A 113529-nucleotide genomic window follows, 5' to 3' on the forward strand; every position below is an offset into this window, starting at 1 on the left:
CGACTTCCTCCGCGCCGCCGAGCTGAGCCCCATCGAGCGGGTCGCGCTCGACCAGGGAGTGACCGTACGCCGCGGCCAGGGCTACACCTTGCGCGTCAGCGCCGTCCCCGCCGTGCATCTCGGACTGCTCGCCCGCTGCCAGCCGCTCGACGGCGGCCACGGCGTTCCCGCAGTGCCGGCTCAGCGCAAGGCCCGCCGCGAATACGAGAACCGCGTCATCGCGCTCACACCAGCCGGACCATGATCACCGGCTTAGCGTTAACCGTTGTACCGATGTTCCCCGAGGCCGTTGCCGAGCCGGACCCGCCTGACGCGATCCGGTTCGGTGGTGCGGCCGTCACACGTGCCGCCGGGCCGGACGCACCGGCGTCTTCGACGGGCTCACGCGCCTGCAGGCGCCCTCCGCCGATCTCGTGCGCGCGAGTCGTTCGGCAGCGCCCCGCGGCCTGCGACCTCGGGCCGCGCGCGGATCAGTCGGTGCCGGCCGATCTCTTCCGCGAGCGGGAACCCGGGCCACGATGGTCCCGGGCATCGAGGCACGGCAGGAGGAGCCGGGTGACCGTGTTCACGTGCGCGGGGTGCGGTGCCGCGTTGGCCGCGCCGCACCCCGCAGGTCGCCCTGGCCGACCAGGCCCATCAGATGTACGGCCGTGGCCGTCGCAGGGCGGCATGTCCCTTTCATCGGGCACGCCCGCCGCCGCTGTCGGGGTCGGGGTCGGATGGACCGTGCGTGCTCTTGGCCGCGTGTAGCAGCGCCTCGGCGGCGGCGAGTTGATCACGCGCGCGCTCGACGTCCGCACGCAGACCTTTCACCTGGTCGCGGGCGGCGGCGTGGGCGGCGCGCTCGGCCGCCAGGTCGGCCCGCTGCCCGGCGGCCTGCTCGCGCACCCGGTCCAGCTCGGTCCGCAGCCGGTCGGCGCGGGCGTCGTGGTCGCGGCGCTGGTGCTCGGCCGCGGCACGCAGCTCGGCCAGCTCTGCGCGCAGGCGCTCGGCGGCGGCCTCGGCGGTCTCGGCGCGGCCGGTGGCGGCGGCGAGCCGGTCGGTCAGCCGGTCGGCGCGAGCGCGCTGCTCGGCCGCCTCGTGGCGGGTCTCGGCCAGCAGGCGCTCGTGGGTGCGGAGCTCGGTGCCGGCCTGCTCGGTGGCGGCCTGGGCGGCGCGCAGCCGGTCGGCCAGCTCGTCGTGGGCGGTGATCGCCACGTCCCGGGCGCTCTCGGCGCGGGCGCGTTCGGCCTGCTGGGCGGCCAGGTCCCGCAGGGCGGCGCGTTCGGCGGCGGCGGCGGTCTCGGCGCGTGCGGTGGCGGCGTCGGCGTCCCGGTCGGCCTGCTCGCGGGCCTGGCGGTCGGTGCGCGCGGCCGCGGCCGCCGCGGCGGCGCGCTGCTCGGCGGTGTGGGCGCGCTGGTCGGCGGCGGCGGCCGCGGCGCGGGCCTCCTCGGCGGCGGCCTCGGCGGCCTGCAGCTGGGCCAGGGCGCCGTCGTTGGCCGCGGCCAGCTGCGCGGTCAGGCCGGCCAGGACCTGCTGCCAGCGCTGGCCGGCCTCGGTCAGCGGACCGAGCAGGGCGCCGGCGCGGGCCAGGGCGCCGTCGACGACGGTGCTCTGCGCGGCCTGGCGCGCGCGGAAGGCGGCGGCGCGGCAGCGGTCGTCGCAGTACTTGGCCGGGCGACCGCCCTTGGGACGGCCGTCGGCGTCGAGGGCGGGCGGGGGCAGGGGCCGGTCGCAGCCCGGGGCGGCGCAGCGCCGCTCGGCGGGCCGTTCGGGGCCGGTCTCGGCAGGAGGAGGCGCGGGTGCGGTCACCGGACCACCGTAGCAGCGATCGATTGAAAATGAAGAAACCTGTTTCGTTTCCCAGCAAAACGCTTCCTTGGGGTGTCTCCTTCACGGAGCAGGCTGGTGATAACCTTCCTTATCGCCAGCCTTAACGATCACAGGATGACCGGACGACCGGATGAAGATCATGTGTCCTGTCGCACCGGAGACGGGGCGGTCTCATCGATCACGAGGCGCTCCGCCGCACGTCTCACCTGTGCGAGGCGTGATCGCTCGGGCGGATACCCCCGGCGTTCCCGCACTCAGGGCAGGCCGTCAGGTTATCCTGACGGGCATGACGTTCACGTGCCCGGACATCCCCGATCACGAGGGCTTCGCCGCTCCGGTGCTCCCCAGCGGCGAACCGGCCCCATCCGCCAGCGCCTTCACCAAGACCTTCATCGGCTACCAGGCCGTATGTTCCTGCGGGTGGAGCGACCGGCGCCGATTCCCGGCCACGCCGCAAGGAGCCGGAGAGACGGAGTACCGGTGGTGGAGCCGGCACGCCGCCCCCCTGGTCGCCGCCGCACCGCCCGGAGAGCTGGTGACCAAGTCGAACCTCCTGTGCGAGCGGATCGTCACGCTCGCCGCCGAACGCCCCCTCGCCGCCCTGACCCTGCTGTCTCAGGTGGAGAGCTGGCAGCGCATCCTGCTCGACCATGCCGTCGCCGGGGCCAGGGAGTCCGGCGCCTCCTGGGCGCAGATCGGGGAGGCCATGGGGATCTCCAAGCAGAGCGCGCACGAGCGGTTCAGGGCGCAGGTGAGCTCATGACCGTGAGCCCGTCCGAGCCGCCCGCCGCCGCGCCGCCGCCCGGTCAGGACGCCGCGCCGGCCCTCCGCTCCCCTGCCGAGGCGGCCCGCGCCGGTACGGCGGCGGCGCTCGAAGGCCGGATGCTGCACGGCCACGCCCGGCAGCGCCCCGCCGACACCGCGCTGAGCGCCGAGGCCGCCGCGCTGATCGCCGCCGCCCCCGCGGCCAACACCACCCGCGCCTACACCCGCGCCTGGGCCCTCTACCGGGCATGGTGCACCCAGACCGGCCGTACCCCGCTGCCGGCCACCTCCGCCACCCTGGCCAGCTTCGTCGCCCACCTGACCGGCACCCCCACCCGCACCGGCGGCCCGCCGGCCCCCAGCACGATCGACCAGGCGCTGGCCTGCGTGCTGTCGGCGCACACCAAGGCGGGCATGGACAAACCGTCCAGCGCCGAGGCCCGGGCCGTGCTGCGCGCCTACCGCAGGCAACGCGCCCAGGCCGGCCACCGTACCCGCCAGGCGCCGCCGATCACCATCGACGTGCTGCGCCGCATGATCGCCGCCACGCCCGTCGACGGCGACGGCGACGGCGGCCCGGCCGGGCGGCTGAGCGCGCTGCGCGACCGGACCGCGCTGCTGCTCGGCTTCGCGCTGATGGGCCGCCGCGCCGAGCTGACCGCCGTCGACCAGGAGCACCTGGCCGTCGTGCCCCAGGGTCTGGAGGTGTTCATCCCGCTGTCCAAGACCGACCGCGACGCCGCCGGCACCACCGTGGCCGTGCCGTACGGCTCCCACCCCGACACCTGCCCGGTGCGCACCGTCCAGGCATGGCTGGCCGAGCTGCACACCCGCGGCCTGACCTCGGGGGCGCTGCTGCGCCCGGTCGACCGGTACGGCCGCATCGGCGGCGAGGCAGGCTGGGCCGGGCGCGGCGGCACCCGGCTGACCGCCAGCGTCCTGACCACCCTGGTCAAGAACGCCGCCCGCCGTGCCGGCCTGGACGACCCCGACGCCTACAGCGCGCACTCCCTGCGCGCCGGCGGCGCCACCACCCTGGCCGAGGCCGGCGTGCCGACCGCGAAGATCGCCGCACAGGGCCGGTGGAAGCCCACCTCCCCCACGGTCAACACCTACGTGCGCAGCGCCGAGCGCTGGCGCGACAACCCCATGGGCAGAGCCGGGCTGTGACCGGCGCGGGGATCTCCCCGCGCACCGTCCTCGGCGCATCGGCCGGGGCCACGGGCCACCGATCGGCTTCCTACGGGCAGGGGAGCGGGGCGGGCAGGATCAGGCGGACCCGGGTGCCCTCCTCGGGGCGGCTGTCGATCTGCACGGTCCCGTCGTGCAACTCGACGATCTTGCGGGTGATGGACAGGCCGATGCCGGTCCCGCCGATCGCGCGCTCCTCGGCCTCACCGGCGCGGTAGAAGTCGTCGAAGACGTGCTCGATGTCGGCCGGAGCGATGCCCATGCCGGTGTCGCACACCTCCACCGTCGGATCCGGGACGTTCCACGCGGCCACCTCGATCCGGCCGCCGGGCGGGGTGAACTTGATGGCGTTGTCCAGCAGCTGGACCAGGGCGTGCTGTACTCGTCCGGCGTCGGCGCAGGCCATGACCGGCTGCGGGGTGTGCAGCGTCACCGTCAGCCGGCCGGCGCGGGCCCGGTCGATCACCTGGCCCACCGCGCGGTGGGCCAGGACCGCCAGATCGACCCGGTCGGGCAGGAACGGCGCGGTGCGGGCGTTCAGGCTGGCCATCAGCAGCAGCTCGTCGATCAGCTCCAGGATGCGGTCGCTGTTGCGTTCGATCACCCGCAGGAACTTCTGCTCGGTGACCTCGTCCAGGCCGCCGTCCTGCACCAGCTGCAGGTAGGAGCGGATCGAGGTCAGCGGGGTGCGCAGCTCGTGGTTGACGGTGCGCAGGAAGGCGTTCTTCAGCTCGCCCACCTCCTGCAGCCGGCGCAGCACCTGATCGGCCTGCAGGGCGTAGTGGTGCAGCTTCAGCAGCCCGGCGGCGTTTCCGGCCAGCGTCGTCAGCGCCCGGCGCTGCTCGTCGGACAGCCGGCGCGGGTGCGGGTCCATCACGCACACGGTGCCCAGGACGTGGTCGTGGTCGCTGACCACCGGCGCTCCGGCGTAGAAGCGCACGTGCGGGTCGCGCACCACGATCGACTCGTCGCGGAAGCGCTCGTCGTCGAGGGTGTCGGGCACCTCCAGCAGGTCCCGGCCGACATGCGTGCAGAACGGGACGCGGCCCTGGACGTCGGACGCGTCGACGCCGTGGTGGCCCTTGAAGCGCTGCCCGTCGCGGCCCAGCAGGTTCACCAGGCCGATCGGGGCCCGGCAGACGTACGCGGCCAGCTCGGCGATGGCGGAGAACTCCGGCTCCGGCACGACGTCGAGCGCGTGCAGTTCGTCGAGGTCGTCCTGCCGCGCGTTCTCATCGGCTGATCCCGGTAGGGAGGTCATCGCGTCTCACCCGCTCCCGAACGGTTCCTGGGTGGTGTGGTCCAGGGTGATCCCGCTGAGGATGCAGTCGGGCGAGGGCCGTCTCCTCCTTGTCTACCCGGCGGTCAGGCATCGCCCGGCGGGCGTCGGGTGATGTTTTCCCCACGATGTCGCGGGATGCCCGCCGCCGACGGCGCGGCAGGCCGCTACCGGGATCGCCGCCCCGGCCACCGACTCGACACCCGAAACGGCAGCCGCCTAAGATCAGCTCACGGCACCTACCTCGTTGGGCCTTCTCCACCGCTCCGAGGACGCGACCGGCGTGACCGGTTGCGGTCCTCCGTCCGTTCGGTGGCGTTGCCCGGGAAGTCGTCCAGGAGGTGGTGCGCCTCCCGCACGGTGGACACGCTGGTCTTCGTGCCGTAGGTCGACCACTGGTCGGAGACGTGAGTACGGGTCGGCGGCACCTGTCCTCCGTGGATGACCATGTGCCGGCCGGTCAGGGTTTCGCCGCGGACCGGCGCAGAGGCGGAGGGAACATGCTGAAGATCACTCCAGGGCGCGCCGATGAGCTCCTCGGCAGGAACTGGTTCACCGGATACACCGACGAGGTGGAGCTTTACGAGGAGCCGGTCACGGTCGATGGGTTCGACGCCGGAACCCGGGCGGAAGAGCGCGATGACACCGAGTTCGCGGTGTTCGGCGGCGGCCTGACCGTGCGGGGCACGCTCGATCTGGGCCGTGAGGTGCACTCCGTCTACGTCGTGCGGGGGACGCTCCGAGCCGCCCGGGTGATCCTCGGCGACGCCGTCCTCGCGGTCACCGACGCCGTCGACGTCGGCGAGTGGCTGTTCGGCCCGCGTACCGAGGGCGTCTTCGACGTCGCGGGCGATCAGGTCGAACCGGATCCGCGCGCCCTCCTCGGCCGCGTCCGGGCTCCGCTGATCGCGATGTTCGACCGTGACCGGGGGACGTTCGTCCTGCGCGAGCAGGGTGAACCGCGAAAGATCTCCGATCTCGCCGCCGACGTGTTCGACGGTGACGCGGTGGACCAGGAGCGGCTGCGCGAGCGGCTGTGCAGCGGGCGCCCGGTGTTCCGCTGAGTCGATTTCGATCGCGCCGGCGGCCGCGGCCGCCGGCGCGGCCCGGTCAGCCTGCGGCCTGCCCGCCGCAGAACGCCGCCTTGACGAGCCCGTCCAGCAGCTTCGGATAGGCGGCGAGGTCGAACGCGGCGTCGCCGGTGGTCAGCGAGGCGGTCAGGGTCCTGCGGCCGTCGGGCGTGCCGTACATCAGCGCCGCGTAGCCCCCCGGAGGGCTGCCGTTGTGGTTGAGCACGGTGCCGCAGGCCGGGCCCAGGTCCTGCACGAACATCCCCAGGCCGTAGCGGCCGTAGAGGGGGTCGCTCTTCGGGTGCGGCGTGCGCATCTCGGTCAGCAGCCCGGCCGGCAGGAGCTCGCCGCCGTTCAGCGCGGAGAAGAACGTGCGCAGATCCCGGGTGGTCGAGATCATGTCCCCGGCGCCGGCCAGCAGGGAGAGGTTCTGGCGGGAGACGTCGGCCGCCTTCCACGTGCCGGCGTCCTGGTGGCGGAGGTAGCCGTGGGCGTACGGCCCGGGCAGCCGCGTCCGGTCGCCCGGCACCACGGTGCCCTTCAGCCCGAGCGGCCCGACGATCCGCCGCTTCAGCTCGGCGCCGAACGAGCGGCCGGTGACCTTCTCGATCAGCAGCCTGGCCAGCGTGTAGTTGGTGTTGGAGTAGCTCCAGTCCGTCCCCGGCGCGAACTTCGCCGGCTTGGACAGCGCGAACCGCACCAGCTCCTGCGGCCGGTAGGAGCGGAACCGGTTGTCCAGCCACTCCGTGCCCGTCGAGGGGAGACCGGGCACCCACGTCCCGTCGGGGCCGAGGTCGCCGGTGTAGTTGAACAACCCGCTGGTGTGCTGCAGCAGCATCCGCACGGTGATCCGCCGGTCCAGCCCGAGGTCGGGCAGGTAGCCGGCCACCGGGGCGTCCAGCCCGATCGCGCCCTCGGCCACGAGCTGCAGCACCACGGTCGCATGGAAGGTCTTGGTGGCGCTGCCGACCCAGAAGTGCCCGTTCGTCGGCGGCGCCGCGCTCGTGCCCAGCTTGCGCACCCCGGCGCTGCCGACCCACTCGCCCCGCTCATCGTGCACGCGCACCTGCACCCCGAGGAGACCGGCATCGACGAACGCCTGGACGGCCTTCCGCAGCTCCGGGCGATCCTGCCCGGCGGCGTCCTTCGGCACGGCCGCGCCGCTGTCCGCGACGGCCGCGCCGCTGTCCGCGGCGGCCGCACCCGCCGTGACCGTCGCGGGGGCGATCGCCCCCGCCAGCAGTCCGACCGCCAGCGCTGTGACCGCCACCGGCCGGAAGGCGGTGCGCCGGCGTTTCGGCGCGCCACCGTCGCGGTGCGCCGTCCCGATCGCTTCGACGTGCGTCCGGCCGCCCCGGTCGACCGGCCCGGGAATCCTCCCGGACCCGGCATGCCGTGCCGACGCCTCGTGCGGACCGCGCGGCGCTGCCGCGGAGAAGCCCCGGTCGCGCAGCCACGCCGTGATCTCGTAGCCGTGGGCGGGCCGACCGGGCAGGACCGCCAGGACGACGCCCGCCAGCGTTCCCCTGAGCATCTCGGTCATCTGCCCGCCCATGGGGACCCCTCGTCAACTACTCGGTGCCACTGACTACCGGTACAAAGTAACACCGACTACCAGTATCTAGCAACACCGAATAGTTGAAGAGGCCGGGACCGCCCGCGCATGACGCCGGCAGGCATCGTCGACATCGCGGGCGAACCGGCCGAACCCGGTGACGGTGAAGACCGACACGAGCACCGAGCGCGATGGCCTGGCCGTACGGGCCTTCCCCCAAGGCCGGGACTGTACGGTTCTCGGTGCAACTCCTGATCAAGGAGACACCGGTGACGAGTACCGTGATCCAGGCATCCGAAGCGATGAACCTGGAGGAGAATGACGATCGAGTCACACCGTTGACCGGACACACCCGTCCCGATCACCCCGCGGTGTCTTCCCGCCGTATTCCGGTCTTCCCGCCGTATCCCGCGCCCCGGGTGAGGCGTCAGGACTGGGGAGCGTCGTCGCGGGCGAAGTCGGGGAGTTCGTCGGACAGCAGGTGTTCGGCGCCGCCTTCCAGGAGCCGGGCCATCTCGGCGGAGCGGGGCAGCATGGTGTGCTCGTAGGCGCGGATGGCGTCGTCGATGGTGGGGGCTCCGGCGAGGGCGAGGGCGAGTTCGCCGGCGTCGAGCATGGCGAGGTTGACGCCGACGCCGAGCGGGGGCATGAGGTGGGCGGCGTCGCCGAGGAGGGTGACGGTCGGGTTGTGCGCCCAGGTGTGGGGTGCGGGCAGGACGTGGATGGGGCGGTCGACGTAGGGTCCGTCGTTGTCGCTGATCAGGCGGCGCAGGCCGGGGGACCAGTGCGCGTACTCCTTGAGGAGCAGCGCGCGGATGGCGTCGGTGTCGTCGGTGGTCAGCCCATTCTGGTTGATCCAGTCGGCGGGGGTGCGCCGGATGATGTAAACGCGGATGTGGTCGCCGCTGTTGCGCTGGGCGAACAGGCCGCGCTCACCGTCGGCGGCGGCGGCGCTGCCCTGGCCGACGAGGTCGGCGATGTCGGGGTGGCGTTCGTCGACGTCGGAGAACCACGCCTCCAGGAAGCTCACGCCGCTGTAGTGGGGGACGGCGGGTGACACGGCGGGGCGGACCCGGGAGAAGGCGCCGTCGGCGCCGATGACCAGGTCCGTCTCGACGGTGCCGCCATCGGCGAAGTGCAGCAGCCGGGGGCCGTCGGCGGGCCCGCTGATCGCGGTGAGGGCGCGGCTCCACTGCACCGTCCCTGGCCGCAGGGAGTCCAGCAGGAGGGAGCGCAGCCGGCCGCGGTCGATCTCCGGCTTGAACAGCTCGCCGTCGCCGGGGACGTGGTGGAACAGGAGCCGGCCGTCGGGGTTCATCTGGCGCATCTCCTGCCCTTCGGGGCGGGCCAGGTCGAAGAACGCCTCCAGCAGGCCGGCCTCGCGCAGCGCGACCTGGCCGTCGTCGGCGCGCAGGTCCAGGGTGCCGCCCTGGTTGCGGGCGTCCGGGCCGGCGTCGCGGTCGTAGACGGTGACCGCCAGGCCGTGCCGCTGCAGGATGCGGGCACAGGTCAGGCCGCCCGGCCCGGCGCCGATGACGCTGATACGGGCGTGGTGGGGTGCGGGAGAAGTCATGGCTTCCTTTTCGATCAGTGGTGGTCGGGGCCTCCGGCAGGCGGTCCGGATGCTCACGTCCGCACCTCGCAGGCAGGCAGATGGGCGACAAAGCCTGTGATGGGCGGGTGCTGCGCCGGTTTGGAGGGATGCGCCGACCTGGGGCCTCGTGACGTCGACGAGACTAAGCACAAAAGTGCAATGAGTCAACTAAACTATTGAGACCACAATTTGCATGGTGTCATTAGCGGGTATGCTTCATCCATGACTGTGTCCCCCGTCGGCCGCCGCGAGCGCAAGAAGGCGGCCACGCGGCAAGCGATCGCCGATGCGGCCCTGCGGCTCTTCCTTGCGCGGGGCTACGACCAGGTGAGCATCCGTGACATCGCCGATGCCGCGGACGTGTCGACCACCACGGTGTTCAAGCACTTCACCGGCAAGGAAGCACTGGTCTTCGACGAGGACCAGGACCGTGAGGCGCAGCTCATCGCCGCGGTCGCGCAGCGCACGCCCGGCCAGAGTGTCCTCGACGCCCTCCGCCGGTATGTCCTGGACACCTGGATCCGGATCGAGACCCATCCCCAGCGAGCCGAGTTCATCCACTTGGTGGACTCCACGCCCGAACTGCGTGCCTACGCCGAGCGCATGTGGACCCGGCACACCGACGCCCTCGCCGCGGCCATCGCCGATGTGTGCGGCGCCGACCGCGATGACCCCGCCTGCACCGCCCTCGCCCGCTACGTGCTGGAAATCCCCGCCCTTGCCCGTGGCCGCCACGACCCCCGGGCCGCCATCGAGACGATCTTCGACATTCTGACCCGCGGCTGGCGCCCGCCCACCACCGGCTGACGGGCGGCATCACCACGCGACCATGCCCGCCGACCGCTCGCTTCGGGGTGACCGCACCGACCGGCCAGGCCCAGTCGTGGGCCGGGTACGCGGCCGGCACGTTCGGCACACGGCTCGCGTTCGACGCGTTCGCCCTGATCGCGACCTCGCGCTGGACGCGGGACCCGCCGAGGCGACGGCCCGGTCTCTCGGTCGCTTCGGTCGCTCCGGCCGGCGACACACCGGCCACCTGCCCGATCACCCGCCGCCCACCGCTTAACCTGCAAAAACACGATCACGCGACGGTCTGGGCGCGTCGCCGCACGGGGGCGACCGGGAGACCAGACCGCCGATCACCACCGGGGGACCACGATGAGACACTCGACTCCGACTCCGACTCCGGCGCCGGGCCGCTCGCTGCTGGCGGCGGCACTGACCGCAAGCCTGCTCCTGGGCGGCGCCGGCACCGCCGACGCCGCGGCGACCGCGTCCACGACCGCAGCCGCCCCCGGCGCGTCCGCCGCAGCCCCGAAGGGCCGGTTCGGGCCGTTCGGCTACCGCGGCGTCAAGCTCGGGATGAGCGCCGCGAAGGCACGGGCCACGGGGAAGATCAGCCGCGTGAGCGCCGCGGGCACCTGCTCGACGTGGAGGTTCAGGACCCCTCCGCGCGCGTACCTGGGCATCTCCAAGAGGCTCCGGGCCGTGGCCTACATCGAGGCGCCCCGGAGCGTCCGGACCCCCCGGGGGATCGGGATCGGCTCCACCAGGAAGCAGATGAGGCAGGCCTACCCGAAGGTGCGCCGCGGCCCGAGCGGGGTCTTCTACGCCCCGCTTCCGCGCAACCCGAAGGGCGACTACGTCTTCGTCCTGTCGGGCGGCCGGATCAAGCAGATGGTCATGACCCTCGACCGGCAGGACTGCGGCAACTGAGAGGCGCCTTGCGCGGCCGTGCGGCACGTGTGCTTCCACGCCGCCCGATTCGAGCACCGGTGGTGTTCGCGACCTATACCACCTTTGCGTCTTTACGTCGTAGATTCAGAAGGATCGTACGCCGCCGGCCCTCAGCCGTACAGCCGGCCGACGATCGCGCTGGCCCAGCGCATCCGCTGGACGGCGAGCTCCGGGTGCTCCCCGAACTCCTGGGCCAGCGCCGCGGCGCAGCCCTCCTCGCCGCCGTGCAGCACGATCGCCTGGGAGATCACGGCGTCCGCGTCCTCGCGGTCCAGCAGGACGGACGCGGACACGGGGGCCAGGGCCAGCGCCTCGGCTCGGACGGTGTTGTTCATCTCGATGGTCATCGGCTCGTCAGCTCCTCGTCCGCCGGCGCCGGAGGAATCCTCCGCCGACGCGTCAATGTAATGCCATGAACTGTGATCCGGGTCACGTCCCCGGTTGCGCCGCGGGCGCGGATCGGTTGCGCCCGGCGCCCGTGGCGGGGCATCGCCGCGGGCGCCGGGCACGTTTCAGGGGCGCCGCGTCAGCGGGCGCAGGGCACGGCCCGGAACCGCACGCTCCGCGGACCGGGAACGCGGCGGGCGGGGCGGGGGGCGGCCGGGCGGAGGGCCGGGCGCGAAGCCGTCGCTTCGGCGCTCAGGGCCGCGCCGTACGGCAGTGCACGGGCCGACGGGCCGGTGACGGCCGCCGGGCGGGCGCGCCGGCGCGATCGATCGCCGTTGCGGCGCATCGTGTGTCCCTTCCGTGGCGCCCGGGCACTCCCCCGCGTGCGGCGTCCCTGCCGCGGCGGGCGGCGGCCGGAGCGGCCGTCGCGGGCTCGGGCGAGAAGCCCGATGACCCCGTATCGGCATCCCCGGCGGCGTCCTGAGGGAAACCCGGAAAAGGTGGCGGAGGAGGCACTTCCGGTCCGCGGACTTCCTCAGGTGGCGTCGGTGAAGGCCGATGGAAGGGCTGCGTATGAGAGAGGGAGAGGACCGTCGTGGACGAGTTGGACGACATCATCCAGGAGTTCCTGGTCGAGAGTCACGAGAACCTGGACCAGCTGGACCGGGACTTGGTGGCGCTGGAGCAGGACCCCGGCTCCAGGGAGATGCTCTCCAGCATTTTCCGGACTATCCACACCATTAAGGGCACAAGTGGTTTCCTGGCCTTCCACCGCCTGGAGACGCTCACCCATGCGGGCGAGTCGCTGCTGTCCCGGCTCCGGGACGGCGCCCAGCGGATGAACCCCGCCAGCGCCGACGCGCTGCTGGCCATGGTGGACACCGTGCGCACCCTGCTCGGCTCGATCGAGGAGAGCGGCGGTGAGGGCGACGTCGACGTCGAACCGGTCATCGCCATGGTGGCGGCCTGCATCGAGGACCCGGCCGCGCCCGCACCGGCCCGGGCCGCCGCCCCGGCCTCCAAGGCCGAGACCAAGGCCGAGACCGTCGAGAGCGTTGAGGCCGTCGAAGCCGTCGAGCCCGCCGCACCCGAGAAGCCGGCCGACCCCCCCGCGGCCAAGGCCGCCAAGTCCGCACCGGCCCGCGCCGCCAAGGGCCCGGCCGCCGGAGCCGACGAGACCGCCGGCCAGAACACCAAGCGCGGCATCGCCGACAGCTCCATCCGCGTGGACGTCGACCTGCTCGACACCCTCATGCGGCTGGTCGGCGAACTGGTGCTGACCCGCAACCAGATCGTGCGGGGCGTCAGCGAGATCTCCGACCCGGCCCTGGTCCGCACCACCCAGCGGCTGAACCTGATCACCAGCGAGCTGCAGGAGAGCGTCATGAAGACGCGCATGCAGCCCATCGACCACATCTGGTCCAAGCTGCCGCGCGTCGTGCGCGACCTCAGCGGCGCCATGGGCAAGAAGGTCAAGCTGGCGATGGAGGGCAAGGAGACCGAGCTCGACCGCAGCCTCCTGGAGGCCGTCAAGGACCCGCTGACGCACCTGGTGCGCAACGCGGTCGACCACGGCATCGAGACCGCCGCCGAGCGCGTGGCCAAGGGCAAGGACCCGGAGGGCACGCTGACGCTGCGCGCCGCCCACGAGGGCGGCCACGTCATCGTGGAGATCAAGGACGACGGCGCGGGCATCGACGTCGACCGGGTGGCGCAGACCGCGCTGGACCGCGGCGTCGTCACCCGCGACCAGCTCTCCCGGATGGACACGCGCGAGATCATCGCGCTGGTCTTCCGGGCCGGCTTCTCCACCGCCAAGAAGGTCACGAACGTCTCCGGCCGCGGGGTCGGCATGGACGTGGTGAAGACCAACATCGAGCAGATCGGCGGCGCCGTCGACGTCGACTCGACGCTGGGGGCCGGCACCACGTGGCGGCTGACCATCCCGCTGACGCTGGCGATCATCCAGGCCCTGACCGTGGAGTGCGGCGCCGAGCGCTACGCCATCCCGCAGGTGGGCGTGGACGAGCTGGTGTTCGTGGACGGCCAGTCCGGCCAGACGATCGAGCACGTGTCGGGCGCACCGGTCTACCGGCTGCGGGGCAAGCTCCTGCCGCTGGTGCGCCTGGACGAGACGCTGGGCCTGCCGGTCCGCAACAGCGACCGCGACGTCTACATCGCGGTGCTGCAGGCCGACGGCCGGCGCTTCGGCCTGGTCGTCGACCGGGTCCTGAACACCGAGGAGATCGTGGTCAAGCCGCTGAGCGGGCGGATGAAGGACGTCGGCGTCTACGCCGGGTCCACCATCGTCGGCGACGGCAAGGTCGCGCTGATCCTCGACATCCCGTCACTGGCCCGCCGGGCTCACCTGGCCGCCGAGACCATCGAGCGCGCCCAGGTCGACCAGGCCGACGCCCGCCCCCGCGACAGCCACATCGAGCGCCTGCTCATCGCCGGCATCGGGGAGCGCCGGGTGGCGATCCCGCTCGACATGGTCACCCGCCTGGAGGAGTTCCCGGTGCAGCGGATCGAGCGGGTGGGCAGCCGGGAGGTGGTCCAGTACCGCGACCACATCCTGCCGGTCATCCGGCTGGCCTCGCTGCTGGGCTGCTACGACGTGGAGGAGGGCGAGACCGTGCCCGCGGTGGTCTACACCGAGCGGGGGCGGAGCGTCGCCCTGGTCGTCCAGCAGATCGTCGACATCGTCGAGGACCACATCGAGTCGCGCAGCGACCTCGACGACGACGGCCTGACCGGCTCTGCGGTGATCCAGCAGCGGGTCACCGAACTGCTCGACGTGCGGCGCGCGATCCTCGCCGCCGACCCCCGGTTCTACGCGGAGATGTCCGAATCCATGGTGGGAGCCTGAGATGCCCAGCCGTCAGTACGCCACCTTCGAGGTGGCCGACCAGCTCTTCGGGGTCGACGTGGCCCAGGTGCAGGAGGTCCTGCGCTTCCACGAGTACACCCGTGTCCCGCTCGCCCCGACCTCGGTCGGCGGCCTGTTCAACCTGCGCGGTCAGGTCATCGACGCGGTGGACCTGCGGGTCCAGCTCGGCCTGCCGGCCCGGGACCTGAGCGTCCCGGCGATGAACGTCATCGTCTCGGTGGACGACGAGTGGGTGAGCCTGCTCGTCGACCGCATCGGCGAGGTCATCGAACTCGACGACGAGGCCTTCGAGCCGCCGCCGGACACGCTCGCGGGCGCCTACCGGCACCTGATCATCGGCACGTTCAAGCTGGAGGACCGGCTGATGCTGGCCCTCGACGCGCGGCGCGCGGCCGACACGACCGTGCCGGTCCCGGCGCAGCACGCCGACGAGGCGCGGATGGCGCGCTCGGCCTGACGCGGCGGGCCGTACGGCCTGCGGGGGACGGCCCCGCGGGGACGGCGGGGGCGCGGGAGCACCTTCGGGGTGCGCCCGCGCCCCGTGCCGTTCCGGCGCCCCCGCCGGTACGGCCCGCATCCGGGCTCGGCGCGGAGGGACCGGAACCCCGCCCGTCCGAGACGGGGGCCTCCGAACGGCGGACCGAAGAGAGGCCGGCCCCCTCGAGAAAGCGCTCTCTCCGGCGTATGGTGGCGAAATGGAGCTAACTGAAATCCGGAAATATCCGGTTAAGTCAGTTTCAGGATTGATGGTCGACTCGGCGGTCATGGAGCCCTGGGGGCCGGCGGGGGACCGCCGCTGGGCCGTCGTGGACGAGCGCGGGGGACTGCACTGGGCCGGGGAGAACCCCCGGCTGCTGTCCGTCGTCGCCGCCGCCACGGACGGGGACGGGCTGCTGCTCGACGCGCCGGGGCTGCCCCGTCTGGAGGTCCCCCCGGCCACCGGGGAGAAGGTTCCGGTGGGCTTCGTCGAACTGGACGCCGCGACACTCGCGCATCCCGACGCCCACGCCTGGTTCACCCGCCTGCTCGGCAGACCCGCCCGCCTGGTCTGGCTCGACGACCCCCGCCGCTGCGCCGTCCCGCCGGCCCGCGGCGGCCTGCCCGGCGACGTCGTCAGCTTCGCCGGGGACGCCCCCGTCCTGCTCGCCTCCCGCTCCTCACTGCGCCGCCTGGACGACTGGATCCTCGAAGGCGCCGCGGAACGCCGGGACGACCCGCCCGCCCCCCTGGACATGGCCAGGTTCCGCCCCAACCTCGTGATCGACGGCGCACCCCCGTACGCCGAGGACGACTGGCGCGAGGTCCGCATCGGCCCGGTCGCCTTCCGCGTCTCGGAACGCTGCGACCGCTGCGCCGTCACCACCTACGACCCGGTCACCCTCCGGAAGGGCAAGGAGCCCCTGCGCACCCTCGCCCGCCACCGCCGCTGGGACGGCAGGACCTGGTTCGGCATCCGGATGGTCCCCCGGAACCGGGGCGAACTGCGGCTCGGCGACCCGGTCACCGTCCTGGCGTGAGCCGCCCGACCGGCCGGCTCACGCCTCCTCCGCGTCCGCGACCGCGGCCGACGGCTCCTCCGCGTCCGTTCCCTCCGCTCCGTCCGGTCCATCGGGTCCCTCCGGCGCGTCCGGTCCGTCCGGTCCATCGGGTCCCTCCGGCGCGTCCGGTCCGTCCGGTCCATCGGGTCCCTCCGGCGCGTCCGGTCCGTCCGGGGCGCCGGGCACGGCACCGGCCGCCAGCAGCCGCTCCGCCAGCACGCGGCAGCGCCTCCCCAGTTCCGGAGGGTCGATCACCTCGAAGGCGTGCCCCAGCAGGAGCACGTGCATGAGCACGAAGTCGAGGCTGCCGCCGCCGCTGAGCACCTCGCACCGGTCCTCCCCCCGCCGCCGCACGACCGCCGCCGAGGCCGGGACCTGTGCGCGCACCGTGTCGGCCGGCGCGTGCACCAGGAAGCGCGCCCGGTGCGGGTAGACCCGGCTCGCCACGCCCTCCTGCACGTACGCCGCCGCGTCGGGCGCCGCACGCGGGCGGAAGCGCCAGGTCCGCGCGGACACGTCGGTCATCCGGTCGACGCGGAAGCTGCGCCAGCCGTCGCGGTCGAGGTCGTAGGCCAGCAGGTACCAGCGCCGGTCGGAGGCGACCAGCCGATAGGGCTCGACCCTCCGCCGCCGCACCCCGCTCCCGGACCGGTAGCCGAAGCCGGCCTCGACCCCGTCGCGGCAGGCCCCGGCCAGCGTCATGAGCACCTGGGGGTCGACCGGCGTACGGCCTCCGCCGAAGGACTCCACCGCGCCGGAGAGCGCGCGCACCTCGTCCCGCAGCCGGGCGGGCAGCATCCGGTCGAGCTTGGTCAGCGCCCGGAGCGCGGCGTCCCCGGTGCCGGTGACCGCGTCACCCGCGCCGACGAGCAGCGCGACCACGGTGGCGATCGCCTCCTGGTCGTCGAGGAGCAGCGGCGGCAGGTCCTGCCCCGCGCCCAGCCGGTAGCCGCCGCCGACCCCCTGCCCGGCCTGCACCCGGTAACCGAGCGCGCGCAGCCGCTCGACGTCGCGCCGCACCGTGCGCGGCGTGACCCCGAGCCGGTCGGCGAGCTCGGGCCCGGTCCAGACCCGCCGCCGCTGCAGCAGCCCCAGCAGGGTGAGCACCCGCTCCGTCGTCCCGCGCCCGTCTCCGCTCACCGCGTCCATGCCGTCCACCCTGCCAGAGATAGCGGACCGATCCTGTCCGCCAGGGGTGGCAGGGTGGGCGGCATGACCACAGACGCATTCGACTGGAACCGGACGCTGCGCGAGCAGTTGGAGTTCTCCTGGGAGCACGGTCTCCGTCCCCGCCTCGACGGCCTCACCGACGACGAGTACTTCTGGTCGCCGGTGCCGGACAGCTGGAGCGTGCGGCCGCGCGGCACCTCGACGGCGCCCGTGCAGGTCGGCGCCGGGGACTTCACCATCGACTACGCCTTCCCCGAGCCGGTCCCCGCGCCCTTCACCACGATCGCCTGGCGACTCGGCCACGTCATCGTCGGCGTGCTCGCCGCACGCAACGCGGCGCACTTCGGCGCACCGGCGGCGTCGTACGAGACCTGGGAGTACGCCGGCGGCGCGACCGCCGCGCTCGGCCAGTTGGAGGCGCAGCTCGACCTCTGGCTGACCGGGGTGCGCGGTCTCGGCGAGGCCGGGCTCCGGGTCCCGGTCGGGGAGAAGGAGCCCTACCCCGACGCGCCCATGGCCGATCTGGTACTGCACGTCCACCGCGAGCTGATCCACCACCTGTCCGAGGTCTGCCTGCTGCGCGACCTCTACCTGCACACCGAACTCGCCGCGAGCGGAGCCACCCGATGAGCCACCACGTCCAGATCACCTTCGACGCCCACGATCCGCGGGCGCTGTCGTCCTTCTGGCGCGACGCGCTGGGCTACGTCCACCCCGGCCCGCCGGGGGTCGAGCTGCCCGCGGGCGCCGACCCGCTGGCCGCGTGGGACGACGTCCTCGCGCGGGCCGGCGTGCCGGAGGAGCGGCGCAACACGGCGTCGGCCATCGAGGACCCGGACGGGAACGGCCCGCGGCTGTTCTTCCAGCGGGTCCCGGAGGACAAGGTCGCCAAGAACCGCGTCCACCTCGACGTCCGCGCGGCTCCCGGGCTGCAGGGAGACGAGCGGATGGCGGCGCTGGAGGCCGAGTGCGACCGGCTCGTCGCGCTGGGGGCGGCACGGGTGCGCCGCCATGAGCCCGCTCCCCCGATGAGCGCCGGCTTCATCGTGATGACCGATCCCGAGGGCAACGAGTTCTGCCTGGACTGATGCGGCCGGGCCGGGCGCGGACGGTGTCCGGGGCGGCTCCGGCGGACGTTCACGCCGCGGCGGCCTCCGCCTCCGCGCCCGGAACGGCACCCGCGCCCGGAACGGCGTCCCCGCCCGCATCCGTGCCCGGAACGGCGCCCGTGCCCGCGCCCGTGCCCGGAACGGCGTCCCCGCTCACCACCGCACCCGCACCCCCCGCCAGCACCACCCGATTGCGCCCCGCCCGCTTGGCCGCGTACAACGCCTCATCCGCCGCATGCAACACCTCCCCCGCATCCATCCCCGAACACCACCCCGCCACCCCCGCACTGAACGACACCGACAACGTATGACCCCCCGCCGGCACCCGACCCGCCGCCACCCACACCCGAATCGCCTCCACCCGCTCCACCGCCTGCTCCCCCGACGCCCCCGGAAACACGATCACGAACTCCTCCCCCCCGTACCGCGCCACCACATCCCCCGCCCGCACCCGCCCCCCCACCAACTTCGCGAACCGCATCAACACCTGATCACCCGCACCATGACCATAACGATCATTGATCTGCTTGAAATGATCGATGTCCAGCAACGCCACACTCAACGACCCCCCCGACACCCCCGCCGCCCGCATCTCCCGCCCCAGCGCCTCCATCAGAAACCGCCGGTTGTGCAACCCCGTCAACGCATCCCGCACCGCCTGCTCGGCCAGATCCGCCCGCAACGCCTCGATCGTCGCCACCTGCTCCTGCAACCGCGCATTCGCCTCCCGCAACGCCCACCGCTGCGCGTTCAACGCCGTCACATCCCGCCCCACGAACGCCCACCCCACCCGCTCCCCCCGCGAATCCACCAACGCACTGACCCGCACATTCAGATCCACCCCACGACCCCGCGCATCCACCACGCTGTGGTCGGTCTCCACGCCGTCGCCGACCCGCATCACGCCGAAGACGTCGACGGCGGAGACTCCGGCGACGCGGGCGGGCAGGTCGGGGGCGAGCCGGCGGAGCACGCGGTCGGCCGCCGGGTTGAGGTCGAGGATCCGGCCGGCGAGGTCGACCGTCATGACCATGTCGCTGATCATGTCGAAGACGTGGGTGCGCTCCACGGCGACGAGCTCGTGCAGGGAGCGGCGCACCAGCGACCAGTAGACCACCACCGTGGTGACGCAGAACCCGACCGGGGTCAGGTAGTCGACGCGGATGACGCCGAACGTGCTCACCACGTTGACCAGGGCGGGAGGGACGGTGCCCAGCAGGGTGGAGCCGTACAGGCCCCGCTGGAAGCGTGGACCGCGCAGCCAGGCGCCGAGCAGGCGGACGATGCCGGCGGCGATCAGGGTGTAGCTGTAGGCGGTGTGCGCCCAGAACAGCGGGCCGACGTTCGCCCCGCGGTTGCCCCACAGGCCGGCCGGGTCCATGACGGTGATGAACCCGTGGTGCCAGGGGTTGGTCAGGAGCGCGGCGAGGACGAGCGCGGGTTCGGCCGACAGCCACAGGGCCGTACGGCGCGACAGCCGCCAGGCGCGGTCGACCACGGCCAGCGACAGGCAGTGGAGACCCGCCGGCATGGCGCAGACGGCGGTGAACTTGACGACCAGCAGCGGGTGCAGAGCGGTGAGGCCCTCGTTGAGCATCAGGAGGCCGTCCGTCATGGACCACACGCCGATGCCGCCCGCGACGACCGCCAGGGTGCCCACCGCGGGCGTCACGCGCCGCCGCCGCCAGCCGACCGCCGCGACGACGAACGCCACCACCGCCGACAGCATGAAGAGCAGGGCCAGGAGCGGCTCCCCCATCTCCACTGCCTCCTCTCGCCGCCGCGCCTACCGGAAACGCGAACTCCCATCGGCACATTCGCGTCTCGACATGAGGGATTGACGGCATGACGGTGGACGCACCGTGTGCGAGCGGGCACGGAACGTGCGGACGGACACGGAGCACGCGGACGGGCGCGGAAGGTGCGGACGGGCGGGAGCGTGAGCCGGAGCCGACTCGCCGCTTTTGCTGTAATGGCAAATTCATTTGCCATGTCGCGGTGCCGGGACGGATGCTCTCCGGTGAACGGAGGTGCTTCCCATGAGTGAGAGAACAGGGCAGGGCAGGGCCGCCGCCCTCGGCGGGCGGCGTTACGAGGTCGTGGTGGTGGGCGGCGGGGCCGCCGGGCTGAGCGGGGCGCTGACCCTGGCCAGGGCCCGTCGGTCGGTGCTGGTGATCGACTCGGGCAGCCCGCGCAACGCCCCGGCGGAGGGCGTCCACACCTATCTGGGGCATGAGGGTCTGCCGCCCGCGGAGTTGCTGGCCACCGGTCGCCGGGAGGTGACCGGTTACGGCGGCGAGATCGTCGAGGGCGTCGCCGTGTCCGCCGAACGCCTGGCGGACGGGGACTTCCGGGTCGTGCTGGAGGACGGGTCCTCGGTCGAGGCCGCCCGACTGCTGGTGACCACCGGCCTGGTCGACGAATTGCCGGACGTGCCCGGCCTGGCCGAGCGGTGGGGACGCGAGGTGCTGCACTGCCCGTACTGCCACGGCTGGGAGGTGCGCGACCAGGCGGTCGGCGTCGTGGCCACCGGGCCGCTCGCGGTCCACCAGGCACTGATGTGGCGGCAGTGGAGCGGGGAGGTGACCCTGTTCCGGCACACCGCGTCCCGGTTCACCGCCGAGGAGTACGAGCAGCTGGCCGCCCGCGACGTCACCGTGGTGGACGGGAAGGTGACCGGACTGGAGGTGACCGGTGACCGGCTCACCGGCGTGACCCTGGCCGACGGCCGGACGGTCCCGTGCCGGGCGGTGGTGACCGCCGCCCGGCTGACCGCCCGCGGCGGCGTCCTGGCGGGCCTGGGCCTCGAACCCGTCGACGCGGAGATGGCCGGGCACGTGATCGGCAGCCGCATCGACGCCGACCCGGCCGGGGCGACGGGGGTGCCCGGGGTGTGGGCGGCCGGCAACGTCACCTCCCTGACCGACACCGTCATCGCCGCCGCCGCGGCGGGCGTGCGGGCCGGGGCGGCGATCAACGCGGACCTGACCGCCGAGGCCACCCGCCGGGCCGTCGCCGCGCGTCGCGCCTCCTCCGCGGCGGCGGAGCACGAGGTCGCCGAGCGTGCGCCGGGCGACCTCCGGCACGGCCGGTGACCCGGTCCGGAGGTTCAGGCCGGTGACCCGGTCCGGAGGTCAGGCTGCGCCGTCGAGGATCGGGATCAGCTGCTCCTCCTCGTAGTCGAGATGGGCCTCGAGCTCGTCCGCGAGCCGTTCGACCTCGGAGAGCACCGTCTTCGGGTCCGCGCCCTCGCCGGAGAGCACCCGCTGCAGCTCCTCCAGGAGGTCCGCGATCTTCTGGTGCTCCCGGTCCAGCCGCTCCAGGACGGGGGCGAGCCCGGGATGCTGCGCGGCGAGGGCGGGGAACATCCCGGCGTCCTCGTGGGTGTGGTGCTGGTGCAGGCCCCGGCAGAGGGTCAGGCAGTTCACCCTGAGCTGGGCGCCCAGTCCGGGACCCGACGCGGCGACCTCCCGGCGGATCAGGGCGAGTTCCCGCCGGAACGCGTCGTGGATCAGCCGCAGCGCCTCGCCCCAGGACGACGCCTCCGGCGGGCCGCCCGCGACCTGCCGGAGGGCGACGACGGGGATGACCCGGGTGGTCCTGTCCTGGTAGGCGGCCCACCCGGGGTCGGCCTCGACCGCGCGGGCGAAGGCGCGGTCGCGTTCGTCGCCCTCCAGGACGACGGCCTCCGCCTCGTAGGTGAAGACGCCGTCCTCGACGGTGACGCGCGGGTCGGCCCGCAGGTTGTGGAACCAGGCCGGGTGCTTCGGCGCGCCGGCGGCCGAGGCGATGACCAGGACCCGCTCACCGCCGTCGGGCAGGTAGCCGACCGGGGTCGTGCGCCGGACGCCGGACCGCGCCCCGGTGGTGGTCAGCAGGAGCAGCCGGGCGCCCTCGAAAGGGCCTCCCACCCGCCCGCGGTTGGCGCGGAACTCCTCGATGATCTGCTGGTTGAAGTCGTTCGGCATTCTCTTCTTTCTTCTCCTGGAAACAGGGTTCCGCGGGCCGTTCGCGGGCATGGTGAATGGCCGCCCGACGGGCGGGGGAAATCGCATCGCGGGCGGCCTCGGTCGCGGTGCGGGAAATGCGGAGGACATCGGGGAGACGCGGAGGAAAGCGCCGCCGCGCGGAAAGCAGGTGAGCGCGGGGAGCACCCCGGTCGTCCGCTCTCCGGAACGCCGACGCCGCACCGGTGGCGGCCGTCGCCGGATCGCCCGCCGGGGATGCCCGCGGACCGTCGGAGGACGGTGGAACGGGCAGGCGGGATCCGCCGTACAGCGGGACGTGCGGAGCTGTCGCGCACGGAGCGCGGGAATGAAGGAAAAGGCGGGCCTCTGGCCGGCCGGGCGCTCACGCCTCGGCCGGGTGCCCCACTCGCTCTTGGCCCATGGCCGACCCGGCAGTCACAGAGATGACCTTAATGCCGGAAACGCTCAAAGGCAAAGGGGATTTCCTACCCGATAGGGCGCCGCGGATTTCGGAATCCCGGGTGGCGTGCCGCGGGGAAACGGTGCCGGAGCGATGCGGGCCGGCCGTACGGCCCGCCGCTTCAGACACTGGTGACGATGTTCATCGACCAGTCGACGGCCCTGAGGTACGCGTGCGCCAGCTCCTCGCCCTGTGCGCCGCTCTCGGGCAGCAGTCCCGACTCGTAGGCGCGCGCGGTGGTCACCACGCTGCCGAGCGGACCGCCCTCCTCGACGATCGCGAACGACACGTCGTGGCTGAGCGCCAGATGGGCGATCAGGTCCTCCGCGGGCACGCCCAGCAGGTCGGCGATGCCGCTCAGGAGTCCCACCGTGAAGGCCTTGTCGCTGGGCAGGCCCAGCGACCGGGACAGCAGCTGGCACAGCCGGGCCCGCATGAGGACGTGGGACATGCGCTCGTTGTCGACACCGTTGTCGCCGCCCACGACGTCGCTGAGCAGCATCAGCGTCACCCAGTGCCGCAGGCGCTGGGTGCCCAGGATCACGACCGCGTCGTTGATCGACGAGATCTGGCTCCACAGGCCGGTCGCGGCGGAGTTCGCCGCGCGCAGGATGCGGTAGGACAGGGCCGGGTCGGAAGTGATGATCTCCGAGATCTCGTCGATGTCGGTGTCCTCGTCGGCGAGCTTGCTGATCAGCTCCAGGTGGCGCAGCCGGCTGGGCTCCAGCGTGTCGAGGGACAACACCCGGGGCCGGCCCAGCAGGTAGCCCTGGAAGAGCTCGAACCCGAGCTCGCGCGCGAACTCCAGGTCCTCCTCGGTCTCCAGCCGCTCGGCCACCAGGCTCACGCTCTCGTGGGCGCGGCAGACCGCGATGCGCTCGCGCAGCAGGTCCGGGTCGATCCCGGCGACCTCCAGCTTGACGTAGGAGGCCACCTCCAGCAGGCGTTCGTGGTCGTTGCCGAGCACGAAGTCGTCCAGGGCGATGGCGAAGCCCTGCGCCGCCAGCCTGCGCACGCCCTCGATCACCTCGTCGTCGATCTGGACGGTCTCCAGCACCTCCAGCACGACGGATCCCGCGTCGAACGGCAGGGGCAGCTCGCCCACGAGGAACTCGCGGGTGAGGTTGATGAAGCACAGGTTCGGCCCCGCCAGCCGCTCCAGTCCGAACTCGCTGAACGCATTGACGATCACCTGGCTGGTCGCCTCGGCGCCGCGCGCGGTCGCTCCCTTGGCCTGCGAGTGGGAGCGGAACAGAAGCTCGTACGCCACCAGCGCGCCGTCCCCGTCGTGGATCGGCTGGCGTCCGATGTGGATGCGGTGCCAGCCGCTGTCGACCGGCACGTCGGCGAGATGCATGTGATTCTCATCGTCGGGCCAGGGCTGCATGTGAGGAATCTCCGCCGGAAATAGAGTCCGGAAGTAGCGTACGGCCTGCGGATCGACGGTTCCGTGGATTGGCGGTTCCCCGGACCGGCGGTTCCGGGGAACCGCCCGGCTGGAGGACGGCGTCGGCCGGGCACCCGGTCGGCCGCGGCGGCTCCTCCGCCGATCCGTTCCCGTCCCGGTCCGGGATCGCTCCCGGACCGCTCCCGATCCGTTCCCGGTCCGCTCCCGTCCCGGCCCGGGATCGCTCCCGATCCGCTCCCGGACCGCTCCCGATCCGGTCCGGGATCGCTCCCGGTCCGCTCCCGGACCGCTCCTGTTCCTCTCCGTCCCGTTTCCGTCCCCGGCGGCACTCCCGCCCGGGCCGTCCCGTTACCGCCGCCCGCTGCGGGGGACGAGACCTCTGTGGCATCGCACACGACGGCAGGGCCGCTCACCGGGGGCGGGACGGGCCCGGGGCGGGGACGACCGCCGCGATCCGGTCCGGAGGGCGGCGCGACGCCGGGGGCGGCGGCGCTGCGCCGTACCGCCGTGTTCGCCGTGCTGTACATGGTGGCCACGTTCGCCGGGCGGCTGACCCTGATCGAGGGGACCACCCTCAGCCTGGTGTGGCCCGCCGCGGGGGTGTCGATGCTGTGGTTCCTGGCCCAGCGCCGCGTCCGGCCGCGATGGCCTGACGTGGCGGCGTTCGCGGCGAGCACCGTCGCCGCCAACATGTGGACCGGAGCCTCCTTCGGACTCGCTCTCTGCTTCCTGGTGGCGAACCTGGTCCAGGTGGGGGCGTTCCTGCTGCTGTACGGGCGATTATCCCCGGACTCGTGGGAGGCCGAGGGGCTGGGCGAACTCGTCCGGGTGCGGCAGCTGTGGCGGCTGCTGCTGTCCGCGGCGGGGGCCACGTTCTGCGGGGCGGCCGCCGTCTCGGCCGGGATATGGCTGATCGGCTCCCCCGTGTCGTGGCTGACCGCGGCGGTGTGGATCGCGCGCAACATCGTGAGCATCGTGCTGATCGGCGGGGCCGGGCTGCGGCTGGCGGCCGTGTTCCGCACGTACCCCGTGCGCCCCGGGCCCGGCTCCGTCTGGTCCGCCGCGCGGGACACGCTGCGCAGGACCCCCCGGTGGCGGAAGGCCGAGTACACGGCCCTGGTGCTGGCCTCCGCCACGGCGTACATCGTGGCGTTCGGCCTGCGCCACGGCCTCCCCCTGGCGTTCCCGCTGCTCGTGGTGACGGTCTGGGCGGGCGTGCGCTTCGACACGACCTTCGTCGTCCTGCACGACCTGCTCGTCGGCGCGACCGCCATCCTGTTCACCCTGTACGGACAGGGCCCGTTCGCGACGATCGGCTCGCCGCCCGTCCGGGCGTTCATCGCGCAGGCCTTCGTCGCGATGGTCGCCGTGGTCGGACTCGCGCTCGCGCTCGGCCGCGACGAGCGCGACGCCCTCCTGCACCGGCTCGCCGCCGCCGAGGAATCGGCCTCCGAGCAGGCCGGGCTCCTGGCCACGATCGTGGACGCGATGCACGACGGGCTCGTCGTGATCGGCTCCGGGGGGCGTCTCCTCATGCGCAACCACGCCGCCGCGGGCCTGCTCGACGACCTGGGCCCGCCCGCCGCCCGTCCCGGCACGACCGGCGCCGGCGTCGACGTCGAGCACTTCGGGCTGTTCCACCCCGACGGCACGCCCATGCGCGAGGAGGAGCTGCCGTACCGGCACGCCCTGGCGGGCCAGGAGGTCCGCGCCATGGACCTGCTCGTGCGCAACCGCGTCATGCCCGAGGGCCGCATGTTCAGCGTCAGCGCGACCTGCCTGCCCACCGCGGTCGGAGCCGGGGCCGGAGCCGGGGCCGGGAGCGAGGGCGAGGGCGAGGCCGCGGTCGTGGTCGTCTTCCACGACGTCACCGCCGAGCGCCGCGACCGCGACGAGCTCGCCGCGTTCGCCGGGGTCGTCGCGCACGACCTGCGCAACCCCCTGTCGGCCGTGGACGGCTGGATCGACGTCCTGGACGAGACCGTCGTGGCGGTGCCCGGCGGCGCGCCGGGGACGGCCGTCGAGAGCATCGCCCGCATCCGGCACGCCTCCTCCCGCATGCGCAACCTGATCAACGATCTGCTCACGCACAGCACCGCCCGGGCCGCGGCCCTGTCCCCGGTCCCCGTCGATCTGGGGGAGGCCGTGCGGGAGGTCGTCGCCACGCGGAGCGGCGACGACGCCGCGGCGGACAGGGAGGGCCGGCCGGAACCCCGCTTCCACATCGGTGACCTGCCCCGGGTGCAGGCCGATCCGGTGCTCCTGCGCCAGTTGCTGGACAACCTGATCGGCAACGCGACCAAGTACGTCCCGCAGGGCGCCGTACCGGACATCACCGTCACCGCCGAGCCGGCGGAGCAGGGGTGGGTCCGCGTCGAGGTCGCCGACCGCGGCATCGGCATCCCCCCGGGGCAGCACGAGGCGGTCTTCGACAACTTCCACCGCGCCCACCACGCCGGCGGCTACACCGGCACCGGTCTGGGCCTGGCCATCTGCAAGAGCATCGTGGAGCGCCACGGCGGATCCATCGGCGTCCGGGACAACCCCGGCGGCGGGACCCGGTTCCACTTCACCCTGCCGGCCGCCCTCTGAACGCGGGGCCCGCCGGCGCGGATCCCGGCACAAGGCCCGCCGGCGCGGATCCCGGCGCGGATCCCGGCGCGGGGTCCGCCGGCGCGGACCTCAGGCGGCGTTGGCGGACAGGCTCGGCTTCCGGTTGATCCTGCGGCGCTCGTCGTAGACCACCGCGTACGGGTGGGCGGTGGTCAGTGCCGACTCGTGCCGGGTGTAGTGGTGCCCGCAGAACAGCAGGTCCTTGTTGCGGCGGAAGATGACGCGGACGAACGCCTGAGCTCCGCACTGGTCACACCGGTCAGCGATCTGCAACGGGTCGGTCTGCGGAATCATCTCAGCCGTGATCGTCATTGCTGTCCCCCAAGCGGTTCTAGGTCTGTGCGCCCTACGGAATCGGTCCCCGCTCCCATCGGCCGCCCGCGGCGGCACTTGAGAAAGGCGGGAAAGGTTCGACGACCCGGCGCGCCCCCGGCGCTAACGGCGGTCGGGCCCGGGGGCGGAGTACATCGGCCCTCCGCCGGGATCCCCGCCGTGGTCCCCGCCCGAGCCGTCCCCCGGATCCCCGCCGGCCCCGTCCTCGGCGAGCGCGTCCCGGCCGGGGAGCCCGGGGACCACCGGCAGCGTGAAGACGAAGCGGGTCCCACCGCCGGCGTTCTCCTCGGCGTGGATCTCCCCGCCGTGGTGGCCGACGATCCGGCGGCAGATGGCCAGCCCCAGGCCCGTGCCCGGGTAGCCCTCGCTGCCGCGCGCCCGGCCGAAGGCGGTGAAGACGGCGTCGCGCTGGTCCGGCGCGATCCCGATGCCGCGGTCGGCGACCGTGACGCGCCACATCGGGCCGTCGCGCTCGGCGCTGACGTCGATCTGCGCCACGGTGCCGTGCCGGACGTACTTGACGGCGTTGCCGATGAGGTTGTCCATGACCTGCCGGAGCCGTACCGGGTCGGCGGTGACCACCGGCAGGCGGCCGATCTCGACGTTCGGCCGGTCGTGCCGGAGATGGGCGGTGCGGTCCATGACGATGTCGGCGACGAGCCGTTCCAGGTCGACCTCGGCCGGCTCCAGCGAGGCGTCCCCGGCCGCGGCGTAGGCGAGCAGGTCGTCGATGAGCCGCTGCATCCTGCCCGTGCCGCCCCGGATGCGCTGCAGCCAGCCACTCACCTGCGCGCCCGCGCTCTCGGCGAGCTGGTCCTCCACCAGTTCGGAGTAGCCCGCGATCACGGTGAGGGGGGACTTCAGGTCGTGGGCCGCGACCGCGGCGAACCTCTCCAGCTCGGTCTCCCGCTCGCGCAGCCGGGCCTCCACCCGGCGACGCCGGGCGATGTCGGCCTTCAGCGTCGCGGTCGCCTGCTCCACGTGCGCCAGCGCCCGGGCGCGCGAGGTTCCCAGGACCACCACCAGGCCGGCCAGCAGGACGCTGATCACCACCCCGCCGGCCAGGACCACCAGGTGCAGGCGGGCGTCGGCCGCGGAGGCGAACCCCGCCGCGGGGACGACCCGGAGCCGCCACGTACGGCCCGCGACGTCCACGGTGACCTCGCGGTGCAGGCGGGCGTCGGCCAGCGGTTCCCCCGCCCGTACGGCGGCGATCCGGCGCTCCCCTCCCGGCACCGAGGCGTCGGAGAGCGTCACGCCGACCAGGCCCTGGGAGACCTGTCGCAGCGTGCCGTCGATGAAGTCGCCGCCCCGCACGCCCATCACCAGCCAGCCGCGCAGCAGCCCGGCGTCGGGGGCGTCGCCCGCGCCGTAGACCGGGGCGACCAGCAGGAACGACGTCTGCTGCCGGGCGGCGGGCAGCATCCGGTCCCGGAGCAGCACGTAGGCGCGGCTCGCGGTGACCTGCCCGCCGGCGCGGGCGGCGTCCAGCGCCTCGGCGGGCTCGGCGGCGGCCATCAGGTCGGACCCCAGGGCGGGCGAGACCGTGTCCAGGCTCCGGTCGAGCACCACGAACCGGTGCTCGGCGGCGCCCACCGGCCGCAGGCTCAGGTTCGCCGACCCCTTGCGCCGCCAGGCCCGCTGTACGGCCTGCACCTGCGCGTCGGGGACGGAGACGACGTAGCCCACGTCGGTGATGCCGGGCATCCCCCGGAACGCGAGCCGGAACGTGAGCGCCTCGAAGTCCTGGGCGGTCAGGTCCTGCTGCGCGCCCACCGAGGCCGCCAGGTGGCCGAGGATCTCCGCGCGGCGGTAGACCTCACCCGTGACGGCGAGGCGCGCGGCCTCCAGATGGCGGTCCATGCGCTCCTCGGCCTGCCGGCGCCGCGTGTCCGCCAGCGTCCCGGCCATCAGGAGGGAGACCGCCAGTCCGATCACCAGCAGCAGGCAGGCCGGGACCAGGCCGCCGGTGCGGCCCGGGCGGCGGAGACGGCGCACGACGGGCAGAGACATGGTGGTCCTATCGGTGGGAGGACGAGAGCGGCGGCCTCCTCCGCGGCACCGCCGCTCCGCCGGTCGGGAACGGCGCGGGCGGCGTCGGGCCGAGGACGCCTCTCCTGTCCATCGGACGCGGTGAAAGCCAGTTGAGGACCGCGGGGCCCGCCGGGAAGCGCGGGCCGGACGCGGCTAAAAGCGCCGGACCGGGTATGAACCGCCGATCGGGGGAGTTCCCGGCAGCGAACCGTCGTGGAGTTGATCATGGCTGGCATTCTGATCGTCGAGGATGACGTGGACATCCGGGACCTGACCGTGTTCCGGCTGGAACAGAGCGGCCACACCGTGCGCTCGGCCAACGACGGGACCGAGGCCCTGGCCGCCCTGGAGCAGGAGCGGCCGGACCTGGTCATCCTCGACTGGATGATGCCGGGCCTGCCGGGGCCGGAGGTGTGCCGCAGACTGCGCGCCATGCCCGGCATGGAGGGCGTGGTGGTGCTCATGCTGACGTCGAAGGCGCAGGAGGCCGACGTGGAGGAGGGCTTCCGGGCCGGCGCCGACGATTACATGATCAAGCCGTTCAGCCCGCGCGAGCTGGCGGCCCGCGTCGGGGCCCTCCTGTCCCGCGCCCGCCCTTGAACCCGGGCCGCTCGCCGTACGTCGCCGGATCGGGGGAAGTCGGACACGGAGAGTAGCGTGCACCTGTCCCGCACCCGTCCCGCACCCGCTCTCGCACCGGAAACAGACGTAACGTGGTGGTCGCCTTACGGACGGCGACGGCCGGGGAACCCTCCCGCCGTCCCTGCGCGACCCATGGAGGAGTGACCCATGACCGCCCGTCTCCTGTGCAGGCTCCGGGCCCTGCTCGACGACTCCGGGCGCGGCGCCACCGTGGTGGAGTACGGCCTCATGGCCACCCTCGTCGCCGCCGTCATCGTCGGCGCCGTCATCCTGCTGGCCCAGGGCTTCGACCTGAGGTTCGACGAGATCCTCGGGCAGATCGGCTGACCGCCCGCGGCACCGTTCCTTTCGGTGGGCGCGTCCCCCGCGGCACCCGGTGGGCGCGTCTCCGCGCCCCGGCCCGATGTCCGGCGACGGCCCGGACCGGCCGGTGGCTTCGGGTATCCGACCATGAGGAGTGTCACCATCGTCCGGCCCCGTCTCCGGAGGTCCGGAGGCCCGGAGACGGTCCGGTCACCGGTCCGCGGGGACACGGGGACATGGGTCACCGGTCCGCGGGGACACAGGAGAGTGCCAGGTTACCGAAGGACCCGGGGGTGCCGTGGCCGAGGCGGACAGCGAAGGCGGGCTGCGCGGCCGGGCCGCCGTGCTCCTCGGGCCGGTGGTGTGGCTGCTGCTGGTGGCGCTCGCGGCGGTGACGTGGGCGTGGGCCGGCCGGTTCCTGCGGGCCACCGAGGACGGAGGGCTGGCCCAGCGCACCCGGGTCGCGGCCGACTTCACCCGTTCCTACCTGACCGGGATCGCGACCCGGCAGCGGCAGGACGCCGCCAGGTTCCTGTCCGACCGGACCGTCAGCCAGGAGCGGCTGGAGGTGTTCGGGGCGGGACTGGGGTACACGTCCATGGTCCTGCTCGACGACCGCGGACGCATCATGCTCACCTGGCCGCGGCGGCCCGCCCTGATCGGGCGGGACCCGATGGACAGCCTGCCGCACGTCCGCCAGGCCCTGCGGCAGGACCGGATCACCGTCTCCGACGTGTTCACCTCGGTGGTGGTCCCCGACCGGTCCGTGACCGCGATGGCCGTGCCGTTCCCGACCCCCCACGGGCGGCGGGTCTTCACCGCCGGGCTCGTCGCGGCGGCCGGACCGCTCGGCGACTACCTGCGCGAGGCGGTCGTCCCCCCCGGCGGCCACGCCTACCTGATCGACCGGTTCGGCAACATCGTCGCCACCACCCGGGGCCTGGGGCCGCAGACCGTGTCCCTGTCCCGGCTCGTCCCGTCCCTGGCCGCGGCGCTGGAGCGGCGCCCGGCCGGGGACCACCGCGCGGCGGGCGAGGACTGGCACTACACCTCCGCCGTCATCTGGCCGGACGGCTGGCGGATGGTGACCGAGGCCCCGCACCGGCGGCTGTACGCGCCGGCGAACGAGACGCAGCGGCGTTTCGGGGTCGTCCTGCTGGCGGCCGCGGTCTTCGGACTGGTGGCCGCCGCGGCGATCGGGCACACCGCGTACCGGCGGCGGCAGGGGCAGCGGCAGCTGCGCCGCCAGGCCGCCGAGCTGCGGGCCTTCAACACCGAACTGGAGCTGTTGGCCGCCAGCGTCTCCCACGACCTGCGCACCCCGCTGACCGCGCTGAGCGCGTACGCCGAGGTCCTCGCCGAGCACTATCCCGGCCGGATGTCCGCCGAGGAGGCGGCCCTGTTCGTGGGGAAGATCCGCTCCAACGCGGACCGGATGGCCGATCTCATCGCCGCCCTGCTGTCGTTCTCCCGGTTGCACCGCGGCCGGATCGACCTGCAGAGGGTGGACCTGACCGCGCTCACCGGTCAGGTGTGGGCCGAGCTGGCGGAGCACCGGGCCGGCCGCGACATCCGGTTCGACCTCGCCGACCTCCCGCCCTGCCAGGGGGACCCCGCCCTGCTGCGGCAGGCGGTGACGACCCTGCTGGACAACGCCGTCGAATCCACCCGGGACCGGCCCGTCGCCCACATCGAGGTCGGGTACCGGCCCGGCCCGGAGGGCTTCACCACCTACCTGGTCCACGACGACGGCGTCACGCCCGACCCCGGCCAGCTGGAGGAGCTGTTCACGCCCTTCCAGCGGCTGCACCCCACCGGCACCTACCAGAGCGTCGGCATGGGCCTGAGCCTGGTGCAGCGCATCGTCACCCGGCACTCCGGCCGCATCTGGGCCGAGGCCCGGCCCGGCGGAGGCACCACCTTCTCCTTCACCCTGCCCCTCCCGTGACCTCCTTCGCCGCGCCCTCCCGTGACGCCGCACCGGCGGCCCTCCCGTGACGCCGCACCGGCGGCCCTCCCGTGACGCCGCACCGGCGGCCCCGCCGCGTTCCGCGCCTCAACCGGCGAGCGAGAGCGGAGCGGGCTGCGGGGGCGGGCCGGCCAGGACCCAGCGGCCGCGCCCGGCGCGCTTGGCCTCGTACATGGCGGCGTCCGCCTTGCGGACCAGGTCACCGGGGGTGGTGGTCGCATCGACCACGGCGATGCCGATGCTCGTCCCCACGCGCAGCTCGTGGCCGTCGTAGCCGATCGGCGCGGCGATCGCCTCCAGGACCCGCTCGGCCAGGGGGATCACGTCGGCGTGCACCGAGGCCTGCGGGCACAGCAGCGCGAACTCGTCGCCGCCGAGCCGTACCACCAGGTCGTCCTCGCGTACGGCGGCGCGCAGCCGCCGGGCGACCTCCACCAGCAGGGCGTCGCCGGCGTCGTGGCCGTAGGTGTCGTTGACCGCCTTGAACCCGTCCAGGTCCAGGTACAGCAGCACGTCCCCGGCGGAGCAGGCGTCCAGGCGGGCGGTGATCGTGCGCCGGTTGGCCAGCCCGGTCAGCGGGTCGTAGGAGGCCTGGTAGGCCAGGAGCCGCTCGGCGCGCTCCTGCTCGCGCACCGCCCCGGCGAAGCGGGCCAGGATGAAGGCGCTGGCGGCGACGGTGGCGATCAGCAGCGCGACGCGCTGGGCCTGCGGGCCGGACCCCTGGGCGACGGCGACCGTGGGGGCGGTCAGCAGTGCCAGACCGAGGAAGACGATCCGGGCCGGGTGCAGCGTGCGGGTCCGCGGGTTGGGACGGATCAGCTCGGCGCGGCCGGGGTGCAGGGCGGTGATCACCATCAGCGCGTTGCCGAACAGCACCAGCCCGCCGAGCGAGACCAGGCTCACCACCCCCAGATGCGGCAGGACCGCGTATCCCAGGTCGGTGACCAGGCGCAGGCAGACCGCCGTGACCAGCATCCGGGTCGGGGCGCCCCGCGTTCCCGGGGACAGCACCAGCAGCAGCACCGCCGCCGTGATCAGCACGTCGCCGAGCATGTAGCCGGCGTCCAGCGCGATGCCCACGCTGTAGAGGCCGCCGCTCTTCTCCAGCGCGGGGGCGACCAGGAGCCACCACATGCCGATCGCCGCGGCGGTGGTGAGGGTGAGCATGTCGAGCAGCGGTTCGCGCAGCTGCCCGCGGGCCCGGAGCCGGGCCATCGTCATGATCCCGGTGCCGATGGCGAGGTACCCGGCGAGCCACGGGGCGTCCATCCAGCCAGTCGGGTCGGCGTCCGGGAAGAACCGGAACGCGATCGTCGACACCAGGTCACCGGCCAGCCAGAACGTCTGGGCGACGGCGACCAGCAGCCACGGCCACCGTTCACCGGGCCCGACCCTGCGCAGCGCGGCCCACCAGGCGGCGGCGCACACGGCGGCGTACCCGGTGAAGTAGATGACGTCGCCGATCACGGCTCCGGCCGTCACCGCGGCGGACAGGGAGACGAGCGCCGCCGCAGGCAGCGACCATCGGGTGCGGAGAGGGGCCATACAGGGATGATCGGCCGATCGCCCGGGATCCTGAGCCCGTGCCCCGGCGAGCACGCCGGAGCACGGCGCGGCCGACGGGCCGGCCGGAGCACGGGACGGCCGACGGGCCGGGCGAAGTACGGCGCGGCCGGCGGGCCGGGCGAAGTACGGCGCGGCCGGCGGGCCGGGCGAAGTACGGCGCGGCCGGCGGGCCGGGCGGCGGGCCGGGGCCGGGGCCGGGGCCGGGCGGCGGGCCGGGGCCGGAGGATCCGGTGAAAGGGTCAACAGCCCGGCCCGCGTGCCGAAACTACGGAAGAGACCCGCGGGGTGTCTTCGGCCTGGCCGGACACGGAAGCGGCGGGTCGGGACCAATCATGGAAGATCGCGATCGTGTGGACGGCCCCCGCGGGCCCGGAGAGCGCGGCGGTTGAGGAAAGGCAGTGGAGATGAGGGAGCCGCTCCTGGCCCTGCTCTTCATGCTGTCGGCGGTCGTGGCGTCCGTCGTCGCCCTGGTCGGCTGGCGGCGGCGGCACGTGACGCCCGCGGTGGGCACCCTGGCGGTCGTCGCGACGGGCATCGCCGTCTGGTCGGTGACCGGCTGGCTCGGCTTCCTCGTCGGCGACCCCGGCGTACTCGTCTGGCTGGGCGCCGTCGGCCTCCTGTCGGTGGGCGCCGTCATGGCCGGTTTCCACTGCCTGTCGCTGGCCGTGGTCGACCGCGCCTGGCGGCTGTCGCGCCGTACGGCCCTGTGGCTGTCGGCCGAACCCGCGCTCGTCCTCGCCGCGTTCCTGGTCGCCCCCTGGCGTCAGCGGTTCATCACGCTCGTCGCGGCCCCCGGGGAGAGCGCTCTCCTACTGGAGTTCGGCCCGCTGTTCTGGATGCACACCGCCTACAGCTACATCCTGCTCACCTTCTGCATGGCGCGGCTGGTGCGCGCGTGGATCCGCGGCCCGCGCACCCAGCGACGCCTTTACGGGATCACCCTGCTGGCCGCCACGCCCTCCACCCTGGTCAACGTCGCCAGCCTGGCGGGCCTGACCGGCGAGGCGGACATGACGCCGATCGGGTTCTGCGTCACCACGGTCCTGTCCTACTGGGCGCTGGTGCGCCTGTCCCTGCACGAACTGGTTCCCGTGGAGCGCAGGCACGTGCTGGACCGGATCAGCGACCTGGTCATGACGATCGACCCCTCCGGCCGCATCCTCGACCTCAACCCGGCGGCCGAGCGCATGCTCCGCCAGCTCGCCCCCGGCCTGCCCGAGCGGATCACCGGGCTGCCGGTCCTCGGGGTCCTGGCCGACGTGCCGCTCACCGACACGGAGACCGCGCCGGCCCTCTCCGGGGCGGAGGACGGCGACCCGCCGTTCCTGACCGTGGCGGAGCGCAGGGACACCGTGCCGGCGAAGCTGTTCCCCCGGGGGCTGGACGCGCCTCTCGACCTGGTCGACCGGCTGGAGACCGACTACACCGTGGTGGATGCGCGGGGTCGTGGGGTGGATCTGAATGTGCGGGTCAGTGCGTTGGTGGATTCGCGGGGGGAGCGGGTGGGGTGGGCGTTCGTGGGGCGGGATGTGACGGCGTTGAACGCGCAGCGGTGGGCGTTGCGGGAGGCGAATGCGCGGTTGCAGGAGCAGGTGGCGACGATCGAGGCGTTGCGGGCGGATCTGGCCGAGCAGGCGGTGCGGGATGCGTTGACGGGGTTGCACAACCGGCGGTTTCTGATGGAGGCGCTGGGGCGGGAGATGCGGGCGGCGGGGGTGTCGGGGGGGTCGTTGAGTGTGGCGTTGCTGGACATCGATCATTTCAAGCAGATCAATGATCGTTATGGTCATGGTGCGGGTGATCAGGTGTTGATGCGGTTCGCGAAGTTGGTGGGGGGGCGGGTGCGGGCGGGGGATGTGGTGGCGCGGTACGGGGGGGAGGAGTTCGTGATCGTGTTTCCGGGGGCGTCGGGGGAGCAGGCGGTGGAGCGGGTGGAGGCGATTCGGGTGTGGGTGGCGGCGGGTCGGGTGCCGGCGGGGGGTCATACGTTGTCGGTGTCGTTCAGTGCGGGGGTGGCGGGGTGGTGTTCGGGGATGGATGCGGGGGAGGTGTTGCATGCGGCGGATGAGGCGTTGTACGCGGCCAAGCGGGCGGGGCGCAATCGGGTGGTGCTGGCGGGGGGTGCGGGTGCGGTGGTGAGCGGGGACGCCGTTCCGGGCACGGGCGCGGGCACGGGCGGGGACGCCGTTCCGGGCACGGATGCGGGCGCCGTTCCGGGCACGGGTGCGGGCGGGGACGTCGTTCCGGGCACGGGTGCGGGCGCCGTTCCGGGCACGGGTGCGGGCGGGGACGTCGTTCCGGGCACGGGTGCGGGCGCCGTTCCGGGCACGGGCACGGGCACGGGCGGGGACGCCGTTCCGGGTGGGAGTGTGGAGGCGGGGAAGCGGACGGCCCCGGGGCAGTCCTCTCCCATGGGTGGAGAGACCCCCGCCGCCGCCTGACCGTCCGGCGCACCGCTCCCCGGACCGCGCCTCATCGGGTGCCCTCCCCGGGCGGCGCGGCGGTCCGCTCTCCGCCGCAGCAGGCGTCGGCGCAGCCGGGGCCGCACCCGCATCCGGTCTCCCGGGGCTCCCGGGTCTCCCGGGTCTCGCCGGCCGAGGGCAGGGCGCAGTCGTCGCACTGCTCGCCCCTCCACGCCTCGACGCCCTCGCGGACGGCGACGGCGGCGATGACCAGGGCGGCGACCGGATCGGCCCAGGAGAGGCCGAAGGCGGCGTTGAGCACCAGGCCGGCCAGCAGCACCGCCGACAGGTAGGTGCACAGCATCGTCTGGGTGGAGTCGGCCACCACGGTGGCCGAGCCGAGTTCGCGGCCGGTGCGGCGCTTGGCCGCCACCAGCAGCGGCATCACCACCACCGACACCGCGGCGAGCCCGATGCCCACCGGCGAGGAATCGGCGTCCCCCTCGGTGAGCAGGGAACGCACGGCGTCGACGCCGACCCAGGCGGCCAGCGCGAAGAACGAGACCGCGATCAGCCGCAGCGCGGTCCGCTCGCGGGCCTCCGGGAGGCGGGAGCGGAACTGCCAGATGACCACGGCGGCCGAGGAGACCTCGACGAAGGAGTCCAGGCCGAAACCCAGCAGCGCCGCCGAGGAGGCCGCGGCGCCGGCGGCGATGGCCACCGCGCCTTCGAGCAGGTTGTAGCCGGCGGTGGCGTAGGCCAGGTGCAGGCTGCGCCGGTTGAGCACCGCGCGCCGTTCGGCGGTCAGGGCGGGGACGCTCATGCGATCATCCCGGATTCGGCCGCCGGAGCGGCGCGACCCTCGTCCGGACACACGGCGGGACCGTCCGCCGGACACAGGGCGACCGCGTGACCGGTGGCGGACAGCAGGGTCTCGGCGGACTTGAGCATGTCCATCAGCTCCGGCCGGGTCAGGGCGTAGAACGACTGGCGGCCCTCGGCGCGGTAGCCGACCAGGCCGCAGTCGCGCAGGCACGCCAGGTGTTTGGAGACGGTCGACTGGGCCAGGCCGAGCTCACCGGTCAGGTCCACCACCCGGGCCTCGCCGCGGGCCAGGCGGGCCACGATGCGCAGCCGGGTCTCGTCGGACAGGGAGTGGAACAGCGCCGCCGCCGGAGCGATGCCGGCGGCGATGTCGGCGGCCACGCACGGACCGCCCTCATTTATCGCCATCTGGCAATGATAGCGCCAGATGGCGATATGTCACTCGCGGCCCGGTGACCGCTCCCCGGGTCCGCCCCCGGGCCCTGACCAGGGAGACCTCCCGGGTCAGGGCGGGCGTCCGTTCCGCCGGTCAGGGGGACGCCTGGTCGCTGTCCTTGAACGCGCCCCAGCCGTGCCAGCGGTCGATCTCGATGACGGCGGTGACCCGGGCGCGGACCCGGTCAGGGTACGGCCTGCCGGTGTAGTGGCGGGAGATCCGGTCGATGTCGGCCAGTCCTTCGTCGTCGCGGAGCTCGACGGCGCGACCGATCAGGCTCACGTGCGTGTACCAGCCGTCCCCGTCGAGGACGGTGAGCGTCACGCGGGGATCGCGGCGCAGGTGCTTCAAGCGGACCCGGCCCTCGTCCATGTTGACCAGGACCCTGCCGTCCTCCCACAGGTACCAGGTGGCGGTGGAGACGGGGGCGCCGTCCGCCCGCAGCGTGGCGATGGTGCACGGGTTGGGCCGGGCCACCATGGCCACGGCGTCGGCGGGCAGCGGGGGCTTGGACATGCTTCCTCCGGGCGCGGACGGTTTCGGGATACGGACGAGCTTGCCACGGAGGCCGCCCGTTCCGCCGGAGGCGGCGGGTTACGCTTCCCACCGTGACCGAACCGGACTTCCTGCGCACCACCCGCGCCTCCTACGACGCCATGGCCGTCGCCTACACCGAGTTCGTCGACGGCGCGCTCGACGCCATGCCGCTGGACCGGGCGATGCTCGCCGTCTTCGCCGAACTCGTGCGGGCCGGCGGCGGCCCCGTCGCCGATCTCGGATGCGGTCCCGGCCGCATGACCGCGTACCTGCACGACCTCGGGCTGACCGTGTCCGGGATCGACCTGTCGCCGCAGATGGTCGCCATCGCCCGGCGGACGTATCCGCACCTGCGCTTCGACGAGGGCTCGATGGCCGGACTGGACCTGCCGGACGGCTCCCTCGGCGGCGTCCTGGCCTGGTACTCGACCATCCACACGCCGCCGGAGCGGCTGCCGGAGATCTTCGGCGAGTTCCACCGGGTGCTGACCCCCGGCGGCCACCTGCTGCTCGGCTTCCTGTCCGGCGACGGGTCGCTGCGCACGGCGGAGCCGTACGGCCACAAGGTGGCGCCCGCCTACCGCTGGCCGCTCGACCTCCTCGCCGGCCTGCTCGGACGAGCCGGGTTCGAGACGACCGTCCGGCTGCTGCACGAGCCCGAGGGGGGCGAGAGGCACCAGCAGGGCTGCCTCCTGGCCCGCAGACCGGTGGTCCCTCGACCGGTCATCGCATCGCACAGGTGATCGGACCATGTCGCGGGTGGCCGCCACCGCCACCCGGGTCTCGCGGCTGACCCTCCACCGCGGCGAGGTCGAGCTGCCGCAGCGCGTCCCCGGTGCCGACGCCGACGCGCGTACCGAGGTCGCGCGCGTACCGCGCCGGGCTCAGGGCGTGGTCGGCGGGGTGACGGTCCCGTCGAGGATCCGCCGGCGGACGGCGTCGACCTTCCGCTGCACCGGGGCCACCGCCTCGGTGTTGGAGGTCGCGTAGCCGACGCCGTCGGTCTTGAGGTCGAAGCGCTTGACGCCGCCGCCGCGGTCGCCCTTGATGAAGGCCTGGATCTCCTGGAAGACGGCGTTGTCCACCCGCTTGACCATGGAGGTGAGGATGGACTCCCGGACGCCGGCGTCCGCGGTCTGGTACTGGTCGGCGTCCACCCCGATCGCCCAGGTCCCCTTGCGCGCGGCGACCGCCTCCAGGGAGCCCGCGCCGGACCCGCCCGCCGCGGTGTAGATGACGTCGACGCCGGAGGCCAGCATCCCCTCGGCGACCTTCTTCGCCTTGTCGGGCACGCCGAAACCGCCGAAGTCCGGCGGCGTGGAGAGGTAGTCGACGCTGACCCGCACGCCCGGCCGGGCCTCGGCGGCGCCCGCCGCGAAGCCCGCCTCGAACTTCTGCAGCAGCGGCATGCGGACGCCGCCGATGAAGCCCACCTTCCCGGTGCGGGACTTCAGCGCCGCGGCGGCGCCGGCCAGGTAGGAGCCCTGCTCCTCGGCGAAGACCAGGGAGACCACGTTCGGGGCGGTGAAGGATTCGTCGTCGACGATCGCGAAGGTGGTGCCGGGGAACTCCGCCGCGACCGTCTTGAGGGACGCCGCGTACAGGAAGCCCACCGCGATGACGGGGTTGCGGCCCTGCTCGGCCAGCTCGCGCAGCTTGGCGGTCCGCTCCTCCTCCGTCTCCGCGGAGAGCGTGGCCTCCGCGCCGTCGACCTCCAGTTCCTCCTTCGCCCGGTCCAGGCCCGCGGCCGCCGCGTCGTTGAAGCTCTTGTCGCCCCGGCCGCCCTGGTCGAAGGCCAGGCCGACCCGGACCTGCTCCAGCCCCAGGCCGTCGCCGCCCGCGGCGGCGGCGCGCACGATCGGCTCCGCCTCGGTCCCGCACCCGGCGAGCGCCGTGGCGGCGGCGGTGGCCAGCGCGGCCAGCGCGATCCTGCTCTTGTTCGACCTGTCAGCCACTGTGCTCTTCCTTCTGACGTGCGGATCGGGGAGGTCCTGCGGGCTTCTGAACCGCGGATCGGACAGGTCCCGCGGGACCTGCGGCGGGCTCACGGTGTGCTCACGGTGTCCGTACGGCGGACTCACGGTGTGCTCACGGTGTCCGTACGGCGGGCTCACGGGCATGGGCGCTAGTAGCGGAACTGCTCGACGGCTTCGCGCAGCCGCCGGGAGACGCCGGTCAGCTCGGCGACGGTACGGCGCGAGCGGGAGACGTCGGCGTCGACGGCCGAGGCCGAGGAGGCCACGGCGGTGATGCTCTCCGCGATCCGGGAGGCGCCGCCGGCGGCGTCGGCGACGCTGCGGTTCATCTCGTTCGTGGTCGAGGTCTGTTCCTCCACCGCGCTCGCGATCGTCATCTGGTAGTCGCTGATGCCCGCGACGACCTCGCTGATCCGGCCGATGGCGCCGACCGCCGCGGCGCTGTCGCTCTGGATGGTCTGGACGAGCCGGCCGATCTCCTCGGTGGCCGAGGCGGTCGCCTGCGCCAGGTTCTTGACCTCGTGGGCGACGACCGCGAAGCCCTTGCCGGCGTCCCCGGCGCGGGCCGCCTCGATGGTGGCGTTGAGGGCGAGCAGGTTGGTCTGCTCGGCGATGGAGGTGATGAGCTTGACCACGTGGTCGATCTCGGAGGACGACGAGGTCAGCTGGACCACGGTGGCGTTGGCCGACTTCGCGACGGTCACGGCCTCGGCGGCGACCCGGGCCGCGTCCGAGGCGTTCTGGGAGATCTCCTCGATGGCGCCGCCCATCTCGCGCGACCCCTCGGCGACGTTGCGCACACTGTCGCTGACCTCCTGGGAGGCCGCGGCGGCGGCCCCGGCCTGCACGGAGGTCCTGGTCGCGCTGTCGGCGAAGACGCTGGTGACCTCGTCCAGCTCGGTCGACATGTCCGCGAGCGTCCCGGCGTGGGCGGCCACGTCGGTGACGACCCCGCGGACCGCGGCGAGCGCCTCGTTGAGCGCCTCCGCCATCTGCGCGGGCTCGTCCCGGCCCTCGGTGGGCAGTTCCACGTCCAGCCTGCGGGCGGCCACGGTGCGCAGGGCGTCCCGGGCCGCGGTGACCGGGGCGACGATGCTCCGGGTCACCAGCCAGGCCAGGACGCAGCCGAGCAGGAGGGCCAGCGCCGTGCCGACGGTGATCGCCCGCTGGGCGGAGGCCGCCGCCGCGGAGGAGGCCTCCACCGCGGCCTGGCTGCGCTGGTCGACGGACTGGGCGAGCTGCTGCGAGGCCCGCAGGATCCGGTAGTAGGTGTTCCAGCTGTCGTAGACGGCCAGCTGGTCGCCCTTCCAGAGGGCCTCGGCGGTGCCCGGCCTGAACGTCTCGACGATCGTGTCGTTGAGCGCGAAGTACGTCTCGGACTCGGCGCGGACCCGCTCGAACAACTTCCGCTCCGCGGCGGTCATCGAGCCGACGGCCACCTGCGGCAGGAACTTCTCGAAGCGCTCGCGCTCCTGCTGCCAGGCCTTGTAGTTGACCGAGTCGCCGCCGAACGCCCGCTCGGCGCCCAGCCGGTGGACGTCGGAGATATAGGAGCTCTGCCAGCCGCTCATGCCGGCCGCGTAGAACTTGATCTCCTTGGCCTGGCTGGTGAGCACCTGGAGATCCCGGACCTGCGCGGCGGTGTTCCGCTGGTCCTGGACCGCGAGGAGGGAGATCACCGCTATCACCGCGAGCAGCGTCAGCACCGCGGTGAACGCCGCCGCCAGTCGTACCCCGATCCGGACACGCCGCATGTGATCCTCCGTGATTGACTATGCGGTCACCCGATCGGCAGGGAGGTGCCGGAACTGAGCACACCTCGCTTCGCCCGGGCCCGCGCGTCCGCGGATCTCCTCCGCCGCGAAGCGCGGAGCCGGTCCCGGTGGCGAATTTCGGGCCGTCGTTATTCAGACTTTCGGACTTTCGGTCTTGCATGTCGTCGTGCCCGGGCAGGCCATCCGAGCACGCGGTGTCCGGAGACGCGGTCGGGGCGGCCCGGATCCCGGACCGCCCCGACACGCTCTCTCACCAGGCGTAGCTGTACAGGTAGTTGCTGCTGGCCCCGTACGGCCCGGCGAACTGGTAGTTCGAGTAGTACCAGCTGCTGCCCCAGCCAGGGCCGTAGCCATAGCCTCCGTACGGATACGGGTGGTCGTTGTCCGCCAGGGCGGCGCTCTGACCGGCGAGCCCCAGGGCCGCAACGGTTCCTGTGATCACCAGTGCACGCCGAATCATCGTCATCATCGTGATCGTTTCCTTCCGCGCCGTGCGTCGCGATCGTGGACCACACGGCTCACTCGAAGGGGCACCGCATCAGTCAGCCTTCAGGACCGGACATGGTTCCCATCTCTGACTACAGCGGCCTCATTTCACACTACGCTCACCCGTCCCACGCACCGGAAGGACGGCGAGCGATGATCTAACGAGTCATGCCCCTATGGGCGGAGACACGTGGACCCGGCATGACGGCGGCGGCCACGGATCTCTGTCCCGGTGGGCATCGCATGGGGTCCCCCTGCCCCTTCCCGCCCGGAGGCGGCGGCGGTGTCCGTCCCGGCCCGCGGGCACCGCGCCCGGCCGGTCGGCCGTCACCGGAGAATCCCGGTGCCCCGCGCGTCCCAGGTGTTCACGGCGTGAACACCTGGGACATCTGGAATAGTTGGCCTCCTGATCCGAAGTACCAAACCGGGAAGCACACGGAACAGGAGCCCGACGTGGCCAGAGTGCATGTTGTCCTCAATCAGAAAGGCGGCGTCGGCAAGTCCACGCTCGCCGTCAACCTCGCCGCCGTCACGGCCGACACCGTGGGCGGGGTGGCGGGGGAGAACCCCCCGGTCGTCACGGTCTCCATCGACCCGCAGGGGTCCGCCGTCTGGTGGTCGGAACGCGTCGGCGACGCCCTCCCCTTCGACTTCGTCCAGGCCCACGACGACATCGCCGGGCTGGCGGGCCTCCGCCACATCCCGCACGTCACCGACGTGTGGGTGGACACCCCCGGCTGGCTCGACCTGTCGGACGGGGCCTCCTCCGACGACCCCCTCGGGGACGGCAAAGCCGCCGAGGCGCTGCGCGCCGTACTCGACAACGCCGACGACGTGATCATCCCCATCGAGCCGGAACCGCTCTCGTTCCAGCCGACGTTCAACACGATCGAGAAGGTCGTCAAGCCCCGGAAGCTGCCCTACCTCGTGGTCGCCAACAACTGGGACCCGCGTGACGGCCGCGCCGACCTGGACGACACCCTGCAGTTCGTGCGCAACCAGGGCTGGCCGCTCGCCAACACGGTGATCCGGCACTACAAGATCCACTCCCGCGCGTCGGCCGAGGGCCTGGTCGTCACCCAGTACCCCAAGAACCGGGTGGCGATGGAGGCGCGCGAGGACTTCTACCGGCTCGCCCTGGAGCACGGGCAGATGCGGAACGGGAACGGCTGATGGCGGGGAAGAGGACGAGTCTCGCGGCTCTGATGGTCGGCCAGCCGGCCGGGCCCGAGGGGAAGGCCCCTGCCCCGGACCCGGTGGTCATCACGACCACGACGCGGCCGGAGACCCTGCGGCTGGAAGACCTGGCCGACAACCCGGACAACCCCCGGGAGAGCCTCCGGGACCTGGAAGGGCTCGCCGACACGATCCGCGACGAGGGCGTGCTGCAGGACCTGGTCGTCGTCCCCCGGGACATCTGGCTGGCCGTCCACCCGCACCACGCCGCGCAGGTCGGCGACCGGCCGTACGTCATCCAGCACGGCCACCGGCGCCGCCACGCGGCCGCGCTGGCCGGGCTGGCGGAGGTGCCGGTCAAGGTGCGCGAGTCCGCCGAGTCCGCCGAGGAGCGCACCCTCATCGAGAACTTCCAGCGCGACGACCTGACGCCGCTGGAGGAGGCACGGGCCCTGCAGCGGCTGATGGAGCTGCGCGAGATCTCACTGCGGGAGGCCTGCCGCAGGGTGGGCAAGTCGCCCGCCTGGGGATCGCAGCGGCTGGTGCTGCTCAAGCTCACGCCCGAGCTTCAGCAGGCCCTGGCGGACGGCGCGCTGAAGGTGGAGGACGCCCGGGAGATCGGCAAGCTCCCTCCGGAGGAGCAGTCTCTGCCGGTCACCGTCCCCCTTTCGCCTCCGGAGGAGGAGAACCCGAGGCGGGTGGGTGTTCATGGCGTGAACACTCCGGAGCCCGGCCCCGTCGTCCCGCGGCAGCCGGGAGCCGGCAGGCGGGACCGCGGCGTCATCCCGCTCGGGCCGCCGTCGATGATCGCGGCGGAGCTGCGGGCCCGGCTCTCTCGCGAGGACCTGGAGACCCTGGTGGAGTTGCTGTCCGCCGCCGTCGCCCGCTGACGTCCGGCCCGCCCGGCCCACCGGCGTGGGCCGGGCCACCCGCACCGCGGGACCGCTCGAAGCGTCGGGTGTTCACGCCGTGAACACCCGACGTGCGCACGGGTCCCGCAACGAGGAGTCGGAAGCCGGTACGGCGGCAGGACAGTGCCCTCGGTGTTCACGCCGTGAACACTCGTGAGCCCCGGTACGGCCCCGCCGCAAGAAGCCGGAGACCCGGCCAGGACCCCGAGCAGAAGCGCGAGTGTTCACGCCGTAAACACCCCGCGGTCCGCACACGGCCCCGCCAGGAGAGAGCAGAGGCCGGGATAGAGAGCCGGACGCGAGCACAAGTGTTCACGCCGTAAACACCCCGCAGCCCACCCACGGCCCCGCCGCAAGAAGCCGCAGACCCGGCCAGGACCCCGAGCAGAAGCGCGAGTGTTCACGCCGTGAACACTTCCGGCGGCAGGAGTACCGATGTCCCGCCGCCGGCTGCGGTCTCCCTCCGGCCGGGAACGCGTGGAGGCCGCCCCCGGATGTCCGGGTGACGGCCTCTGCGGTGTCCGACCGGAGGGAACCGGGTGCGGGTCTCCTGTCGGGTGTGCGGCCGGTTCTCTACCGGACGCGGGTTTCCCGGCGGACGGGATCCGGCTCTCACAGGGCGGCGGTGCGCAGCACCGCGGCCAGGATCTCGGTCGCGCTCGGAGCGGCCGGAGCAACGGTGACGGGCTCGGCCGGGTCGCGGTCCTTCTTGGCCCACGCACCCGTGGCGAACGGCTTGGGGTGGTTCTTGGTGCCCACGCCCTTGCCCCACTTGGTGATCACATAGGTGACCTTGATGTGGCCCTTGCCGCCGTTGCCGTCCACACCCAGCGTGTCGGCGTTGAAGGTCCCACCGGTCAGCTGCGCGAACGTCTTGGCGTCCAGATCCAGCATGACACCCCGGTTGGAGGGGATGCCCGGACCGCGGTCGCCCACGAAGAACGGCGCCTTCTTTCCCTTGTAGAGCACATAGCCCTCGGTCAGCAGCGGCCACGACGGCGACGCCGCCAGGCCCTTCTGCATCGGCTTGCCCGACGCCGGAAGACCCGTGTCACCGGCCCGGCCCGAGGCGTCGTCCCAGTAGTAGGACGCGGTGGTCGACCCCTTGAGCATGACCTGCTCGCCCTCGCCGGTCTGCGCGCTCGCCGTACCGGCCGCACCGGCCACGATCGCCCCGGTCAGGGTCACGGTGGCGGCGGCGGTCAGGACACGGGCGGCGAAACGGGTGGCGGTCATGAAAGCGGGCTCCTCACGGGCGGCGACAGGACTCCGGCCGATACCAGCTGGCCGGTGAAAGCCCTGCTGTAGCGGCCTTCGACATCCAGTAAGCCGCCCGGACGTAGCGCTCCCAGTGCGCCACGGGTGCGGCCCGGTTGCCGCCGACGGGAAACCCTCAACCCCCCACACCGCCAGCGTTTCCGCACCATGTCGAGTCGCCGGGGCAGTCCGCGGACGGATCGTTGTCGCCAAGCGGTGTTCACGCCGTGAACACCGACGAGCATGCGAGGCACGAGCGGATAGACCACTACGCGATGGCTCCAGCGGCACGCGTCCACCCGTGAAGTTCTCGGAGAGGGTGTCGACTCGCCGTATGACGCAATGCGTATGCACTACGCTCGGATCATGGACAGCGATCCTCTTCCCGCGGGCCTTCTCGCCGAGACCAGACAATGGATCACCGAGACCGGGCAGGACATCACTCCCGCCGAGTACATCGCCCAGGCCGTCCACCGGCAGATGCAGGAGGACTATCGGGCCGCCAAGGAACGCGAGGCCCGCCGTATCGAATCGATCCGTGCCGCCAACCCGGAGGGCTTCGCGTCCGGCGAACGCCGGGCCGAGGAGTTGATCGCGAAATACGCCGGGCGCGCTACGGCATGAGTGCCAGGTTCATCCTCGACACCTCACTCATCGCCGCCTACGCGCAGGGGCACGATCAGGCGGTCGGCATGGTCCACGCCATCAAGCGCCGGGTTCCCGCCGGTCTCCTCCTCCCTGTCACCTCGGTGATCGCCGCACGGGCACGCCTCACCGTCGATGAGCGCGAATATCTGGACGCGGAGCTCCTGGCTCGGAATCCTCAGCCTGATTCCGACGAGATCGTCGTGACGTTCGGAGTCGGATACGACCCCATCAAAGTCGATCTTGACAGCGATGCCCAGCGAGGAGTCTCCGGCACCTGGGCGGATCTCGGCGTCGATACCGTGCCGATCGATGTGGCCGAGGCCGCCTACTGGGGCAACCGGACCGACCGGACCGTGCTGACCCTTGAGGGCAAGAACGTCTGGGGCCGGCTCTTGGCCGACCTGCCCGGAGTGAGCGTCGAAGACCTTCAGGACGGCCCGCCCGAGAACTGGAGCTGACGGTGGGCCTCACTGACGAGAGTCGCGACCAGATGATCACCACTTCACTGCGATTGCCCAAGCCGGTGATGGACGCTGTCCGTGCTCGAGCAGCGGAGCGGGGTGTCAAACCGTCGGCGTTGATCCGTGAGGTGATCGTGGCGAGTCTTGCGGACAGCCAAGCGATGATCCCGTTGAGTGTGCTGCTGGCAGCCGCGGAGGAGTACAGCCAACGGCAGTCCGTCCCCTGATCACCCGTCTTCGAGAGGACGCATCAGTCCCACGGGTGTTCACGGCGTGAACACTTCCGGCGGCAGGAGTACCGATGTGCCGCCGCCGGGTGCGGTCTCCCTCCGGCCGGGAACGCGTGGAGGCCGCCCCCGGATATCCGGGTGACGGCCTCTGCGGTATCCGACCGGAGGGAACCGGGTGCGGGTCTCCTGTCGGGTGTGCGGTCGGACTCGGTGGGCGGGATCACAGGGCGGCGGTGCGCAGCACCGCGGCCAGGATCTCGGTCGCGGCCGGAGCAACGGTGACGGGCTCGGCCGGATTGCGGTCCTTCTTGGCCCACGCACCCGTGGCGAACGGCTTGGGGTGGTTCTTGGTCCCCACGCCCTTGCCCCACTTGGTGATCACATAGGTGACCTTGATGTGGCCCTTGCCGCCGTTGCCGTCCACACCCAGCGTGTCGGCGTTGAAGGTCCCACCGGTCAGCTGCGCGAACGTCTTGGCGTCCAGATCCAGCATCACACCCCGGTTGGAGGGGATGCCCGGACCGCGGTCGCCCACGAAGAACGGCGCCTTCCTGCCCTTGTAGAGCACATACCCCTCGGTCAAAAGCGGCCACGACGGCGACGCCGCCAGGCCCTTCTGCATCGGCTTGCCCGACGCCGGAAGACCCGTGTCACCGGCCCGGCCCGAGGCGTCGTCCCAGTAGTAGGACGCGGTGGTCGACCCCTTGAGCATGACCTGCTCGCCCTCGCCGGTCTGCGCGCTCGCCGTACCGGCCGCACCGGCCACGATCGCCCCGGTCAGAGTCACAGTGGCGGCGGCGGTCAGGACACGGGCGGCGAAACGAGTGGCGGTCATGAAAGCGGGCTCCTCACGGGCGGCGACAGGACTCCGGCCGATACCAGCTGGCCGGTGAAAGCCCTGCTGTAGCGGCCTTCGACATCCAGTAAGCCGCCCGGACGTAGCGCTCCCAGTGCGCCACGGGTGCGGCCCGGTTGCCGCCACCGGGAAACCCTCAACCCCCCACACCACCGGCCGATCGACACCCCTCGCAGGCCGGGGAAGCGGACCGCCCACAGCGGAAGCCGGTCCCAGGCGGCGGCACGGGTCGCCTTTCGGAGGATCACCGACCGAGCCGTTGGACGCCTTCTCGGCCTTCGAGCTGTGCCATGCGGACGGCATGGGTGAGAATGAGGGCGTGAGCACTCAAAGCGCCGTATCATTGCCGTCCCGCTGGGCGGGAACGGCCCGGACGCTGCCGCCGTCACTCTCGTCGCTGAACGGTCCGGACGGAGGCGTGGTCGATCTTCCCTCTGACATCGCCTGGTCGGGGCGGACCCGTTTCGACCTCTCCGACCGTGACCAGCGCTACCTCTTCCACATGACCGTGCTCACTTCGGCGATCACCACCGAGCACTACACCCAATGGTTGAACGCCGACCTCCTCCGTTCCGACTGGGCCCGACTGCGGCTGCCCCGCGTACTCCGCGGCCTGTGGCAGGAACGGTTCCCGGAGTTGGCGGCCGCCGTTGCCCGATCCGCTTGAAGGCGACCACGCACTGCTGATGCGAGCGGCTCTTCCGATCTGCGATCGGTACGGCCTGGTCCTCGCGGGTGGTTACGCGATCAGAGCGCATGGGCTGGTGAGCCGTCCTTCGGACGATCTGGACTTCGCCACCGCCAGTGCCGCTCCGGTGGAAGAGATCGCCGCGGCGCTCGCACACGCCTACCGGCAGTCAGGACTTCAGGCCCGCGTAGTCTCCGCCGAAGGACGCAAGGGGCACCTGACCGTCGCTCTCCCGACGGGGGCGGCCTACCGCATCGACATCCTCAAGGAACCGCTCAACCACCCGGCCGCCCTCATGAGTTTCGGTCCGGTTCTCTCCCTGGAGGACGCCGTGGCACTGAAAGTGGGAGCTCTGCACGACCGCGGACTGCCACGGGATGTGATCGATGTCCACGGTGCGACGGCGTACTTCAGCAACGCCGAGCTCGTGACGCTGGGGAGGAAGGCGCTGGACGAGGACTTCTACCTGGAGGACCTGCGCGACCAGCTCGATCACGCGGCCGCTTACTCCGATGAGGAGTTCGAAGCGTACGGTTGCCGCGCCGAGCAGATCGTCGTGTTGAAATCCTGGGCGCAGGAGTGGGCGGACCAGATCGGCCGCGAGCTGGCCGAGATGGATTCCTGGACCGGTGAGACCGAGGAACCCGTCGACTGACCGCCATGGTGTTCACGGCGTGAACACTCGTGAGCCCCGGTACGGCCCCGCCGCAAGAGGCCGGGACCCGGCCAGGACCCCGAGCAGAAGCGCGAGTGTTCACGCCGTAAACACCCCGCGGTCCGCACACGGCCCCGCCGCAAGAAGCCGCAGACCCGGCCAGGACCCCGAGCAGAAGCGCGAGTGTTCACGCCGTGAACACTTCCGGCGGCAGGAGTACCGATGTGCCGCCGCCGGGTGCGGTCTCCCTCCGGCCGGGAACGCGTGGAGGCCGCCCCCGGATGTCCGGGTGACGGCCTCTGCGCTGTCCGACCGGAGGGAACCGGGTGCGGGTCTCCTGTCGGGTGTGCGGTCGGTTCTCTACCGGACGCGGGTTTCCCGGCGGACGGGATCCGGCTATCACAGGGCGGCGGTGCGCAGCACCGCGGCCAGGATCTCGGTCGCGCTCGGAGCGGCCGGAGCAACGGTGACGGGCTCGGCCGGATTGCGGTCCTTCTTGGCCCACGCACCCGTGGCGAACGGCTTGGGGTGGTTCTTGGTCCCCACGCCCTTGCCCCACTTGGTGATCACATAGGTGACCTTGATGTGGCCCTTGCCGCCGTTGCCGTCCACACCCAGCGTGTCGGCGTTGAAGGTCCCACCGGTCAGCTGCGCGAACGTCTTGGCGTCCAGATCCAGCATCACACCCCGGTTGGAGGGGATGCCCGGACCGCGGTCGCCCACGAAGAACGGCGCCTTCCTGCCCTTGTAGAGCACATAGCCCTCGGTCAAAAGCGGCCACGACGGCGACGCCGCCAGGCCCTTCTGCATCGGCTTGCCCGACGCCGGAAGACCCGTGTCACCGTTGCGGCCCGAGGCGTCGTCCCAGTAGTAGGACGCGGTGGTCGACCCCTTGAGCATGACCTGCTCGCCCTCGCCGGTCTGCGCGCTCGCCGTACCGGCCGTGGCCATGCTCAGCCCGGCGGTCAGGGTCAGACCCAGGGCGGCGGTGAGGAGGCGGGCGCTGGTGGTGAGGCGAGCGGTGAACGTCATGGAAGTGATTCCTTCGTGCGGCGACAGGACTCCGGTTCCGCTCGATCTCCCGGAAAGGACTCGGGCGTGGCCGGTGAAAGCCCTGCTGTAGCGGCCTTCGACATCCAGTAAGCCGCCCGGACGTAGCGCTCCCAGTGCGCCACGGGTGCGGCCCGGTTGCCGCCACCGGGAAACCCTCAACCCCCCACACCACCGGCGATCCCGCCCGCATGAGCCCGCGGGCCGGGATTCGCACGGCCGAGTGCCCGGGCCAGGAGAGGCATCGACGGCCCGACGGGTGTTCACGCCGTGAACACCCGAGACGAGCAGACGGAGCGTCCCCCGGCCCCGGCGGAGGAGATGACGCGTCGAGGCCGCCACCGGATCGACCGGTGACGGCCTCGTACCTGTCGTGGAGAGGATCAGGTCCCGCTCAGCCGCGCTTGACGCTGAGACGCTCGATCAGGATGCGGCGACCGGCATAAGCCCCGCCGGCGGCGATGAGCAGCCCGCCGAGCGCGATCCCGGTGGAGATCCCGCCGGCTTCGCCGGTGCCCGAAGTGGCGGCGACGTTCTCGGTCGTGATCTCGCCGGTCTTCGGCGCGGCCTTCTCGGCCCCGTCCTTGTCCTTGCCGGCCGCGTTCTCGTTCCTGGGCTCGGCCTTGGCCGGAAGGGTCACGGGCTCGGCCGGGTCGCGGTCCTTCTTGGCCCACGCACCCGTGGCGAACGGCTTGGGGTGGTTCTTGGTGCCCACGCCCTTGCCCCACTTGGTGATCACATAGGTGACCTTGATGTGGCCCTTGCCGCCGTTGCCGTCCACACCCAGCGTGTCGGCGTTGAAGGTCCCACCGGTCAGCTGCGCGAACGTCTTGGCGTCCAGATCCAGCATCACACCCCGGTTGGAGGGGATGCCCGGACCGCGGTCGCCCACGAAGAACGGCGCCTTCCTGCCCTTGTAGAGCACATAGCCCTCGGTCAAAAGCGGCCACGACGGCGAAGCGGCCAGGCCCTTCTGCATCGGCTTGCCCGACGCCGGAAGACCCGTGTCACCGTTGCGGCCCGAGGCGTCGTCCCAGTAGTAGGACGCGGTGGTCGACCCCTTGAGCATGACCTGCTCGCCCTCGCCGGTCTCCGCGCTCGCCGTACCGGCAGTGGCCATGCTCAGCCCGGCGGTCAGGGTCAGACCCAGGGCGGCGGTGAGGAGGCGGGCGCTGGTGGTGAGGCGAGCGGTGAACGTCATGGAAGTGATTCCTTCGTGCGGCGACAGGACTCCGGTTCCGCTCGATCTCCCGGAAAGGACTCGGGCGGGGCCGGTGAAAGCCCTGCTGTAGCGGCCTTCGACATCCAGTAAGCCGCCCGGACGTAGCGCTCCCAGTGCGCCACGGGTGCGGCCCGGTTGCCGCCACCGGGAAACCCTCAACCCCCCACACCACCGGCCGATCGACGCACCTCACATGCGCCCGTGGCGGCGCCGTGTCCGACGTGCCCGCTCGCCGTACAGGCGGCGCGGCCGTCCTGGCGAGGGGGGGGTTCACACCACCGCCGCTGTTTTTGCCATTTCGGCAAAATGATTTGCAGAAAAGGTCATCGGCGGCGGATAGTTCAGGCCGGGGGCGGCGGTGGCCGTACCCATGGCGGCAACATGAGGAGGACACCCTGATGGCAGACGAACCCGTCTCGTCCGAGCAGCTCTGGGACGCCCGCTACAGCGAGAGCGAGCGGGTCTGGAGCGGCAACCCCAACGTCGTCCTGGTCCGGGAGGTCAGCGGGCTGCAGCCCGGCAGCGCCCTGGACCTGGGGTGCGGTGAGGGGGCCGACGCGATCTGGCTCGCGCGGCGGGGCTGGCGCGTCACCGCCGTGGACGTCTCCCGCGTCGCCCTCGACCGGGCGGCCCGGCACGCGGCCGAGGCCGGTGTCGCCGACCGCGTCGACTGGCAGTGGCACGACCTCGGGGCGTCCTTCCCCGACGGCGTCTTCGACCTCGTCTCCGCCTGCTTCCTGCACTCGCACGGCGACCTGCCCCGGGAGGAGATCCTGCGGACCGCCGCCTCCGCCACCGCTCCCGGCGGGACGCTCCTCGTCGCCGGGCACGCGGGCCCGCCCCCGTGGGAGCACGAGCACCACGACGTCCACCTCCCCACCCCGCAGGAGGTCCTGGAATCCCTCGGTCTCCCCGACGGGCGGTGGGAGGTGCAGCGTTGCGAGGAGTACGAGCGGCCCCAGACCGCTCCGGACGGGCGGCCGGTCGCCCGGAGGGACAACGTCCTCAAGGTCCGGCGCCTGGCCGGTCCGGCGGGGCCGAGACCGTAGCCGGCCGAGACCGTAGCCGGCCGAGACCGTAGCCGGCCGAGACCGGCCTGGGGGCGCCCCCATCGGCCCGGGCCGGCCGCCACGAGCGAGGGACGGCGCGGGCGCCTTTCCGGAGGTGCTCCGGAAAGGCGCTCAGGCGGCGCAGTTGATGTAGACGGGGCGGGCCGCCCCGTCGCTGCCGGACTCGACACGGGCGACCATCGCGGCCTGGCGGCGGTTGCCGACCATGGCCAGGGCCAGCGCCTGGGCCGCGGCGAGCTGGCGGGCCAGGATCGCGTCGGCGCGGGGGCGCAGGTCGAGGGGGAGCGGGCCGAGTCCCTCCGGAGGCGACCACGGGTCGGCGGGGGCGATCTCGCGGGCACGGTGGTCGCCGGAGAGCATCGCCTCAGTGGCGGCGACGTCCATCTCCAGGGAGTCGAGCGCGGCGGCCCAGGCCGTGCGCCACTCGCCGGTCCCCGGCGGCTGGGCGGCCACGGTCACGCCACCCGGACTGCGGCACCGGTGGAGACCTCGGACGCGGCGGCGCGCCAGGCGTCGCACAGCGGTTCGACCAGCGCGCGGCAGGAGGCGACCTGGGCCGCGTCGAACCGCACGTTGGCCTGGATGAGCTGGGTGAGCAGGAAGCCGTAGACCTCGGACAGGCCCCTGGCCCCGTCCCAGGCGTCCATCCGCAGCGAGGAGCGCAGCTCGATGACGATCTCCTGCGCGTGCTGGAGCTGGGCGGAGGCGGTCTCCCGGTCGTGGCGGCCGATGGCCTCCTCCGCCTTCACCAGATCGAGGACGAGCCGGTCATAGAGCATGACGAGCAGCTTGCCGGGGGACGCGGTGGTCACCGCGTCGGCCATGTACCGGGCCCGCATGGAGGGGTTGTTCACGTCACGATCCATTCTCGATCTTTGGCAGGCTGTTGATCTGTCCGGCCAGCCAGCTCGACTGCTGGTTCATCTTGCCGAGCGCGACCTCGAGGCCGGTGAACTGCTTGCGCAACGCCTCCTCGCGCTTCTCCAGCCGCAGGTCCCAGGCGCCGATCCGCTGGTTGAGATCCTTCAGGAGGCTTTCCCCGCCCTTGATGGCCGAGGTGAGGTTGGCGGTGCTGTTGCTCGCGATGATGCCGAGCTTCTCGGCCAGCCCCATCACGGCCGTCACCTCGGTCTTGGGGACCGGCTTGCCCTGGGCGTCGACCCTGGCGTCGACGACCGGGTCCGTGGCCGTCACCGCCTTCCGCACCTTGTCCGGATCGGCGGTGTACGCCTTGAGGAACGTCTCCTGGTTGAAGGTGAGCTTGCCGGTCTTGTCGAGCTGGACGCCGATCTGCGCGAAGCTTCCGTAGCCGCTCTGGCCGTTGCCCGTCTGGCCGAGGATGGTCTGCGCGATCTGGCGGACCCCGAAGTTGCCGGTGAGGGGCTGCTTCGTCTTCGAGATGGAGTTGTAGGACGTCTGGCCGCTGATCTCGCTGAGCACGGAGTTGGCGGCGTCGACGAAGGACTTCATCTTGCCGGTGATGGCGTCGGTGTCGAGGCTGTTGGTGACGGTGACGCCCGTCTCCTTCTTGCTCACGTTGAGGGTGACGCCCTGCATGACGCCGGTGAAGGAGTTGGTGGCGCTGGTCACGGTGTAGGAGCCGGCCCCGCTGCCCACGGTGATCTGTGCGTCCAGAGCGGAGGTCGCGACGTTGACCGCCTCGCCGAAGCCGGTGCGGGTGACGGCGGGCCCCACGGTGAGGCCGCTGACCTGCATGGTCTCGGCGGTCCCGGTCTTGCTGTGGACGATCTCCAGTTTCGGGCCCTGGCCGGAGACGGTGGTGATCTTCGCCGTGACGCCGAGCGCGGCGAGGTCCGCCGAGCCGTTGATCGCGTCGGCGAGCCCCTGCGGGGTGTTCGTCACGGGTTTGACGTTCACCGGCGCCCCGGCGCCGACGGTGATGTCGACGCCGGCGTCCGGGTCGGCCACCGCCGGGTCGGTCGCGGCTGCGAAGGAGGAGGTGGCGCGGGCGACGCCGACGACGCCGAAGGCGGCGGCGGTGCCCGTCTTGGCGGACGAGAGCTGGAGCACCGGGCCGTCGGCCGTGGTGACGACCGTGGCGCGCACGTCCAGCTTCTTGGCGTTGATCGCGTCGGCGATGCCCTGGGGGGTGTTCTTGTCCGCGGCGACCGCGATGTCGACCGGGTCGCCGGTGCCGATCTTGATGCTGACGCCGGTGATCCCTCCGGCCATGTCCAGCGCGGGGCCGGCGGCCGAGCCGAAGACGGCGGTGCTGACCTGGGCCCGGGCGAGCTCGTCGACGTTGAAGGTGAGGGCGGCCGGCGGGGCGCCGGCGGCCGTGGTCGCGGTGACCGCGGTGGAAGAGGAGGAGGCCTTGGACGAGGTCCAGGTGGCGTCGGCGAACATCGCATCGGCGGCGGTCTTCAGCGCGGCCAGCTTGGTGTTGATCGCCTGGTAGGCGCTCTGGACCTTCTCCTGGGCGCTGACCTTGGACCTGAGCTTCGTCTGCGGGGCCGACTCCACCTGCATGAGCTGGGAGATCAGCGAGCTGGTGCTCATGCCGCTGACGAGGCCGTCGATGCTGTTGACCACGTGTGCGAACCCTCTCTTCGCGTCCCGCGCCGTCGAGCGGGATGTCCACGCCGCCCCGTCGGACGGACGTGCCGGACAGACGGAAAGGGCGGCCGGCGGATCACGCCGACCGCCCTTCCGTCGAGTCGCCTCACACCGGCGGGTGCCGTCAGGCACCCGCTGATGATCAGCCCAGGAGCTTCAGGACGGACTGAGGAGCCTGGTTGGCCTGAGCCAGCATCGAGGTGCCGGCCTGGGACAGGATCTGGTTGCGGGTGAAGCCGACCATCTCCTGGGCCATGTCGGTGTCGCGGATGCGCGACTCCGACGCCGACAGGTTCTCGATCGCCACGTTCAGGTTGTTGATCGTGTGCTCGAACCGGTTCTGGAACGCACCGAGCTTGGCCCGCTGGTCCGAGACCTCCTGGATGGCGCCGTCCAGAGCGGTGATCGCGGCCTGCGCGGCGTCGGTCGAGGACAGGTTCACGCCGCCCAGACCGATGCTGTTGGAGTCCATCGAGTCGATCTGGACGTTGATCCGCTCGTCGTCGTTGTTGTTGGCGCCGACCTGGAAGGTGCCGCCGCTGCCCGTCTTGAGGGCGACGTTCTGGACGCCCACGCCGGTGACGTTGGCGCCGGCGGCGGTGACGTTGAACGCGTCCTGTCCGACGAGCTGGTAGCTGACGTCACCGGCGTCGTCGGTCTTGTAGGTGAGGCGGAGCTCCTCACCGGTGCCGCCGACGTCGGTCAGCGCCTTGCGGATGCCCGAGTTCATCGCCGCGACGTAGGAGTCGACGTTGTCGTACGACGTGCCCGCCGTACCCGACATGGTCACGGTGAGGTTCTGGGTGGTGCCGTTGACCTTCGTGGTGACGGCGAACTGGTCGGTGGCGTCACCGGCCACCGTCTTGGTGGCGAAGGTCGCCGGCGCGGTCGCGGTGCTCTGGAAGCGAGCGCCGTAGCTGCCGTCCAGCAGGTTCTGGGTGCCGAACGACGTGGTCTTGGCGATCCGGTCGAGCTCGGTCTTGAGCTCGCTGAACTCCTTGTTCGCCGCCTCCTGGGCCTTCGCGTCCTGCGAGCCGCCGTTGGAGGCCTGGACGGAAAGGTCACGCATACGCTGAAGGATGGAGTGCGTCTCGGTGAGCGCACCTTCAGCGGTCTGCACGACCGAGACACCGTCCTGCGCGTTGCGGACGGCGACCTTGAGACCACCGGTCTGGGCGCGCAGGCCCTCGCTGATGGACAGGCCGGCCGCGTCGTCCGCCGCCCGGTTGATGCGGTAACCGCTGGAGAGCTTCTCCAGCGACTTCGACATCGCACCGTCGTTGATCGACAGGTTCCGGTAGGCGTTCATGGCGCCGATGTTCTGGTTGATACGCAGACCCATGATGTTCTCTCCTTGACTAGGTCTTCGCCGGTCCATCCGTGGCCCGGACTGCCGTTCTCATCGGCGGCGGTCCGGGATGCTGAAGGTTTCTCAGCGGTTTTTTTCGGTTTTCTCCGGCCGGGTGTTCTCCGCCCTCGTACGGCAGGCCGGAGCGCCGGTGGGGCGCAGGCCGTACGGGGAGTTCGGGGGCGCGCGGGCCCGGGACCGGCCCGGGACGGCGCCGCAGGGGGTGCGGAGCTCAGGCGATGCGGGCGACGGGGGCGCCCAGGTGGTCGGTCAGGGCCAGTCGGCTGCGCAGGTCGCCCTTGGCGGCGATCTCGGCGTAGTAGGCGGTGCGGCGCTTGGCCACGCAGCCGTCGGGGCGCTCGGGGCTCTTGACCATGGCCGGCTCGAGCTGGGCGTTCATGCCGTCGCGCAGCAGCACCAGGGCCTCGGCGCGGAGCTGGGAGACGCGGGACTCGGTCACGCCGAGCTCGGTGGCGATCTCCGCCATCGGCCGCTCCTCCAGGAAGTAGCGGGTGACGACGAGGCGCAGGCGCTCGGGCAGCGCGTCGATCGCGTGGGTCAGGTAGCCGAGGCGCTCGCGGTGCAGCAGCAGCTCCTCGGGGCCGGCGGCCTGCTCCTGGACCATGTCCTCGGCCGTGCCGGGGGCGAAGCCCTGCAGGCTCAGCACGACGGCGCGCTGCACGTCCTCCTCGATGGACTCGACCTCGTCCTCGGCGACGCCCAGGGCGGCGGCGATCTCGCGGGTGGTCGGGGTGCGGCCGAGGGAGCCGCTGAGCTGCTGGCGGACGGAGTCGAGCTGGCGGGCCCGGCTGCGCACCGAGCGGCTGGCCCAGTCGAGGCCGCGCAGCTCGTCGACGAGGGCGCCGCGGATGCGGACGGCGGCGAAGCGGCCGAAGGGGGTGCCGCGCTCGGGGTCGAAGGACTGGGCGGCGGCGGCCAGGGCGGCCAGGCCGGCGGAGGTGAGGTCGTCACGGTTGACGTGGGAGGGGACCCGCATGAGCGTCTCGCGGACGATGTGCCCCACCAGCGGCAGGTGCTCGCGGACGAGGGTCTCGATCTCGCGGCTGACGGTGGTCGTGGTGCCCTGGGTCCTCACGTGCAGCCCTCTCGTGACGATGTGCTGGGAAGCGGTAGGAAGCGGTCCATCCGGCCCGTTCGGCGCCGATAGAAAGAGAAAACAGGCACAAAGAGGTAGGAACCGGTTGCTTTCGGTTGCTGAACGGTTGCGGAAACTCACTTCTCGTCATGAAGCGAGCACGGACGGTCATCGTTCGGGCACCCGGCGGGGAAGTCCTCAGGCCGGGCGGCTCACTGCCGACGAGGTCCGGTGAGGAAGCGCGCCCCCTGGGCGCCCCCTACGACTGAGAAGGCGGGACGGATGGGTTTGGCCGATCTGTCGAGCACGCTGTGGCGAGTCCGCGAGATGCTGGATCTCCTGCTGTTCAAACTCGAAGAGGAGCAACTCGTACTGGCGGCGGGCAAGACGCGCTGGCTGCCGCACGCCACCCGTGAGGTGGAGATGGTCCTGGAGCAGATCCGCCGCGCCGAGGTCCTGCGCGCGGCCCAGGTCGACGAGGTGGCCGCCGAACTCGGCCTGCCGCCCGCCCCCAGCCTGTCGGCGCTCGCCGCGGCGGCCGGCGGCCCGTGGGCCGAGCTGTTCACCCAGCACCGCACCGCGTTCCTGACGCTGACCGCCGAGATCACGGCGCTCGCCGAGGCCAACCGCGAACTGCTCACCGTGGGGTCGCGCGCGGTCCACGAGGCGCTGATGAACGTCACGGGCTCCGTGGCGACCTACGGCCGCTCCGGCGAGACCGTCACCGCGGGCCGTTCCTCACGACTTGTCAACGAGGCGATGTAGCAGATGAGCACCTTCTCCGGAATCTCCACCGCGCTGAGCGCCCTGTACGCCCAGCGCCAGGCGCTCGACGTCAACGGCCAGAACATCGCCAACGCCAACACCGAGGGCTACACCCGCCAGCGGGTCGAGCTGAACTCGGTCGGCGGAGCGGTCACCCCGGCCCTCCACTCCATCACCGACGGTCTCGGCAACGGCGTCACCGCGGCGGGCGTCGCCCGGCTGCGCGACGCGTTCCTGGAGTCGCGCGGGCAGATCGAGCACGCCAAGTTCGCCTTCCTCACGGGTCAGGAGGAGGTCCACGCCCGCATCGAAGAGGTCTTCAACGAGCCCAGCGACACCGGCATCCAGTCGCAGCTGTCCGACTACTGGAACGCCTGGCACGACGTCGTCAACCAGCCCGGCGACCTGGCCGCCCGCGCCCAGCTGCTGCAGCGCGGCGGCACCGTCGCCGACAGCCTGCGCAGCGGCGACGACGCCCTCGACTCGTTGTGGAACAGCACCGCGGACCAGCTCGACTCCTACGTCACCGAGGTCAACACCGCCGCCGACACCGTCGCCCAGCTCAACAAGGCCATCGTGCGGGCCACCGCCGCGAACCTGCCCGCCAGCGAACTGGCCGACAAGCGCGACGGCCTGGTGCTGCGGCTCGCCGAGCTCACCGGCGCCGTCTCCCGGTCGCTCGACAACGGCGCGGTCGACGTCCACCTGGGCGGGGCCAAGCTGGTCGACGGGGGCTCGGCCCGCGAGCTGAAGGTCGCCGGCGGGGGCTCGCTGCGCGACGTGATGGCCGACCGGGTCGCCAACGCGGTCGCCCTGCAGTGGAAGGACAGCGGCGCCGACGCCGGCATCGCCTCCGGCCGGCTCGCCTCGTCGCTGCAGTCGCTCAACACGGTCCTGCCGGACTACGCCGCCAAGCTGGACCAGGTGGCGGCGAAGCTCGCCTCGACCGTCAACACCCAGCACGTCAGGGGCTACGACCTGAACGGCGCCGCGGGCGGGGACTTCTTCACCCCCACGACCGGTACGGTCGTCACCGCCGCCACGATCACGGTGGGCATCGCCGACCCGGCGAAGGTGGCGGTCTCGTCCGTCGCGCCGCGGGTCGAGACCGACCCCATCACCGGGGTGGTGCTCCCTCCCAAGGGCAACCTGGACGCCGGCAACGCCGACACCCTGGCGGGCTTCGCCAACGCCACCGGCGGGCCCGACCGGTTCTACCGGGAGAGCGTCACCGCGCTGGGGGTCGCCTCGCAGTCCGCCCAGCGACGGGCCGCCATCCAGGCCGGCGTCACGCAGAACAACGACGCGCAGCGCGCCGCGCAGTCAGGGGTCAGCCTGGACGAGGAGATGGCGAACATGCTGCTCTACCAGCGCGCCTACCAGGCCGCCACGCAGATGATCAACACGATCAACGGCACCTTCGACTCCCTCTTCAGCATGATCCGGGGCTGATGACACATGACGTACATGCGTGTTACCGAACGCTCGATCTCCGTCAGATCGCTCAACAACCTGCAGGGCAACATCTCCCGCCTGGACGACGTCCAGCAGCGGCTGTCCGGCGGCAAGCAGCTCTCCCGGCCCTCGGACTCCCCCGCGGGCACGACGTCGGCCCTGTCCCTGCGCAGCGACATCCGCACGCAGGAGCAGTACACCCGCAACACCGACGACGGCCTCGGCTGGCTCGGCACCATCGACACCGCCCTGACCAGCGCGAACAGCCAGGTGAACCGGGCCAGGGAACTGGTGCTGCAGGGCCTGTCCTCCGGCGCGGGCGGCTCGGTCGGCGCGCGCAACGCGCTGGCGACCGAGATCGAGAACATCCGTGACGCGCTGATCGGCGTCGCCAACACCACCTACCTGGGCCGCCCGGTCTTCGGCGGCGCCGCCTCGGGCTCGGTGGCGTACGAGAAGGACGGCACCTACAACGGGCAGGGCGGCGAGGTGCTCCGCACGATCGGGGACAACACCAAGGTCGCGGTCAACTCCGACGGCAAGAAGGTCTTCGGCGACGGCGACGACCAGCTCTTCAAGGTGCTGAGCGACATCGTCGGCCATCTCAGGAACGACCCGACCGGGCTCAGCCGCGACCTCACCCGCCTCGACACGAGCATCGAGAGCATGCAGAGCGAGGTCGCCGACGTCGGCGCTCGTTACAATCGCGTGACACAGATGCGCGATACGGCCGACACCCGGATCCTGAGCCTGAAATCCCAGCTCTCCGACATCGAAGACATCGACCTGCCCAATACGATCATGGAGCTGACCCTGCAGCAGACCGCCTACCAGGCGGCGCTGGCGGCGACGGCCAAGGTCGTGCAGCCCTCACTCGTGGACTTCCTGAAATGATCTCTGTAGAGGACCGCCCGATGAACGCAGACACCGCGGCCCCGGTGGACACGACCGGCGGCGAGCTGCCGGCGATCGAATTCGTCTGCCCGATGCCGGGCTTCACCGACAACCGCCGGTTCGTGCTCGTGCGCCTCGACGAGGACGGCGTGCTGTACTCCCTGCGTTCGCTGGAGGACCCGGGCCCGCGCTTCCTCGTCATCTCCCCGAACCCGTTCTTCCCGGGCTACGAACCGGAGATCGACGACGAGACCCTGGCGGCGCTCGGCGCGGGCGAGACCTCTCAGCTGCTCGTCCTGCTCATCGTCACGGCGCCGGGCTCCATCACCGAGGCGACGGCCAACCTGCTGGCCCCGATCGTGGTGGACACCGCCACCCGCCGGGCGGTCCAGACCGTGCTCAGCGGTTCGGACCTGCCGGTCCGGGCTCCCCTGGTATCCGTCTGAGATCGGTTAGGCTGCCGATACGTCCCCCGGTGAGAGAAGGAGCCGCACGTGCTGGTGCTGACCCGCCGCTCGGGGGAGAGCCTGATGATCGGTGACGACGTGGTCGTCACCGTCCTCGACGTCCGGGGGGACGTGGTCCGGATCGGCATCCGCGCGCCGCGCTCGGTGCCGGTGCACCGCGAGGAGATCTTCCGCGAGTTGCAGACCGCCAACCGCGAGGCCGCCTCGCCCAACGAGGACGCCCTGGCCGCGCTGCGCCGCATGCTCCGCTCCGGAGGCCCCCAACGCCCCGGCGCGACCGAGAGCGGCGGCGCGACCGAGAGCGGCGGCGGCGCGACGGGGAAGCCCGGCGGCGCAGAGCCCGGCGCGGAGGCCTAGGCTCCGGGCTCCCGCGTCCGGCCGCGCACCGCGCCGGGCCCCGGCCGCTCCGCAGGCGCCGGACCCGTCCGGCGCTCCGGCGGCGTCGGCGCATCCGGCGGCGAGGCGCGTCCCGCCTCGCGGCCCTCCCGTCGGCGCAGACCCAGAGAGCCTCCCAGTGGAGCGGACCCAGAGAAGACCATGAGCCGGACATCCCGCGGAGCCGAGTCGGCCGCCGGCTCGCGCCCGGTGCGCGAGCCGCGCGGCTGGCTGGCGTACCTCCTCCTCGGAGGGGCGCTGGTCCTCGCCGTTCCGCCGGTGGCGGCCGTCTCCCCCCTGCTGGACGCCCTGTGCTGGATCGTGCTGCAGGGCTCGTCGCTGGCGGCCGTCATCGTCGGGATCCGCCGCTACGGCCTGGGCCGTCTGTGGGCCTGGCGGCTGATCGGAGCGGCCGTCACCCTGTCCTGCCTGGCGTCCACGCTCTTGTGGGGCGTCGGCTGGACCGTCCTCCGGCTGCCGGGGGCCCTCATCGCCTACCAGGGCGCCACCCTGCTCGTGTACGGCCTGGGCCTGGCCGCCCTGACCCTGCTGGGTCTGCGGACCGGCGGCTCGCGCTGGGCGGGGCTGCTGGACTCCGCCGTCATCACCGTCGGCGTGGCCATGCCCTTCTGGACGTTCTTCATCACCCCGGTGATCGACCACAGCGGCTACGCCGGCGTGGAGCTCGCCTTCGCGCTGGCCACCCCGGTCATGGACCTGTTCATGCTGGGCATGGTCCTGCGGATGGCGTCCGACAACGGCCGGGCCCCGTGGCTGCTCCTGCTGAGCGCCTCCTACGTCTCCCTGCTCGTCGCCGACGGCGCGTACCTGCTCGACCTGGCCGAGGGCCGGCCGTACGGCGCGCTCTCCATGATCGCGTGGCTGGGCTGGGCGATCCTGGTCGGCGGCTCCGCGCTGCATCCCAGCGTGGCGTCCTCGGGGCGGTTGAGGGCGCCCGTCGTCTCCAGCCGGGTGCGGGCCGCCACCTTCCTCACCCTGGCCCTGCTCGGCCCCCTGGTCTCCAGCCTCGGCCCGCCCGTGCTCGGCATCCGGCCCGATCCCCGCGACGGCGTCACGACCATCTGCCTGACCGTGCTCCTGGCCGTCCTGCTCGTCCTGCGCCTCAACCTCACCGCCCGCCTGGCCGAGAACCGCGCCCTGACCCTCGACCACCAGGCCCACCGCCTCGCCACCCAGGCCGACGACCTGGCCACCGCCCTGCACCACCAGGAACGGCTCCGCCGCGACCTGGCCCACCGCGCCTCGCACGACCCCCTCACCGGGCTGGCCAACCGCACCCTGCTCACCGGCGCCCTGGACGCGGCGTTGACCGCCCGCGCCGCCGCGCCCCCCGCCCTGCTCCTGCTCGACCTCGACGACTTCAAGGACGTCAACGACACCTACGGCCACCCCGTCGGCGACGACCTCCTCATGGCCGTCGCCGGCCGCCTCCGCGCCCTCGCCGAAACCATCGAGGCACGCCCGACCCTGGCCCGTCTCGGCGGCGACGAGTTCGCCCTCCTGCTACCCGCCGCCACCACCGGCACCGCCACGGCCCTGGCCCACCGCATCCTGACCACCCTGGCCCGCCCCTACCGCATCGGCGAACGCGAGCTCCACCTCACCACCAGCATCGGCATCCTGACCGGACTCGTCCCCGCCGGCCCCACCGACGCCCTCCGCGACGCCGACCTGGCCCTGCACACCGCCAAGGCCGACGGCAAGAACCAGGCCACCCTCTTCCACCCCGACCTGCGCACCGCCCGCCTCCACCAGATCACCCTGGCCACCGGCCTGCGCCACGCCCGCGCCCGAGGCGAACTCACCCTCCACTACCAGCCCGTCGTCAACCTCGCCACCGGCGCCGTCCACGCCCTCGAAGCACTCCTGCGGTGGACCCCCGCCTCCGGCGACCCCGTCCCGCCCGCCGTCTTCATCCCCATCGCCGAGGACACCGGCCTCATCACCGACCTCGGCCACTGGGCCCTCGACCAGGCGGTCACCGACGCCCGCCACTGGTACCACCGACACGGCACCGCCCTGACCGTCAACGTCTCCGGCCGCCAGCTGCGCGACCCCGCCTTCCCCCGCACCCTCCTGCACACCCTGGCCCGCCACCACCTGCCCCCGCACGCCCTCATCCTCGAGATCACCGAGAACACCCTCCTGGCCACCACCCCCGCCGAAACCCGCCGCATCACCGCCCTGCTGACCGACCTGCGCGCCCACGGGGTGCGCATCGCCCTCGACGACTTCGGCACCGGCTACTCGTGCCTGTCCCACCTGCGCACCCTCCCCGTCGACATCCTCAAGATCGATCGGTCCTTCACCACCCCGCCCACCACCGCCGACCGGCACCGGACCCGCGCCTTCACCGAAGCCATCCTGCAGCTGTCGACCAGCCTCGGCCTCGACGCCATCGTCGAAGGCGTCGAGACCCCCGGCCAGGCCGCCGCCCTGCACCGCCTCGGCGCCCCCCACGCCCAAGGCCACCTGTTCTCCCCGCCCCTGCCCGCCGCCCGCATCGACGACCTGCTGACCACCACTCCCTGGAAGCACCACGCCGCCTGAGCGGTTTCGCGTCCTCGATCGGGCCGCGGCGGGCGCGGCACCCGCTCCGGGCACCCCGCCCTCCGGCGCTCCCGGGGCCGCACCTCATGCCGGCACGGCCCCGGGAGCGCCGGAGAGCACAGGCGGGCACAGGCGGGCACCGGGGAGCACCGGGGAGCACCGGGGAGCACCGGGGAGCACCGTCTCCAGGACGGGCGGCGCTTCCCGGTTCAGGCCTTCGGGAGCGTCCTGCCGAGTTCGAGCATCGCCTCGGAGGCCGGGCCGCCCTCGGAACGCTCGGTCTTGTAGCCGGCGACCTTCGGGGCCAGCGTCCGGGGGTCGACGGCCTCGGAGGGGGCTCCGGTGGCGTACAGGCCGTCGGGCTGCTGGTCGCGGTCGTGCGGCAGCAGCCAGAACACCCGGCGGCGGAAGGTGCCGGAGGCCGCCGAGGCCCTGGCCTCGGGCCCGATGACGGCGTATCCGACCATGCGGCCGTCGCGGTGGTACGGGGGCTTGCGCCTGCGGCTGGACAGGCGGTCCAGGGACTGGCGGACGTAGTCGAGGGGCTCGATGTCCTCCAGCCAGACGAGCTCGGTCTCGTGGACGAGGTCCTCCGGGTCGATCAGTGCGCTCACGCGGCCTCCTTCGTCGGCCACGCTCGTGGCACTGCGGTGTCCGTGGCTCGTTCGCTCCGCTCGCTCACGGCTGCGGCTCCTCGGCGGGGTGGTCGGAGATCAGGCCGATCCCCGGGTAGAACTTGCGCGAGTTGGACAGGACCATCTGCCGGGGCGAGGTCAGCCCGACCGCTTCGCGGACGCGGGCGGCGAAGGCGCGGGCCGAGACGGGGGTGGCCCCCTCGAAACCGCACCAGCGTGCGTACTCGGTGTACAGGCGGGCCTGTTCGGCTCTCATACCGGAATCCAGTTTGCACGTCTCGGAGATGAACCGCCCCACGTGGTCCTCGGTCTCCGCGTACGCGTCGGTGGCCAGCCGTACCCGCTGCGGCCCGCTGAGGTCCTTCTCCCCGAGCAGGTAGCGGCGGGCGCCGTCGACGAGCCAGGCGAGGATGCCCGGCCCCTCCTCCTGGACCAGGACGCGCGCCAGGTTGTCGATCTTGCGTTCCTCCGAGACGACCCGCTCGAACGGGATCAGCCGGATGCGCCGCCAGAACGCGAACCCCCCGCTGGTCACCTCGGGGCGGTGGTTGCCCAGCAGCCACAGGTGGTGGGTCGGGTCGAAGGAGAAGAAGTCCTGGCGCATGCGGCGGGCCTTGATCTTGTCGCCGCCGGTCAGCAGTTTGACGCGGGCCTCGTCGAACTTGTCGCCGGGCTTGAGCTCGGAGCAGACGATGATGCGCCGGCCGTGCAGCTCGGCCAGGTCCGTGGGGTGGCCGTCGAACGTCTTGGCCATGAGGAACCCGGGCGGGGCCGCGTCGGCGTAGTCGCCCAGCAGCTGGAGCATCACCTCCAGCAGCACCGACTTGCCGTTCTTGCCCTGGCCGTACAGGAACGGCAGGACCTGCGCGCCGACGTCGCCGGTGACGGAGTAGCCGAGCAGCAGGTGCAGGAAGTCGACGGTCTGGCGGCCTTCGGCGTCGGCGCCGAAGATGTCGGCGAGGAAGCGCTCCCAGCGGGGGGTGGGCATGCGTTCGGGCGCCATCGTGGTCGAGCGGGAGTGGAAGTGCCGGGCGGGGTCCGGCGGGCTGATGATCCCGGTGCGCAGGTCGACGACGCCGGCGGGCGTGCACAGCTCGTACGGGTCGGCGTCCAGCAGTTCGGCGCCCAGCACCATGCCCGGGGCGGCCTTGGCCTGCGCCAGCAGCGCCTTCATGCCGGAGGTGGACAGCGAGCGGCGGCGGTGGCTGTTCAGGTCGCGGTCGCTGAAGACGCCGCGGACGTCCGTCACCGCGATGTTCTCGGCCATCTCCCCCGCCGCCCACACGACGGTGTCGCTCTCGTCGAGCTCCCAGCGGTGCCCCGCCCAGCGGTACCAGCCCAGGCCGGGGACGTGCCGGAAGTCCTTGCCGTACAGGCTCACGAACAGCTTGGCGTTGCCCCGGTCGGACAGGGAGTCCGGCAGCAGGCCGTCGCTGGTCGCCGCCGCGGTCGCCGCCGCCCCGGCGGGTTCCCGGGAGGCGGCGGGGACGGCCGGCGCGACGGCGGGCAGCGACAGGTCGAGTATCTGCTGGGCGACGGCGGCCGGGTCGAAGCCCCCCTGCCCTGGTGAGGGATTCATCGGTTGCCTTCAGCGTGGAGACCGCGGCGTTCGGCCCCGGGAACGGTGGTCGGGCGTCCTTCGATGTGCAGCGGGCGGCGGGCTCCGGCCGCCAGGCCGGTACGGATGATCTGCTCGCAGCGGCGGGTCTGGCCCGGACGGGCCCGGGTGGCCGCGTCGGTGAGGAGCCGTTCGGCCTCCGCCTGGACGAGGTGACCCGCGGCGACCAGTCCTCCGGCGGTGTAGGCCGCCACGTTCAGCTTGGCGGTGAACCCCGCGCCCTCCGGCACGGCTGCGCAGGCGAGCACCTCGTCCAGGACCCTGTCCAGGGCGCGGGCGGCCCCCGTGCGGCCGCCGCCCGCCCTGGCGACGGCCTGGCGGCCCCGGGGCGGGGCCATCGGGGCCGGGGACGGGCCGGTCCGCCGGGAGGGTTCGGGGCGGTGCCCGGTGCGGACGAGTTCCCCGGCCAGCCACTCCGGCAGCGGGGCGGGCACGCGGCAGTCGCCGAGCGGCGTGTAGAGGCCGTCGCCGGTACGGGTGCCGGGGGCGATGATGTAACCGCCGCCCGCTCTGACGTCGACCTGCCAGGCCAGCGCGCGCCCGGAGCCGGGCGCCGACCCCACGGAGCACAGGAACGGGCCGGCGCCCTCCGCCCGGTACCACACGTGCATCCCGCCGGACGGCGTCCGGACCCGCAGGGTGGCGGCGTCCTGTGCCGGGTCGGGGGCGCCGCGGAGCGCGGCCAGCAGCGCCAGCGCGTGGAACCCCGTCGCCAGCCCGGTCAGGTCGACCCGCTCGGGGATCGGGATGCCCGGCAGGACCCGGTCCCGGCCGGGCACGGCCGCAGGGTGGGCGTCGACGTCGATCACGACCAGGTCCGCGGGGCCGCAGGCGACCCCCACCCCGAAGGCCGGGTTGGCGGTCCACCAGGACGCGATCAGTCCGGGATCGGTGGTGGCCGCGTGGAAGCCGTGGCACCAGCGTCCGGCCGCCGGGCACGCGCAGGAGGCCGGGGGGTGGCCGGACCCCTGGCACCGGCGGCAGTTGCCCGCCGGGGTCTTCCTGCCGGGCGCGAGCGGGTGGACGGGCCAGCCCCGCGCCGCGCACCAGCGGGCGACGGCGACGGGCCGGTCTCGCCCGGCCTGCGGGTGGCGTGCCTCGTCTGGCGGCGTCACTGCGTCCTTCCTGGTCCGTGCGCTGGCCGTGCGGGCGCCGGGGGACCCGGCGATCCGGCTCCGGGCGGGGATCCCGCCGGGCCGGAGCGGACCGGCGGCGGCCCGGAGTGACTCAAGCGACCGAAGCGACTGAAGATCCGAACATCAGCACAGGCTAGCGGACAGTCGGTCTCCGGCGCGGGAACACGGCCGTGCGACGGTCATCGGTGAGCGAACGGGGAGAGAACCGGCGGACGGGACCCTCTGGGAACTCCTCAGGCGCTCCTGGGCCTCCCGGCGGCCGTCCCCTCCCGGCGGCCGTCCCCGACCGAGCGACCGTGGAGTCAGCGACCGAACCGGCCGGCAGCGACCGGGGCGCTTCGGTCGCTGCCGCCGGTCGCCGCAGCGGATCCCCAGGTCACGGCCGGTTTTACCCCGGTAAAAGCGACTGAAGCGACTGAAGGACGGTATCTATGACGCGCACACGCGCGGGTCAAGTTCCCGTCATATACCCGACTTCGAGTCGCTTGGGTCGCTGGGAGCCCCGGACAGCGCCTCTGACCTGGGATTTCATCAGCTACCGACCCTCAGCGACCGAAACCTTCCCCGGTCGCTGCCCGGCGGGTCCTTGACCTTCCGCAGGAAGAGCCCGGCGACCGAAGCGACCGAAGCGACTGAAATCAGCAATTGTCATGATGTTCCGGGGTCATCGCCCCCCGCGGCGAACCCCGCAGGTGATCCCCGTGACGGAGCCTCGGCGCGCAGCGGCGCCGGGTCGGGCCGCCCCCGCGTGCGCGGATCGGGAGGCTTAACGATTGCCGGGCGCGGCAACCCGGCCGCACCTTCGGTGCACTCGGGCCGCTACGTCCTCTCGGCCTACTGGGAGGACGGGCCGCTCCGGCAGGGCCCGGACCGGCCACCCGGAACCATCGCCGCCTCGGCCGGAGACCTGTCGCCTTTCTAAGGATCCGCGCTCTCCATGACGTTCTCCACCCGCCTCGCCGCCCGCGCCCTGACCGCCGTCCTGGGAGCGTCACTGGTCTCAGGAGCGGTTCTGACGGCAGGGGGCGCCGCCTCCGCCGACAGCGGGGAAGGCCGGAAGGTCATGCTCAAGGGGTCGACCACCGCGTCCTACTACTGGGACGACGCCTCGGGCCGCAACGGTGACACGGGTCTTCCGGCGTCGGGCAAGCCGATGCAGAAGGGTCTGGCCGCTTCGCCGTCGTGGCCGCTTTTGACCGAGGGGTATGTGCTCTACAAGGGCAGGAAGGCGCCGTTCTTCGTGGGCGACCGCGGTCCGGGCGAGCCGTCGAACCGGGGTGTGATGCTGGATCTGGACGCCAAGACGTTCGCGCAGCTGACCGGCGGGGAGTTCAACCCGGACACGCTCGCGGTCGACGGCAACGGCGGCAAGGGCCACATCAAGGTCACCTATGTGATCACCAAGTGGGGCAAGGGCGTGGGCAAGAAGAACCACCCGGTGCCGTTCGAGACCCGGGCCTGGTCGAGGAAGGACCGCGACCCGGCGGAGCCGGTCCTGCTCCGCGCCCCGGCGAAGCCCGCAGCCCCTGCGTCCCCGGCCGAGCCTCCGGCCGCCGAGCCGCCCGCCGCGGGCACGCCGCCGCAGGCCGGCCCGCCCGTCCCGTCGGCTCCTTCCGCGCCCGCGGCGCCGGAGCCCGGGAAGCCGCAGGAGAAGGCCGCCCCCTCCGCCGCGCGGACCCCCGCACCGGCGGTGCTCGAGGCCGACCCCGTCTCCGCCTCCGGTGAGGAGCGCCCGTCGATGCCGACCGGCCTCGTCTTCGCCCTGCTGCTGGCGGCCGGCGCCGGATCCTACGCCGTGGTCCGCTTCCTCAGCGCCCGCCTGATCCGCGAGCGGGGCTGACCCGAACGACCCCCTCCGCCCCCCCCCGCCCGCTCAGTCCCGGAGACCGGGCCCCCCGCCGCGGCCGTACAGCGTCCGCCGGAACTCGCTCCAGAAGCAGGCGCCGTCGTTGGCCCGCGGGAAGGGCCCGTCGGGGACGGGCACGCCGAGGAACGCGCAGAGCGGTTCCCAGCCCTGCTCCACGCGGTAGACCAGCAGCCGCTCCGGCGGCAGGGAGCGCCGCACCTCGGCGTTGTGCCGCTCGAAGTAGCCGACGGCGCTGTCGCGGTCGAAGCCGATGGCGCGGCGGTCGCGGTTGAGCGCGCCCAGCATGCGGACGAAGGCCCCCGGGCGGGTCCGGGAGGGCAGGGCCCGCAGCACCGGCCCGGCCAGCGGGTGGCGGAGCAGCAACGGGATCCTGAAGATCGTCTTTCGGGCGCTGCCGTACCAGGCGGCCGGATCGCGCTCGGTGAGGATCACCTTCGCACCGGGATGGGCCTCCGCCAGCTCCCTCCAGTACGCGGCGGCGGGGAAGTCCACGCACGCCCGGTAGCCGCGGAAGACCGCGTCCCAGTCGCGTGCCCCGCCCTGCGCCACGTCGGTCCACTGGCGCATCCGCGCGAGGCTGCCGACCACCTCGTACATGTGGTAGCAGGGTGCGAATCCCAGCCGTTCGAGCGCGATCTTGAGGGAGGCGGTTCCGGTACGGCCCAGTCCCGCGCCGATGACCTGCAGCATGCCTCCAGCGTCTCACCGGTGCGGCCCGGCGGGGAGGGGTCGGGCAGAACGGGCCCGGCCCGCCCGCCCTCCGGTCCGGGGATCGGGCGGCCGGGGCGGGCGGCGCCGGGAGCGCCCCCGGCGCCGCCGATCAGACGGTGAAGTCAGACGGTGAAGCGGCCGACCAGCTCGCGCAGGGACCGGCTCATCCCGGCCAGCTCCACCGCCGTCCGCCGGGCCTCCTCCACGCCCTGGGTGGTGACGGAGGCGGCCCGCGCCACACCGGAGATGTTGACCGCGATCTCGTCGCTGGAGGCCGCGGCGTCCGCCACGTTGCGGTTCATCTCCCCGGTGGTGGCCGTCTGCTCCTCCACCGCGGTCGCGATCGCGGCCTGGTGGGTGTTGATCCGGCCGGTGATCGAGCTGATCCTGCCGATGGCCTCCATCGCGTCGGCCACGTCCGACTGGATGGCCTCGACCCGCTTGGAGATGTCCTCGGTGGCCTTGGCCGTCTCCTGGGCCAGGTCCTTGACCTCCCCGGCGACCACGGCGAAGCCCTTGCCGGCGTCCCCGGCGCGGGCCGCCTCGATGGTGGCGTTGAGGGCGAGCAGGTTGGTCTGCTCGGCGATGGACGTGATCGTTTTCACCACGTTGCCGATCTCCGTCGAGGAGACTCCCAGCCGGCTCATCATCGCGTTGGTGCTCTCCGCCTCGGTGACCGCGTCGGTGGCCACCGCCGCGGCCTGGGAGGCGCTCCGGGAGACCTCCCCGATGGCCGCGCCCATCTCCCTGCCGCCGTCGGCCACGACCTTCACGCTGCGGGAGACCTCCGCGGCGGCGGTCGCGACGACGCCGGCCTGGACGCTCGCCTCCTCGGCCGAGGAGGCGATCCGCTCGGAGACCTCCGACAGGCCCGCGGAGGAGGCCGCCATGGAGTCGCTGCAGGAGACCAGCGTGGAGGTGGTGGTGCGCAGGGTGCCGATCGTGCGGTCGAGCGAGCGGGCGAGCCGGCCCAGCTCGTCGCCGCGCTCCAGACCCGTCCGGGCGGTCAGGTCGCCGGAGGCCACGCGGTCCAGCGCGGACACGACGGTCCTGAGCGGGCGCACGATCGAACGCGTCACCGCCGCGCTGGAGAAGGCCGCCAGCAGCAGCGCCGTGCCGAGCGTGCCGCCGAGCAGCCACCGGGCGGTGGAGTCGACCTGCGCCGACTCCAGGCGCAGGGCGGACAGCCGCGCGCCCAGGGACGCGCCCAGGGTCTCGCTGGTCTCGAGGGTCTCCCTGTAGGCGGCGTCCGCCTCACCGCCGTTGATGCTGGTCATCACCTGCTTGAGGGCCTCGGGGGTCTCCTGGGCGAGCAGGGCCATGAGCTCGTCGTCGTTGGCGAAGAAGTCGTCCCAGGCGCCGCGGAGCCCGTCGAACCGAGCCCGTTCGTCGTCGGTCAGGTACTCGGTGCGGACGGCGTCCAGGTCCGCGAAGAGGGCCTTCTTGCTCTCCAGCTCGCCCTTGCGGTTGTAGGCGTCGGGGGCGGTGGCCGCCGCGCCGCCGAAGGCTCCGGCGTCGGCCGCCACGAGCCCCTGCCAGCCGGTGATGTCGGCGGCGTGGTAGCTGAACCTCGCGATCTGGTCCTTGACCAGCTGGATCTGCTCCAGCCGGCGGGAGATCTCGTTCTGGCGGCCGGTCCCCCACTGGTTGACGCCGACCGTGGCGATGATGAGCAGGGAGACGAGGCAGAAGGCGAGACCCAGCCGCCTACCGACGCCCATGTCGTGCATCCGGGGCATGACAGGTGTTCCTCTTGGTTCGATGGTGGCCCGAGCGGTACGGCGGGCATGGAGTTCTCGCGGCGGGGCCGGGCGCGGCCCGAGGGCACGCGGCGGTCCCGGGCACGTGGCGGTCCCGGGCAGGGTCCGGAGCAGGGGGAGGGCGGAGATCAGCCGTCCTGGGGCAGTTCGAACCAGACGACGCGACCGGGGCCGTCGCCGTCCGACTGGCCCCAGCGGGTGGCGCACAGCTCCACGATCGCCAGGCCGCGTCCGCCGGGCAGCTGCTCGGCCTCGAGGTCGAGCGGGCGCACCTGCGGGGTCTTCAGCGTGCTCCCGCCGTCGGCGACCTCCACCCGCAGGAAGGGGCCGCGCAGGTAGACGCTGACCTCGAAGAATCCGCCGAGGCCGCTGCACGTGTGCTGGACGGCGTTGGTGGCCAGTTCCGAGGTCATCAGGACGGCCTGCTCGGCGGCGGCCCGGCCGGCGGCGGCCAGCGCCACGAACCGGCGGGCCTGCCGTATCTGGTCGGGCAGGCCCGCGAAGCGGCGGCGCATCACGAGGGTCATGGCGGAGGGGCCGTCCGGGTGGGGGTCCGCGACGGCGGTGGGGGCGGTGGCGCCGGGCGGACGCGCGGCCCGGGCGGAGTCGTTGTTCTCAGACATGGTGATCACGCGGTCAGATGAGCGCGATGTCCTGTTCCACGGAGGTGGCGGTCAGATACAGCTCGAACCACGTCTCGTCGTCGACCGAGGCCGGGATCCACGAGGAGCGGACCTGGTGGCGCTCCTCCTCGTACTGCAGCGCGAACACCCGCAGCTCACGTATCCAGCGCGAATCGACCTTCTGGACGATCACATCGAAGTCCGGCATCGCGGTGTCTCCTCAATCCGTTGAGAAATCTCTTCGTCAATCCCTTGACGCAGGCTCCCCCGCCTCCCGCTCGCGGAGGGGTCGCCACCCTGACGATCGGCGGCGGAGCGGCCGACTGAAGGTGCAGGCCGGGTGCTTTTCAGGAGCGATCGTCATCGGCCCGCCCATCACCACGCAATGAAATCGGTTGGTAACATTCCGACATGAGGTGTCCGGGCAGGGGGGTCCGGTTCACACCTCGTGCCGGATGATCGCGCGCGACCGTCCGGACAGGGGGCGAAGATCGGGTGGTGGGCGCTGGTGCAGCCTCGCGTGCTGGTGATCGAGGATGAGGAGGACGTCCGCGATCTCCTGCGACGTCATCTCAACGGCCTGGGATGCCAGGTCCGGACCGCCGAGAGCGGCGAGGCCGGGCTGACCCTGGCCGTCAGTGATCCTCCCGACCTGGTCGTCCTCGACATCCGTCTTCCCGGAGTCGACGGCAGGCAGGTGGCGCGGGCCCTGCAGAGCGACCCGCGCACCCGCGGCTGCAGGATCGTCGTCACGTCGGTCCTCGACGCGGAGGACCTCCTCGACATCAACGCCGACGCCGTCCTGCCCAAGCCGTTCCGGCGCGCAGACGTCAAGAAAGCCGTGGACTCACTCTGGGGGGTGAACTGACGCGATGGCCATCATTCTCATCGCCGAGGACGACGCCGACATCCGCGACCTCGTCGTCTTCAAGCTGGAGCAGAGCGGCCACACCGTCATTCCCGTGGGCGACGGCCGCTCCGCGCTGCGGATGGCCCATGAGAAGGACCCCGACATCGTCCTGCTGGACGTCATGATGCCCGGCATGTCGGGCATCGACGTCTGCCGCGAACTGCGCCGGGACGCGCGGACGGCGGAGCTGCCGATCATCCTGCTCACCGCCCGCGCCCAGGAGAGCGACGTGGAGAACGGGTTGACCGCCGGTGCGGACGACTACATCGTCAAGCCGTTCAGCCCGCGCGTGCTCGCCGAGCGCGTCCAGTCCGTTCTGACCAGGACGCGGGCTTGAGCACGGCCGACCTGGTCCGGCTCACACTGGCACTGCTGCTGTACGCGGTGAGCATGCTCGGGGCGGTGATCGTCACGGGCCGCGTCGTGCGCCGCCGCAGGGCCCGGCACGACGCGCGGCTGGCCGCCGAGGCCCGCCCCTACCTGATGGAGCTCACCGGCGGCGACGCCGACGTCCGCGAGCCGCTCCGGCGGCTGGCCGCGCTGGACCGGCGCCGCTGGAAGGCGGTCCAGCCCAGCGCGACCTCGCTGCTCGGCAAGGTCAGCGGCCACGCCCACGCGGCGCTGGTGCGCCTGTTCGAGGAGCGCGGCATCGCCCGGGACGCCCTGTGCGACCTCACCCGGCGCGGCGCGGTACGGCGCGCCGCCGCCGCCCACGTGCTGGGCCTCATGCGCCACGCCGAGGCCGTCCCCGCCCTGGTCCGCCTGCTGGCGGACCGCAACCCCGAGGTGCGGGCCGTCGCCGCGCGGGCGCTGGGGCAGGTGGGCGCCCCCGAGGCGGCCGGGCCGCTCCTGGAGTGCCTGGCCGAGGGCGGGCGCGTCCCCTTCGACCTGGTCGCCCAGTCGCTGATCCGGATCGGCCCGGCCGCCCGGCCGGCGCTGGGCAGGGCCCTCGCGCACCCCGATCCGGCGGTCCGCGCCCTGGCCGCGGAGGTGCTCGGCCTCATCGGCTCCGTCGGCTCGGTCGCGGCGCTGGTCCGGGCGCTGTCGGTGGACCCGTCCGTCGACGTGCGGACGCGGGCCGCGCGCTCGCTCGGCCGGCTGGGCACCCCGGCGTGCCTGGCCGCGCTCACCGACGCCACCGGGCTGGCCCACCCGCAGGCCGTGCGGGCGGAGGCGGCGGGCGCGCTGGGGGACATCGGGGCCGCCGGCGCGGTGCCGGCGCTGCGCGCGCTGCTGCCCGACTACCACTACCGGGTCGCGCACAACGCCGCCCTGTCCCTGACCCGCCTCGGCCCGGCGGCCGAGGCGGCGCTGCGCGAGGTCGCCGGCGGGGCGCTGGGCGTGCGGGCCGCCGGGCACGCCCGGGAGGCCCTGGCCGTCCTGGCCCTCGCCGAGGGGCGCCTGGCGAGGCCGGCTCCGGCGCCGTGAGCGCGGCTGCGCTCGCCGCCTCGGGCGCAGTGGACGCACCCGCCGTCCTGGACGCGCTCGCCGGCGGCGTGCGGTGGCTGCTGGCCGCCTGCAGCGGCGCGGTGGTCGTCTACTTCGTCTGCGTCAACACCAGCTACCTGGTGCTCATCGCCCTGGCGGCCTGGGACTCGGTCCACTACCACCGGCGCCTGGCCTTCACCGGCTACGACGACATCTACGCCAACCCGCTCAACCCGGCCATCACCGTGATCATGCCCGCGTACAACGAGGAGGCGGGCATCGTGGAGGCGGTGCGCGCGATGCTCTCGTTGCGCTACCCGGCCTTCGAGATCGTCGTCGTCGACGACGGCTCCCGCGACGGCACGTTCGAGCGGCTGCGCGAGGAGTACGGTCTCGTCGAGGTGGAGCGGGTGCTGCCCGACGACATCCCGACGCGCGGCCGGGTGCTGTCCACGCACGTCCCCGCCGCCGGCCCGACGTCCCTGCTGGTGGTCCGCAAGGCCAACAGCGGACGTGCCGACGCGCTCAACGTGGGCATCAACTTCGCCCGGCACCCGCTGGTCTGCATGGTCGACGCCGACTCCCTGCTGGACCCCGGGTCCCTGCTCTCGGTGGCCAAGCCCTTCGCCGACGACCCGCTGCGCGTCGTCGCCACCGGCGGGGTGATCCGGATCGCCAACGGCTGCGAGGTGGTCGCCGGCCGGGTCACGAAGGTGCGGATGCCGCGCTCCTGGCTGGTCCGCATCCAGGTGATCGAGTACCTGCGGGCCTTCCTGCTGGGCCGTACCGGCTGGTCGCGGCTCGGCGGCCTGCTGATCATCTCCGGGGCGTTCGGCCTGTTCCGGCGCGACGTCGTCGTCGAGATCGGCGGACTGGACCCCGACTCGATCGGTGAGGACGCCGAACTCGTCACGCGGCTGCACCGGTACATGAGGGACCGCGGCCGCGACTACCGGATCGTGTTCGTCTCCGAACCGGTCTCCTGGACCGAGGCGCCGTCCTCGCTGGCGGTGCTGGCCCGGCAGCGGCGCCGCTGGTCGCGCGGGCTGGCCGAGCTGGCCTGGAAGCACCGCGGGATGTTCGGCAACCCCCGCTACGGGCGGATCGGGATGATCGCGCTGCCGTACTACGTGATCTTCGAGCTCTGCGCGCCGCTGGTGAGCGTGAGCGGCCTGGTCCTGGTCCCGCTCGGCGTGCTGGTCGGCGCCGTCGACCTGGCCTTCGCCGGCGTCGTCATGCTCGCCTCCTACGGGTACTCGCTGCTGGTCGCCTTCGTGGCGCTGGCCGTGGAGGAGTACGCCTTCCACCGCTACACCCGCTGGCGCGACCTGGGCGCCGCCGCGCTGGCCGCGCTGGCCGAGAACGTCGGATACCGCCAGTTCAACGCCTGGTGGGGGGTGCAGGGCATCTTTGCGGCGCTGCGCCGTACGAAGCAGGTGTGGGGGGTAATGACGCGGGAGGGGTTCTCCGCCCAGGGTGGGCCCGCGGGAGGAAAGAAGCGATGAAGTGGCTGAACCGCAGTGTGGGCAACGCCCTGCGCCACGCCTTCGCGCTGCTCGTCTCCCTGGTCCTGCTGTCCGGCGTCGTCGCGGCGGTCGAGTCGCAGCGGCACGGCGCCGCCCTGGACCGGCTCGTGGAGTACAACGTCCCGCTCCGGCTGAACAACTTCAAGCTCCGCTCGGCCATGGGCGACGCCACCCGGGGCCTGCGCAACCACCTGCTCTTCGCGCAGCCCAAGACCACCTACCTGCAGGCCAAGGGCTCCTACGCGGCGTTCCTGGACGCGCTGGTCACGCAGGCCGACCGGCCCGAGGAGCGCCGGCTGGTCGGCGACCTGGAGCACCGGGTCGCCGACTGGTTCGCCTACGCCGCCCAGGCCGAGCGGCTGCGGCACGGTGATCCGGAGGCCCCCGGGTACGCCGAGGGCAGCCGGGTGCGCTACGAGGCGATCCTGCGCGCCGGCGACGCGCTGGAGAGGCACCTGGGACGCCGGACCGCGGCCCTGTACGAGGAGAGCAACCGCGAGCGCCTGTGGGGCCTGGCCGGGGTGGTCGTCTTCGTGCTCGCCGCCGTCGTGCTGGCCCTGCTCGTCGCCCTGCGCACCTACCGGGCGCTGGTGCCGCCGCTGGGGGCCATGGGCGAGACCCTGCGGCGGCTGACCGCCGGCGAGCACGAGACCCGGATGCCCGACGTGGGAGGGCCGACCGAGATCCGCGAGCTGGGCACGGCGATCAACACGCTCGCCGAGGAGAGCGACCGGCTGCGCCGCGCGGAGCAGGAGCGCGCCCGGCTGGCCGAGGTGGCCCACGAGACCGCCGCGCGCATCCGGCAGACCCTCGACGCCGACGCCGTGGTCCGGGAGGCGGTCGCGCTCCTGGGCGCCCGGCTCCCCGCCGACCGGGTGTTCATCCGGTTCGTCCGGGACGGCATGATCGGCCCCGCGGAGCTGGAGTGGTCGGGCGGGCGGCTGGTCGAGCAGGAGACCGCCACCGTGGCCATCCCCGCCGAGCAGGCCGAGCGGCTCTACCTGCAGGGCGCGGCCTCCAGCGGGTCCACCCTGGACCCGCCCCCCTACGTGCCCGAGGCGGCCGTCCGGGCCCTGCGGGAACTGGGGGACGTGCAGTACCTCTTCGTGCCCTTCGGGACGGGCGGGCAGCTGCTCGGCACGATCCTGCTCACCCGGGACCCCTCCCGCGGTCCCTGGAAGACCGAGGAGATCGAGGCGGTCAAGAGCGTCGGGGCCGACCTGGGGCGCGGCCTGGACCAGGCCCGCCTGTACGGCCGCGAACGGGAGCTGGTGGAGGAGCTGCGGGCGCTGGACGCGGCCAAGACCGACTTCATGTCCAGCATCTCCCACGAACTGCGCTCACCGCTGACCAGCATCTCCGGCTACCTGGAGATCCTGCGCGACGAGGACGCCGGGGACGTCAACCCGGTCCAGGACCGCATGCTCGACGCCATCGAGCGCAACACCACCCGCCTGCGGCTGCTCATCGAGGACCTGCTGACGCTCTCGCGCATCGAGTCGGGCGCCTTCCGCACCGTCAAGCAGCGCACGGACCTGTGCGCCGTCGTGGAGGGCGCGGTCATCTCCATGCGGCCCGCCGCGGCCAAGGCCGGGGTCGAGCTGACCGCCGACCGCCCCGAGGACCCGCTCATGGTCGACGGGGACCCCAACCAGCTCGACCGCGCCATGATCAACGTGCTGTCCAACGCGGTCAAGTTCACCCCGGCGGGCGGGCGGGTGGAGGTGCGGGTCGCCCTGGAGGACGGCTACGGGGTGGTGCGGGTCTCCGACACCGGCATCGGCATCCCGGCCGACGAGATGCAGCGGCTGTCGACCCGCTTCTTCCGGGCCTCCAACGCCACCGAGCTGTCGATCCCCGGCACCGGGCTGGGGCTGTCCATCGTGCGCAGCATCGTCGCCAACCACTCGGGCACCTTCGACCTGCAGTCGCGGGAAGGGGAGGGCACGACGGTGACGATGCGGATCCAGACGTGCGCGGCCCGGCTCGCCGCCGAGGGCGACGGGAGCGGCGGGAAGGCACGAGGTGACGGGAGCGACGGGAACGCGCCAGGTGACGGGGACGACGCCGACGCGCCGGGTGACGGGAGGGACGGTGCCGGCGGGAAGGCACGAGGTGACGGCAGCGACGCGGACGCCGGTGAGCCCGCCGAGGCGGGCGAGGGGGCCTGACCGCGGCGGTCGCGGTCAGCGCACGCCGTACAGCGTGCGCATGGCGCGGTGGTCGCCCGCGCCCAGGGTCCGCACCGAGGAGCACGCCGGGATGGTCGAGGCCATCACCTGGGTGCCGTGCTGCGACGGCGACACGTGGGTGAGCCCGAACGCGTGGCCCCACTCGTGGGTCAGCACCGAGGCCAGGTCGAAGGAGGAGGCGCAGCGGCTCTGCCGGGTGGTGTGCCAGCGGTACCGGGTGTTGATCACGATGTCGGAGGAGACCACCTGGCCGGAGCGGGTCCACGTGCAGGTGACCGCGAGCGCGGTGGAGCCGAGCCGCTTCCAGGCGACGACGCTGTGGCCGTCCTCCGTGCCGCAGGCCGTCCGCGAGGAGGTGGAGACGGCGGCCGTGCGCTTCGTGGCGCCCCGGTAGCGCTGGCCGGCCTTGAACGGGGCCGGCAGGCCGCACTCGTTGCTCGCGCCGACCAGGGAGCGGACCGCCGAGCCGATCGCCGCCAGAGCCGTGCGGGAGACCGCGGCGGGCGCGCCGGAGGGGTTGTAGTACCAGTCGGCGGTCCCCTTGACGCGCCATCCGGCCAGGGCGTAGGCGGTGTCGCGGCACTGGGCGCGGGAGGCGGCGGCGCGCGTCCCCTGGGCGGCGTTCGCGGCGGCGGTGCGCGTCCCCTCGGCGGCGTTCGCGGCGGCGCCGTCCGGGACCGCTCCGGCGGCCGTCCCGCCGGTCCCCTCCCCGGCCGTCCCGCCGGCGGCCTCGGGGGGCGCTCCCGCGGCCGATCCGGTGGCGTACAGCACGTCCATCGTCACGTTCAGCCCGTCGCCGGGCACGTCCGCCGGTGCGGTCCCGGCGGCCGGAGCGCCGGTCGCCGCCGGCCGGGCCGCAGATCCGGTCGCCGCCGCGCGGGGGAGCGGCTCGGCCACGGTGGACGGCACCGACACCGCGAGCACCACGAGGGCCGTGGACAGCGCGCACACCGCCGGCGGCACCTGACCGGCGCGACCTCTCACCTGGCGACTCCTGACGCGTTCGGCCCGCCGCGCACGGGAGGGCCGCCGGTCGGGGCGGGAGCGGCCGGTACGGCGCTCCTCGCCGAACGATCGACGGGAAAGGGCCGGACCTGAGCGGAAGGGCCCGGCCGCCGCCGCGGAGAGCCGCCCGTCCCGGGCCGGCCCCGGACCGTCTCAGCCGGCCTCGGCGGTGCCGTCGCGGTACCGCCGGAGCAGGGCGAGCGCCTCTTCGCCGCCCCGGCGCAGGACCTCGAGGTCGGCTTCGCCGTAACGGCGGGGCTCGACGCCGACGACGCAGTGCCCGCCCAGGACATGGCCGTTCGCCGAGACCAGCGGGATCCCGGCGTAGCTGCGCGCGCCGTCCCGGAAGACCACCGGATTGTCGTGCTGGACCGGGTCGGCGGCCAGGTCCGGGACCACGTACGGGCGGCCGTCGCGGACCAGCTGGGCGCAGAACGCCCACTCCGCCGGCGCTCCGCCGGTCTCGGCGATCCAGCCGAGCGGCCCGTGGGAGCCGACGACCAGCTCGGCGGTGTCGAGGACGACGGTGACCAGGGAGATCGGCTGGCCGAGACGCGCCGCGGTGCGGCGGGCGACATCGTCCAGGGCGGTCCGCAGCTCCGGGGCGGCCAGGTCGTAGCGGGAGATCTCGGTGAGCCGGGCCAGGCCGGACAGGGAGCTCAGGTCGGTGTTCATTCCGCGCTCCGGTCGGTCTCGTCTATCGCCGACAGCCGCTGGTAGCTGTACAGCCGGATGGTCAGGGATCTGGCGCACAGGGCGGTGACGGGGTGGTGTCCGCTCATCGCCTCCATGAGCCGCTCCAGCGCCGGGGAGCCGGTTTCGGCACCGGTCAGACGGGCCCGTTCCAGCAGGACCGGCCAGAGCGCGGCGGCGGCCCGCTCACCGTAGACCGCGTTGAGCGCGGTCCGGGCGTCGGCGAGCGAGGGTCTGTTCACGCCGTACACGTCGGCGCCCGCGCCGGGCGGCGGGACGGGAAGTGTCATCAGGGCTGTCTCCTCGGCGGATCGGTGGCTGAAGACCCCGACGACGGGGCCGGGGCGCCGGCGCCGGCAGGACCTCGATGCCCCGCTCCCCGGTCCGGGCGCCACCGCCACGATCGGCGGACCCCGCTTGCGGGTTGAGGACTTTCGCGCAGGGTCCGATGCGCAGGGTCCGATGCGCAGGGTCCGATGCGCGAGGCCGGGAGCAGGACCGGGAGCAGGACCGCCCCGTGGAAACCTACCGGTCGGTAAAGGACTTTCGCCCCTGGATCGGCGCGGAGATCATGCCGATGGAGAGGATCGAGCAGCCAGGGGCATCCGGTCGCGGAAGCGTCAGAGATCTTCCGTGACCTCGCCGGCGCTCACGGCCGCATCCGATCCGGGCGGCCGGAAATCTCGCCGACGCGTCAGCGCGGCGCCGGCCTCCGTCCAGGCGAGGGTCTGGCTGATATCCGAGGAGTTAGGGAAGACATGCCTCTCACGAGCTCACCGAACGGTCGCTCGCTCAACGGCGCCAAGGCCGCCGTCGACCTCGAGGCCGTACGGCCCGCGGGCACCGCGCGCGGTGAGGGCGACGCCGCCCGGCGCAAGGCCCGCTCGGTGGCCAAGCAGCAGCAGGCCGCCGAGCGCATCGCCGCGGCCACCGCCGAGATCTCCGCGCAGAACGCCCAGGCCGCCGAGGCCTCGCGGCAACTGCGCGACGCGATGCAGCAGATCGCCACCGGCGCCGAGGAGGCCTCCGGCGCCACCCAGGAGAGCCTGGCCGTCGTCACCAAGGTCGAGGAGCGGATCAAGGTCCAGCAGCAGGCCACCGACAGGATCGACGGGCTCAGCCGCGCCCTGCAGCGCCTGCTGACCGAGACCAAGACCGGCATCGACGGCATGCTGCGCAACGTCGAGAGCGCCTCGGCGCGGCAGGCGGCCTCGGTGACGGTCATCAGCGAGCTGGAGAAGCAGGCCGACGAGATCGGCGAGATCGTCAAGACGGTCGCGCACATCGCCGACCAGACCAACCTGCTGGCGCTGAACGCCGCCATCGAGGCCGCCCGCGCCCGCCAGCACGGCAAGGGCTTCGCGGTCGTGGCCGACGAGGTGCGCACCCTGGCCGAGACCAGCGAGCGCAGCGCCCGCCAGATCCGCGACCTCATCGACGAGGTGCGCCAGGGCGTCAACACCGTCGCCGCCGGCGTGCAGGAGTCCGCCGAGACCGCCCGCGGCGAGGTGGAGAAGGGCAAGGCGATCACCGCCCAGCTGGACCAGATCCGCACCGACATGACGCAGATCATGGAGGGCGCGGCCGAGATGGCCGCCGCCGCGATCCAGGCGGAGAAGGCCGCCGCCGACGCGAAGGTCCGCTCCGAGGAGATCGCCGCCGCCGCCGAGCAGCAGTCGGCCGCCACCGAGGAGTCGCTGCAGACCGTCGGCCAGCAGGGCGCGGCGCTGCAGCAGAGCGAGCAGGCCGCCGAGGAGCTGGCCGAGATCGCCGACGGGCTGCGCACCAGCACCGACATCGGCAAGAGCGCCGAGGAGGTGGCCTCGGCCGCCGAGGAGCTGTCGGCCGCGGTGGAGGAGATCAACCGGGCCGCCACCCAGATCTCCACCGCGATCGGCCAGATCTCCTCGGGCGCGCAGAGCGCCGCGGCCAAGGCCCAGGACGCCGCCGGCGCGCTGGCCCAGATCGAGCAGGGCGCGGAGCTGGCCGAGACCCGCGGCGGCGCCGCGGTGGACAAGGCCGGCACCATGCTCGTGCTGCTGGCCGAGAACAAGGAGGCCGTGGACACCACGATCGAGGCGATCGCCGAGGCCGCCCGCGCCGGCATGGACAGCGCCCGCCAGGTGGTGGAGCTGGAACTGGTGTCCCGGCGCATCGACAAGATCGTGGACGCGATCGCGAACGTGTCCATCCAGACCAACATGCTGGCCGTCAACGGGTCGGTGGAGTCGGCGCGGGCCGGTGAGTTCGGCAAGGGGTTCGCGGTGGTCTCCACCGACATCCGCAACCTGGCGCGCGACTCGGCCGAGAACGCCGACCGCATCAAGGACCTGGTCAAGGCGGTGCAGGACCGCATCGTCGAGGTCCGCGGCGACCTGGAGGAGACCAGCCGGCAGGCCCTGACGGAGGTGGAGGCCGCCAAGGCCACCACCGCCCGCCTGGTGGAGATCGAGCGCGACATGGCCGAGGTCCGTTCCGGCAACGTGCTGGTGCGCGACTCCGCGCAGGAGATCGCCGCCGCCATCGGCCAGGTCAAGACCAGCCTGGACCAGATCTCCGCGGCCTCCACCGAGGCCGACCAGCTGTCGGGACAGGCCGCCGCCGCGGCCAGGCAGCAGGCGCAGGGCGCCGAGGACCTCGCGGCGGCCGTCGAGGAGATCGCGGCGCTCGCCGACGACCTGCAGAACAGCAACTGACGGACGCGCGGCGAGGGAGGAACAACGCGATGAGTGAACTCGACGACGACGCGGCGGCCGTCCTCGGCCCGGATGAGCGGCAGGACGCCGCGACGGCCGGGGCCGAGGTGCGGGAGGAGACGGAGGAGGAGACGGAGGGCGCCGACTACGTCACCTTCGACATGGACGGCGAGCGCTACGCCTTCCCGATGAACCGGGTGCAGGAGATCATCCGGATGCCCGCCCTGGTGCGGGTCCCGCTCGGCCCGGCCAGTCTGGAGGGTCTGGCCAACCTGCGCGGCCGTGTGCTGCCGGTGGTGAGCCTGCGCGCCTGCTGCGCGCTGGCCGACGCCGAGCACGACGAGACGACCCGGGTGATCGTGGTCGACGGCGGGGTGCCGCTGGGGTTCGTGGTCGACCGGGTGGCCAGCGTGATCAGCGTCGACCGCGACGCGGTCGAGCCCGCCGACACGATCCAGGCCACCGTGCGCTCCGACGTCCTGGTCGGGGTCATCAAGTCCGAGGGCGACCGGATGACCACCGTCCTGGACGTGGACCGCCTGGTGGGCGGCCAGTTCGCGCTGCTGGCCCGCCGCCGCGACCGCGACCGGGACCGGCAGGTCGCGGCCGCGGCCGAGGAGACCGTGCTGGACGACCTGGCCGACACCCTGGAACTGGTCAGCTTCACCGTCGACGGGCAGGAGTACGCGCTCCCCATCGACCAGGTGCAGGAGATCGTCCAGGCTCCCGAGGAGGTCAGCCGGGTGCCGAACGCGGGTGTCCACGTGCTCGGCGTCATGGACCTGCGCGGCCGGCTGCTGCCGGTGCTGAGCATGCGCCGGGTGTTCGGGCTGGAGGTCACCCCGCTGGAGCCGCAGAACCGCATCGTCGTGGTGTCGCTGGACGGCGGCGGCGTGGTCGGCGTGGTCATGGACACCGTGCGGGAGGTCCTGCGGGTGCCGCACGACCTGGTGGCGCCGCTGCCGGACGTGGTCAACGCGGCCGGGCGGACCACCGAGGTCGCCTCGGTGTGCCGGCTGGAGGACGGCAGGCGCCTGGTGTCCGTCCTGAGCATCGAGCGCATGTTCGATTCGGCGGCGCTGCGCGCGGAGCTCGCCGCCCACCTCGACGAGCAGGACACCGACGAGACGACCGGAGAGGAAGCGGAGATGGACCTGTCGGACGACGGCCGGGGGGACGAGGAGCTGTTCGTCGTCTTCCGGCTGGACGCCGAGGAGTACGCCGTCGACGTGGACGCGGTGCAGGAGATCATCCGGGTGCCCGAGGCGCTGATCCGCGTGCCCCGGACGTACGACTTCGTCGAAGGACTGGTCAACCTGCGCGGCACGGTGCTGCCGGTGGTGGACCTGCGCACCCGGCTGGGGCTGGAGCGCTCGGCGCGCGACGACCGGCAGCGCATCGTGGTGCTGATCATCGGCGGGGTGCGGACCGGGTTCGTGGTGGACTCGGTCGCCGAGGTGGCCCGGGTGGCCAAGTCGGTGCTGGAGCCCGCTCCGGAGCTCTCGGCCGAGCAGGCCCGGCTGGTCACCCGGGTGGCGAACCTGCCCGAGGAGCGGCGGATGCTCATGCTGGTCCGGTCCGACCAGCTGCTCACCGACGGGCAGACCGAGGCGCTGGGCCGGGTGGCCTCCGGGTCGGCGCGCAAGGCCGCCTGAGAGGACACGTCCGTCATGCCCGCCACGAGCGTTCTCGTCGTCGACGACTCGGCCCTGATGCGCAAGGTCATCAAGCGCATCCTGACCGAGACGGGCGAGTTCGAGGTGCACACGGCCCGCAACGGGCTGGACGCGCTGGAGCAGCTCCGGCGCGTCCAGCCGGACGTGGTCACCCTGGACGTCAACATGCCCGAGATGGACGGCCTGACGTGCCTGAACGAGATCATGCGCCAGGATCCGCGGCCCGTCGTCATGGTCTCCTCCCTCACCGAGGACGGCGCCCTGGTCACCCTGGAGGCGCTGGCCGTCGGCGCGGTGGACTACGTGGCCAAGCCCGGCGGCACGGTCTCGCTGAATCTGCAGGACGTCGCGGCCGAGCTGGTGGCCAAGGTCCGCGCGGCCGCCGGGGCGCGGGTGCGCCGGGCCGGCGGCCTGACGGCCCGGCTGCGCACCCAGCGCGCCCGGGCGGCCGAGAGCGCCGCTCCGGCCCGGCGCACCCGCGCCCCGGCGGCCCGGACGCAGGCCGCGCCCGCCGATCTGGTGATCATCGGTGCCTCCACCGGCGGACCGGCCCTGCTGGCCGACATCCTGTCGCGGCTTCCGGCCTCCTTCCCCGCCCCGGTGGTCGTGGCCCAGCACATCCCCGGCTCCTTCACCACGGCCCTGGCCCAGCGGCTGGACGGCGCCTGCGCGCTGGACGTGCACGAGGTCGTCCGGCCCATGCCGATGCATCCGGGCCACATCTACGTCGGGCGGGGCGACGCCGACGTGCTCATCGCCCGCGGCCCGGCGGGCCTGGTGGTCAAGTGCGTGCCGGCGTCCTCGGCCTACCGCTGGCACCCCAGCGTGGACCGGCTGGTCGCCTCCGCCCACCGGGTCGTCGAGGCGCAGCGGCTGGTGTGCGTGCAGCTGACCGGCATGGGCGACGACGGCGCCGGGGAGATGGCCGCGGTCAAGTCGGCCGGCGGGCGCACCATCGCCGAGGCCGAGGAGACCGCCGTGGTCTGGGGCATGCCCGGCGAGCTGGTCCGCCGCGGCGGCGCCACCGCGGTGCTGCCCAACCACCTGATCGCCTCCCGTCTCATCGACTGGGTCCGCTAAAGCGGCCCCCCTGCTCTGCCGAAGGAAACACCATGGCCCTCGTCCGCCGCGCCACCGGCTCCCCGCCGCCTGCCGCCTGCGCCGATCCGCAGCTGCTGATCGCGGCGCTGGCCGACGCCGACGCCGAACGGCGGCGCCGCGCCGTCCTCGGCCTCGGCGGGGTGGGCGCCGCGATCCCGGCGGTGCTGGAACGGGTCCACGACGGCGACGCCGCCGTGCGCGAGGCCGCGCTGACCGTGCTGGCCGCCCACGACAGCGCCGAGGTCGCCGCCGGCCTGGCGGTGCACCTGCGCAGCGAGGACGCCGCGCTGCGCACCGCCGTGGTGGAGGCGCTGGCGGCGATGCCCACCGGCGTGCTGCCGCTGCTGGCGCAGCTGGTGCTCGACCCCGACCCCGACGTGCGCATCCTGACCGCCATGGTGCTGGCCCACCTGCCCAGCCCGCAGGCGGTGCGGTGGCTGGTGGAGATGATCTCCGCCGACCGGCACCCCAACGTGGTCGCCGCCGCCGTCGACGCGCTGCTGCCGCTGGCCGGCGCCGAGCACGCCCCGCTGCTGCGGGCCGCCCGCACGCGGTTCGCCGACGACCCGTTCCTGCGCTTCACCATCGACGCGGCCCTGCCGCGGCTGGGCGGGTGAGCGCCGGCATGTACGCGCCCGCATCCGGCGCCGAGGACGGCTTCACCCTGAGCGACACCGACTTCGAGCGCTTCCGCGAGTTCTTCTACCGGCGCACCGGCATCCAGTTCAGCCCGGCCAAGCGCTACTTCGTCGACAAGCGCGTGGGCGCCTGCGTCCGCTCCTCCGGAGAGGACTCCTTCGCCTCCTGGTTCGCGTCCCTGCGGCTGGGCATCCGCCCCGAGCTGACCCAGGAGATGATCAACCAGCTGACCGTCAACGAGACGTACTTCCTGCGCGAGGACTACCAGTTCGACGGCCTGCTGAACTCCGTCCTGCCCTCGGTGATGTCCGAGCGCGCCCGCGCCGGGCGCACCGGGCCGGTGCGGATCCTGTCGCTGCCGTGCTCGACCGGGGAGGAGCCGTACTCCATCGCGCTGCGCCTGCTGGAGGAGTGGCCGTCGATCGACCACGTGGACGTGGAGATCCACGCCGCCGACATCGACACCAACGTGCTGGGCCACGCCCGGCGCGGCGTCTACGGCACCCGCTCCCTGCAGCGGGTCCCGCCGGCCTGGCTGAGCCGCCACTTCACCCCGACCGGCGGCGGGTTCCACCAGATCTCCGGCGACATCCGCTCGGCCATCTCGTTCTCCCTGCTCAACATCACCGACACCGGGCAGATGCAGGCCTTCGAGCCCTTCGACGTGATCTTCTGCCGGAACCTGCTGATCTACTTCGACGAGCTGTCCAGCCGCCGCGCCGCGGAGAACCTCTACGGCGCGCTGAGGCCCGGCGGCCACCTGTTCCTCGGCCATTCGGAGTCGATGAGCCGCATCTCCCCCATCTTCACACCGTGCCGGCTGCCGGAGGGCCTGGTGTACCGGCGACCGACCACCGGAGCGACCCGATGACCAGCCCTTCCCGCAGCGCCCGCGTCCTCGTCGTCGACGACGCCGCCACCGTACGGCTCTACCACCGGCAGCTGCTCAGCGAGGCCGCCTTCGAGGTCGCCGAGGCGGTCAACGGCCTGCAGGCCGTCGAGCTCGCGCTGCAGACCGCGTTCGACCTGTTCGTCGTGGACGTGAACATGCCGAAGATGGACGGCTACGCCTGCGTGGAGGCGTTGCGCGGGCCGACCGTGGGCACCGACGCGCCGATCATCATGGTCAGCACCGAGGACCGCGGCCCGGACGCCGACCGCGCCTATGCCGCCGGAGCCAACCTCTACCTGGTCAAGCCGGTCGACGGCGCCCGCCTGGTCCGGCTGGCCGCCATGCTCGCCGCGGAAGGCGCCCGGTGAACGCGCTGCTCGCCCAGTTCCTCACCGAGGCCGACGACCTGCTCGCCCAGGTCGACGAGGGCCTGCTGCGCCTGGAGCGGGCGCCCCAGGACACCGACCTGGTCAACGGGGTCTTCCGGGCCGCGCACACCCTCAAGGGGTCGTCGGGGCTGTTCGACTTCCCCGAGCTGACCCGCCTGACCCACGCCGCCGAGGACCTGCTGGACGCCGTGCGCGGCGGCCGGCTGGACCTGGACGCGGCGATGACCGACGACCTGCTGGCCTCCTTCGACCTGATCCGCGGCTGGCTGGTCCACGTCACCTCCGCCGGACGCCTGCCGGCCACGGCGGGCACCGCGGCCGGCGGGCTGATCGAACGGCTGCGGCGCCCGCTGGGCGGCTCCGGCGCACCCGCCGCCGCATCCGCCGCCGCGGCGGCGGACGCCCCGGCGCCGGCCGTGGCCGTAGCCGCCCCGCGGTGGGCGGCCGCACTGGGCGGGCAGTGGCTGGAGGAGACCGCCGGCTGGCTGGAGGCGACCTCCGCCACCCTGCGCCTCGTCCGCTACACGCCGGACGAGGACTGCTACTTCCGCGGCGAGGACCCGCTGCACCTGCTGCGCCAGGTGCCGGCGGTCGACCGGCTGGTGCCGGTGCCGCCGGCGGCCTGGCCGTCGGCCGACGACTACGACGAGTACGCCTGCCTGCTGGACTTCGTGCTGGCCACCCGTGCGGCCCCGGTCGAGCTCGCCTACCTGTTCCGGTACGTGCCCGAGCAGGTCGAGATCGTCGAGCTCGGCGCGTCGGCCCTGACCCGGCTGCTCGCCGGGGAGGGGACCGACGCCGGACAGGAGGCAGGACAGGAGGCAGGGCTGGAGGCAGGGCAAGGACAGGGGGCAGGACGGCAGGCCGGTGCACCGCAGGCCGGGCAGGAGGCCGGTGCACCGCAGGCCGGGCAGGAGGCCGGTGCACCGCAGGCCGGCACCGCACAGGCCGCCGACGCGCGCGCCGTACTGGAGGCGGCCCTGCACACGCTGTCGGCGCTGCCGGAGCACGCCGCCGAGCGGGCCACCCGCCTGGCCTCCGCCGGGCGGGCCGTACGGGCCGCCGCCCACGTGCTGGGCCGTGACGACGTGCCGCGCCAGGACGACCCCCGGGCCGTGGCGGAGGCCGCGCGCCGGCTGCTGGAGGCGGCGCAGCCGGTACCCGGTCCGCCCGATGCGGCGACGTCCGTCTCCGGCGACTCCGCCGAGGCGGTCCAGGTCGGCTCGCGGACGCTGAAGGTCGAACAGGAGAAGGTCGACCGGCTGATGGAACTGGTGGGCGAGCTGAACGTGGCCAAGAACGCGCTGACGTTCCTGGCCGCCTCCGCCGAGGAGGAGTTCGGCAGCCGCCTCCTGGCCCGCCGGATCAAGGACCAGTACGCCGGGATGCACCGCATCGCCGAGGAACTGCAGGCCGCGGTGATGGACGTGCGCATGCTTCCGCTGTCCGTCGCCTTCGCCCGCTTCCCCCGGCTCGTGCGCGACCTGGGCCGCAAGCTCGGCAAGTCGGTCGAGCTGGTCACCGAGGGCGAGGAGGTGATGGCCGACAAGGACGTCATCGAGGCCCTCGGCGACCCGCTGGTGCACCTGGTGCGCAACAGCCTCGACCACGGCGTCGAGGCGCCCGCGCAGCGGGTCGCCGCCGGCAAGGAGGCCGTCGCGCGGATCCGCCTGAGCGCCGTCTCCGACGGGGACGCGGTCGTCGTCGAGGTGACCGACGACGGCGCCGGCATCGATCCCGGGGCGATCAAGCGGAAGGCCTACGAGAAGGGGCTCATCACCGAGGCCCGGCTGGAGGCGATCCCCGACGCCGAGGCGGCCGACCTGGTCTTCCTGCCCGGCTTCTCCACCGCCGAGACCGTCTCGGACGTCTCCGGCCGCGGTGTCGGCATGGACGCCGTGCGGGCCAGTGTGGAGCGGCTCGGCGGGACCGTCGGCATCTCCTCCGCGCCGGGCGCCGGGACCACCACCCGGCTGCGGCTGCCGCTGTCCATGGCCGTGACCCAGGTGATGGTCTTCAGCGCCGCCGGGCAGCGCTTCGGCGTGCCCGTCGACACCGTCGCGGAGGCGGTACGGGTACCGGCGGGCGGATTCGGGCGGGTTCTGCACCAGGACGTGATCCAGTTGCGCGGCGAGGTCGTGCCCGTGATCGACCTGGCCGCGACCCTGCACCTGCCCTGGACGCCGCCCGAGGACATCCGCGAGGTGCTGGTGACGCAGGTGGGCGGGCAGAAGGTCGGCCTGCTCGTCGAACGCCTCCACCGCGAGATGGACGTGATCCTCAAACCGATGGAGGGCCTGCTCGCCGGCCATGGCGCGTTCTCCGGAACCGCACTGCTCGGTGACGGCCTCGTCCTGCTGGTCCTCAACATCAAGGAGGTGCTCGGCGTTGCCGCTCGAGCTGCGTGACCGTACCGCGACCGTCACCGGGGTGCTCACGGTCGAAGAGGTCGAACCCCTCGCCGCCTGGCTGCGCGCGACCGCCCGGCCCGGAGTGAACCTGCGCAACTGCACCCATCTGCACACCGGGGCGCTGCAGGCCCTGCTGCTGTTCCGGCCGACGATTACCGGCAGGCCCCTGGACTCCTTCCTGTCCGCCCACATCATGCCGTTGCTCGAAAACCGGCAGAGCAGCAAAGAAGCCCAGAAAGGGGCCGCACAGTGAAGACGATCATGCTTGTGGACGACTCGGCCACCATGCTCATGAGCATCAAGTCGGTGCTGACCAAGGCCGGCTACGGCGTGGAGACGGCCTCCCACGGCAAGGAGGCGCTGGGCAAGGTCACCGGCGGGCTGCGCCCCGACCTGATCATCAGCGACGTGAACATGCCGTTCATGGACGGCATCACCTTCGCCCGGGAGGTCCGCAAGGCCGCCGGGATGCGGTTCACGCCGATCCTGATGCTCACCACCGAGTCCGAGGCGGCCAAACGCGCCGAGGCCAAGGCCGCCGGCGCCACCGGCTGGCTCGTCAAGCCGGTCGCGCCCGAGCAGCTGCTGGGCGTCGTCAAGCAGGTCGTCCCGGGGGCCTGAGGCCCCGGCGAGGACGGACCCTACGAGGAAGGACGAAGATGTTCGGCTTGAGCCGGTGGCTGACCCCCCGCCGGGACCGGACCGCGGAACCGGCCCGGCCGGCCGGTGAGGCGATCTCCCGTGCGCTGTCGCCGTTGCCGGCGTACTGCGACGTGATGGCGGCGCACCTGAAGGACGTGGCCGACTACACCGAAGAGGCCGCGATGGCGACGCTGGAGCGGATGCAGCAGGTCGACGCGCTGGCCGGCGCCATGGCCGACGACGTGGACGGCCTGGCCAGGGCGGTCGACATGACCCAGCGCCAGCTGTCCGAGATGGGCGAGTCCAACAGCCGGCTGGTCCTGGGCCTGATCGGGTACTTCGCCCAGCGCGACCGCCGGGTGGGCGTGCTGGTGGAGGAGATGCGCGACCTCAACCGCCACGTGGCGGCGATCGAGGCCGTCAGCCGCGCCACCAACGTCCTGGCGCTGAACGCCAAGATCGAGGCGAGCCGGGCCGGCGAGGCCGGCCGGGGGTTCTCCGTCGTCGCCGACGAGGTGCGCCAGCTGGCCGAGCAGTCCAGCCGGGCCGCCCACGACATCGGTTCCAGCATCAAGGAGCTGACCGACCGGCTGCATCTGGCCATCGCCGACGACAGCGCGATCGACACCGGCGCGGCGGCGGTGCCGGAGCTGGAGGGGGCCTCCGGTGAGCAGAGCGCCATCACCCGCCGCCTGCTCGGCGTCATCGACACCCAGCACAAGCTCACCGAGATGTTCACCGGTGTGCTGACCGACACCGTCGACGCCGCCGGCCGGGTCGCGCAGACGTCCTCGGCTCTGACCGACAGCACCACCGGCGCCGTCGGGGAGATCCAGTTCCAGGACATCAGCCGGCAGATGCTCGAACACGTCGGCGTCGCCGTCGAAGAGGTCCAGCGCCAGGTCGCCGACGTCGTGGGCTACGTGGAAGGCGAACGGGCCGAGCAGGACCTGCTGACCGACCTCAGCGTCGACGACCTGCGCGAACGCCACGTGATGGCCCGCCAGCGGGTCAACCACGCCGCCGCCACCGGCCAGGCCGCCGTCGCCGTGGCCCTGCCCGCCATCGAGCTGTTCTGACGCCGCCCCGGTGCCGCCCCGACACCGGAGCGGGTGTGACCGGCCGCTGGAGGAGGCCGCGCACCTGACCGAGACGCTGGAGGGCGAGGGCGATTGAACGCATACCGCGTTACCGCGCAGAGGTCCGGCGGCTGGTGGGCGCTGACCGTCGAGGGTCCCGGCCTCCACCGTCCGGCCTACACCCAGGCCCGCCGCCTGGACAAGGCGGAGCCCATGGTCCGCGACCTGCTGCCCCTGCACTTGGACGTGGAGCCCGGAGATGTGGGCGATATCGAGATAACCCCCGACGACGAGTCACGGGCCGCTCAGCCGCCTTCTCGCGCCTCGCGCCTCCGGAGATTCGTGTTCCTGCTCAGGCGGGCAGGTCCCAGCACGGGCCGTCCGGTTCGCCCAGCCACACGAACTGGCGGTCCGGGGTGACGGTGAGCCCGAACCCGGACTGGTGCGGCGACCCGGCTGCCCGCCAGGTCACGATGGCGTCCTCGACGTCGTCCCACAGCCGCAGCGGACCGTGCTGGTGGACGATCCACCCGCCGCCGAGGCCGGGCCGGACATCGGCCCGGGAGCCGGTGCCGACGTCCAGCAGGATCAGCGTGTCCCCGGCCCACGCCTGCTGCGCGGCCGGCGCGGCGAGCTGGGCGACGAACACCGCGGTGTCGTCGTCGAAGACTCCGGGGTCGATGCGGCTCTCCCGGGCCTCCCCGGTTCCGGTCGTGACCGGCGGCCGGGGAGGCGCCAGGTGCGAGCGGGCGGTCATGAAGTACAGGTCCTGGGTCAGGAACCGGCCGCCGGCGGTGCCGTCGCCGGCCGGCGTCAGATGCGCGGAGGCGACGCCGCCCATCCACCCCCACATCGGAGCCAGGATGGTCCCGCCGTCGCGGACCTGCCGCATCCACGCCGGGGGAATGGTCCGTACCGAGCAGGTCGCGATCAGCCGGTCGTAGGGGGCGTTCTCGTCGTGTCCGTGCAGGCCGTCGCCCACGGCCAGGGTGGGCGTGCAGCCGAAGCGGCCGATGGCCCGGCGGGCGCGCTCGGCCACGGCCGGGTCGTACTCGACGGAGGTCACCGCCTCCCCGCCGATCCGGTGGCACATCAGCGCGGTGGAGTAGCCGGTGCCGGTGCCGATCTCCAGGACCCGGTCGCCTTCGCTGATCTGGGCGTCCTCCAGCATCCGCACGACCAGGCCGGGCAGGGTCGACGACGAGCTCGGCGACCCGGTCACCGTCTCCGTGGCGTCCTCGGCCAGGAGCCCGTCGACCTGGGTCACCCACGTCTGGTCGGTGTAGGCCATGGCCGGCCAGTCGTCCGCGCCGACCTGCTCACGGCGGACCGGGGTCCACCGGTCGGCGCGGGCGGGGTCGGGCAGGTAGACGGCATCGCCCAGGAACAGCTCGCGCGGTATCGCTTCCAGCGCCGCGCGCCAGCCGGGGGAGCCTATGGTGCCGGCCAGGGCGCGGCGGAGCTTCGCGGCCGTATCGCTCACGGCCACCATCCTTCCAATAGGAGGTCGGCGAAGGCCTGCGCCATCGCGTCGGAATCAGGCAACCAGCCCCATTGCCCGTTGGGGTTGCACTCGATGAAGGTCCAGCGGTCCGGGGCCCGTTCCCCGGTGGATTCGAGGGCGAAGTCGAAGCAGCCGAACACCAGCCCGAAGTGGTCGAGGTAGGCGTGCAGGCAGTCGATGATCTGCTCGGGAACGTCGACGGGGTCGTGGACGAGCTGCTCCCAGTCGCCGCTGCGCCAGTCGAGTGCGCCGCCGGGGGTGGTGATCCTGCTGGCGAACACGGTCCGGCCGATCACGGTCACGCGGGCGTCGGCGGTCTTGGCCACCTCCTTCTGGAACAGGTGGGCGGTGACCGCCAGCGAGTCGTCCAGCGTCTCCTCGGCGACCCGCTGCGTCCAGATCGCCGCGACCTGGCCGTCCGGGGAGCGGGGTGCGCCCCGGAAGGACTTGTAGATGATCGGGCCGTACCCGGCGGCGAACTTCCGCGCGGCCGCCACGTCGTTGGTGATCAGTGTCGGCGGGATGGCCATGCCGAGCCGGGCGGCGACGCGGAGCTGCGCGGGTTTGTAGTCGGCGGCGTTGATCGCCGCGGGGTGGTTGACGTACCGCGTGGTGCGCAGGTTGCGCAGGACGCCGCCGAGGCCGTGCTGCGCTTCGGTGACGGCGAACTCCCGCTCCACGGCGGGCAGGTGGGCGAACCGCGCGGAGTGAGGGGTGGGGCGGCGGTAGTACACCGCCCCGACCTCTTCCAGCGCGATGTCACGGCTCGGCGTGCGCAGCCGACCGGCCCACTCCACCTGGTCATCGCCGAGGCAGACGTCGAACATCAGGCCGGTGCCGATGTCGCCGGGGTCGGCGCGGACGACCTGCACCCGGCGTTCGTTGAGTTTCTCGATCACGAGGTCGGCGTGGACGTCCTCGACCGAGGTGATGACCAGCACGGTCTGCGGCGAGGGCTGCATCGGCTTGTCTACCCGTCGCTGTTGGAGTCGTCGGCGACCGGGTTGCTCTTGCCTGAGCCGTCACCGCCACCTCCCTTGGATTTGGTGACGGTGACCGCCTTCTTCTTGTCACCCATGTCCACGATCGCGCCGGCCGCGTCGTAGAAGCGGGCGAGCTGGGTGGCGGGGTCGAGCACGGCGGTGGCGTACAGCGGTCCGTCTTTCGGAAGCGGTTCGGTGGCCTGGGCGAGTCCCCAGGCGGTGGCGGTGGTCATCTTCACTCCTTCGGTGAGAGGGGGTGTCGCGGGCGGGGCGCTGAGTGTCCTCGGCCGAGGACTAGCCGAGCCGAGGACACCCGCTGCGACCGTGGTTCGATGGCTCCGCGCCCGACGTCTGCCATCCAGTCGCGTCTTGCAACCTGCGGGCTCCCGTGCCCGCAGGGTTGATCGACGCGGCAACGCGGGGGCGAGTGATCCCACGCTGCCGCGCCAGCTCAGGGGGCCTACCGGCCGCGCGGGCGTCCGCGTGTTGAGAGGCGGACCAGCAGGACGGGCCCGAGAGTGACAGCGATCATGACGACCGTGACGATGGCGACCTTCAGCGACGCCACCACCAGCACGGCGATGAAGATCGTGCTCACTAGTAGACCGGTGTTCCTGATGCGTCTGAGCTTGGGGGACAACATTCCTCCGTCGTGGGGGTTACGCCAGGAGCGGCGCGGGCTGAAGATCGTGGACTTTGACGATCAACTGCGTAGCAAGCACGCGGGGCAACAGCACCTCGTCGTCAAGGCGAACGAACACGTTGTGCTCGCCGGTATGGACGGCTCTGCGGCCGGGGCCCGGCTGGAACACCTCGGCCAGCACGGCGACCGGTTCGGCGTAGGCCACCGTGCAGACCGCGGAGGAGATGTGAAGCCGAGGGCACAGGGCCAGTGCATCCCCGATGCACGCCCGGCACGTCGCGGGCGCGCTGGTGTAGCCGTTGCCCGGCTCACCGGGCACGTCACGGAACGCCGTCTCCGTCATGATCCACGGGATGCGACCTGATACCGGATCGGTGGCTACCTCCCCGCAGACCTGGCAGAGGTTCTTCTCCATGCATTCCCACTGTCGGCGGGTGTTCAGCAGCCGCCACTGCGGCTGCCCTTCCCGGGTGGTGCGAACGCGGACACGAAGCACGCCGTGGGCCCAGTCGTTCGGCCGCGGCCTGTCGTAGGCCAGCCGCAGCCCGCCGCCCAGCTTGCTCACGAACCGTGGATGCTGGTTGACGATCTCACCCGAGCGGGCGATCACGTAGGGAACGCGGATCTTGGGCTCCGCCACTGTGACGGTCATGCCGCGTCGCCCTGCTCCATGCGGGCGAAGCCCTCGTTCAGCGCGCGGGCGACCCGCTTGGAGACGCACCGCAGTTCGAGCTCGCGGAAAGTGTTCGCCGTCACGTCGGCGGGCGCGTCCGGCGGGGCGTCGGTGAACCGGGCCTCCCAGCCACCGCTGGACAGTTCCTTGACGTCGAACTCTATGATCCGTTTCGTCATGCCGCCGCTCCCCGGGCAGCGCAGATCATGTCCACCACCGCGTGAGGCTGGTCGGCGTTCACGGTCTGGCAGCCGACGTCCACCGTGGGGAGGGAGATGAGGTAGTGGCCGGCCCGTGGGCCGATGGTCACCGTGGCGATGACCCACCCGGCGTCGTCGTACACCGTCAGGTCCGGGGCGTGGTGGGTGATGGGTGCCTTCGGGGCCGGCATGCCGTCCCCGCGCAGCAGCATGCCGATCCTGTGAACGCGCGCGGTCCGCAGGCCGTGCGGCTTCACCAGCCGTTGCACGACGGCCAGCATCTTGTCGTGCATCTCGGCGACAAGGCCGGTTACCTCCGTCCAGATGTGTGCTTCTGCTCTGGTGGGGGGTGAAGAGAGCAGGGCGGTTGGATTACCGTGGCTCATGGGTCGGACCTCCGATGTCCGGTCAAGGGCCCGTCGGGTGTTGCCTGACGCCCGGCGGGTCCGCCTTTTCCCGCAGGGGAAAACAGATTCCATGACAACTTCTCGGAAGTGCCTGCGGGGAGAGGGCATGGGAGGAAGATTGAGGAAGTAGGGATGAACTTCCCCTTCCTCTCCGCTTTCCCGGCCATTGATGAGGTGGATGCGAATGCGCAGCGAACTCCCCGCGTGGGCGCTTCGGATACGTGACGAGCGGGAGAATAAGTGCTGGTCACAGAAGCAGTTGGCGGTGCAGCTACGGGCGGCGGCCGATCCGGACAACCCGATCCTGACCGCGACGGCGAGCATCCAGCGGTTGATCCGCCGGTGGGAGAACGGCGAGTGGCCACCGGGAGCGATCTATAAAACGCTGCTGTGCCGGGTATTCGAGTTAAGCAAGGAAGAACTCTTCGGATCCGACATATCCGAGAGAACCGGCGATACTCTCCCGCCATGGGAGATAACCCCCCACGAAGGCCGTGTCATGACGCAGCACGTGGCACCTGAGCTGGTGCCGTACTTCGCGGAGCAGTTGAAAGGCCACTACATGGCCGACATGTACTTGGGGCCGCACCACCTCATCCCGACCGTCATCGCGCAGCACCGGCTGATCTGCGACCTCGCTGGGCAGGCCCCGGACGATCTGCGGCGGGAGTTCCTGCGGGTCGGTGCGGCGTACGCGGCCCTGGTCGGCTGGCTGTACCAGGACGCCGGGGATCTGCGGCAGTCCGCGGGGTGGCGAGCCGAGACCCTCGACATGGCGCACCGCGCGCACGACCCGCAGCTCGTCGGGTACGCCCTGGTCAACAAGGCCATGCTGCGGACCGACACCGGGGACGGGCCCGGCGTGGTGGACCTGGCCGCGGCCGTACTGGCGGACGCCGGTCAGCTGTGCCCGAAGGTGCGGATCCTCGCGATGCAGCAGCGGGCGCACGGCCGGTCCCTGATGAGAGACCGGGCCGGGTGTGACCGGTCGCTGGAGGAGGCCGCGCACCTGACCGACGCGATCGACGACGACTTCGCGTGGGGCAACGCGGCCCGCCGGACCCCGCGCTACCTGGATGTGCAGCGCGCCACCTGCTACGGCCGTCTGGGACTGCACGCCGAGGCCGCGCAGTTGTGGGATTCCGCGCTGGCGCGGCAGCCGTCGACGTCCCAGCGGGACGTGGGCGTGTTCCGGGCGCGGTTCGCTACCGCGCTGGCGGCCACCGGGGAGAGTGGGCAGGCCGTGGCGGTCGCCGGGGACGTGGTGCGGTTGATCGGGGAGACCGGGTCCGCGCGGATGAAGACGGCGCTGCTCGGTATCCGGTCGGCGATGAAGCCGTGGGCGCGGACTCCTCACGGCCGGCAGATGGGTGAGATGCTGCGGACGATCATCGCCTAGCCGAAGGACGCCGATGTCTGAGCTGCAGCCATTGACCGATGAGGAGATCGCCCTCCGTCTCGCAGACCTGCCGGGGTGGGAACGACGCGGGGATGCGATCACCCGCACGTATCAGCACACCTACCACGAGTGCCTGCACCTGGTGATGTACGTCGGGGCGAAGGCCCGGGAGGTGGGTCATCACCCGGACATCGACATCCGCTGGCAGCGGGTGACCTTCTCGATCACGACGCACGACGCCGGACATCAGCTGACGGAGAAAGATTTCGAGCTCGCGGCGCACATCGACCGTATTGCCGAGGGGCATGAGGCCACGCCGGTGAAGTGAGCGGGGAAAACGACGGCCCCCAACGCGGTGTCGCTGGGGGCCGTCGCACTTGTCCACCCGAAACGTAGCCAAGTCGGGCCAGTATCGCACCGGCCGCGGAGTGCTCGCTACGCGGGCGCGGTCAGCGGCAAGCCGTCGTGGATGACCCGGACACGGGAGGCCGCGACGCGGCGCAGCAGCTCGATGGCGTGACCGGCGCCGGTGCGGGTGACGCGGTCGATGACGAGGACGGGACTGCCGGCAGGGATGCGCAGGGCCGCGGCCTCGGCGGAGGTGGCGGTGCGGGCGTGGAAGGTCTCGGTGACGCGGGCGGTCGCGACGTCCAGGATGCCTGCGGCGGCCAGCGCGCCGTAGATTCCGTCAGTGACCTTGCCGGATGCGGCGACGGGAGTGCCGTCCAGGAGGTCGGCCGGGTAGTAGGCGCGACCCCAGGCGAGGATGCTGCTGCGCGCTGCACAGGGGAGCATGAGGCGGCCGTCAATACTGTATTGACGAATCCAAGCCACCCTCTTGATCTATCCGGAAACCCATCTTTCCGATTTATGCTGATCTTTACTTTTATGCGGACCTTATGCAATGATCGTCCGGTTTGACTGAAACGATCATGAAAGGTCAGAGTGAACATCCATCCCCCGAGGCTCAGCGCGCTCGCACGCAGCCGCCGCACCTCCCTGATAGCCGTCCTCGGGCTATCGACATCAATGCTGGCGGCCTTACCAGCTGCCGCCGAACCCGCTCCCACCCCACCAGCTGCCGCCGAACCCGATCCCACCCCACCAGCTGCCGCCGAACCCGATCCCACCCCACCAGCTGCCGCCGAACCCGATCCCACCCCCTCTGCCTCCACGGCGCCCGCCCCTGCGGCCGATCCGCTGGCTTCCCTCAAGGCAGAAGCCAAGAAGCAGAACAAGCGCATCGAGATCGAGTCCTACCGGACGGAGACCTCGACTACCTACGCCAACCCAGACGGCAAGACGCTGCGGGTTGAGCTGTCCACCGAGCCCGTACGCGTCAAGAAGGCCGACGGCAAGGGCTTCACGCCGATCGACACCACCCTCGTCGAGGCGGACGGCGTCATCAAGCCCAAGGCCGCGAAGGGAAACCTCGTCCTGTCCGCCGGGCGGGACAAGACCCTCCTCAAGAGCCAGGCGGCCGACGCCACAACGAAGATCACCACACCGTCGGCCCTGCCCGCGCCCAAACTGAAGGGCAACACCGCCACCTACCGGTCCGCCTACGGCAAGGGCCGCGACCTGATGGTGACCGCGACCCGCACCGGATTCCAACAGCAGATCACCATCGCCGAACGGCCCACCGGCCCGGTCTCCTTCCGCGTCCCGGTCGACCTGCCCAAGGGCATGTCCTTCGCAAAGAACGCCGCAGGCCGGCCCACCATCGTGGGCAAGGACGGCAAGACACTGACCGAGGTGCGGCCGACCCTAATGCGGGACGCCAAAGCCGCCGACACAGATGCCCCGCTCGATGCAGGCAAGATCGGCAAGGCCGCCGTCACGCTCGCCGAAGACGGCAAGACCTTGATCTTCACGCCGGACGCCGCATTCTTGGCCGATGCGGCAACGACGTACCCGGTGACGATGACCGCCGCGGCCTCGGACTGGTACGAAGGCCACACCGGCGACTGGCAACACGGCGGCATGGACGCCTACATCAACGATTACGACCTCACGGACAGCTGGGACACCTTCGCCGATCCCGAGATCGTGGTCGGCAAGTCCTACGCCAGCAGCATCGCCAAGCGCTGGCGCGGCTACCTCAAGTTCCCCGACATCCCCGCCGAGTTCGCGGGCAGCAAGGTGGAAAACGCCGACCTGAACCTGTGGAACCACCAGTCCAATACCTGCGGAGAGTCTGTCGGCTCCGGCATCACAGCGCGGCGGATCACCTCCAGCTGGGATGACATGCTGCTGTACTGGAACAGTCAGCCGTCCGTCACCAGTACGGGCGCGGACGGGCCTTCCCCCCGAAGTGTGGACACCTTGAGTGCCGGATGATGGAAGTCCGGAGACGAGGAGTTCCACGTGGCGATGAAGTCGTACTCGCCGGAGTTCAAGGCCGACGCCGTCGCGCTGTACCTGTCTGACCCGACGCGGACGTACGCGTCGGTGGCCCGGGACCTGGGCCTCAACCGCGAGACCCTGCGCTTGTGGGTGAAGGAGTCGCGGGCCACCGGTTCTGCCCCCACGACCGCGGGGCCGACGAAGAAGCAGGCCGGCGGGCCGGTATCGTCCGACGCCGTGTTGGAAGAGGAGAACAGGCAACTGCGGGCCCGCATCCGGGAACTGGAGACCGAGCGGGACATCCTGCGCCGGGCGGCCAAGTATTTCGCGGGCGAGACGAACTGGTGAGCCGCTTTCAGTTCGTCGCCGACCACCGCGGCGCCTTCGGCGTCAAGCGGCTGTGCCGGGTGCTGGGGGTCTCGCGCTCGGGCTTCTACCGGTGGCAGAGCGCCGCTCCCGCGCGCGAAGCCCGCGCTGCGGCGGATGCCGCGCTGGCCGAGGAGATCAAGCAGATCCATGGTGAGTTCGACGGCACTTACGGCAGTCCGCGCGTCACCGCCGAGCTGCGTGGCCAGGGCATGAGGATCAACCACAAGCGCGTCGAGCGCATCATGCGCCGGTTCGGCATCGTCGGGCTGCACTTGCGCAAGAAGATCCGCACCACCGTCACCGAGCCGTCCGCGTCCAAGGCGCCCGATCTGATCAGCCGGGACTTCACCGCGCCCGCGCCGAACCAGCGCTATGTGGGTGACATCACCTACCTGCCCCTGGCCGACGGCGCGTTCCTGTACCTGGCGACCGTGCTCGACCTGCATTCACGCCGCCTGGCGGGTTGGTCGATCGCTGATCACATGCGTACTGATCTGGTCGTTGATGCGCTGCGGGCCGCCGCTGCGACCCGGGACGGCCTGGACGGAGCGATCTTCCATTCCGATCATGGCAGTCAGTACACCTCGCACCGGTTCGCCGAGGTCTGCGCCGAGCTGGGGGTGCATCAGTCGATGGGAGCGGTTGGCAGCAGCGCCGACAACAGCGCTGCCGAGGCGTTCAACGCCTCGCTCAAGCGCGAGACCCTGCAGGGCGCCCGGTCATGGCCCTCGGCCTGTCAGGCCCGTCTGGAGGTCTTCCGGTGGATCACTCGATACAACACCCGAAGGAGACATTCCGCTCTCGGTCAGCTCAGCCCGATCGACTACGAGCAGACGTCCGATAAGGTGCTGCTCGCCGCATGACAGCCGGTGTCCACACTTCGGGGGGAACCCCCGTTTCTAACGGCGGTACGGACGCGTTCGTGTCCATGACGGCCGCGGACGGGCAGTCCTACACGCTGAGCTGGCCGACCGCGTTGCCCAAACCGACTGTCAGCAAGAACACCGCCACCTTCACTGACGCCGCAGGTAAGGGCGCGGACCTGGTCGTCACCGTGCTGCCCACCGGGTTCCGGCACGATGTGGTGCTGCGGGAGCGGCCCGCCAAGCCGATGGAGATCCGTCTTGGTGTGCAGACCGATGGCCTGACCCTGTCCGAGGGCAAGGGCGGGCGGCTGCTGCTGACCCGTGGCAAGGGCAAGAAGCTGGTCGCGTCCGCGCCGCAGCCGGTCATGTGGGATGCCGGCGTCAAGGAGCGCTTGGCCGAGGGGCGTCTGCCTCAGGCCCGGCACAAGAAGATCACCACCGATGTGGTCAGCAAGAACGGTCGCACCGAGCTGGTGCTCAAGCCCGACCACGCGTTCCTGTCGGATCCGGCCACGAAGTATCCGGTGCGGGTGGACCCGACCACCACGCTGCCATCCAACAACGACGTGGACGTCAGCAGCGTCTTCAACACCGCGGGAAACCCGGCGGACCCCACCCTTCCAGTCATGATGGCCGGTACCCAGACCGGCAACGCCAAGTACCGGGTACACCTGCGCTTCGACACCGCCTCCCTCGCCGGGACGACCGTCACCGACGCCAAGCTGTCACTGCTGAACATGGACTCCTCCGGATGCGGCACCGCGGTCGGAGCCGGTATTCAAGTTCGCCGCCTGACCAGCGCCTGGGATGAGAACAACCTGGACTGGGCCAACAAGCCCGCCTCTACCACCGAGGACGCCCAGATCAACAAGGCGGGCTTCGGTGAGTCCTGCGCGGGCGGGTCGGCCGCGCTGGAGTGGCCGGTCACCGGGATTGCCCAGGACTGGGCGGCTGGCGCGGCCAACCACGGCCTGGTGCTGCAGTCCCCCTCGGAGACCAACGTCAACAACTACCGGGTACTCACCGCGTCCGAGGACACTGATTTCGGCAACCCGCCGAAGCTGACCGTCACGAGCACCGGCCCGGCCTCGGTCCCGACCGTCACCAACCTGACGATTACCCCCGCCCGGAGCGCCGACGGCATCACGGTGGCCACCTCGCTCACCCCGCAGCTGGCCGCCACCGTCACCGACACCATCGGCGGTAACCTGACGGGTGAGTTCGAGATCGAACATGACCCGGCCGCCACTAGCCAGGGCGCCGGGCAGATCTGGACCGGTACCTTGGCTGCGGTGGCCTCCGGTGGCCAGGCTGCGGTGACCGTCCCGGCCGGGAAACTGGCCGACGGCTGGAAGGTGCGCTGGCGGGCCCGCGCGGCCAACTCGGCCGCGTCGAGCATCTCGGCGTGGTCGGACTGGCAGTCGGCCACGGTGGACGTGCCCAACCCGGCGGTGAGCGCCTTCCAGGTCACGCCCGCGCAGCTGGTGGACGGTGTCACCGTGACCACGAGCCTCACCCCGGCCCTGCACACGGCGGTCACCGACCCGGCCGCCCAGCCGCTGCGGGCGGAGTTCGAGGTCGAGCACGATCCTGCCGCGACCGGGCAGGGCACCGGCCAGATCTGGGCCGGAGCCGTGGACAACGTCGCCTCCGGCATCCAGGCCAGTATCACCGTCGCCGACGGGAAGCTGACCGAGGGGTGGAAGGTGCGCTGGCGGGTCCGGGCGGTGAACCCGGCCACCACTGTCGGCTCGCCGTGGTCGGACTGGCAATCCCTGAGCGTGGACGTGCCCGATCCGGTCTCCGAGCCGGCCGTGGGCGCATTGCAGGTCAGTCCGTCGGAGCAGGTGAACGACACCACCGTCACCCCCACCCGCACCCCGTCCCTGCTCGCTCAGGTGAGCGACCCGGCAGGCAGGCCGCTGCGGGCCGAGGTCGAGATCGAGCACGACCCCGCCGCGCCCGCCGGGCAGGGCACCGGCCAGATCTGGGCCGGCAACGCGGACAACGTCCCGGCGGGCACCCAGGCGAGCATCGCCGTCCCGGCCGATACGCTTGCCGATCAGTGGAAGGTGCGCTGGCGGGCCCGATCGGTCTCGGCCACCGCCTCTTCCGCCTGGTCGGACTGGCAGCAGGTCACCGTCAGCCTGCCCAAGCCCAGCACGACCGGCCTGACCATCACCCCGTCGAAGGCGGTGGACGGCGTCACGGTGACCACCAGGCTCACCCCCACGCTGCAGGCCACCGTCACCCACCCGGCCGGCCAGCCGGTGCGAGCCGAGGTCGAGATCGAGCACGATCCCGCCGCGCCCGCCGGGCAGGGCAGTGGCCAGATCTGGACCGGCAACGCGGACAACATCGCCTCCGGCACCCAGGCGAGCCTCATCGTCCCCGAAGGGAAGCTGACCGACGGGTGGAAGGTGCGCTGGCGCCTGCGCGCGGTCGCCGGTGACGCATCCTCGGCCTGGTCGAATTGGCAGCAGGTCACCGTTGACGTCACCCAGCCCGGGGAGGAGCCCCTGGCGCAGACGGCCCGGCCGGTGATCCGCACCGACCAGAGCTTCACCGCCGCTGCCTGGTTGCGGTGGAGCGACAAGGACGGCGACTACACCGTCCTCGAGCAGAAAGGCGGCCACCAGGCCCCGTTCCGCCTCGGTAATACGGCGGATCACGGGTTGGTGTTCACCTTCACCAGCATCGATGCCGCCGACGCTACAGTCGAGGGTGTGCTGTCCGACGTCGAACCGCCGGTCAACGAGTGGTTCCATCTAGCTGGCGCATACGACGCATCCACGAAGACCGCGTCGCTGTATCTCAACGGTGCCTTGGTCAAGTCCGTGCCGATCAGTTTCTCCGCATGGAACGCTGATAACGCGATGTCGCTGGGGGTCGGCATGCTGGGCGATCTCGACGATGTCCAGGTCTACCAGCGGCCCTTGACCGCCATTGACGTAGCAGCTCTCCTCACAAGCACGAACCAGCGAACTGCCCAGAACGCGAACTCTTCGAGTCAGCCCTCGCAGACTGCGTCTCGCGCCTCGGCCACCGCTGAAGACTTCGATTACGACCATCTCAGTCTGGAGGACTGTCTCCGGTCTCCCAAGCACCCGACCATTGATTATGCCCGTCTGCAAGAACGTCCGTTCTCTTCCTGCTGGACAAGCTGGGTTAGCATGGGAACGTACGAAGCGGCAGAGAATGGTGACGGCCCGGACGGAAAGCGATGGGTCAAGGCCAGCAATAAAGTCGGCGTCAGCAGAAGTGGCGGCAGAGCCGGCATAGTGGCCTCCATCCTGGAACTGGCTCAGGGAGATACCCTTCCCAACGACATCATCTTCCAGTTCCGTGCCACCTGGGTGACCAACAGCTACGTGGGGAACTGGGCTGGCACAGAGGTAGCCAACGCAGGAGGCAGTGGCCTGAAGCCGCAGAACATGAAACTCTTCCTGCGGCTGACCGACTTCGCCTTGTATTGGAACGGGAAGAGATACCCTATCAGCGAGGAGAGCGCCGAGGACATTCAAGAGCTTCCGCTGACATTCGAGGTTCAAACCGAATCCGACAATCTGACGCCTTGCCGGAGCATCACTGGAAGCACTACGAAGACGATTAGGGAATGGGAGAAGACCAGTAGCACCATGTACCTGCTGGAAAGCAATCCCATCGCGGGAGGGCCCAACGCTATATGCACGATCAAGCCCATGCTCGCCCGTTTTCATAACAACCGTAGGGATCTCCCCTTATGGAGCCCGGAAATAGTGGGGACGCAGGGGAAGCGGCTTGGTGTGGCCCGACATGGTTACGGGCGGCTACCAGGGGACCTCAGCACTCTCGCCGCCCCCTACTATCGGTGCGATCGGGACAAGGTCATCAATCACACCGGCGGATGCGTCAACGACAGGGCACACCGGGTCTTCGAAATGTCGGAGGGCAAGAACCCTGAATTTGCCGAAGTCACCAGGCATATCAAAGCCGCCCTGGACCCGAGCGTCAACGGGTTGACGTCGCCCCCACTTCGGCCAGGACATGACTGGTCGAAGCCGGAGTATCCGCCTACGAAGCGCTGGACCGGGACCGAGCAGCCGAAGACGATCCCTGGAAACTGGAATGTCGCCTCCAGTCCTCCGCTGCATAAGCGTCCTGCAGGCACCAGCGGCTTCAACAGGAAATTCTTCTCCGGCATTGAGATGTACATGGACGACGGGAAGCACTGGAGTGCATCACCTATCACCAATTACTGTAAATACTACTTCAGAGACCAATATCCAAAGGCGGAGAATAGCGAAGGGATGCCGTGGGCCGGCGGCAGGACGCGGCCCACTAGACTGGAGTGCGACGAGTATCCCTTCGCCTCGACCTACCAAGGGGCGGCCGGCAGTGGAAGGGGAACTGGCCACTACTCCATCAGGGCCGTTAACGGCGGACACAACGACCTGCACGGCAGGGCGCTGAAGGGTTTCTATGACAAATATCATGTCGCCACCCATCATGCCTTCTGGGTGAGCGTCGTCCCGTAGTCATCTTCGTCGGTATATCGAAGTGGGGGTGTTGGTCATATACGGCCGATACCCCCACTGTCCGCAGACCAACCAACAAGAGGCCAATGATGCAGAAACCCGATCGCGCCCTTCCTGAGGAAAGTCAGTGGGATCTACTTGCCGGACACGGACTGGAATCGTGGTTCAGCTGCCAGTGGGTGGACACGGAAGATGGCAACGAGATCGCCCGGCGGCTGGGCGTCGACCCCCGAGACGGCACGTTGTGTGATTTTCAGACAGCCATGCAATCATACGAAATCGGCCCGGAGGAACTCATCGTCTGGGTGGGAGAGCACTCGGCCGGCTGGTCGACCATCCTCACCATCAGCGGAACGATGCCGCCACATCTGATAGAGGCGCTGAGCGCAGACGGGCAACGCGTACTCGAAGCCTATTATGTGGAAGAGGCCGATCCCGGCAAACTGCTATACACTTATGACAGGGAATATCGTGGAGAGATATTCCCTCCTTCCTCCCCTGGGGGATGGATGGAGGTCCCTGAGTTCGAGGCGCACGCGAGCGGACTGGAGCTCAGCGACGAAATCAGCGACGCTGAAACCTTTGACCGCTACATGTGCATGGTAGGACGAATCACCGGCCGGTTCATCGACCGCGCATGGTTCGCGTCAACGCGAACCCTGTATCACGTTCCACACGAAGAATGACGTCGATGAACGCATGAGGCTTTTTCATCCTGATGGCCCAGGTCACGGCGGACCTGCAGAAGGCGGTAGCGGATGAGACGAGGATCCCGGTAAGACAGCAGTCGACCAAGATTCGATGCCCCAACCGGGAGCCTCGTTGCTGTCATACCGTGCCGCGATTCCGCTGTCCAACCGTACCCTTGTCCGCCTGGCCGGCTTGATCCGCGCCCACCGCGCGCAACGACGCTCCCGATGGCGCCCCCTCGGCCCCGGGTAACAAGCCCTCCTGGTCTTGGCCCACCTGCGCAACGGCGACGCCTACGCCCGCCTGAGCAGCGGGTTCGCCATCGGCACCACCACCTGGCGCTACGTACGCGAGGCGATCGACCTGGTCGCCGCCCTGGCCGACGACGTTCACACCGCCGCAAGGTCTCCCGCCTGGCCTACGTCGTCGGCGACGGCACGCTCCTGCCGATAACCGGCTGGCCGACGACAGGCCGTACTACTCCGGGAAACACCACCGGCACGGAGCCAACGCTCAGTTCCTCGCCGATCCGGCCGACCGCCTGGTGTGGGTCTCGCCCGCGCTGCCCGGGGCGGTGCACGATCTGACCGCCGTCCGGCGGACCGGCCTGGTCGATGCCCTCACCGGCGCTGGCGTCCGGGTCCTTGCCGATCGGGGGTACCAGGGTGCGGATGGCATGATCCGGACCCTGTTCAGGCGCCACCGGCACCGGCCGCGCCTGTCGCGCAACCAGAAGTCCGTCAACCGCTCCCACGGCCGTGTCCGCGTGACCGGAGAACTCGCCGCCACGACCCTGAAGACGTGGAAGGTGCCGGTCCGGCTGCGCTGCTGCCCACCACGCCGCGCCACCGCGATCGCCCAGGTCCGATACTTCGAAGACGACGGCGCGCACGTCGTCGGGCCGGTGTGGGAGCGGGCGCGGTGCAGCCCGGGGGGGGGGGGGGGGGCATCGTGGGGGCGTTGCGGGCGCTGGAGCGTGAGGAGCTGCTGTGGCGGCGCGGGGACGCGTGGCAGGCCGTGTCCTGAGCAGGTGACCGTCCTCGTTCGCGGCCCGCTCTCCCAGGTCGTGCCGTCCCGGTCATGGTCCGCTCCGGCCGCCGTGTCCGGGCCGAGGCGAGGCCCGGACACGGGCGCGGTCAGCGGCGGACCGAGAGGGTGTCCTTGCCGTTCTGGTGCTGGGCCGGGGGGCGGTAGCGGTAGCCGACGCCGCGGACCGCCTCGATGGGCGAGGCGGAGGTGTCGGGGTTGAGGCGGCGGCGCAGGCGCAGGATGGCGAACTTCACCCGCTCCGGGCTGAGCCCCGTGGGGTCGTCCCACACCAGGGAGAGCAACTGGGAGGAGCTCAGGACGTTGCCGGCGTGCCGTACGAGGGTGTTGAGCAGACGGAACTCGGTCGGGGTCAGGTGGATCTCCTGGCTCTCGACGAAGACCGTCCGGGTCGCCGGCTCCACCCGGATGAGCCCGTCGTCGTAGACGTCCTCGGCCCAGGAGGCCGTTCCGGCGCGGCGCAGCAGCGCCTCGACCCGGGCGGTGAGCTCGGCCCGGGAGAACGGCTTGACGAGGTAGTCGTCGGCCCCGGCGCGCAGGCCGCGCACCTTCTCCCGCTCCTGGCCCCGGCCGGTGAGGATCAGGATCGGCAGGTCGCTGATGTCCCGGACCCGCTCCAGGACCTGCCAGCCGTCCATGACGGGCAGGCCGATGTCGAGGATCAGGGCGTCCGGCTTGTGCTGGTGCAGCAGGCGCAGGCCGCTGCGGCCGTCCGTCGCGGGGATGACCTCGTGTCCGCCGTGGCCCAGGAGCACCTGGATGGCGGAGAGCGTGTCGGAGTCGTCCTCGACGACCAGGAGGCGGCTCATCGCTGCTCCCTCCGGTCGCGGACGGGTTCCCAGGGAAGGTCCACGCGCACCTCCGACCGTCGCGTCCCGTTCTCGATGAGCTGCAGCGTGCCGCCGTGCATGCCGACGATCGCGCGGGCCATGCCGAGCCGCGGCCACGCCTTCTCCCCCGCCGGGTCCTCGCCCCGGCCGGCCTGGTCGGTGAGGCTGGTCTCGCCGTCGGCGGCGACGCAGCCGATCTCCACCCGCCACCCGTCGACCGTGGGCCGGAGCTCGACCTCGACGGCGTCGCCGGGGCCGGCCCGGGTGATCGCCGCGGTCAGCAGGATGTCGAGCATGCGGCGGACCCGGACGGTGTTGCAGCTCAGCGCCGGGCCCGGCCGGGCGTGGTAGCGCAGGGAGACGCCGGCGTGCAGGGCTCCGGGGCGGAACTGGGCGACGATGTCGCGGACCATCTCCATCGGATCGACCCGCTCCGGCCGCAGCTCCGGTTCGGTCGTGGCGGGGTCGGCCAGCAGCGGCAGGTCGTTGAGGAGCTCCGACAGCCGCAGTGCGTTGCGCTCGATGACCTTGACGAACTCGCTCTGGTCGCCGGTGAGCGGGCCGGTCTCGGGGTCGGCCAGCAGGCCCGCGTAGGCGAGGATCGGCGTGATCGGCGTGGCCAGGTCGTGGACGACGGTGGAGATGAACTCCGTCTTGGCCGCGGCGAGCGTCGCGGCGTCGGAGGGGCCGCCGGAGCGGATCTCGGATTCCCGGCGCCCGGAGGCGTCCAGGGCGGCGGCCAGGCAGGAGAGCGCCTCGGGGACGCCGTGGCCGTCGAACCCCGCCGCCAGCGTCACGGCGAGCATCCGGCCGGGCCCCGCGGGCCACAGGCGCTCCCCGTTCGCGGGCGGGGTGGCGTCGGCCGCCCGCAGCTCGGCGCCCAGCACCCCGGGCACGCTCCGGAGCCCGGCGAGCAGCGCGGTGTCCGCGTTCACCCCGCCGGGGTCGTCGGACCCGCGCAGTTGCTCGTCGAGGAGACCGAGGATCGCCCGAGTGGTGTCCACCGCGTTCACGGCGTCGGACGCGTCGTCCGGCGGGTGTGAAGCGGCCTGGTCGAGACGACCACCGCTGTTCAGCATGCTGCCCCCCACATGTCCCCCCTCGGCAGTCGGGCCCTCCCCCAAGGACCCCGGGACTCGTCACTAATAGCAATTCATCCCAAACAGAACGTTATCAACCCTGCCCGGCTGGTCGCGACCGAGGTTTGACCGGTGCGGGAGGGACGGCGGTCCGATCGGTGTGCGGGAGGGGCGGCGGTCCGATCGGTGTGCGGGAGGGGCGGCGGTCCGATCGGTGTGCGGGAGGGGCGGCGGTCCGATCGGTGTGCGGGAGGGGCGGCGGCCTGATCGGTGCGGGAGGGGCGGCGGCCTGATCGGTGCGGGAGGGGCCGTCCCGCGCCGACGGCAACGGATCTGCACCCGGCGCGCACCCGAAGGCGCAGCCCGCGCCGCCGATCGTCGGTGCCATGTGGGAGCCGACCTCGCGACACGGGCTGAGCCGAGTGCTCATCACCAGTGCCGTGGCACTGTCATGCCTGGTCACGGGGTTCGGAGTGCTCGGCGGAACCGCCTACGCCGCCCCCTCGGGGCTGCCGCCGACGCCGGTCAGGCCCGCCGTGACCGAGATCGGCCCCCTCTCCTCCCCCGCAACCGCCCCGGGCGGCGCCGTCACCCCCCCGCCCCCCGAGGCCACCCCCTCGCCCTCTGCGGCATCCCCCGCCGCAGAGGGCGCCCCGCCCGCAGGCACGCTCATGGTCGAGGCGCGCACCGCCGGCGGCGCGCTCGCCGTACGGAGCGAGCCCTCCTCCGCCGCCGCCACGCTGCGCGGCATCGGGGACGGCGCCCGCTTCCCCGTCGAGTGCCGCGTCTCCGGCGAGTGGACCCGCGGCACGGTCAGGACCACCGGCTCCTGGCTGCGCGTGGACGGGGGCGGCTACGTCCCCGACGCCCACGTCGTGCGCCCCGCGCCGGTCGGACGGTGCGCGCCGCCGCCCGCCGCCGGGATCCCCGCACCGGTCGCGGCGGGCGCCGCGGCTCCCGTCCCGGCCGTGTTCCCGGCCGCGGCCCCGGTCCCCTCGCCCGCCCCCGCCCCCGCTCCCGTGGCCCCCGCCGCGGGCGCCGCGCCCGCCACCGCCGTCGTCCCCGGCACCCGGGCGGAGTTCATCCGCCAGGTCGGTCCCGCCGCCCGGCAGAGCATGCGGGCGACGGGCGTGCCCGCCTCGGTGACCCTGGCCCAGGCGATCCTGGAGTCGGGCTGGGGGCGCAGCACGCTGTCGACCCGGGACCGCAACTACTTCGGCATCAAGTGCTCCGGCGGCCCGGCCGGCCGCGCGGCGGGCTGCCGCGACTACCCGACCACCGAGTGCGGCTCCGGCGGCTGCGGGAAGACCACCGCGTCCTTCCGGACGTACCGCACCGCGGCGGACTCGTTCGCCGACCACGGGGACTTCCTCGCCTCCAACCGCCGCTACCGGGCCGCGTTCGCCCACACCGGGGACCCCGACCGGTTCGCCCAGGAGATCGCGAAGGCCGGATACGCCACCGACCCGGCCTACCCCGGCAAGCTGACCGCCCTCATGCGCACCCACGGCCTGTACGGCTATGACCGCTGACCGGCGGCCCCGCTGGCCGATCTTCCTCGCGGGCGGCCTGCTGGTGAGCGTCGCGGGGCCGCTGCTGCCCGGCGAGGGCGCCGACATCGCCGTCCGATCGGTCGTGTCGGTCGCCGCGGTGATCGCGATGATCGCCGGGACGCGCCTGCACCGTCCGGCCGCTCCGGCGGCGTGGCGGCTGCTGATCGCGGGCCTGGCCGCCTGGGTGGGCGCGGACCTGCTGTGGACCGGCTGGTTCCTGACGGCCGGCGGGGACGGCCACCCGGTCCCCTTCTGGCTGGAGGCGGCCTACCTGCCGGCGTATCCGCTGCTCTTCGCCGGGCTGGGCCGCCTGCCGGGCAACGCGATCCGCTCCAGGAACGTCGGCGTGACGCTCGACGCCATGGTCATCCTGCTGGGAGCGGCCTTCGTGTACTGGACGGTCTCCTTCAACCCCTACGGGAACCTCCAGGCGATGTCGGGCCACGCGCTCCTCATGGCGGCGGCCTATCCCGTCGCGGGCCTGTTCCCGCAGTTCATGGCGGTCCGGCTCTGGTTCACCCACGGCCTGCGCAACCGGTCCTACGCGATGCTCGTCCTGGGCGTGCTCGGGCTGTACGTCAACGACGTGCTGTACTTCCTGGACATCCAGATCGGCGAGGGCTGGAGCTACGGCCTCCTGGCGAACGCGGGCTGGCTGCTCTGGTTCGTCCTCATGGGCACGGCCGCGCTGCACCCGTCGATGGCCGACGCCCGTTCGACCGCCTCCGACGGCCACCTCACCGTGGCGCGGGGCGTCGCCTTCCTGGTGATGGCCTGCGCCGGGCCGGTCTCCCTCATCATCACCATCCCGGCCGGCACGCCGGTGGACCCCCTCGACTTCACGGCTCCGATGATCATGTTCATCGGCCTGATGGGGTTCCTGACCATCCGGCTGATCACCAACGCCGGCGCGGCGCACCGGCGCGCGCTGCTCCTGGACGAGCAGGCCGCGGAGCTGCAGCGCGCGCTGGCGGAGCAGAGCGCGCTGCAGGAGCTGGTCAGCCACCGGGCGATGCACGACCCGCTGACGGGGCTGGCCAACCGGGCGCTGTTCAACGACCGGCTGGAGCAGGCCACGGTCCGGCGCTCGCCGGCGGCCCGGCACGCGTTGCTCCTGCTGGACCTGGACGGGTTCAAGCACGTCAACGACGGCTACGGCCATCCGGTCGGCGACCAGCTGCTGATCCAGGCCGGACGGCGCCTGCGGGAGATCGTGCGGGAGGCCGACACGCTGGCGCGGTTCGGCGGCGACGAGTTCGCGGTCCTGCTGGAGGACGTCACCGCCGAGGAGGCGGGCGAGATCGCCGGGCGCGTCGTCGACGTCATCGCCGAGGCCTTCACCGTCGGCGGGTACGCCCTGCACGTGACCACCAGCGTCGGCCTGTACATGATCGCCGAATCGGTCCCGGCCGGCGACGTGCTGCGCGACGCCGACCTGGCGCTGTACGCGGCCAAGGCGGCGGGCAAGAACCAGATCAGCGTGTTCCACCCCGGGCTGCGCGTGGAGCGGCTCGACCAGGCCCGCATCGCCGAAGGACTGCGCCGGGCGCTCGAACACGACGCCTTCTCCGTCGACTACCAGCCGGTCGTGGACCTGCGGACCGGCGCGGTGCACGCCGTGGAGGCGCTGCTGCGCTGGTCGGCCTCCGAGGGGGTCGTGCCGCCGGACGCGTTCATCCCGACGGCCGAGGAGACCGGCCTGATCGTGCCGATCGGGGCGCGGGTGCTCCGCCGCGCCTGCTTCGACGCCCGCCGCTGGCACGAGCGGTACGGCATCGCCGTCACCGTCAACGTCTCGGCGGTCCAGCTGCGCCGACCGGACTTCGTCGCCACGGTGCTGGACGCCCTGGCCGACAGCGGCCTGCCCGGTGAGGCGCTCATCCTGGAGATCACCGAGACGGCCCTGCTGGACACCGGGATGCAGCGCAGCGACCAGGCCATCGAGTACCTGTTCGCGCTGCGCGGCCACGGCGTGCGGGTCGCCATCGACGACTTCGGCACCGGCTACTCCTCCCTCGCGTACCTGCACCGCCTCCCGGTCGACGTGGTCAAGATCGACGGCGCCTTCACCACGCTCACCTCCGGCACCGACGTCGCCTCCCGCCAGCGGCACGCCTTCACCCGGGCGATCCTCGGCCTCTGCGAGAGCCTGGACCTGCCCGCCGTGGCCGAGAAGGTGGAGACCGCCGAGCAGGAGGAGTTCCTGCGCGGCATGCGCTGCCCGCTGGGCCAGGGCTACCTGTTCAGCAAGCCCGTGCCCCCCGCCACGCTGGACCGGTTCCTGGCCGGCGGCACCGGGGCGGGGGCCGGGGCCGCCGGGAGCGCCGGGACCGCGGAGGGGCCCGGCGGCTCCGCGGACCCGATCGGCGGTGAGCGCCTGGCCGGCTGATCGCCCGCCGTGCCCCGCCCGCCGTGCCCCGTCCGCCCTGCACGCGACCCGCCGTACGCACCGCCCGCCGTACGACGCGCCCGCCGTACGCACCGCCCGCCGTACGGCGGGCGGAGGACGGTTCCCGCGCAGGGCTCAGATCACCCCGGCGTCTACCGATGGGAGGAAGGGCCTCCCCGCACCCGTGACCCCGTCCGCCCCACCGCCGCACGCCAGGAGAAGACGATGCAGCCAGACGCCGCCCCCCCGGGGCACGTCACGCGTCCCCGGCAGGGACGGAGAGCCCTCCGTCCCCCCCTCTGGCTGCTCTTCCTCCTGCTCGGCTGCCTGCTGATCGCGGTCGTGGTCGTCACCCCGGGCTGGGTCGGCGAACTGCTGTGGGAGGTCATCCCGGTCGTCGCGGCCGTCGCGATGGCCGCCGGGATCCGGCGGCACCGCCCGCCCGCGGCCTCGGCCTGGTGGCTGATGACGGCGGGCGTGGCGGTCTGGGCGGCGTCCGACCTGCTGTGGACCGGCTGGTACGTGGCGGCCGGCGACGCCGGTGCGGTCCCCCGCTGGGTCGACCTGCTCTACGTGCCGATGTACCCGCTGGTCGCGCTCGGCCTGAGCCGGCTGCAGCGCGACCCGGACCGCGCCGGGAACGGCGGGGTGACGCTGGACGCGGTGGTCATCGTGATGGGGATCGCGTTCCTGTACTGGACGCTGATCTTCAATCCGTACCTCGGTGCCGAGAGCCTGGGCGACGCCGACCACCTGACGGCCCTGCTCTACCTGGGCCTGGACATGGCCGTCGTCTTCATGGG

At 72.3% G+C, this 113529-nt stretch carries 104 protein-coding genes and 1 pseudogene (2 of these 105 only partly in view); 58 read left to right on the forward strand and 47 right to left on the reverse strand.

Annotation, left to right across the window (positions count from 1 at the left end; translation table 11 throughout):
• Positions 1 to 244, forward strand: the end of a protein-coding gene (locus HS045_RS30720; RefSeq protein ID WP_196455116.1) for a recombinase family protein. It extends 683 nt beyond the left edge of the window; the window shows 244 of its 927 coding nt (coding positions 684-927); its start codon lies beyond the left edge, outside the window; it ends in the stop codon at positions 242 to 244.
• Positions 245 to 678: 434 nt separating this feature from the next.
• Here the strand turns inward: HS045_RS30720 and HS045_RS30725 are convergent, their stop codons facing one another.
• Entirely contained in the window at positions 679 to 1791 is a 1113-nt protein-coding gene (locus HS045_RS30725; protein ID WP_196455117.1) for a hypothetical protein, read from the reverse strand.
• A gap of 307 nt (positions 1792 to 2098) precedes the next feature.
• On the opposite strand from HS045_RS30725, the gene HS045_RS30730 reads away from it, so the two are divergent.
• Positions 2099 to 2575 carry a hypothetical protein gene (locus HS045_RS30730; RefSeq protein WP_196455118.1) on the forward strand — a complete coding sequence of 159 codons (477 nt, stop codon included), beginning with the start codon at positions 2099 to 2101 and terminating at the stop codon, positions 2573 to 2575.
• Entirely contained in the window at positions 2572 to 3747 is a 1176-nt protein-coding gene (locus tag HS045_RS35965; RefSeq protein ID WP_304609639.1) for a site-specific integrase, read from the forward strand. The genes HS045_RS30730 and HS045_RS35965 overlap by 4 nt, the downstream gene beginning before the upstream one ends.
• A gap of 70 nt (positions 3748 to 3817) precedes the next feature.
• Here the strand turns inward: HS045_RS35965 and HS045_RS30740 are convergent, their stop codons facing one another.
• Positions 3818 to 5029, reverse strand: coding sequence for a GAF domain-containing sensor histidine kinase (locus HS045_RS30740; protein WP_196455119.1), 1212 nt, complete (start codon positions 5027 to 5029; stop codon positions 3818 to 3820).
• 518 nt (positions 5030 to 5547) lie between these two features.
• On the opposite strand from HS045_RS30740, the gene HS045_RS30745 reads away from it, so the two are divergent.
• Positions 5548 to 6111: a hypothetical protein gene (locus tag HS045_RS30745; protein WP_196455120.1), complete on the forward strand. Its 564-nt coding sequence runs from the start codon at positions 5548 to 5550 to the stop codon at positions 6109 to 6111.
• 46 nt (positions 6112 to 6157) lie between these two features.
• Here the strand turns inward: HS045_RS30745 and HS045_RS30750 are convergent, their stop codons facing one another.
• The gene (locus HS045_RS30750) at positions 6158 to 7672 is read right to left on the reverse strand and encodes a serine hydrolase domain-containing protein (protein ID WP_230885129.1); all 1515 of its coding nucleotides are present in this window, start codon (positions 7670 to 7672) and stop codon (positions 6158 to 6160) included.
• 427 nt (positions 7673 to 8099) lie between these two features.
• Positions 8100 to 9245: an NAD(P)/FAD-dependent oxidoreductase gene (locus tag HS045_RS30755; RefSeq protein ID WP_196455121.1), complete on the reverse strand. Its 1146-nt coding sequence runs from the start codon at positions 9243 to 9245 to the stop codon at positions 8100 to 8102.
• 243 nt (positions 9246 to 9488) lie between these two features.
• On the opposite strand from HS045_RS30755, the gene HS045_RS30760 reads away from it, so the two are divergent.
• Entirely contained in the window at positions 9489 to 10073 is a 585-nt protein-coding gene (locus HS045_RS30760; protein WP_196455122.1) for a TetR/AcrR family transcriptional regulator, read from the forward strand.
• 351 nt (positions 10074 to 10424) lie between these two features.
• Positions 10425 to 10982 carry a hypothetical protein gene (locus HS045_RS30765; RefSeq protein WP_196455123.1) on the forward strand — a complete coding sequence of 186 codons (558 nt, stop codon included), beginning with the start codon at positions 10425 to 10427 and terminating at the stop codon, positions 10980 to 10982.
• Between the two features lie 131 nt (positions 10983 to 11113).
• Here the strand turns inward: HS045_RS30765 and HS045_RS30770 are convergent, their stop codons facing one another.
• Positions 11114 to 11350: a hypothetical protein gene (locus tag HS045_RS30770; RefSeq protein WP_196455124.1), complete on the reverse strand. Its 237-nt coding sequence runs from the start codon at positions 11348 to 11350 to the stop codon at positions 11114 to 11116.
• A 635-nt stretch (positions 11351 to 11985) separates the two neighbouring features.
• Here HS045_RS30770 and HS045_RS30775 point away from each other — a divergent pair.
• The 3 genes from HS045_RS30775 (at position 11986) to HS045_RS30785 (ending at position 15797) form a co-directional block, all read left to right on the forward strand.
• A complete protein-coding gene (locus tag HS045_RS30775; protein ID WP_196455125.1) occupies positions 11986 to 14259 on the forward strand; it encodes a chemotaxis protein CheW in 2274 nt (757 codons plus the stop codon).
• Between the two features lies 1 nt (position 14260).
• A complete protein-coding gene (locus tag HS045_RS30780) occupies positions 14261 to 14737 on the forward strand; it encodes a chemotaxis protein CheW (RefSeq protein WP_196455126.1) in 477 nt (158 codons plus the stop codon).
• 238 nt (positions 14738 to 14975) lie between these two features.
• Positions 14976 to 15797, forward strand: coding sequence for an MOSC domain-containing protein (locus HS045_RS30785; protein WP_196455127.1), 822 nt, complete (start codon positions 14976 to 14978; stop codon positions 15795 to 15797).
• 18 nt (positions 15798 to 15815) lie between these two features.
• Here HS045_RS30785 and HS045_RS30790 read toward each other — a convergent pair whose 3' ends face one another.
• Positions 15816 to 16967: a YafY family protein gene (locus HS045_RS30790; protein ID WP_196455128.1), complete on the reverse strand. Its 1152-nt coding sequence runs from the start codon at positions 16965 to 16967 to the stop codon at positions 15816 to 15818.
• A gap of 63 nt (positions 16968 to 17030) precedes the next feature.
• Between HS045_RS30790 and HS045_RS30795 the strand changes: the two genes are divergently transcribed.
• Entirely contained in the window at positions 17031 to 17618 is a 588-nt protein-coding gene (locus tag HS045_RS30795; RefSeq protein ID WP_196455129.1) for a DinB family protein, read from the forward strand.
• On the forward strand, positions 17615 to 18076 hold the full coding sequence (locus HS045_RS30800) for a VOC family protein (protein ID WP_196455130.1): 462 nt from the start codon (positions 17615 to 17617) through the stop codon (positions 18074 to 18076). The genes HS045_RS30795 and HS045_RS30800 overlap by 4 nt, the downstream gene beginning before the upstream one ends.
• 49 nt (positions 18077 to 18125) lie before the next feature.
• Here HS045_RS30800 and HS045_RS30805 read toward each other — a convergent pair whose 3' ends face one another.
• Positions 18126 to 19856, reverse strand: a complete 1731-nt coding sequence (locus HS045_RS30805; protein ID WP_196455131.1) for a diguanylate cyclase — start codon at positions 19854 to 19856, stop codon at positions 18126 to 18128.
• 280 nt (positions 19857 to 20136) lie between these two features.
• Between HS045_RS30805 and HS045_RS30810 the strand changes: the two genes are divergently transcribed.
• On the forward strand, positions 20137 to 21192 hold the full coding sequence (locus HS045_RS30810; RefSeq protein WP_196455132.1) for an NAD(P)/FAD-dependent oxidoreductase: 1056 nt from the start codon (positions 20137 to 20139) through the stop codon (positions 21190 to 21192).
• Positions 21193 to 21231: 39 nt separating this feature from the next.
• Here the strand turns inward: HS045_RS30810 and HS045_RS30815 are convergent, their stop codons facing one another.
• Together HS045_RS30815 and HS045_RS30820 are read right to left on the reverse strand one after the other, a co-directional pair.
• The gene (locus HS045_RS30815) at positions 21232 to 22065 is read right to left on the reverse strand and encodes a nitroreductase/quinone reductase family protein (RefSeq protein WP_196455133.1); all 834 of its coding nucleotides are present in this window, start codon (positions 22063 to 22065) and stop codon (positions 21232 to 21234) included.
• A 581-nt stretch (positions 22066 to 22646) separates the two neighbouring features.
• Positions 22647 to 23882: an EAL and HDOD domain-containing protein gene (locus tag HS045_RS30820; RefSeq protein ID WP_196455134.1), complete on the reverse strand. Its 1236-nt coding sequence runs from the start codon at positions 23880 to 23882 to the stop codon at positions 22647 to 22649.
• A gap of 432 nt (positions 23883 to 24314) precedes the next feature.
• Between HS045_RS30820 and HS045_RS30825 the strand changes: the two genes are divergently transcribed.
• Positions 24315 to 26525, forward strand: coding sequence for an ATP-binding protein (locus HS045_RS30825; protein WP_196455135.1), 2211 nt, complete (start codon positions 24315 to 24317; stop codon positions 26523 to 26525).
• Positions 26526 to 26615: 90 nt separating this feature from the next.
• On the opposite strand, the gene HS045_RS30830 is transcribed toward HS045_RS30825, so the two are convergent.
• Positions 26616 to 26858, reverse strand: coding sequence for a hypothetical protein (locus tag HS045_RS30830; RefSeq protein WP_196455136.1), 243 nt, complete (start codon positions 26856 to 26858; stop codon positions 26616 to 26618).
• 123 nt (positions 26859 to 26981) lie between these two features.
• Entirely contained in the window at positions 26982 to 28892 is a 1911-nt protein-coding gene (locus HS045_RS30835; RefSeq protein ID WP_196455137.1) for an ATP-binding protein, read from the reverse strand.
• 246 nt (positions 28893 to 29138) lie between these two features.
• Here HS045_RS30835 and HS045_RS30840 point away from each other — a divergent pair, with 246 nt between their 5' ends.
• From HS045_RS30840 to HS045_RS36320, 3 genes are all read left to right on the forward strand, one after another.
• On the forward strand, positions 29139 to 29513 hold the full coding sequence (locus HS045_RS30840) for a response regulator transcription factor (RefSeq protein WP_196455138.1): 375 nt from the start codon (positions 29139 to 29141) through the stop codon (positions 29511 to 29513).
• A gap of 189 nt (positions 29514 to 29702) precedes the next feature.
• Positions 29703 to 29882 (forward strand): Flp family type IVb pilin, encoded by a 180-nt coding sequence (locus HS045_RS30845; protein ID WP_196455139.1) that lies wholly within the window; start codon positions 29703 to 29705, stop codon positions 29880 to 29882.
• Positions 29883 to 30156: 274 nt separating this feature from the next.
• Complete coding sequence (locus HS045_RS36320) at positions 30157 to 31806, forward strand: ATP-binding protein (protein WP_196455140.1); 1650 nt, start codon at positions 30157 to 30159, stop codon at positions 31804 to 31806.
• A gap of 108 nt (positions 31807 to 31914) precedes the next feature.
• Here HS045_RS36320 and HS045_RS30855 read toward each other — a convergent pair whose 3' ends face one another.
• Complete coding sequence (locus HS045_RS30855; RefSeq protein ID WP_196455141.1) at positions 31915 to 33372, reverse strand: GGDEF domain-containing protein; 1458 nt, start codon at positions 33370 to 33372, stop codon at positions 31915 to 31917.
• A gap of 425 nt (positions 33373 to 33797) precedes the next feature.
• On the opposite strand from HS045_RS30855, the gene HS045_RS35970 reads away from it, so the two are divergent.
• Positions 33798 to 35834, forward strand: a complete 2037-nt coding sequence (locus tag HS045_RS35970) for a diguanylate cyclase (protein ID WP_196455142.1) — start codon at positions 33798 to 33800, stop codon at positions 35832 to 35834.
• A gap of 31 nt (positions 35835 to 35865) precedes the next feature.
• On the opposite strand, the gene HS045_RS30865 is transcribed toward HS045_RS35970, so the two are convergent.
• The 3 genes from HS045_RS30865 to HS045_RS30875 form a co-directional block, all read right to left on the reverse strand.
• A complete protein-coding gene (locus HS045_RS30865) occupies positions 35866 to 36618 on the reverse strand; it encodes a cation transporter (protein ID WP_196455143.1) in 753 nt (250 codons plus the stop codon).
• Positions 36615 to 37028, reverse strand: a complete 414-nt coding sequence (locus HS045_RS30870; protein WP_196455144.1) for a metalloregulator ArsR/SmtB family transcription factor — start codon at positions 37026 to 37028, stop codon at positions 36615 to 36617. Before HS045_RS30870 ends, HS045_RS30865 begins: the two co-directional genes overlap by 4 nt.
• 121 nt (positions 37029 to 37149) lie before the next feature.
• Entirely contained in the window at positions 37150 to 37572 is a 423-nt protein-coding gene (locus HS045_RS30875; protein WP_196455145.1) for a PPOX class F420-dependent oxidoreductase, read from the reverse strand.
• 92 nt (positions 37573 to 37664) lie between these two features.
• On the opposite strand from HS045_RS30875, the gene HS045_RS30880 reads away from it, so the two are divergent.
• Positions 37665 to 38336 carry a class I SAM-dependent methyltransferase gene (locus HS045_RS30880; RefSeq protein ID WP_307827810.1) on the forward strand — a complete coding sequence of 224 codons (672 nt, stop codon included), beginning with the start codon at positions 37665 to 37667 and terminating at the stop codon, positions 38334 to 38336.
• Positions 38337 to 38477: 141 nt separating this feature from the next.
• Here the strand turns inward: HS045_RS30880 and HS045_RS30885 are convergent, their stop codons facing one another.
• The 3 genes from HS045_RS30885 to HS045_RS30895 all read right to left on the reverse strand — a co-directional run bounded on the left by HS045_RS30885 (position 38478) and on the right by HS045_RS30895 (position 41804).
• Positions 38478 to 39548 carry a BMP family protein gene (locus HS045_RS30885; protein WP_196455146.1) on the reverse strand — a complete coding sequence of 357 codons (1071 nt, stop codon included), beginning with the start codon at positions 39546 to 39548 and terminating at the stop codon, positions 38478 to 38480.
• Positions 39549 to 39718: 170 nt separating this feature from the next.
• Positions 39719 to 41323, reverse strand: a complete 1605-nt coding sequence (locus tag HS045_RS30890) for a methyl-accepting chemotaxis protein (protein WP_196455147.1) — start codon at positions 41321 to 41323, stop codon at positions 39719 to 39721.
• 271 nt (positions 41324 to 41594) lie between these two features.
• Entirely contained in the window at positions 41595 to 41804 is a 210-nt protein-coding gene (locus HS045_RS30895; protein ID WP_196455148.1) for a hypothetical protein, read from the reverse strand.
• 479 nt (positions 41805 to 42283) lie between these two features.
• Here HS045_RS30895 and HS045_RS30900 point away from each other — a divergent pair, with 479 nt between their 5' ends.
• Together HS045_RS30900 and HS045_RS30905 are read left to right on the forward strand one after the other, a co-directional pair.
• Positions 42284 to 43003 (forward strand): ParA family protein, encoded by a 720-nt coding sequence (locus HS045_RS30900; protein ID WP_196455149.1) that lies wholly within the window; start codon positions 42284 to 42286, stop codon positions 43001 to 43003.
• The gene (locus HS045_RS30905) at positions 43003 to 43896 is read left to right on the forward strand and encodes a ParB/RepB/Spo0J family partition protein (RefSeq protein ID WP_196455150.1); all 894 of its coding nucleotides are present in this window, start codon (positions 43003 to 43005) and stop codon (positions 43894 to 43896) included. The genes HS045_RS30900 and HS045_RS30905 overlap by 1 nt, the downstream gene beginning before the upstream one ends.
• A 633-nt stretch (positions 43897 to 44529) precedes the next feature.
• Here the strand turns inward: HS045_RS30905 and HS045_RS36325 are convergent.
• On the reverse strand, positions 44530 to 45153 hold the full coding sequence (locus tag HS045_RS36325) for a hypothetical protein (RefSeq protein ID WP_307827811.1): 624 nt from the start codon (positions 45151 to 45153) through the stop codon (positions 44530 to 44532).
• Between the two features lie 387 nt (positions 45154 to 45540).
• Here HS045_RS36325 and HS045_RS30915 point away from each other — a divergent pair, with 387 nt between their 5' ends.
• From HS045_RS30915 to HS045_RS30925, 3 genes are read left to right on the forward strand one after another with little or no spacing between them, the layout of a single operon-like run.
• Entirely contained in the window at positions 45541 to 45798 is a 258-nt protein-coding gene (locus HS045_RS30915; RefSeq protein ID WP_196455151.1) for a hypothetical protein, read from the forward strand.
• A complete protein-coding gene (locus HS045_RS30920) occupies positions 45795 to 46280 on the forward strand; it encodes a hypothetical protein (protein ID WP_196455152.1) in 486 nt (161 codons plus the stop codon). The genes HS045_RS30915 and HS045_RS30920 overlap by 4 nt, the downstream gene beginning before the upstream one ends.
• A gap of 2 nt (positions 46281 to 46282) precedes the next feature.
• Positions 46283 to 46510 (forward strand): hypothetical protein, encoded by a 228-nt coding sequence (locus HS045_RS30925; RefSeq protein ID WP_196455153.1) that lies wholly within the window; start codon positions 46283 to 46285, stop codon positions 46508 to 46510.
• Positions 46511 to 46733: 223 nt separating this feature from the next.
• Here the strand turns inward: HS045_RS30925 and HS045_RS30930 are convergent, their stop codons facing one another.
• A complete protein-coding gene (locus tag HS045_RS30930) occupies positions 46734 to 47348 on the reverse strand; it encodes a hypothetical protein (protein ID WP_230885132.1) in 615 nt (204 codons plus the stop codon).
• Positions 47349 to 47628: 280 nt separating this feature from the next.
• On the opposite strand from HS045_RS30930, the gene HS045_RS30935 reads away from it, so the two are divergent.
• Entirely contained in the window at positions 47629 to 48036 is a 408-nt protein-coding gene (locus tag HS045_RS30935) for a hypothetical protein (protein ID WP_196455154.1), read from the forward strand.
• Complete coding sequence (locus HS045_RS30940) at positions 48020 to 48712, forward strand: nucleotidyl transferase AbiEii/AbiGii toxin family protein (RefSeq protein WP_196455155.1); 693 nt, start codon at positions 48020 to 48022, stop codon at positions 48710 to 48712. Before HS045_RS30935 ends, HS045_RS30940 begins: the two co-directional genes overlap by 17 nt.
• A gap of 399 nt (positions 48713 to 49111) precedes the next feature.
• On the opposite strand, the gene HS045_RS30945 is transcribed toward HS045_RS30940, so the two are convergent.
• Together HS045_RS30945 and HS045_RS30950 are read right to left on the reverse strand one after the other, a co-directional pair.
• On the reverse strand, positions 49112 to 49744 hold the full coding sequence (locus HS045_RS30945; protein WP_230885133.1) for a hypothetical protein: 633 nt from the start codon (positions 49742 to 49744) through the stop codon (positions 49112 to 49114).
• A gap of 412 nt (positions 49745 to 50156) precedes the next feature.
• Positions 50157 to 50963 carry a hypothetical protein gene (locus HS045_RS30950; RefSeq protein WP_230885134.1) on the reverse strand — a complete coding sequence of 269 codons (807 nt, stop codon included), beginning with the start codon at positions 50961 to 50963 and terminating at the stop codon, positions 50157 to 50159.
• Between the two features lie 419 nt (positions 50964 to 51382).
• Here HS045_RS30950 and HS045_RS30955 point away from each other — a divergent pair, with 419 nt between their 5' ends.
• Entirely contained in the window at positions 51383 to 52033 is a 651-nt protein-coding gene (locus HS045_RS30955; RefSeq protein ID WP_196455156.1) for a cyclopropane-fatty-acyl-phospholipid synthase family protein, read from the forward strand.
• Positions 52034 to 52165: 132 nt separating this feature from the next.
• On the opposite strand, the gene HS045_RS30960 is transcribed toward HS045_RS30955, so the two are convergent.
• The 5 genes from HS045_RS30960 to HS045_RS30980 form a co-directional block, all read right to left on the reverse strand.
• Positions 52166 to 52513: a hypothetical protein gene (locus tag HS045_RS30960; protein WP_196455157.1), complete on the reverse strand. Its 348-nt coding sequence runs from the start codon at positions 52511 to 52513 to the stop codon at positions 52166 to 52168.
• Positions 52510 to 52920, reverse strand: coding sequence for a flagellar export chaperone FliS (fliS, locus tag HS045_RS30965; protein ID WP_196455158.1), 411 nt, complete (start codon positions 52918 to 52920; stop codon positions 52510 to 52512). The genes HS045_RS30960 and fliS overlap by 4 nt, the downstream gene beginning before the upstream one ends.
• Positions 52910 to 54607: a flagellar filament capping protein FliD gene (gene fliD / locus HS045_RS30970; protein ID WP_196455159.1), complete on the reverse strand. Its 1698-nt coding sequence runs from the start codon at positions 54605 to 54607 to the stop codon at positions 52910 to 52912. The genes fliS and fliD overlap by 11 nt, the downstream gene beginning before the upstream one ends.
• A gap of 166 nt (positions 54608 to 54773) precedes the next feature.
• Positions 54774 to 55973, reverse strand: coding sequence for a flagellin (locus tag HS045_RS30975; RefSeq protein WP_196455160.1), 1200 nt, complete (start codon positions 55971 to 55973; stop codon positions 54774 to 54776).
• A 238-nt stretch (positions 55974 to 56211) separates the two neighbouring features.
• Complete coding sequence (locus HS045_RS30980; protein WP_196455161.1) at positions 56212 to 57075, reverse strand: sigma-70 family RNA polymerase sigma factor; 864 nt, start codon at positions 57073 to 57075, stop codon at positions 56212 to 56214.
• A 282-nt stretch (positions 57076 to 57357) separates the two neighbouring features.
• Between HS045_RS30980 and HS045_RS30985 the strand changes: the two genes are divergently transcribed.
• The 6 genes from HS045_RS30985 (at position 57358) to HS045_RS35975 (ending at position 63602) form a co-directional block, all read left to right on the forward strand.
• Positions 57358 to 57840 carry a flagellar protein FlgN gene (locus tag HS045_RS30985; protein WP_196455162.1) on the forward strand — a complete coding sequence of 161 codons (483 nt, stop codon included), beginning with the start codon at positions 57358 to 57360 and terminating at the stop codon, positions 57838 to 57840.
• A 3-nt stretch (positions 57841 to 57843) separates the two neighbouring features.
• Complete coding sequence (gene flgK, locus HS045_RS30990) at positions 57844 to 59292, forward strand: flagellar hook-associated protein FlgK (protein ID WP_196455163.1); 1449 nt, start codon at positions 57844 to 57846, stop codon at positions 59290 to 59292.
• Between the two features lie 15 nt (positions 59293 to 59307).
• Positions 59308 to 60189: a flagellar hook-associated protein FlgL gene (gene flgL / locus HS045_RS30995; protein ID WP_196455164.1), complete on the forward strand. Its 882-nt coding sequence runs from the start codon at positions 59308 to 59310 to the stop codon at positions 60187 to 60189.
• Positions 60190 to 60209: 20 nt separating this feature from the next.
• Complete coding sequence (locus HS045_RS31000) at positions 60210 to 60635, forward strand: flagellar assembly protein FliW (protein ID WP_196455165.1); 426 nt, start codon at positions 60210 to 60212, stop codon at positions 60633 to 60635.
• Positions 60636 to 60683: 48 nt separating this feature from the next.
• The gene (gene csrA / locus HS045_RS35670; RefSeq protein WP_196455166.1) at positions 60684 to 61013 is read left to right on the forward strand and encodes a carbon storage regulator CsrA; all 330 of its coding nucleotides are present in this window, start codon (positions 60684 to 60686) and stop codon (positions 61011 to 61013) included.
• Positions 61014 to 61193: 180 nt separating this feature from the next.
• The gene (locus tag HS045_RS35975) at positions 61194 to 63602 is read left to right on the forward strand and encodes a bifunctional diguanylate cyclase/phosphodiesterase (RefSeq protein ID WP_196455167.1); all 2409 of its coding nucleotides are present in this window, start codon (positions 61194 to 61196) and stop codon (positions 63600 to 63602) included.
• Between the two features lie 209 nt (positions 63603 to 63811).
• Here HS045_RS35975 and HS045_RS31015 read toward each other — a convergent pair whose 3' ends face one another.
• The 3 genes from HS045_RS31015 to HS045_RS31025 form a co-directional block, all read right to left on the reverse strand.
• Positions 63812 to 64216: a DUF6009 family protein gene (locus HS045_RS31015; protein WP_196455168.1), complete on the reverse strand. Its 405-nt coding sequence runs from the start codon at positions 64214 to 64216 to the stop codon at positions 63812 to 63814.
• A 64-nt stretch (positions 64217 to 64280) separates the two neighbouring features.
• Positions 64281 to 65816 carry a phage/plasmid primase, P4 family gene (locus HS045_RS31020; protein ID WP_196455169.1) on the reverse strand — a complete coding sequence of 512 codons (1536 nt, stop codon included), beginning with the start codon at positions 65814 to 65816 and terminating at the stop codon, positions 64281 to 64283.
• Positions 65813 to 66970, reverse strand: a complete 1158-nt coding sequence (locus tag HS045_RS31025; RefSeq protein ID WP_196455170.1) for a bifunctional DNA primase/polymerase — start codon at positions 66968 to 66970, stop codon at positions 65813 to 65815. Before HS045_RS31025 ends, HS045_RS31020 begins: the two co-directional genes overlap by 4 nt.
• A gap of 958 nt (positions 66971 to 67928) precedes the next feature.
• Here HS045_RS31025 and HS045_RS35145 point away from each other — a divergent pair.
• Complete coding sequence (locus tag HS045_RS35145) at positions 67929 to 68831, forward strand: hypothetical protein (protein WP_374191428.1); 903 nt, start codon at positions 67929 to 67931, stop codon at positions 68829 to 68831.
• A gap of 33 nt (positions 68832 to 68864) precedes the next feature.
• Here HS045_RS35145 and HS045_RS31035 read toward each other — a convergent pair whose 3' ends face one another.
• The 4 genes from HS045_RS31035 to HS045_RS31050 all read right to left on the reverse strand — a co-directional run bounded on the left by HS045_RS31035 (position 68865) and on the right by HS045_RS31050 (position 72160).
• Positions 68865 to 69545: a sulfotransferase family protein gene (locus HS045_RS31035; protein ID WP_196455235.1), complete on the reverse strand. Its 681-nt coding sequence runs from the start codon at positions 69543 to 69545 to the stop codon at positions 68865 to 68867.
• A gap of 146 nt (positions 69546 to 69691) precedes the next feature.
• Positions 69692 to 71308 (reverse strand): methyl-accepting chemotaxis protein, encoded by a 1617-nt coding sequence (locus HS045_RS31040; protein ID WP_196455171.1) that lies wholly within the window; start codon positions 71306 to 71308, stop codon positions 69692 to 69694.
• Between the two features lie 149 nt (positions 71309 to 71457).
• Positions 71458 to 71952: an ATP-binding protein gene (locus HS045_RS31045; protein ID WP_230885156.1), complete on the reverse strand. Its 495-nt coding sequence runs from the start codon at positions 71950 to 71952 to the stop codon at positions 71458 to 71460.
• Positions 71953 to 71965: 13 nt separating this feature from the next.
• Positions 71966 to 72160, reverse strand: coding sequence for a hypothetical protein (locus HS045_RS31050; RefSeq protein ID WP_068903941.1), 195 nt, complete (start codon positions 72158 to 72160; stop codon positions 71966 to 71968).
• Positions 72161 to 72460: 300 nt separating this feature from the next.
• Between HS045_RS31050 and HS045_RS31055 the strand changes: the two genes are divergently transcribed.
• Genes HS045_RS31055 through HS045_RS31075 form a run of 5 tightly spaced genes read left to right on the forward strand, consistent with a single transcriptional unit; the run spans position 72461 to position 77987 of the window.
• On the forward strand, positions 72461 to 72820 hold the full coding sequence (locus tag HS045_RS31055; protein ID WP_196455172.1) for a two-component system response regulator: 360 nt from the start codon (positions 72461 to 72463) through the stop codon (positions 72818 to 72820).
• A gap of 4 nt (positions 72821 to 72824) precedes the next feature.
• Complete coding sequence (locus tag HS045_RS31060; protein WP_196455173.1) at positions 72825 to 73199, forward strand: response regulator transcription factor; 375 nt, start codon at positions 72825 to 72827, stop codon at positions 73197 to 73199.
• Entirely contained in the window at positions 73196 to 74290 is a 1095-nt protein-coding gene (locus tag HS045_RS31065; protein WP_196455174.1) for a HEAT repeat domain-containing protein, read from the forward strand. Before HS045_RS31060 ends, HS045_RS31065 begins: the two co-directional genes overlap by 4 nt.
• A complete protein-coding gene (locus HS045_RS31070) occupies positions 74287 to 75795 on the forward strand; it encodes a glycosyltransferase family 2 protein (protein ID WP_196455175.1) in 1509 nt (502 codons plus the stop codon). Before HS045_RS31065 ends, HS045_RS31070 begins: the two co-directional genes overlap by 4 nt.
• Positions 75792 to 77987: an ATP-binding protein gene (locus HS045_RS31075; RefSeq protein ID WP_196455176.1), complete on the forward strand. Its 2196-nt coding sequence runs from the start codon at positions 75792 to 75794 to the stop codon at positions 77985 to 77987. The genes HS045_RS31070 and HS045_RS31075 overlap by 4 nt, the downstream gene beginning before the upstream one ends.
• Positions 77988 to 78002: 15 nt before the next feature.
• Here HS045_RS31075 and HS045_RS31080 read toward each other — a convergent pair whose 3' ends face one another.
• From HS045_RS31080 to HS045_RS31090, 3 genes are all read right to left on the reverse strand, one after another.
• Positions 78003 to 78992, reverse strand: a complete 990-nt coding sequence (locus HS045_RS31080; RefSeq protein ID WP_196455177.1) for a matrixin family metalloprotease — start codon at positions 78990 to 78992, stop codon at positions 78003 to 78005.
• A gap of 174 nt (positions 78993 to 79166) precedes the next feature.
• Positions 79167 to 79688, reverse strand: a complete 522-nt coding sequence (locus HS045_RS31085) for a GAF domain-containing protein (protein ID WP_196455178.1) — start codon at positions 79686 to 79688, stop codon at positions 79167 to 79169.
• Positions 79685 to 79996, reverse strand: coding sequence for a hypothetical protein (locus tag HS045_RS31090; protein ID WP_196455179.1), 312 nt, complete (start codon positions 79994 to 79996; stop codon positions 79685 to 79687). The genes HS045_RS31085 and HS045_RS31090 overlap by 4 nt, the downstream gene beginning before the upstream one ends.
• Positions 79997 to 80464: 468 nt before the next feature.
• Between HS045_RS31090 and HS045_RS31095 the strand changes: the two genes are divergently transcribed.
• The 10 genes from HS045_RS31095 to HS045_RS31140 are packed head-to-tail and all read left to right on the forward strand — an operon-like array spanning position 80465 to position 91231.
• Entirely contained in the window at positions 80465 to 82402 is a 1938-nt protein-coding gene (locus HS045_RS31095) for a methyl-accepting chemotaxis protein (RefSeq protein WP_196455180.1), read from the forward strand.
• 29 nt (positions 82403 to 82431) lie between these two features.
• Positions 82432 to 84057 carry a chemotaxis protein CheW gene (locus tag HS045_RS31100; protein ID WP_196455181.1) on the forward strand — a complete coding sequence of 542 codons (1626 nt, stop codon included), beginning with the start codon at positions 82432 to 82434 and terminating at the stop codon, positions 84055 to 84057.
• A gap of 15 nt (positions 84058 to 84072) precedes the next feature.
• Positions 84073 to 85158 carry a chemotaxis-specific protein-glutamate methyltransferase CheB gene (cheB, locus tag HS045_RS31105; protein WP_196455182.1) on the forward strand — a complete coding sequence of 362 codons (1086 nt, stop codon included), beginning with the start codon at positions 84073 to 84075 and terminating at the stop codon, positions 85156 to 85158.
• 32 nt (positions 85159 to 85190) lie between these two features.
• Positions 85191 to 85796, forward strand: coding sequence for a HEAT repeat domain-containing protein (locus HS045_RS31110; protein ID WP_196455183.1), 606 nt, complete (start codon positions 85191 to 85193; stop codon positions 85794 to 85796).
• 8 nt (positions 85797 to 85804) lie between these two features.
• Positions 85805 to 86689, forward strand: a complete 885-nt coding sequence (locus HS045_RS31115; RefSeq protein ID WP_196455184.1) for a protein-glutamate O-methyltransferase CheR — start codon at positions 85805 to 85807, stop codon at positions 86687 to 86689.
• Positions 86686 to 87078 carry a response regulator gene (locus tag HS045_RS31120; RefSeq protein ID WP_196455185.1) on the forward strand — a complete coding sequence of 131 codons (393 nt, stop codon included), beginning with the start codon at positions 86686 to 86688 and terminating at the stop codon, positions 87076 to 87078. The genes HS045_RS31115 and HS045_RS31120 overlap by 4 nt, the downstream gene beginning before the upstream one ends.
• Complete coding sequence (locus HS045_RS31125; RefSeq protein WP_196455186.1) at positions 87075 to 89507, forward strand: chemotaxis protein CheA; 2433 nt, start codon at positions 87075 to 87077, stop codon at positions 89505 to 89507. Before HS045_RS31120 ends, HS045_RS31125 begins: the two co-directional genes overlap by 4 nt.
• Entirely contained in the window at positions 89488 to 89763 is a 276-nt protein-coding gene (locus HS045_RS31130; protein ID WP_196455187.1) for a hypothetical protein, read from the forward strand. The genes HS045_RS31125 and HS045_RS31130 overlap by 20 nt, the downstream gene beginning before the upstream one ends.
• Positions 89760 to 90131: a response regulator gene (locus tag HS045_RS31135; protein WP_196455188.1), complete on the forward strand. Its 372-nt coding sequence runs from the start codon at positions 89760 to 89762 to the stop codon at positions 90129 to 90131. The genes HS045_RS31130 and HS045_RS31135 overlap by 4 nt, the downstream gene beginning before the upstream one ends.
• Positions 90132 to 90169: 38 nt before the next feature.
• Positions 90170 to 91231 (forward strand): methyl-accepting chemotaxis protein, encoded by a 1062-nt coding sequence (locus HS045_RS31140; RefSeq protein WP_196455189.1) that lies wholly within the window; start codon positions 90170 to 90172, stop codon positions 91229 to 91231.
• 352 nt (positions 91232 to 91583) lie between these two features.
• Here the strand turns inward: HS045_RS31140 and tgmC are convergent, their stop codons facing one another.
• The 7 genes from tgmC to HS045_RS31175 all read right to left on the reverse strand — a co-directional run bounded on the left by tgmC (position 91584) and on the right by HS045_RS31175 (position 95527).
• Entirely contained in the window at positions 91584 to 92714 is a 1131-nt protein-coding gene (gene tgmC / locus HS045_RS31145) for an ATP-grasp peptide maturase system methyltransferase (protein ID WP_307827812.1), read from the reverse strand.
• On the reverse strand, positions 92711 to 93697 hold the full coding sequence (gene tgmB / locus HS045_RS31150; RefSeq protein ID WP_196455191.1) for an ATP-grasp ribosomal peptide maturase: 987 nt from the start codon (positions 93695 to 93697) through the stop codon (positions 92711 to 92713). Before tgmB ends, tgmC begins: the two co-directional genes overlap by 4 nt.
• 8 nt (positions 93698 to 93705) lie before the next feature.
• Positions 93706 to 93951: a putative ATP-grasp-modified RiPP gene (locus tag HS045_RS31155; protein ID WP_196455192.1), complete on the reverse strand. Its 246-nt coding sequence runs from the start codon at positions 93949 to 93951 to the stop codon at positions 93706 to 93708.
• Positions 93952 to 94178: 227 nt separating this feature from the next.
• The gene (locus HS045_RS31160; protein WP_196455193.1) at positions 94179 to 94316 is read right to left on the reverse strand and encodes a hypothetical protein; all 138 of its coding nucleotides are present in this window, start codon (positions 94314 to 94316) and stop codon (positions 94179 to 94181) included.
• Between the two features lie 61 nt (positions 94317 to 94377).
• Entirely contained in the window at positions 94378 to 95013 is a 636-nt protein-coding gene (locus HS045_RS31165; protein WP_196455194.1) for a hypothetical protein, read from the reverse strand.
• A complete protein-coding gene (locus tag HS045_RS31170) occupies positions 95010 to 95213 on the reverse strand; it encodes a hypothetical protein (RefSeq protein ID WP_196455195.1) in 204 nt (67 codons plus the stop codon). The genes HS045_RS31165 and HS045_RS31170 overlap by 4 nt, the downstream gene beginning before the upstream one ends.
• Positions 95210 to 95527, reverse strand: coding sequence for a hypothetical protein (locus tag HS045_RS31175; RefSeq protein WP_196455196.1), 318 nt, complete (start codon positions 95525 to 95527; stop codon positions 95210 to 95212). Before HS045_RS31175 ends, HS045_RS31170 begins: the two co-directional genes overlap by 4 nt.
• Positions 95528 to 96140: 613 nt before the next feature.
• On the opposite strand from HS045_RS31175, the gene HS045_RS31180 reads away from it, so the two are divergent.
• Both HS045_RS31180 and HS045_RS31185 read left to right on the forward strand, forming a co-directional pair.
• Positions 96141 to 97040 (forward strand): hypothetical protein, encoded by a 900-nt coding sequence (locus HS045_RS31180; protein WP_196455197.1) that lies wholly within the window; start codon positions 96141 to 96143, stop codon positions 97038 to 97040.
• Between the two features lie 13 nt (positions 97041 to 97053).
• Positions 97054 to 97368 (forward strand): 4a-hydroxytetrahydrobiopterin dehydratase, encoded by a 315-nt coding sequence (locus HS045_RS31185; RefSeq protein ID WP_196455198.1) that lies wholly within the window; start codon positions 97054 to 97056, stop codon positions 97366 to 97368.
• Between the two features lie 107 nt (positions 97369 to 97475).
• Here HS045_RS31185 and HS045_RS31190 read toward each other — a convergent pair whose 3' ends face one another.
• On the reverse strand, positions 97476 to 97835 hold the full coding sequence (locus HS045_RS31190; protein WP_196455199.1) for a UTRA domain-containing protein: 360 nt from the start codon (positions 97833 to 97835) through the stop codon (positions 97476 to 97478).
• A gap of 150 nt (positions 97836 to 97985) precedes the next feature.
• On the opposite strand from HS045_RS31190, the gene HS045_RS36330 reads away from it, so the two are divergent.
• From HS045_RS36330 to HS045_RS31215, 5 genes and pseudogenes are all read left to right on the forward strand, one after another.
• Positions 97986 to 99380 carry a DNRLRE domain-containing protein gene (locus HS045_RS36330; protein WP_196455200.1) on the forward strand — a complete coding sequence of 465 codons (1395 nt, stop codon included), beginning with the start codon at positions 97986 to 97988 and terminating at the stop codon, positions 99378 to 99380.
• Positions 99381 to 99407: 27 nt separating this feature from the next.
• Positions 99408 to 100618, forward strand: a protein-coding gene (locus HS045_RS31200) for an IS3 family transposase (RefSeq protein ID WP_196454155.1) whose coding sequence is annotated in 2 segments (ribosomal slippage) — positions 99408 to 99714 and positions 99714 to 100618 — 1212 coding nt in all. Because the reading frame shifts where the segments join, the coding sequence is not laid out codon by codon here.
• Positions 100619 to 100683: 65 nt separating this feature from the next.
• Positions 100684 to 105138 carry a DNRLRE domain-containing protein gene (locus HS045_RS31205; RefSeq protein WP_230885164.1) on the forward strand — a complete coding sequence of 1485 codons (4455 nt, stop codon included), beginning with the start codon at positions 100684 to 100686 and terminating at the stop codon, positions 105136 to 105138.
• An 86-nt stretch (positions 105139 to 105224) separates the two neighbouring features.
• On the forward strand, positions 105225 to 105824 hold the full coding sequence (locus HS045_RS31210) for a hypothetical protein (protein WP_196455202.1): 600 nt from the start codon (positions 105225 to 105227) through the stop codon (positions 105822 to 105824).
• A 136-nt stretch (positions 105825 to 105960) separates the two neighbouring features.
• Positions 105961 to 106690, forward strand: a pseudogene (locus tag HS045_RS31215) (transposase family protein); the annotation flags it as partial.
• Between the two features lie 274 nt (positions 106691 to 106964).
• Here HS045_RS31215 and HS045_RS31220 read toward each other — a convergent pair.
• Positions 106965 to 107684 (reverse strand): response regulator transcription factor, encoded by a 720-nt coding sequence (locus tag HS045_RS31220; RefSeq protein ID WP_196455203.1) that lies wholly within the window; start codon positions 107682 to 107684, stop codon positions 106965 to 106967.
• Positions 107681 to 108796 (reverse strand): sensor histidine kinase KdpD, encoded by a 1116-nt coding sequence (locus tag HS045_RS31225; protein ID WP_196455204.1) that lies wholly within the window; start codon positions 108794 to 108796, stop codon positions 107681 to 107683. The genes HS045_RS31220 and HS045_RS31225 overlap by 4 nt, the downstream gene beginning before the upstream one ends.
• A gap of 428 nt (positions 108797 to 109224) precedes the next feature.
• Between HS045_RS31225 and gsmA the strand changes: the two genes are divergently transcribed.
• From gsmA to HS045_RS31240, 3 genes are all read left to right on the forward strand, one after another.
• Positions 109225 to 110316, forward strand: a complete 1092-nt coding sequence (gsmA, locus tag HS045_RS31230; RefSeq protein ID WP_196455205.1) for a sporangiospore maturation cell wall hydrolase GsmA — start codon at positions 109225 to 109227, stop codon at positions 110314 to 110316.
• The gene (locus tag HS045_RS31235; protein WP_196455206.1) at positions 110306 to 112726 is read left to right on the forward strand and encodes a bifunctional diguanylate cyclase/phosphodiesterase; all 2421 of its coding nucleotides are present in this window, start codon (positions 110306 to 110308) and stop codon (positions 112724 to 112726) included. Before gsmA ends, HS045_RS31235 begins: the two co-directional genes overlap by 11 nt.
• Before the next feature lie 225 nt (positions 112727 to 112951).
• Positions 112952 to 113529, forward strand: the 5' portion of a protein-coding gene (locus tag HS045_RS31240; RefSeq protein ID WP_196455207.1) for a bifunctional diguanylate cyclase/phosphodiesterase. The gene runs 1867 nt beyond the window's last position; 578 of the gene's 2445 nt are visible here — the first part of the coding sequence; the start codon lies at positions 112952 to 112954; its stop codon lies off the right edge, out of view.

Source organism: Planomonospora sp. ID82291, from assembly GCF_015711645.1.
Taxonomy (GTDB): Bacteria; Actinomycetota; Actinomycetes; order Streptosporangiales; family Streptosporangiaceae; genus Planomonospora.

What these genes read in the sequence shown, in the direction of transcription:
- HS045_RS30730 (WP_196455118.1), top strand. Translation starts at nt 2,099, where the DNA reads ATGACGTTCACGTGCCCGGACATCCCCGATCACGAGGGCTTCGCCGCT.
- HS045_RS35965 (WP_304609639.1), top strand. Translation starts at nt 2,572, where the DNA reads ATGACCGTGAGCCCGTCCGAGCCGCCCGCCGCCGCGCCGCCGCCCGGT.
- HS045_RS30740 (WP_196455119.1), bottom strand. Translation starts at nt 5,029, where the DNA reads ATGACCTCCCTACCGGGATCAGCCGATGAGAACGCGCGGCAGGACGAC.
- HS045_RS30745 (WP_196455120.1), top strand. Translation starts at nt 5,548, where the DNA reads ATGCTGAAGATCACTCCAGGGCGCGCCGATGAGCTCCTCGGCAGGAAC.
- HS045_RS30750 (WP_230885129.1), bottom strand. Translation starts at nt 7,672, where the DNA reads ATGGGCGGGCAGATGACCGAGATGCTCAGGGGAACGCTGGCGGGCGTC.
- HS045_RS30755 (WP_196455121.1), bottom strand. Translation starts at nt 9,245, where the DNA reads ATGACTTCTCCCGCACCCCACCACGCCCGTATCAGCGTCATCGGCGCC.
- HS045_RS30760 (WP_196455122.1), top strand. Translation starts at nt 9,489, where the DNA reads ATGACTGTGTCCCCCGTCGGCCGCCGCGAGCGCAAGAAGGCGGCCACG.
- HS045_RS30765 (WP_196455123.1), top strand. Translation starts at nt 10,425, where the DNA reads ATGAGACACTCGACTCCGACTCCGACTCCGGCGCCGGGCCGCTCGCTG.
- HS045_RS30770 (WP_196455124.1), bottom strand. Translation starts at nt 11,350, where the DNA reads ATGACCATCGAGATGAACAACACCGTCCGAGCCGAGGCGCTGGCCCTG.
- HS045_RS30780 (WP_196455126.1), top strand. Translation starts at nt 14,261, where the DNA reads ATGCCCAGCCGTCAGTACGCCACCTTCGAGGTGGCCGACCAGCTCTTC.
- HS045_RS30785 (WP_196455127.1), top strand. Translation starts at nt 14,976, where the DNA reads ATGGAGCTAACTGAAATCCGGAAATATCCGGTTAAGTCAGTTTCAGGA.
- HS045_RS30790 (WP_196455128.1), bottom strand. Translation starts at nt 16,967, where the DNA reads ATGGACGCGGTGAGCGGAGACGGGCGCGGGACGACGGAGCGGGTGCTC.
- HS045_RS30795 (WP_196455129.1), top strand. Translation starts at nt 17,031, where the DNA reads ATGACCACAGACGCATTCGACTGGAACCGGACGCTGCGCGAGCAGTTG.
- HS045_RS30800 (WP_196455130.1), top strand. Translation starts at nt 17,615, where the DNA reads ATGAGCCACCACGTCCAGATCACCTTCGACGCCCACGATCCGCGGGCG.
- HS045_RS30805 (WP_196455131.1), bottom strand. Translation starts at nt 19,856, where the DNA reads ATGGGGGAGCCGCTCCTGGCCCTGCTCTTCATGCTGTCGGCGGTGGTG.
- HS045_RS30810 (WP_196455132.1), top strand. Translation starts at nt 20,137, where the DNA reads ATGAGTGAGAGAACAGGGCAGGGCAGGGCCGCCGCCCTCGGCGGGCGG.
- HS045_RS30815 (WP_196455133.1), bottom strand. Translation starts at nt 22,065, where the DNA reads ATGCCGAACGACTTCAACCAGCAGATCATCGAGGAGTTCCGCGCCAAC.
- HS045_RS30820 (WP_196455134.1), bottom strand. Translation starts at nt 23,882, where the DNA reads ATGCATCTCGCCGACGTGCCGGTCGACAGCGGCTGGCACCGCATCCAC.
- HS045_RS30830 (WP_196455136.1), bottom strand. Translation starts at nt 26,858, where the DNA reads ATGACGATCACGGCTGAGATGATTCCGCAGACCGACCCGTTGCAGATC.
- HS045_RS30835 (WP_196455137.1), bottom strand. Translation starts at nt 28,892, where the DNA reads ATGTCTCTGCCCGTCGTGCGCCGTCTCCGCCGCCCGGGCCGCACCGGC.
- HS045_RS30840 (WP_196455138.1), top strand. Translation starts at nt 29,139, where the DNA reads ATGGCTGGCATTCTGATCGTCGAGGATGACGTGGACATCCGGGACCTG.
- HS045_RS30845 (WP_196455139.1), top strand. Translation starts at nt 29,703, where the DNA reads ATGACCGCCCGTCTCCTGTGCAGGCTCCGGGCCCTGCTCGACGACTCC.
- HS045_RS30855 (WP_196455141.1), bottom strand. Translation starts at nt 33,372, where the DNA reads ATGGCCCCTCTCCGCACCCGATGGTCGCTGCCTGCGGCGGCGCTCGTC.
- HS045_RS35970 (WP_196455142.1), top strand. Translation starts at nt 33,798, where the DNA reads ATGAGGGAGCCGCTCCTGGCCCTGCTCTTCATGCTGTCGGCGGTCGTG.
- HS045_RS30865 (WP_196455143.1), bottom strand. Translation starts at nt 36,618, where the DNA reads ATGAGCGTCCCCGCCCTGACCGCCGAACGGCGCGCGGTGCTCAACCGG.
- HS045_RS30870 (WP_196455144.1), bottom strand. Translation starts at nt 37,028, where the DNA reads ATGGCGATAAATGAGGGCGGTCCGTGCGTGGCCGCCGACATCGCCGCC.
- HS045_RS30875 (WP_196455145.1), bottom strand. Translation starts at nt 37,572, where the DNA reads ATGTCCAAGCCCCCGCTGCCCGCCGACGCCGTGGCCATGGTGGCCCGG.
- HS045_RS30890 (WP_196455147.1), bottom strand. Translation starts at nt 41,323, where the DNA reads ATGCGGCGTGTCCGGATCGGGGTACGACTGGCGGCGGCGTTCACCGCG.
- HS045_RS30895 (WP_196455148.1), bottom strand. Translation starts at nt 41,804, where the DNA reads ATGATTCGGCGTGCACTGGTGATCACAGGAACCGTTGCGGCCCTGGGG.
- HS045_RS30905 (WP_196455150.1), top strand. Translation starts at nt 43,003, where the DNA reads ATGGCGGGGAAGAGGACGAGTCTCGCGGCTCTGATGGTCGGCCAGCCG.
- HS045_RS36325 (WP_307827811.1), bottom strand. Translation starts at nt 45,153, where the DNA reads ATGACCGCCACCCGTTTCGCCGCCCGTGTCCTGACCGCCGCCGCCACC.
- HS045_RS30915 (WP_196455151.1), top strand. Translation starts at nt 45,541, where the DNA reads ATGGACAGCGATCCTCTTCCCGCGGGCCTTCTCGCCGAGACCAGACAA.
- HS045_RS30920 (WP_196455152.1), top strand. Translation starts at nt 45,795, where the DNA reads ATGAGTGCCAGGTTCATCCTCGACACCTCACTCATCGCCGCCTACGCG.
- HS045_RS30930 (WP_230885132.1), bottom strand. Translation starts at nt 47,348, where the DNA reads ATGACCGCCACTCGTTTCGCCGCCCGTGTCCTGACCGCCGCCGCCACT.
- HS045_RS30945 (WP_230885133.1), bottom strand. Translation starts at nt 49,744, where the DNA reads ATGACGTTCACCGCTCGCCTCACCACCAGCGCCCGCCTCCTCACCGCC.
- HS045_RS30950 (WP_230885134.1), bottom strand. Translation starts at nt 50,963, where the DNA reads ATGACGTTCACCGCTCGCCTCACCACCAGCGCCCGCCTCCTCACCGCC.
- HS045_RS30955 (WP_196455156.1), top strand. Translation starts at nt 51,383, where the DNA reads ATGGCAGACGAACCCGTCTCGTCCGAGCAGCTCTGGGACGCCCGCTAC.
- fliS (WP_196455158.1), bottom strand. Translation starts at nt 52,920, where the DNA reads ATGGATCGTGACGTGAACAACCCCTCCATGCGGGCCCGGTACATGGCC.
- HS045_RS30975 (WP_196455160.1), bottom strand. Translation starts at nt 55,973, where the DNA reads ATGGGTCTGCGTATCAACCAGAACATCGGCGCCATGAACGCCTACCGG.
- HS045_RS30985 (WP_196455162.1), top strand. Translation starts at nt 57,358, where the DNA reads ATGGGTTTGGCCGATCTGTCGAGCACGCTGTGGCGAGTCCGCGAGATG.
- flgK (WP_196455163.1), top strand. Translation starts at nt 57,844, where the DNA reads ATGAGCACCTTCTCCGGAATCTCCACCGCGCTGAGCGCCCTGTACGCC.
- flgL (WP_196455164.1), top strand. Translation starts at nt 59,308, where the DNA reads ATGCGTGTTACCGAACGCTCGATCTCCGTCAGATCGCTCAACAACCTG.
- HS045_RS31000 (WP_196455165.1), top strand. Translation starts at nt 60,210, where the DNA reads ATGAACGCAGACACCGCGGCCCCGGTGGACACGACCGGCGGCGAGCTG.
- HS045_RS35975 (WP_196455167.1), top strand. Translation starts at nt 61,194, where the DNA reads ATGAGCCGGACATCCCGCGGAGCCGAGTCGGCCGCCGGCTCGCGCCCG.
- HS045_RS31020 (WP_196455169.1), bottom strand. Translation starts at nt 65,816, where the DNA reads ATGAATCCCTCACCAGGGCAGGGGGGCTTCGACCCGGCCGCCGTCGCC.
- HS045_RS35145 (WP_374191428.1), top strand. Translation starts at nt 67,929, where the DNA reads ATGACGTTCTCCACCCGCCTCGCCGCCCGCGCCCTGACCGCCGTCCTG.
- HS045_RS31040 (WP_196455171.1), bottom strand. Translation starts at nt 71,308, where the DNA reads ATGCCCCGGATGCACGACATGGGCGTCGGTAGGCGGCTGGGTCTCGCC.
- HS045_RS31045 (WP_230885156.1), bottom strand. Translation starts at nt 71,952, where the DNA reads ATGTCTGAGAACAACGACTCCGCCCGGGCCGCGCGTCCGCCCGGCGCC.
- HS045_RS31050 (WP_068903941.1), bottom strand. Translation starts at nt 72,160, where the DNA reads ATGCCGGACTTCGATGTGATCGTCCAGAAGGTCGATTCGCGCTGGATA.
- HS045_RS31060 (WP_196455173.1), top strand. Translation starts at nt 72,825, where the DNA reads ATGGCCATCATTCTCATCGCCGAGGACGACGCCGACATCCGCGACCTC.
- HS045_RS31075 (WP_196455176.1), top strand. Translation starts at nt 75,792, where the DNA reads ATGAAGTGGCTGAACCGCAGTGTGGGCAACGCCCTGCGCCACGCCTTC.
- HS045_RS31085 (WP_196455178.1), bottom strand. Translation starts at nt 79,688, where the DNA reads ATGAACACCGACCTGAGCTCCCTGTCCGGCCTGGCCCGGCTCACCGAG.
- HS045_RS31090 (WP_196455179.1), bottom strand. Translation starts at nt 79,996, where the DNA reads ATGACACTTCCCGTCCCGCCGCCCGGCGCGGGCGCCGACGTGTACGGC.
- HS045_RS31095 (WP_196455180.1), top strand. Translation starts at nt 80,465, where the DNA reads ATGCCTCTCACGAGCTCACCGAACGGTCGCTCGCTCAACGGCGCCAAG.
- HS045_RS31100 (WP_196455181.1), top strand. Translation starts at nt 82,432, where the DNA reads ATGAGTGAACTCGACGACGACGCGGCGGCCGTCCTCGGCCCGGATGAG.
- cheB (WP_196455182.1), top strand. Translation starts at nt 84,073, where the DNA reads ATGCCCGCCACGAGCGTTCTCGTCGTCGACGACTCGGCCCTGATGCGC.
- HS045_RS31110 (WP_196455183.1), top strand. Translation starts at nt 85,191, where the DNA reads ATGGCCCTCGTCCGCCGCGCCACCGGCTCCCCGCCGCCTGCCGCCTGC.
- HS045_RS31115 (WP_196455184.1), top strand. Translation starts at nt 85,805, where the DNA reads ATGTACGCGCCCGCATCCGGCGCCGAGGACGGCTTCACCCTGAGCGAC.
- HS045_RS31120 (WP_196455185.1), top strand. Translation starts at nt 86,686, where the DNA reads ATGACCAGCCCTTCCCGCAGCGCCCGCGTCCTCGTCGTCGACGACGCC.
- HS045_RS31140 (WP_196455189.1), top strand. Translation starts at nt 90,170, where the DNA reads ATGTTCGGCTTGAGCCGGTGGCTGACCCCCCGCCGGGACCGGACCGCG.
- tgmB (WP_196455191.1), bottom strand. Translation starts at nt 93,697, where the DNA reads ATGCAGCCCTCGCCGCAGACCGTGCTGGTCATCACCTCGGTCGAGGAC.
- HS045_RS31155 (WP_196455192.1), bottom strand. Translation starts at nt 93,951, where the DNA reads ATGACCACCGCCACCGCCTGGGGACTCGCCCAGGCCACCGAACCGCTT.
- HS045_RS31165 (WP_196455194.1), bottom strand. Translation starts at nt 95,013, where the DNA reads ATGACCGTCACAGTGGCGGAGCCCAAGATCCGCGTTCCCTACGTGATC.
- HS045_RS31170 (WP_196455195.1), bottom strand. Translation starts at nt 95,213, where the DNA reads ATGACGAAACGGATCATAGAGTTCGACGTCAAGGAACTGTCCAGCGGT.
- HS045_RS31175 (WP_196455196.1), bottom strand. Translation starts at nt 95,527, where the DNA reads ATGCACGACAAGATGCTGGCCGTCGTGCAACGGCTGGTGAAGCCGCAC.
- HS045_RS31180 (WP_196455197.1), top strand. Translation starts at nt 96,141, where the DNA reads ATGACGCAGCACGTGGCACCTGAGCTGGTGCCGTACTTCGCGGAGCAG.
- HS045_RS31185 (WP_196455198.1), top strand. Translation starts at nt 97,054, where the DNA reads ATGTCTGAGCTGCAGCCATTGACCGATGAGGAGATCGCCCTCCGTCTC.
- HS045_RS31190 (WP_196455199.1), bottom strand. Translation starts at nt 97,835, where the DNA reads ATGCTCCCCTGTGCAGCGCGCAGCAGCATCCTCGCCTGGGGTCGCGCC.
- HS045_RS31205 (WP_230885164.1), top strand. Translation starts at nt 100,684, where the DNA reads ATGACGGCCGCGGACGGGCAGTCCTACACGCTGAGCTGGCCGACCGCG.
- HS045_RS31210 (WP_196455202.1), top strand. Translation starts at nt 105,225, where the DNA reads ATGATGCAGAAACCCGATCGCGCCCTTCCTGAGGAAAGTCAGTGGGAT.
- HS045_RS31220 (WP_196455203.1), bottom strand. Translation starts at nt 107,684, where the DNA reads ATGAGCCGCCTCCTGGTCGTCGAGGACGACTCCGACACGCTCTCCGCC.
- HS045_RS31235 (WP_196455206.1), top strand. Translation starts at nt 110,306, where the DNA reads ATGACCGCTGACCGGCGGCCCCGCTGGCCGATCTTCCTCGCGGGCGGC.